We start from the raw sequence: 115,343 nt of genomic DNA, 5'->3' as shown, positions 1-115,343 counted from the left end.
AAACATTAGTCCTATTCTTAAAATCTAACCTTAAAGTTGTTGCTCCATTTGCAGTAGTATAATAGTTGGTTGTAATAAATTCTATAATTCCTCCTTCTCTACAGATATCAATTCCCTTATGAAAAAAGAAATAAAATAAATCCATCTTACCTTTATAGTACTTTTTGCCAAAACTAGTATTAGCAATTGGTCTAAATATCTCTTTGTTCCCCTTTTCCCCTACATAAGGTGGATTACCAATAACAATATCAAATCCACCTTTTTCCTTAAATACTCTTGGGAAATTTAGTTTCCATAAAAAATATCTATGAGTATTGTCCATTTTTAAATAATTATAAATATCATATATTTTTGCCTTTGATGTCTTCGCTATAATAGATACAATATGTTCCTCTATTTTTCTTTTTAAAGTCAATTTATTCTTTTTAGTGTGTGTCTTAAAAAAATCTTTTTCCATTTTAATTAACTTTAATATATTTTCACTATTTATGTCTATATCATTCATATCTATTCCTTCTATTTCATCTATCAAACTGTTTCCCCAACATATATTATAGTTCAAGTTTGGTAAAGGGGTAGGATTTTTCTTTACATCCTTTTCATCAATAATCAAAGTTAAGTTTAATCTCAGCTTTGCTATATCAACTGCGGATGGTTGAATGTCTACACCAAAAATAGAATTTTCTATTGTTTCCAATTTTAATTGATAATTACTTTTATCTGGTGAAATACTTTTTCTTATTTTTACTATATCTATAACCATAGCTAAAAGAAAAGCTCCTGATCCTACTGCTGGGTCTATAACTGTTATAGTTTGTAACGCTTTTTCAACTTTTTCTTGAAATTGAAAACTATATTCATCTATTGGAAAATCATTATAACATTCATTAATAAATTTTTTTATAAAATTATAATCTTTATCACATTCATTAACTAAATAATTAATAAGACTTTCTTGGCACATATAATGAACAATTTCTTTAGGAGTATAAAAAGACCCTGTATCTTTTCTCTCTTTGACATCTAATAATCTCTGAAAAATTTCCCCTAACATCTCAGGGTCTATGCCTACATCTATTTCAATTGGATCATTCTCATTTACAGTAAAATTATAAGTATCTAAAATATCCAAAAGACCTGTATTGCTATCATTTGAAAAATAACTATTATTAATAATAACATCATATTTACCTATCGTATCAAATAAATCCCCATTTAAAAAAGGTACTTTACAGTCTAACTCTTTAGAAAATAACACCCTCGCACTATCATTTAAGCTTCGAAATAATTTAGCAAGAAAATCAGTATAAAAATTCTGCTCTTTTTCTATAACAAGATTAAATTGATTCCTTATATAATTTTTATCTCCATTGCCCCACTGCTCTTTTTTTCCTACTCCTAACCAACCTCTTTTTTGTAAAAAATATAAAAATAAAATTTGTCCTAAAAATTTCTTACAAAACCTTTCTTCAATACTTGCATCTAAAAAAGATATATGTATAGTTTCTTTTAATTCTAAATATTTCTCTTTATATTGATTAAAAAAATCTTTTGTAACCTTTTCAACACTAAATACATCTTGAATATCCTCTAATGTGGGATTGTGATTATCATCCTTAAATATATATCTTAGCTGTTCTTTTACAGTATGATTTGGTTCATTTTCACCTACTAAGTATGAGTATCTTTTAGCTGGAGTTAACTTCAAGTCAATCCCATTCTCTGTAAGAGTGTAATCTAACCTCACAAAAGACAGCCTCCAACTTGGCTCATCTTCTGTATAAAATGCTACAACGGCTGCATCCAAATTATTATTATCTAAAACTTTAGAAATAAAATTTCTTTGCATACTTCTTGCTCTATCTACACTTGTATTTCTTTTTAATTCCACTGTCATTACGATCAAATCATTATCTTCATTATCTGTATATTTAGCAATAATATAATAAGCTTTTATATGATCTTCATATTCTTTCCATATATCTGTGTGTCTAGCTTCTTTAAGCATTTCTGGTTCATTTAAAAAATCTCTTGTGAATTTTCTAAAACGTTTAATATTGAATTTATTATCAAATGTCTCTTTCAAAATACTTATTTTTGCAGTATTCATCTATCCTCTATCCCCCTTTTTTAAGTATGATGACAGTATAACCTTCATATCTCCTGATAAATTTACCTTCTTCTTTATCTTACGTTCTTCAAAATATTTTTCTGGAACTATTTCCTTTATTTCATAGAAAATTTTTACTGGATCATTCATACCTTTAGTTTGTTTTAAAACTTCTTTTGAAATACTTGCTGGTATATTTCCTTCTTCCCATATCTTTTTCATTTTCTTTATTAATGTCTCTTGGTTATCTGTAAAGGCTTTACATTTTGAAATAGCTTTTAAAAGTTTTATTACTTTTGCATCATTTCCTGTCTTTGAAGATTTTTCTGTAATAATTTCCTTCTCTTCCGTAAGAGCTATTTCAAAACCTAATTTATTTAGTTCTAAATGTTCAAAATAAACTTTTGGAGTTTTTACTTTTTTTTCATTGGGAGTTACCTCTAAATATTTCATTGCCTGTAAGAAATATATTTCTTTTGAATCTTTACTATCTCCCATAAAAAACTTTTTAAGCCCACCTTTTCTTAAAAATGTAACTGTCTTATCATTTGAAATATCATCTAGTATTCTTCCACTTTTAGACTTCTGAGGTAATCTTTTTATTCTTTCATATAAGTTTTCATCATTGTCTCGAATTTCTCTAATAATGTTTAAGTATTTTAATTCAGATTCTTCATCATTTTCTTCTGCTTCGAGGGTTTCTTTACTATTTAACTTTTTATAAAGATTATGTGATGAAACTTCCTCATCATCTGATAAATACTTAAAATCCTCTCCTAAAGTATCATGAAATGATTGTATCTTTAGTATGATATTTTCTTCTAACGGTAAATGAGCATTAGCTTGAGCTGTTGGAAAAAAGTTAAATACATATATTTTATCATGTTTAGTTCCAACTCTGTTTATACGTCCTACCCTCTGCATTATTTTTGTTGGATTCCATGGTAAATCATAGTTTATAAGGACATTACTCCTATGAAGATTTTTTCCCTCAGCTAATACATCTGTTGTAACTAAAAAATCAATATCATTTTTCTTTTCATATACATAATCAGGATTATAATTTGCCTCTATCTCCTGCCTTACTGTCCTAGAACCTTGTCCACTATAAACCAATACCCTTTTTGGATAATAGTTTTCCAAATAAGCTCCAACATAATCTGCTGTTTCCTTTGATTCTGTAAATATAATGATTTTTTTATCTTTTATCTTTTCATTATTTTCTAGTTCATATAGAAACTGTTCTTTTTTTGGGTCTTCTATAATCTCTTCCCACTCATCTTCAAGTTCCTTTAATATATTTAAATCATGTTTTATTGAAGGTATAAACTCTTTATTAAAAGATTTTATAGAATAGTATTGGACAATATCTTCTTCAACTAATTCCATAAGTTTTTCATCATCACCATTATCTAAAAGATCATATACATCAACTTTTTTACTAATATAAACTTCTCCATCTAAGCACATTTTTAAGAACTTTTCATAGGATTTTATAAATCTATTTAAAGTCTTTTTAAATGCTTCAAAACTACTTTCAAGTCTTTTAATTAAAATAGACTTCATAAAACCTGACATATTCCTTTGAGATACTAAAAGTGATGCTACTTCTTTTGTAATATCTTTTAAGTAAGTCAGTGGTTTATATCTTGCATATTTAAGTTTTTGAATACACGATATTGTATGATTAAATACAGTTTCTATATGGTCGTCATAACTATAAACAATTTTGTCTGGATCACCTAACTCTGGAAATTTAAGTCCCTGCTTTTCTAAATCATCTTTATAGTATTCCATAATCTCTTTTCTAGTTCTTCTAATCATTACATTTCTAAGGACTTGATCTCTAATAATTTCTGAGTTGGCTTTTAATGTTTCTGAATAGTCTTGTGTCCCTTTATCTAATTTTTTTAATTTTCTATCTAATTTACTAAAAAATCCTTCTATATTTTTATTGTTTGGTATAATGGTACTATTGTTTTTGGGTTGAAATAAATAGATCTGATTAGCTATATCACTAGAATAATTGTTTTGTGGTGTAGCAGTTATTAAAATAACTTTCTTGTTATAGCAAATTTGATGGAGTTTTTGGAAACTCTCAGTCTTTTCATTTCTAAATCTATGGGCTTCATCAATAAAAACATATTTAACATTTTTTATTAAATCATTATCTTCAAGAATACTATCTAATTTTCCTAATGATTCAACCTTAGCTGCCACTTCAAATTGTTGTAATGTCCTTTCCCAGTACTCTTTAAGAACTGGAGGACATATAATTAACTTTCTTCCTCTCAATCTTTGTGCTAACATTGCACATATGAAAGTTTTACCAAGACCCACTACATCAGCTATAAAAACACCATTATAGGCTTTTAGTATTTTTTTAGCTTGTATTACAGCATCTGTTTGATATTTAAGTTTCATAAAACCATCAGGAAGTATCTCTTCCCAAGTTTCATTTTTATCTTCATTAATTTCTTCCTTGAAATATTCATATAATGTTTTTAGAAAAAGTTCATAAGGTGTAATATCTTCTCTAATCCATGTCTTTTCATTTACTGTTTCTATATATTCATCAGAAATATCTACAGAACGTTCCCAAAGTTCTTCAAATTTATTTAATGCAAATTCAACATCTCTACTATCTTTTAATTCAACATTAAACTCAAGATTATTTACAAGACCTGATTTTGAAAAGTTACTTGAACCTGTTATGACTGTTCCATATTGATCTGGAACTTTCTCCATATCCTTTCGCATAATATAGACCTTGGCATGAATTGGTGCATCAGGATATACTCTCATTTCTATTTTCCCAGTTTGAAGCCATTTAATAAAAGTTTTAACACCTTTTTCTACCCTGTAACTATCTTCTGAATTCTGCATTTCTTCAGCTACATCATCTGAAAATTCCTTCTTTACTTCTTTATGTGACATTTCAAAAGACATTTGTTCTTCCTTAGATTTTTGAATAATTTGTACAGTTTTTCCATCTACGTTTAGTCCTACTAAAACTCTTATTTTCTCAACATCTTTCATTGCTGGATACATTAAATGAAATCCACTTGTCCTAAAATATCCAACAAGCATATCATAAAATTGTGTATTTGACTTTAGAATCTTATTAAATCGATCATAAAGATTCCTTTCTGGTTCATTTGTAAAAAAGGTTAAATCATTATGAACTCCCAATATATTGCCCCCTTTACTATCTAGACTCAATTATTTCTAATATTTTACTTAAAACTCCTAATCTCCTTTTTCCACATTTTTGTTTTAATACAGTTGTATAATCTCCATTCTTAATGATTTTTGGTTTATTATATTCTATTAATTTTTTTGTATTCTTTATAAGTAACTCTTCTGATATTTCATCATTCCAGTAACCATCAATCAGTTCATTAATCACTTTAGATACTTCAAGTTGACTTTTATAAAACATTTTAATTTCCAATCATGCATCACCTTCTTTTTGTATTTAAAAGATATCATTTTTATATTTTAATTATACTCTTATTGGTTACATATGGCAATGTTATTGTTGAAGTTTCTCCTTTATGCACTAAAAAAGCACCTACCCTTTATTGATAGATGCTCTTTGTATTTCATATAAATTAGCATAAATATTCTAAACTCTTGTTCTATAAACAATAAATTATAATGCTATATCTATACGAAATCATCAAAAAACCTTTTAAATAGCTCGTTACATTATTGGGGTATAACATCTAATTGAGACATATCAAAATAATTATTATTATCATCAATACCCACATTTACTTTCTTTCCAACATTTGAAGTCACAACATGGTCTAATAATTTAGATGAAATCCTACATTTTTTATTTTCTAATAACACATATTCATAAATATCAAAATAAATACAACGCTTCAAGTCATAAATAAAAATTTTCACCTCTAGAGTTGTTCCTAAATATTCACTACCTGTTACATATGTCCCACATCCACCTGGATATCTATCGTCATATTTAGGCTGTTCATTTTTCTTTATTTGCTGAGTCACATATGTTATTTTGTTTACATTTTTTTCAATTTCTACAATTCTACCTTTTAAAATATCCATATTTACATCCTCCTAGCTAATTTTTAATTTACTCAAATTTTACAACAAAAAAATTAGCTTGTCACAGAATGCTTTTTTCAAAAAATCCTATTCCCATATATAGTTTCCAGAAGATCATCAATGTGCTTGAAACAAATTGGAATCAGTTCACTTATAATTTTCTGTAAATATTCAATAGAAATTTTGTAATCATAAATCAATAACGTATCCAATAATACTTCATATAATTTTTTTTGTAATTTATTTTTTACACTATATAATCTTATATCACATGTCTCCCTAAAATATCCTCTACTTATTTTTTCACGAAAAAACCTATATTCTGATTCTTTTTCAAATGAATTAATTATTTCTTTAGTACTATATCCCTTATTTTTTTTCTTTTGAATATTCTTCAAATATTTACGAACTATTGTCTTAGATTGTCGTTTGAACTTAGAGTTACTTAAATAAATTTCCCTAAAATACACCTTTCTATCAAAAATAGCATTAACATCAGCATTTCGTAAGCCATATTGAGAAAATATTTTTATTATTTCTTTTGTTTTTTCCAACTTATCACTGTAATTATCAACTTTACTTTCTTCTGTTATAATTTTTTTTTGTTCTTTTATTGAAACCATCTCTTCTTTCTTTACTCTATAAATATCTCTTGGAGATGCAAAAAATTCAGGTTCATCCTTTTGTTCTTCTTCTAACTTTTTAAAAATATTAATATAATTACCATAATCATTCCTTTTTTCTAAAAAAGAAACAAAAATAGACACCGCATCTTTCAATTCTGTATTAAATTTTCTATTCTTTTTAAATCTTATTAGAGATTTTTTATATTCTTTTAGATATAATTCTATACGTCTTGTCACATCAATTTTTTCTTTGTAATTAAAGTTTTCTATCGTAATTACCCAGTAATTAAATATTTGTAATAAAATATCTGCAACATAATCTACCACATAGCTAAGATTTGACAAAACTTTTTCTCCTTTTAATATCTCTAATTCATCTATACAGCCCTTTATTAACGTTTTTACCTCCAATGGTGTTTTTCTAATTAAATATCTTTTCTTATTTTTATATAAATCCAAATCTTGACTAAATTCACTTTTTGAAGGCTTTTCTATATAGAAAAACTCGTATGACCTTTCTTCTGTTTTATTCTTTATGCTATCAATAGAAATCTTTGACAGATTAGAAATCAATTTATTTCCAATAAATTCTCCTTCATCTTTTAATGAAAACATGTGATCTATAAATTTTGAAATATCTTTTTCATCAAATTTTTCAATAGGAAAATATTCTAAAACTTTATTTTCAAATGAAAAAACTTCTAGTTTTCCACTGCAATTAAAATATTTCAACCAATTTTGCACATTTTTTATATGACTATCTTTCTTATCTAAGTAATAATCATACTCTTTTTGAGACAAACTTTGTTCATCTTTTCCTTCAAGAATATAATTTTTAACATACTCTTCTATATCAAATTCTTCTATATTCATAAATTCTCCTCCTTTTGAAGTTAAACCAATAATGATTATAAAACTTATTTATATCATTTCAAAATCAATCTATTATCTATATTATCTTTTAGCATAACATAAACAATAAATAGCATCGACTATTGAAATACTATATTATTTACATGACCTTGTAAAAATGTTCCTATTTAATTTTCCAAATATTTAAATTTTATGTACTATAAAAAGCATCTACCTAAGCAGATGCTTTTATTATACATATTTATAAGTATTTATTTTTTTCAATATATAAGGTAACTATAAACCATTCATTTATTTGCTAATAGCTGAATCGTTTATGGTTATTTTTTCAATGTTTAATTTTTCTTGCATCAATTCAGTCACAGCTCGAATAATACAGTTTAATAATGAAGATTTGTGGCACTTAGTTGAGCTTCCAGCATCTAACTCGTCATAGATTGTATAATATATGGTTCCACCTTTTGAAAAAACAACTGTATCACTGTAAGCTTTATAATAATACTTACTAGGTATTCTTTTTTTATTAACTCCTCTATCTTTAAAAAATACATATGACTGCCATTCAGCCAAAGAATTTTGACATGCAGATAAAGAATTTTTTAGAATAAAGATATATTCTGATAACTGTTCATCTGATAGTTGATCTTTGATTTCCCTAATCTGTTTTATTGCTTCATTTATTAAATTTGCAGCTTCATATGTCACAATATTACACATATATTCTCTTTTTGCCCATCTAGTTGGATTATCCTCGAAAAATAAATTTTTAATATGTCTTTGTATTGTCTCTGCTTGTGGTTTAGGAGTTAAGTGGTTTCCTTCGCCATTTATCGACTTTAAACATCGTTTGGCATATTTAATCCATATTGATCTTTCTTTTCCATCTATAACAGAATCTATTAAAGTTTTTTTATAATATGGATCCTTACATTTTTCTTTAATAATTGCTATCGCCTCTTCTTCTCGCTTCTTAAGCCCAATTACTTTATCAAAGAGTGCACAAACGATTCTATCATACTTATCATTATGTTTTTGTACTTCTTGATCCTCAAGCTCATAGTCATTTTTATTGGGTATTTCTGGCAATATCGTTCCCAATTGCTCTCGCAATCTAATATCAAACACAGTATTTCCTTCAAGAACATTTTTTTGTTTAAGAAAGTTAATAATAGTATCAAACTTTTTAGTTAAATTTTTATCTCCTGTTGGATGTATACAATTATCCACATCTGATAACACAGGAACACTTAAAGGTGTTGTTGTTCTAATACAAATTTCAAAAGATTTACCAAACATAGGTTCTAACTCATCATAAATTTGTTTAAGTAGATGATCTGTCATACCTTTCTCATCAAATATAAAAATATTTATATCTGGGTTGTACTTAGTAAAACTTCTTTGAAGTTTATCAGGCACATCAAAGACTCCCCTTGTATCTATTAATATAATACGTTTTAATTCATATTTTCTTAATACCTTTTTAAACTTTTTCGATGCCTTTAATTCAATTTCTATGTCAAATAATTTATTATAAATCAAATTTTCCTCAAACAATTTACAATAAAACAGTATCTTTTGATTTTCATTTTCACATTTTTCTAGCTCTACCAATTTGATAAGATGTTTTTGAATTCTCTTTATATATTTTTTTATCCATGTTTTTAATTCCTCTATATCATCAATTTGATTTATAAACTCCTCTATACCTTCAAAATCTTTTTCACTACTAACTTCATCAAATGCTTTTTTAAATGATTCTAATTCAAATTTTACTTTATCTTCAGTTCTTGTTAAATAATTTTCAAATATATAATTCACTTTAGGAATAAATTTATAAGTATTATCTTTATCATAATTTATAACATATATAATATTAGTTTTAGTCTTGCCATTAATATTATCCTTGTGAATATATGTTCCAATTTCTTTATCTTGTATACACGTACTAATAATTCTTGACTTTCCTATTGTTGATCGTCCCATAAAATTTAGAACATATGTATCCTTGTCCATAACCTCTTCCCCCTTTATTTTTATATTTGAACATATAATTCAATGCCTTAATTTAATAGATTTTAAAAATATATATTAAATTAAACCTTTTAATTTGTTTATTTCTACATTTTTCACTTAAATCCCTTCAACAGTTTGTATTTTCTTATCAATTATTACTTTAATTTTCTGCATAAAAACAAAATATATTGATTCAAAACATCTATCTTACAAAATAACCCACTAGATATACCTTTATTAATTCAGTCTACTGATTCTTCCCTACTGTTAATTAATATATAATTTCATTAATCCTTCTTATAATCTGTTCTTTTTTTATTTTTTTCATTTTAAATTATACCCAAACACAATAAAAAACACCTATTCCCATAGATGCCCCTTACTCTATCTGAATATATTCTAATTTTCCTTAGTCTCTACACCACAATCTTAAAAGGCAAGTAGGTAGCTCAAACAGTTAATTTGTGTTTACGGACACCTACATGGGGTGCTGTACCATCTATCATAGCTACTTTAAGTTTTGGTACAACTACACCATCAATGGAGCCGTTATCTGATGAACAGTGATGATATTCGATATCATAACCTTTGTTTAGCATCTCTTTTCCAATACTCTTCATTAAAGATGATTTCCCTGTACCTGGTCCACCCTTTAATATAAATATCCTATTTGCATCCTTCTCTATAATATTATCATAATATGAATAGAAACCCTTTGAAGTATTTCCCCCTGGAAAAACCCTTTTAATTTTACTAGACACAATAATCAACTCCTTATTATTTGATATTCATTCTCGTTTTCATATTCTATCTAGTATATATATTATGATTTTTAATATATACATGTGTTTGTCCCATACTTTTTTATTCTAGATGTTTTTTTACTAAAAATTAAGTTTATTTATCACCAAATACTAGTATGAAATCATTTCTAAAAAAAATCTATTGACATTTGTTTTAGTTATAAGTATAATGTTAAGCAACAAATAAATACAGAACTCTTATCAAGAGAGGCGGAGGGATCTGGCCCTATGAAGCCCAGCAACCGGTGTTAATACACAAGGTGCTAATTCCAGCGGTATATGTATACCGAAAGATGAGAGAGGAATAATCGCACGTGAACCTCTTTCATTTAGAAAGTGGTTTTTCTTTTTTTTGAAAAGAAAAACCTATTGGAAGGGGTATTTCTATATCTAAAATGTTTTAGTACATTAATCTATTAAAGGGGTGGTGGTCTAATTGATAAAAGTAAATAATTTAACCAAAGTATTTAGAAATGATGATAGTGAGTTTTATGCTCTTAAAAATATAAATCTTAATATAAAAGAGAATGAGATATTTGGAATAATTGGTTTAAGTGGGGCTGGAAAATCAACACTTATTAGGACCTTTAACCGTCTTGAAGAACCTACCAGCGGAAATATAATTTTAGAAGGTAATGATATAACAAAATTTAATAAAAAGGAACTTAGAAACATGAGAAAAAAAACAGGTATGATTTTTCAACATTTCAATCTTTTAAGTTCTAGAACCGTTGCAGATAATGTGGCTTTACCCTTAGAACTTTCTGGACATAAAAAAAGTGAAATAAAGGGAAGGGTTAAGGAATTATTATCCGTTGTTGATTTGTCTGATAAGGAAAACTCTTATCCGTCACAGTTGAGTGGTGGTCAAAAACAAAGAGTGGCAATTGCAAGATCTCTAGCCAATAAACCTGATTTATTACTGTGTGATGAAGCCACATCAGCCCTTGATCCTCAGACAACAAAATCCATACTAAATCTTTTAAGAAAAGTAAAAAATGAATTTGGATTAACCATAGTTCTTATCACTCATCAAATGGAGGTAATAAAGGAAATCTGTGATAGAGTAGCCATTATTGAAGATGGTGAGATCATAGAACTTAATACAGTTGAGGAAATATTCTCTAATCCAAAAACAGAAACCGGCAAAAGTTTTGTTTCTAATATAAATCACAGTATTAAAGAAGAGCTTAATTTCCCAAAGGAGCCAAATTCTAAGGTGATTAGATTAAAATATGTTGGAGATGTATCTAAAAGACCTATTATTTCTCAAATAATAAGAAAGTTTGATATAGATGTTAATATTTTATCTGGAAATATCGATGAACTTATGACCACAAGCATTGGAAATTTGATTATACAAATATTTGGAGACAATGAAAAAATTAAAACTGTCACTGAATGGTTAAAAACTGAAAATATAAGGTTGGAGGTGATTTGGAATGGATAATTTTATCGACCTTTTACTACCGCCATTTCTAGAAACTATATACATGGTATTTGCTTCAACTCTTGCTTCATTACTTATAGGTTTTCCTTTAGGAATATTACTAGTAATCACCGAAAAAAATGGCATATGGCAAAAACCAAAACTTAATTATATCTTAGGAACAATAGTCAATGTAAGTAGATCATTTCCATTTATTATTTTAATGATTTTGGTTTTCCCTATTTCCAAGTTGATTGTTGGCACTACAATCGGCACGACTGCAAGTATTGTCCCCTTATCTATAGCAGCCTGTCCCTTTGTTGCAAGGGTTATAGAAAGTTCCTTAAAGGAAGTGGATAAGGGTATAGTAGAATCTGTATCAGCCATGGGTGCCAGTGTTCCAGAAATAGTTTTCAAAGTGTTAATACCTGAAGCAATGCCATCATTAGTTTTAGGTACTACCCTAACAATAATAAACTTAATAAGTTATTCTGCCATGGCTGGAGCCATAGGGGGAGGAGGCCTTGGTGATTTAGCAATACGTTATGGGTTTTACCGTTTTCAAACTGATGTTATGATTGCATCTGTTATTTTAATAATTTTGCTTGTTCAAACTGTACAGTTAACAGGTAATAAAGTTGCAAAAATAGTAAACAAAAAATAATTTAGGAGGTTATGTGAATGAAAAAAACAATTATTACTGTATTGATTATTAGTATTTTAGGAACACTTATTCTAAGTGCATGTGGAAAAAAGGAAGCTGAAAGTCAAGTATTAAAGATTGGTGCAACTCCAGTTCCCCACTCAGAACTTCTAAACCTTATAAAGGATGATTTAAAGGAACAAGGTATCGATTTAAAAATTATTGAGTTTACTGACTATGTTAAACCCAACTTAGCTTTAGCTGAAGGAGAAATAGATGCTAACTTCTTCCAACACGTACCTTACATGGAGAGTTTCGCAGAAAATAAAGGTATTGATATTATATCCCTTGGAACGGTTCATGTTGAACCATTGGGTGTTTATTCCAAAGATATAAAGTCAATCGAGGATCTAAAGGACGGAGCTAGTATCGCCATCCCCAATGACCCAACAAATGGGGGGAGAGCCCTTATCCTTCTTGAAAATAATGGATTAATTAAATTAAGTGAAGATTCAAGTCTTGAAGCAACTGAAAAAGATATTGTGGAAAATCCAAGAAACTTAAAATTTAAAGCACTGGAAGCGGCTCAAATTCCGAGGGTTATGGGAGATGTTGATGCTGCTATTATAAATGGTAACTATGCTCTTGAAGCTGAATTAGTACCTACAGAAGATGCTATTTTACTTGAAGATAAGGATTCTCCATATGCTAATATAATTGCAATAAGACCTGAAGATAAGGATAACACTAAACTTAAAACTTTACTTGATACTTTACAATCTGAAGAAGTTAAGAAATATATAGAAGAAAATTATAATGGTGGTGTTATTCCAGCATTTTAATAGAAAAGTAAGGGCTAATTAGCTCTTACCTTTCTTTCCATGCTCAAGAGCAGATTTACTCTGTTTTAGGCATCTTTCATAACGTTTATCATACGATAAATCTTTTAATGTTTTTCCAATTTTAAATAATTCATTACAGAAGTTAACACCTTCCCCAGCTGTGGTTTTAGATACGACGGCTTCTTTAGGACGTGCCTTTAAAGCATCTGTAAAACCACGTCTAGCATGAGCAAAACAACCAACCAATGTGACATCCTCAACAGCATTATAGCCAGGATATCCGTCGATTTGAAGAAATCCCTTAAAGTCTTTGAGGAAATTCTTTGGATGCTTTTTAGCCCGAGAGGGCTGATATTCATACAAGAAAATCTGAGGTTCAAAAGTGCCAGTGCAATAAAGCCTCATATATGATTTGCTTGTAGGATATTTGCCAAAATGCTTTTGTTGACTTAACCTAAATTGTTCCTCATACCAATTTAATTTAGCTGTCAACTTGGACTTAGGTTCAAGAATTTGAGTGAAATGACGTCAGGAGTGGAACTGTAAACTCTTTGTTATACGATGGTCAAACTCGATCTAATAATAAATTTGTGGTTTTTTTCTTCCACTCCCCTTTTTCCTCAAAAATAATTTTACTAATTCTTTCTTTTTAAAATTTATTTTTCTTGCTTCTTTAGGGCATTTTTTTACACAAGCGAAGCAGTGTAAACATATTTCATTATTTATTCTAAGATTTTTTTCATCAATAGCCATTACAGGACATACATTTATACATATATCACACATATTACATCTTTCTTTATCAACAGTCGGTATCTTAGCAAATAACTTAGCACTATCCTTAGGCAATATTTTAGCTATTAATGGTAATTTACCTTCCAACTTTAATTCTGGAATGTTCTCTATATCACTTATATATTTTAATTTTTGTCTTATTTCTTTCCCAAATTGTTTTGCTTTTTTTAAGTCTCTTTCATCAGGTCTTCCTTTTGCTATTTTTAATTCGCCATTCGAAAATGAATGCTCACCTATAAATGATCCTGCTCCTACGACTCTAAAATCAACATCTTCTACTAATGTTCTTAATTGTTTAAGCGATATACCACTACCAATATTACCATAAACCGTTATCAAAATTATTGGCTGACCTTTTCCTCTAAGATTTTTCAATGTTTTTTCAATTATTTTGGGAATTTTTTCTTCATAGACTGGAACACCAATAATTAGAAGTTCATTATGTTTATTTATACTCAAATTGAAATTCTGACGTATATCTGTCTTAGTTAAGTTAATTGTATCTGTATTTTTTATTTTAAGTCCCTTTGATATTTCTTCAACTATCTTTTTAGTTGTGCCAGTCGGCGAAAAAATTATTCTTGTTAATCTATCTATTTGCATATTATCACCCTAAGTCCTTATTTTTTATAAATTCCTAAATGCATTTACACTATAGTGACTGTTAATTGTTAAGTTCGACTTTCGTATAACGGTCCAAGGCTTCCCGTCATTCTATAAATTTTATCATAGGATGATGGGAGGCCAGCTACATAACCAATATATAAAGGTATAAACTAAACCTATTCTACTATTCTTATAAATGACCTCTTAACTAATATTTAAACTCTTCATAAAAATCAAATAACCTCTTTTTATTATTTTCTGTGCAGAAATTATAGTTGTTTATTTTATCTTTAGTAATCCACTCAATATCTTCTATTTCATAATTAGGGTTTATACTTTCAGTATTCTCTAATCTACATGTAAGTACAATAATGACATACTGTGTATTCTCTTCTATATTTACATAAACCTTAAATATCTTTAAATCGTTAAGAAGGCATCAAATCTCTTCTTTAGCCTCTCTTCTTATACATTCTTCTGGTGTTTCATCATGCTCAAGTCTTCCACCAATATTCTCCCAAGTTAATGGAAACTGCTCTTTCATCCTACTTCTCTTACTAATTAGTATTCTACCTTCATGGTCATATATAATTACCGAACAACCTATGACTGCTTCCATTGTTTTTTCCTCCATGCTTTTAATTTATAGGTGTAGTTTCACATAACTATTGCATCCCCGACTGTCGCTTTTTTAATCTATATAAATGGATTAATGACACTTTGTGTCGGGAAAATTTTATTATGTCTGTTTTTTTCTTCCCTTTTATTGTACCATATTATGCAACATTTGACATGTATACTTAGCTGTTCAATATCTTATCTAATGGGCTTTTAATATTACCTAAGTTTGTTTTTGATACATAAGTGTATATCTCAGTTGTTTTTGAGCTTTTGTGTCCAAGTAGATCTCCCATATACCTTAAATCCGTACCAGCTTCTAACAAATGAGTAGCAAATGAATCTCTAAGGACATGTATGGAAACATTTTTATTTATATTATCATGTCCGAGTTTTTACTGTCTATTTAAGTATAACCTATCCAATCTTTCATTGTAAATTTTTCAAGTGAAAATCCATGTTTAACTATTTGAAAGTAAAAATATTCAAAAAATGGATTAGTGCCAGATATAGTGCTACAACCGTTCTTAAAATTATAGCAACACAAGGCTGTGAATTCTACGGATATTTTAAAGTAACTATTATCTTAAATAAAAAATACAATCTAATTATTAATAAAAAAAGGTATATAGACTTTGTAAAGACTTAAATATACTGAGACCCAAAAGAAAGATTAAATCAAAATACGCAAGGAAAATAGCTAAAAATAGAAAGATAACAATATCTAATACCCTTTGAAAATTAGATATGAAATATCGATATATACAGAAAGAAAATACGTTCTTCTATGTACTATCATATATGTTTACGACAGAAATATAATAGATTATCATTTAAAACTTAACTATAAGATAGAAAATGCACCTATAGCTCCTAAAATAACTATGATAAAGAACTAAAGCATAAAAAAACACCTTAATTAGTCCCATTAGAAAATATCCTAGCTAAAGAACTTATTATTAAATTTAGATTTTTTCCGTTGAGATCCTTCCCTCTTCTTTTTTATTGGTTAATTTGGTAAAATATAATTATATTTACTTTTTATCTATAACTATATACTAAACAAAAGTACTTTTGGGCAAAATTTTTATCAAAAACTTTTTTGGAGGTTAATATGAGTAGTTACTATTTCTTTTTTGTTTTTGCATTTCTTGTCTACTATTTATTTAGAAAGTTTGTAGATACTTCTTTACCTTTAATACCAATAATACATTCTTATAAAAGTGCTGATGATGTTATAAATGCCATAGAAATGCTTATAATTTTATTTATAGGGGGTATTTTAGGTTTCTTTTTCCATTGGTTAATTAATTTAATTATTTAAATCTTTATTTTTCATCTAAAATTTCACCCATAATAAAAAGCACCTACCTCAGTAGATGCTATTTATTATACCTTAATATATAGTACGTTTGACTACTTCAATAAAGAAATCCATGTTGGGTGCCCTCTTTTCCAGAAGTAGCATCATATTCATTATGATAAAACTTACATATTGCTCCTTTGTAAAGTGCCCATTCCAAATGTCTTCACATATAGTATCATCCTCTTCCATGCGCTGGATGAGCATTTCCCCCAATTTCTGCTGCATAGATTGCATACGTGCCCGTCCTGCGGTTTCTACATTGGTCAAACTGCCCATAAGCATCCCTGCCGACTGATGGATTTGCCGACTGAGAAATTCATATATTTCCTCTAACTGTCTGTAAAAAGTTTCTGATGTAATCGCTTCATCCATTCCCATCAATGTTTTGTACCAGTATTCTTCAGTCAAGGCAAGCAAAATATCCTCTTTACTAGAAAAGTAATTATAAATCGTCCCCGTAGCTACCCCAGCTTTTTTTGCAATCCTACGGATAGTAATGGAATCTGGGCCAGTTGTGTTTGCCATATTTCTTGCCAAATCCAAGATTCTCCGTTGCAAAGTTTCATCTTTTTTACGCATTCCTAATCCCTCCTGATATAGTTTTTATCTTCCTCCCATGCCAACAATAAGACCTGATAGATATGGGATCAGCCAAATAATCCATACAATTAGGCTGAACTTATGAAAGGTTTCCATCATTGATTTTTTCTTACGTACTAATACCACTGTTGCCCATATTGCATGAAAAAGCATTAGTAAAATTGCAATTCCACCGGTAATCCCATGGAAATTAAAAGGATTTGAACTTTCCGCCATCATACTCATAAGTGTTGTACCCGTTGTATCACAGACAAGACCAAACCAAAATATGACCACATGCCATGGCTTTAAAGTCTTCTGGAACTTTTCTCCCCAAACACCCACCGAGTATAGTACAAGAGCAAGTGTGATAGTAATGATTGCCAATAACAACATAGTAACACCAACCTTTCCTTTAAATGAACGTGTTCATATATTTATTATACGTAGATTGTAGTTAATTGTCAATGTTTTCATGAACATGTTCACACAAAATTAATAGAAATAAATAAAAATAAACCATCCAGTAGGTTTTATATACTTTTAACTTCTACTGGATAGTTTCCATCAATAATTCTATTTAGTTTTCATAGGTCAATCCTTCTATGATTACTTTTTAATGCTTATATGTGTTTGTCCATGAATTTTTTATTATTCTTTAACCATACTTATTTCTTCAGATCCATCCTCTTTTTTATAACCTATCTTTTCATACAACTTAATTGCGTTATAGTTTATAGAATCAACTGCTAAAAAACTTCGAATAGCCCCTCGCTCTTTACCCCAATTAAGGCCATAATATATTAATGAATAACCTATTCCTTTACCTTGATAATTAGGATGTACCGCAACTTCCCTTACCCAAGCTACAGGTCCTTTATCCCCTTCAAAACCATATACATTCATAAAGCATACACCTACAATTTTATTATCACTTTCAGCAACAACTATAGATGAATTTTCATTCTGTATCCATTCTTTTGCAAATATATCCTTTTCCCCATTAAAACCTCTAGAAAGACCTTTACATGAGCGGGTAACTGCAGCTACTTCTCTATATTCCTCCTCCTTCATAAGTCTAATATCTCCGAATAATGGTCTATGTACTTTAATTCTTTTTATATCCTCTAACCAAAAATCACAAAAGTGTGAGTTTATTTTAAACCCTAGTTTTTCTAAATCTTTAATAAATTCTTTAGGAATAAATTCTATATAAATTCTTTTTTCATTTGTATTATTTTTTTCTATTAGTTTTAAAGATTTCTCAAGACCATAAAAGAAATCCTTTTTAGTTTCTGCTGCCCAGTGAATATGAAATTGATTTTCTTCCTCTTTTATCATGAAAATATATTCCTGTTCTTCTAATATTCCATCTGACCCTATATAACCAATCTTTTCTTCATTAGTATATAGTAGTGATGTATAGCAGTACTTTTGTCCCTTATTGATTAATTTTTCCATCTAAGCCCTCCCCATATAGAACTCCTAAATAAATTACAGTTTATTATCATTATACTATAAAAATATATAATTATTTTAATAATTATGTATTTTTATTAGAGAGAAATTGAAGTGATGCATATATTATATGGAAAAAAAATATAGATATGGAGGAGTTAAAATGACAAGTTTTAGTTCTTTTTCTGGTGTTATTACTATGATTAGTAACTTTTGGTCAGGTTCTGAAGAATCAATGGGATGTTATAAAATTATGACTGTACAAAGTAGAGAAGGAAATGTTGTAAACTTTGTGATAGAACCTACTACTTACTTTCTAGACCATGAAATGATGTCAGTCGGAGATATGGTTATTGGATTTTATGATATACATGCTCCTGTGCCTTTAATTTTCCCACCACAATTTAGAGCAATTGTTATGGCAAAACTTATACCAGGTGAAAATGTTAAGGTAGACTATTTTGATGAGCAATTAGTAAGTAGTGACGGTAAGTTAAAGTTAAATATTGCTCCATGTACTAGGATAATACTAGAAAATGGTCAACAATTTATTGGAAATGTTGAAAATCATGATTTAGTGGTTGTATATGGTCCTATTACAAGGAGTATCCCTGCCCAAACTACCCCCTATAAGATTATTATTCTGTGTCCTAGGGAATATTAGTAGCATTAATCTATATGTTAATAACTGGGGGATTACGAATCCCCCAGCAACTTATTTGAATGAAACCTTCTTATCTGAATGAAACCTTCTTATTTGAATTAGTTACGGGATTACAAATACTCCAGCAACTTGTTAAAATGAAACCTTCGAACGAATTAGAAGCTACTATGAATCACTATTAATTTTAGCTACTGTTAATCCTGTCTATTAAGGAATTCAAACTACCATGAATATCTTTTTTACAATTTGTTTTCCCTGCCTAATACATAATTTATTCCATACTCTATAATCTTAGGAGTTCTTTCTAATAGATCTTTTTTATTAACCCGCTCTGTATATTTATGTAGATCTTTCCCCCAAGGTCCTATATTTATTGTAGGAATTGATAAATCTTTAATTTTGTCAAAGGGTATACTATAGATGTCTCCCCATAACGGCATATTGTTTGTTAATTTATCTAAATTAAGCCCCCTTTGTTCCACAGAAAAATAACTCATATCTGAAATACCCATGAAATAATTTTTCTTAATATAACTTTCATTCCATTTATCAATAGTAAATTTATTTATTTCTTTAGATATATTTTTTACTTTATAGTTTAGATTGTTAAGCTTATGGTTAGAAACATGATTATAATAGGGTGGTACTAGTCCAATTACCACTATTGGATCATTATTACCTATATATTTTAATGTTTCCTTTATAATTATAGAGGTTCCATCAGGAAAGCTTATATCACCTGATATAAGTTTATTATTGATTTCTTTTAGGGTCTTATTATAGTTATTAATAAACTCTTCTCCTAAGTTTTTATATGCCATATCATAAATTTCATCAAAGGTTTTAACTTGTATATCTATTGATGACTTTGAAGAAACTATGGATCCCTTTTTCTCATATTCTTTAATTCTATTATTTATAAAACTATTAGTTTCCCTATTAGCCCCTTTAACTGTTTCTTTTAATTGATTTAATAACTCTTCTGGAGTTCTATTTAATGTAAGTATACTAAAATATCCCATAGCTCCCTTTGGAGATGATACATCATAGTTACCTTTTAAGTCTTTAAAACATCCAAAGGAAGGTGGTGGGGTTATTTCATCTTCAACCTTGTCTGAGAAAAATGAGCTTAATTCGATATTTCTCCATATATTGGCTAAAATACTTATTGGGTTTATTCCACTAAATACATCCTTTGTGTGACTTTGCTTACCCCTTACGTATATAATAGGCAATACCTTTCCAACAGAGCCTTCATATAGTACTCCTACTTCCTTTTCTTCTCTCCCATGGGGCTCAGAATTAATGGCTAACAAATAGTCTAAATTATGCTTGTTTTTTATGTCTTCTAGAAGATCAATACCTTTTCTCATGCCTGAAGAAAAGGTTTCTTCATCTGGAACTGATATAAGTAGTATATTTCCCACTAAATCTTTTATTTCAGAATATTTTTCTAATAGATATAGCTGTATAGCTGCTCCGGCTTTCATATCGGCAGTACCTCTACCAAATATCCACTCCTCACTTTTTAAGTCTTTCTTTATATCATCTGATATACCAACCTCTTCTAAATTTTCTTGTAGTTTCGATGGGTTTAGGGCATATTTTTCTAGTATTCCATAATCATCAATGTCTACTGCATCATGATGATGTAGTAGGATAATAGTTTTATCTCCCTTTCCCTTAACTAGTCCCCATACTATAGATCGATTATGTATGTCATTTTCTAATCTAACTTCTCCACAGTTTTTAGGGTTATTTGAAAAATATTTAATGTTTTTAATATGAGTGTATATATTATCTTCTATGTCCCTTTCTAGCTTTGTGTTTGTATCACTTTGTATAGAGATTAGTTTATAAAAAATATCTTTAATATTTTTTGATTGATTATAATACTTCACTCTACACCCCTCCTTTTTATTTGGCAATAAGGGTTTATTATTACTAGATGCTTTATGCTTCAAAGTCGGACTAGGCATGCCTAGTCCCTACATATGCGTTATATGCATATCTCAACCATTTACTTGTCATTCGTATTAAAACCCTTAACTAACTCTTCTTTTTTCTTCTTACTAAACTGTTTTATCTCATATTCCCTTTTAGCAGCATTACTTTTATTATTATGTTCTTCATAGTATGCTAACTTAACTGGTCTTCTTGCCCTTGTGTATTTAGCTCCTTTTCCACTATTGTGTTCCTTTACTCTTCTATCTATATCTGTAGTCCATCCTGTATATAAAGAGTTATCTTTACATCTTAATATGTAAACGTAGGGCATTTTGGGCCCTCCTTTCTATTGAAAAGGTAACCTTCGAATGAATTCAAAGCTACTGTGCTAAATCATATTGCAGATTAGGAAATCCCTTATTGACTAAATGAGTTGGGGGATTACGAATCCCCCAACAACCTAAAAACAACTAAAAATTATAGACTTCTAATAAATAAAATAATAAACAACTTAATTTAAAAACTAAATTAAGTTGTTTATTATTTTATTTATGTAATTTCCCGAAATTTTATAGATTTAAGATCGGACTAGGCATGCCTAGTCCCTACATCTACTCCACAGAACAAAGAAAGAACAACGGTGCCTTGTTCCTATATAGAAAATATATCCTTAATAATCAAAGACCCAGCACCTACTATACCAACATTGTCCTTTAATTTTGTTTCCCCTATATATACATTTTTCAAGTTATTATTCATGCTCTTTTTGGAAATGGTATTTTGTATTTCATCATATATAAAGTCTCCAGCTTTAGAAACCCCACCTGCTATTAAAATCATGCTGGGATTTAGGGTATTAATTATGGTTGATATTCCTATCCCAATATACTTACCAGTCTCCTTTAATACTTCTATTGATAACAAATCTCCTTTTAATGCCTCTCTGTAGATTTCTAGTGATGTTATATCTGAAGTTTTTAATCTGTCTTTAAGACTAGATGTTCTGCCCTTTTCTAAACCTTTAATAAATCTATTTACTATGGCCCTACCAGAGACCATGGCTTCAAGGCATCCATATCTTCCACACCTGCACTTTATATTTTCATCGGTTATCTTTATATGTCCAACTTCTCCGGCACCGAAATTATTACCTCTATATAATGCATCATTTATAAAAACTCCTGCTCCTACACCTGTTCCTATATTTAGGAGTACAAAGTTCTTTGAGTTTTTAGCATATCCAAACCATTTTTCTCCCAATGCCATAACCCTTGCATCATTATCTATTAGTACGGGTACATTAAATTCCTTTTTAAATGTATCAACTATATTAACATTATTCCAATTAAAAGCTGGAGCATATATAGACATACCCCTTTCTGTATCAATTAGACCATGAACCCCCATACCAATACCAATCACATTATTAAAGTTCTTATCATGTTCTTTTATTACTTCATATATGGAGCTTTTTATAGCTTCAAATATAGTTTCCACAGTTTTATCTTTAAAATCGATGGTTGTTTTATTAAGTATATTTCCGTTTATATTTATAAGTCCAGTGGTGACCTTTGTTATTCCTACATCAACTCCAACTACATATAGTTCATCGCTATTTAATTCAAGTAAAACTGGCTTTCTACCTCCACTTGACTTTCCTATCCCAACCTCTTTTATCGATTTGTTTTTTAAAAGATTGGTTACGATACTAGAAACTGTGGCAGGATTTAGTCCAATGGTTTTGGAAATATCTGCCCTTGATATGGGACCATATTCTCTAATGGTTTTTAATATCGAAACTGTATTTATTTTTTTTATTAATTTTTTATCTGCTTTACTAATAGTTTTCATTTAAATCACAACTTTCTTTGACTCCTAAATTAAGTGCATTACTAGTATAATAAATAAATTAGACATTGTCAAAACATTTAATTTTAGCCATGATTTTTCCATATCTAAAAAAATTCCATTTTTACGAAATTTGAATATAATCAAATATAATCCTTATTTTTCGTGTTAAATCGACTTATATCCCTTTCTTTGGAATTTAACATATAGATATTAAAGGAGTATCATAGTCAACAGGCGCTGGAATATAACAAATATATAATAGAGGTGATAAAAATGAATACTTTTATGAGTTTAGGTATCGCATTAATTGTAGGTATAGGTTTTGGAAAACTAATGAATAGGTTTAAGATTCCAGCGGTGGCTGGTTACATTGTGGCAGGACTTATTATTGGAGTTTCAGGTTTTAACATAATTGATAATGAAATAATAGATAAGCTCTCTTTTTTAAATGATTTTGCTTTAGGTATTATTGCCTTTAATATAGGTAGCGAACTTAAAATTTCTGTAATCAAAAAATTAGGTAAGTCTATTTTTCTAATAGCATTATGTGAAGCACTAGGGGCTTTTTTGTTCGTTTCAATAATAATATATATTTTAACATCTGGAGATATATCCACCGCATTAATCCTTGGAGCAATAGCTTCTGCTACTGCACCTGCTGCTACAATCATGGTTCTTAAGGAGTGTAGGGCCAGTGGTCCCTTAACAAGTACTCTTTTAGGGGTTGTGGCTGTGGATGATGCCATATGTCTTATGATATACTCAGTAGCATCTTCAATAGCAGGGGTTTTTATTAAACATGAAGTAGTCACTATATCTAAGATTGTGATACATCCATTAACTGAGATTGGACTTTCTATAGTCGTTGGGGGTATACTTGGAGTTTTCTTAAGTTATTTAATAAAAATATCAAAAAGTGATTCTGAAATACTTATATTTAATATAGGAATATTAATTCTATTAGTAGGCTTAGCAAATCGTTTTGGTTTATCACCTTTACTTACAGCTATGAGTTTAGGAATAACAACTACTAATATTTCTGCCAATGCAAGACGTGCTTTTTCAAGTGTAGAAGCCTTTTCTCCACCTATTATAGCAGCCTTTTTCACCCTTGCCGGATCTAGACTAGATATAGGTCTAATCCCCCATATAGGTGTTTTAGGAGTAGCATATTTAATATTCCGTATTATGGGTAAAATTTTAGGTGCTTTACTAGGAGGTAAATTATCAAATTCACCAACAGTGGTAAGAAGGAATATAGGGTTTGGTTTACTTTCCCAAGTAGGGGTTGCTGTTGGACTTGCTATAGTGGTAAACAAACAATTTCCAGGTTCAACTTTAGGATCATTAGTTATTACAATATTATTATCCACTACTATAATTACAGAAATAATTGGTCCAATAGCTACCAAAAATGCTATAATTAAAGCTAAGGAAGCTAAAATATAACAAAACCTTCGAAGTAATTCGAAGCTACCAATTTTATAAAGGAGGAATCTCTCTTATGTATGGACTTTTTCTAATATTGAATGACACTAGTTTGTTAGATGATATTTTGGAAATTTTCTATGAAGAAGGAGTAGGTGCCACGACTCTAGATAGTGTAGGTATGGGAAAGGTATTATTAGAACATCATGTAGATGTCCCTATATTTTCAAGTATAAGGAAATTTATAGAAGGAGACAAACCCTATAATAAGACTTTGATAAGTGTTATAAGGGACAAAGAAAAATTAGAAATAGTGAAAGATAAAATTAAAGAGAAATTGGACAACTTTAATAGACCCGGTGTTGGATTTATGTTTGTTATTCCTGTCCTTGAATGTTATGGGTCTAAGCACAAATAGAGGTATTGAAGTAGATATTATAATATCTACTTCAATACCTCTATTTCATAAGCATCAAACCATATTTTACTTTCCTTATTTGAAGAAACATAAAGTTTTAGCTGCTCTGCATTACCAATGTTAACTGACATATTATGTAAAGTCCACTGCTTTCCTAAAGCCCCTATATTTTTATCAATAATTCCTGTGAACTTCCCTTTATTAAATAGTTCTATAGATATAGTTGGTTTCATAACTACTTTGGATTTAATCCACATAGATAAATTAGTTTTTTTATTTTTTAAGTGATTAAATTCTTCACTATTTAAATCTATCATCCCTATAAAATATTTTTCATTTATGTCATCATTATCAACTCTAATGGAATATTTTCCACTATGATATATATCCTTATCGATACAAATTTTACTGTCTTCTGATTTTTTAAAAAAAGATTCTAACTCCTCTTCTTCAGCCATAATAAGAGACTTATCTAATTTATTTTTTTCTATATGATTATCCCCTTTATTTACTTCTTTTTGTACATCATCATCAATTTCATCATTTATTGTGCTTTTTTCCTCTATGTTTAGTTTATTAAAACTAAAGATAATTATAGGCAACAATAAAACAATAATAATAATAAATATTAATCCCTTTTTATTTAGTCCCTTATTTTTTACAATATTGTCTTCTTCTAAAATAGTATTAGCTTCATGGTGCTCTTCATTATTCATTAACTGATATAGTGTGGATGTTTCTAACTCCTCTAGTAAATCCCTGTATTTCGTATATTTATTATCTTTGCATTTTGTTATAATTTTAGATATATCCGGTGGCAGTTTATCTAATGTATCCCCATCTATTATCTTGTTACCAGTAAAGATAGTATAAACTAATCTAGCTATATTTTTAAGTACATTTGATGTATCTATGTCTAGATAATTTTCCTCTAAAATTATCAATCCTAGGGGGTGTATATTTCTCATACCATCTATTACAAAATTATGATAATTAAAAATGGAACTAAGAATATGGGGCTGAAATTCCCTTAGGTCATATAACATATTTAATAAAAAATGAACATATTTTACCTTATCACTTAAATAGAGTTCATTTTTATTAACATAATCCTTTAACTTATTATGGGACATATATCTAGAAATGATATTTAATCTGTCTTCTATTTCTACTACATCAACCACATTGTTTATAGTGTTTTTTAGTTTATCAGAGTCTAAAGTTTCAGTTAATTTTGTATTTGTTATACTATTTAATACGAAGAGCTCCTCTGTTATTTTATTTTTGCAAATAAAAACTTCCTGTTCCTCATTTTCTAGTATTGTTTCAACTACCTTTAATTCCTCTAATATATTTCCATTCATATAATCCCCTCCCGAGGAAATATATCTATATATTATCACTTTTTTCACCATTTGTCACAATGTTTTTACAAAGGTCTACACCTATATACATTAATAATATCTTTAAGGGCTGCCGATGCTGCGCCTTTGGGACTAGAGGCCCCTCCCATTGCTGAGACTATACCCATATCATCTGTATCAAATACAACGGCTTTGTTAGTATTATCTACACTATATAGCATATGATCCGATGAAATAGCTTTAGGTGAAACATCTATTTTTATACTATTTTTCTCTTTATAGGCCCTTGCTACTAATTTTATTTTACTATTATTATTTTTCCCTTTGACTATGTCCTCTTTTGTTACTTTATCGATTCCTACTATATTGATATCTTTTATTGTATAATTTGTACCTAAAAAAGTATTTGAGAGTAATAGTATCTTGCAACCACTGTCGATACCTTTAATGTCTAAACTACTATTGGTCTCGGCTATTCCCTTTTCTTTAGCTTCATCTAAAGCTTTGGAAAAAGGTAAATTTTCATCATTCATCTTAGTTAAAATATAATTTGTAGTTCCATTTAAAATACCTTCTATAGATTTTATTTTACAACCGGCTAAACTATATTCTGCTATGTCTACCGTGGGCAGAGCCGCCGCTGTTGCTCCACTATACTTTATAGATATCCCCTTTAATCTTGCTAGCCTCATTATTTGATCAAAGTTAGTTACAAGGGCACCTTTAGATATACATACAATATCCAAACCTTTATTTATACTTTCTTTTATAATATCTAATCCCGGTCTTCCTGTATTGATATCTGTAGGTGTAGACTCTACAAGCAAATCTCCCATAATAATATCCTGGGATTTTATAACATCATTATCCCTTTCACTATATTCTTCTAAACCCTCCGAGCCATTTTTACATTGTAACAATATATCAATATCTAACCCCTTTTCATTAAATATCGATAATTTACTTCCCAATACTCCCACTAGGGTAAATTCCAAATTATATCTTTCCTTTAAATAATCTTTTTTATATAATAATAATTTTACAAACTCTCTTCCTACATTGCCAAAACCTGATAATACTATATTTTTTTTCATAACATCCCTCCATTATTTTATTTAGTAAGGAGCACGGGATTGGTGAATCCATAAAAAAAGGTATCCATAAATGAATACCCCAAATCATTGTGACTTTTTTATAATTTTATATCCGTACCTTAAGGCTATAAACACCACAAAGGGTAATCCTATTATCATATAAAATAAAGGACCGAACTTGTCCATAAGGCTTTTTAACTGATCGGCATTCTCTCCAACCTTATATCCTATTACGTTCATTAAAACAATCCATGGGGTCATCCCCAAAATGGTATAAAATAGAAACTTTTTCTTATTCATTTTATTAATCCCTGCTATATAAGAAAAATAATTTCCTATAAAGGTTAATCTAGAAACACATACTGCCACTTCTCCATATTTCTCAAATAACCTAGACATTTTGTCTATCTGATGCTCATTTTTAGACATAAACTTGTTAAATCTCTTCTTTGCAATCCCATTAACTTGACTTCCTATTGCATAGGGTACCATAGCTGCTAATGTATAACATATACTGGATAGTGATATTATAATTATAGGATTTAAACTAAATTTTTTTATTAAGTATCCACTTAATATTAATATAAAGGTCCCTGGAAATGGTATTGCCGCCCCTTCAACTAGCATAGCAATAGGTATAGTAATATAACCGTATATACTAGCCTTTTCTGAAAAATTAATCAAAGTATCTGAAACTATGTCTATAATACTCATGTTCATAAAATATCCCCCAAATTTATAATCTATCCTTTTGATTATACCAAAAAACTAGGATTTTATACAAATTATTTATCATTATCTTTTATATCATAGTCAACATCTTCTATTATTTTGTCTTCAATATCTTCCTCTTTCTTTTTCCTTTCTTGCTCTAAAGCATATTCTTCAAGATCATCGGATAATTTAGTAAGTATAAATGCAACTATAGCCATATCATCCAATGCACTAAAAAAAAGTATAGGGGCTGGTATTAAGTCAATAGGACTAACCACATATACTAATCCTAATATTAGCCATATCTTTTTCCGCAGGGGAACTTCTTTATCAAATAAAAATTTTATTGCTAATGGTATCTTCTTTAGAAAACCAATTTTTCCTCTTCTTTTCATTGTGATCTATTCACTCCTTAACTTTAACTTAGTAATAGATTATATATATTGTAACAAGTTGGAGGATTACGAATCCCCCAACAACAAAAAGGCACCTTTGTTGCTTCTTTGTTCTGTGCAGGGTACAAGGTACAGTGAGCAGAGAATTGGTGAATCCATAAATATGTGTAGGAATTCAATATATTGAATCTCTTAGGTCTTCTTCTAAGAGTCCTATTACTATAAATATATTATATAATAAAAAACACATTCTAAGAATGTGTTTTTTATTATATAAACAATTGCATATCGGATTTCATTGCATCCTTTAAATAATCATAAACTTCTATTATTTCAACCTCTGGTATTAATTCCTCTTTTTTAAATCCCATAACCTCTTGGGATAGTTTACAACCATAAAACTTTATGTCCTTCTTTCTAGCACCTTCTAAAAAGTTTTCAAGTAGTGGTTTCTTTTTTTCTTTCATCATCTTTTTTAACATTTTCTGACCCATTCCTCCCATATTCATCTTTGATAGGGCCAACTTTTCGACTTTTTTAGGCGTAAATAAACTAAACATTTTCTCAAAAATGGATTTGTTTTCATTAATGTATTTGTTAGGATCCCTTATCACTAAAAGTCCCCAAAATGCAAAAAACATCGTTACATCTATTCCCATTTCTTTGGCACCATTGGCCAATATCAATGAAGCCAAGGCTTTATCATAATCTCCGCTAAAAACTAATAAATTTAATCTTTCAGACATAAAAACACCCCTTGAAATATGATTAATAGTTAGTTTAACCTTAAGAGATGTTTTTAATTCTTATTAAACTATTATAAAATTAACCTCTGGCAATTTACTTCTTAATTTTAAAGCTATGTTATGATTTTCAATGTCTTCAACATCTGGAGAAGATCCCATTAAAATATGGGTAATCTCATTATCAGCAGCAAAGTCAGTCATAGCTTTAGTAATGTCCTTTGCCCTTAAAACAGTTAAATTGGCTCCAACTTTTTTTGATACCTCAAATAAATACTCCAGTGCCTCTCCATCACTTAGATTTAAAAATTTATCATTTTCACTAACCACATGTATAACAAATAAGTTGTCATTCTCATCTTCTATCTTATCATATCCGTTTCTTATAAGTCTTTCACATGTCTTTTGCTGTGTAACACAAACCATAACATTCTTAGATTTCTTCATTTATATCTCCTTTCAAACACGGTGTTTAATTATATTCATTAAAACATACTTATAAACCCTATATCATTATATCAAGGTCAACATGAAAAATAAAGAACTAAGATATTTTTTTCTATTAAATTCCTATTGAAATCAGATAATAATGATATTATAGTAAATCTTAATAATATTTAATAAATATATATTATTTTAAGCATGAACAAAGAAAGCAAAACTATTTACCTCTCCTAAGTTTTGAAAAACACAAAGTGACCTTCAAACGAATTTAAATTCATTTATGCTAGATATAGGTGATAAGTCTAGATAATTCCCCGCCATAAAAAAACACACATTCTTTTGAATGTGTGTTTTTTTATGGCGGGAATATGTGGGAATCGAACCCACCCAAGACGCTCCTAACGCCTCGAACTGGTTTTGAAGACCAGAGGGCACACCAGCACCCATCTACTCCCATAAACTATTAACTTGTTGCGACTAGTATATTATAGCATATATATCTTTTTTGTCAAGGATTTAGTTAACAACTTTAGTGACAATCTGGTTTAACAGTAGAGAAAACAAATGAAAGAACAATAAACTTATTGTAGTTGAATAGATTTTTTTAAGCTTTAAGTTTTATTTCTATGAAATTTATGGTAAAATAGATATGGGTACTATTTTAACCATGTGGGACAAATTTATTCCCTCAATATTTTCTTCATATTTTGTTTATAATAATTAAGTAATTATGCTATATTTGCGTTAATTATGCCATAAATATATAAAAAATATATTATAAAATTAGGAGGTTTATTATGTTGGTATCTGTAAAGGAAATGCTCTTAAAAGCAGCTAAGGAAAAGTATGCAGTAGGTCACTTCAATATCAATAACTTAGAATGGACCAAAGCTATTTTGTTAACTGCACAAGAAAACAAATCACCAGTAATTTTAGGTGTGTCTGAAGGTGCTACAAAATATATGGGTGGATATAAGACTGTTGTGGGTATGGTAAAAGGTCTAATGGAGGACTTAGACATCCAAATTCCAGTTGCGATACACTTAGATCATGGTAGCTATGAAGGTGCTATAAATGCCATGGAAGCCGGTTATTCTTCAGTTATGTTCGATGGATCCCATTATGACATCGAAGAAAATATTGAAAAAACTAAAAAAATAATAAAAATGGCCAGTGAAAAAGGTATTTCTGTAGAAGCAGAGGTTGGTTCAATTGGTGGTGAAGAAGATGGAGTTATAGGAGTAGGAGAGGTTGCTGACCCTAGTCAGTGTAAAGCCATTTCAGATTTGGGTGTTTCAATACTAGCTGCTGGTATTGGTAATATTCATGGTAAATACCCAAAAAATTGGAAGGGTTTAGACTTTGATGTTTTAGCTAAGATTAATGAAGTTACTGATGATGTACCATTGGTTTTACATGGTGGTACAGGGATTCCAGAAGAGATGATCAAAAAAGCTATATCATTGGGAGTGGCAAAAATTAATGTAAATACAGAATGTCAATTGGCCTTCGCAGAAGCCACCCGTGGTTATATTGAAGCAGGAAAAGATCTCAAAGGAAAAGGCTATGATCCTAGAAAGCTTCTAGCCCCTGGTTTTGAGGCAATTAAAAAAACAGTAAAAGAAAAAATGGAGTTATTTGGCTCAATCAACAAAGGGTAATTAGTTTATAAAGTTGAAGAACAGTACCAAATATTTGGTGCTGTTCTTTTTCTATAATGAATATCTAATATTTTCTACTATATTTATCCCTAATAAACATAACTCCAAACAACCATAATGAATATAAACACCACCAACATAAAATTAGTACTACCAAAGGAAATATTTAAGTGTCTTAACCTTTTAATTATATTATAATCCTTTTCAATGATTTTCTTATATATCAAATACCCTATGCCTATTGAAACCATATAATTTATCCAATTAACTATATCAGTAACTTTTACAAATGAAAGCTCAACTCCAAAAAATCCCTTAGTCAATGGCATATAGAAGTTTCCTAGTATAATACACATCATAGCAAGAATAAGCATAGCCAATTCATGATGATAGTTTCTAAGTTTTTGAACTTTAAATTTCCCAAAGAAAATTTGAGACATCTTTACAAAGGATATTCCCGTGCCCAGGTTGATGATGTACAGTAATATAGTCTTAACAGTGTTACCTTTAAAGCCATATTTGATTATAGTCTTACTTACAAATCCATTGAAAAGAGGTGCTCCAGTAATAGACAACATTCCGATAATCATAAAGCAGGAAGCTATGGGCATATTTTTAAATACTCCCCTTATGTCTGTTATTTTCCTTGTTCCGTATACATTTATAATATATCCTGCCCCCATAAATAATAAAGATTTAAACATGGCATGATTAAATATATGTATGATACCACCAATATAAGTCTTCCCCGACATACTACTAAGTCCCATTAATATGATACCAATCTGGGATATGGTATGAAAGGCTAATATTTGTTTTATATCTTTTTGACTTAGGGCAAAAAATATTCCAGATATTGCAGTTAGGCATCCTAGTATAAAAAATAAATCGTACATAATATCAATATTATATACTTTATTAAATCTAATAAATGCATATAACCCACTTTTTATTAATAGCCCTGATAATAAAGCCGATATGGATGCTGGGGCTGCACCGTGGGCCTTTGGGAGCCAATTATATACAGGAAAAAATGCAGACTTGACTCCAACAGCAGCCATTATAAAAATATATGATAATATTATAACAGAATTTTCTCCTATATAACTAATTTTCTCAGAAATTATATCCATATTTAAACTTCCTGTGGTAATATATATAAATATTAGTCCTAATAGATAAAATATAGTTCCCACACTATTAAACAAAAGGTAGTATAATCCTGATCTTACCGAATAACCATCCTTTTTATATATAATAAGAATTGTTGATATAATAGTTGTTATTTCAATAAAAACAAATAGATTAAATATATCATTAGTCTGTATCAATCCTAGAAAAGTTCCTTCAAGGAATAATAGGAAAAACAAAAATTTAAAATCATGTTTTCTTTTTTCCCAGCTATATATTAAAACCATCCACCATATAAAAATACTAAGAAAGATAAAAGAAATAGATAACTGATCATTTCTTAGGGATATTGAAACCACCTTATTCCAACCCCCTAAGACTAATATATGTCTGTCTATTAACTTATCATAAAATATATAATACCTTACCGTTAAAAATGTTATTATTAATTGGGATAAAAAAATTAAGTAATTAAAGGATTTTTTATTTATTATATAAATAAGCATTGCAGTTATAATTGGGATGAAAATTATATATATAGGTACAAACTCCATTTTATCCTTTCCTTTCTATTAATTCTTTCCAATTTAGGGTTCCATAATAGTGAAATATTTTTATACTTAACATAAGTGCCAAAGCAGTTATGGCCGCTCCTATTACAATAGTTGTTATCATAAGAGCTTGGGGTAGTGGATCTACCATATTTTCAGCTTCTTTAGTAAATTCAGATATTATTGGTATCTCCATAGAACCTATAGTGCCGAAGTTTAAAAATATTATTATAACAGATGATTGGATGATGTTATAAAATATTATTGACTTTATAATGTTTTTATTTGTAGATATACCATATATACCAATACCTAATAATATAAAGGACAGTACTAGACTGAATTTCATTATTTCCCCTCCTCAATAAAGGTTGAAAATATTAAAACAAGACCTATGGAAACTTTAATTCCTATAAATAGGTTTAAAATTGTTAAAAATATTGCTTTAAAGTTTGCTTTAGTGTCTAAAGGTAGAAAACTTGTAAAAATTTCTCCTCTAGTAATTAAACCTATTGACGAGATTGCTATTATTAATATGAACACATATTTTTCTAGTTTAACTAGTAAATTTAAATCTCTGATTTTCTCTGGATAGATAAAATAACTAATCAATATTCCAGTAGCTAGTATAGCTCCACCTTGAAAGCCACCTCCTGGGGACAAGTGACCATTTATTATTATATAAAATCCATATAAAAGGATAAACGGGAACAATACCCTACTTATACATCTAAGTATCTCTGAAGTTTTCAAGTAACCCCTCCTTAATTTTATCTAAAGAATATCATCATCCCTTTTAGATATGAATATAATCCCTGAAACAACAATTATTAATATACTTGCCTCAAATATTGAATCAAATAGTCTATAATCTAAATATATACCGGTAACAATATTTTTTGAGCCTGTGTCACTATATGTATTGTTTATATAATAGTCTTTACTACTGGTATCTACATTTTCAGTAGCATTAAACCCTATATTAATAAATACCGTTATCAATACTATCAATATAAATATTAAAAGGATTTTTTTAATCATCCATTTCCCCCTCACCTATTTTAATAACTTTAATTTTTTTTTGATCCTCCGCTAACTTTTCTAATTTATTCATAAGTATACTAGTTTTTTTACCTTTTAACATGTATTTATCACTTTTTTTACATTTTTCTATTACTAAATCTATATTTCTAGTACGGAAAATGCCTTGCAATTGATCATACTTTTGATGGCTAATCACAAGTTTTAAATTATAATGTTTAGTAAATTCCTCTAATAATTTATACCCCTCCCCCTTTAAGTTATCATTATTTAAAAAGAAATCATCTTCTTCACTAATATGACTAACTACTAAAAACTCTCTTTGTTTAGAAATAGCAATTATATATACAAGAGGGATAATAGCACTTCCTATGGCTGCCTCCGCCAGAGCTAAATCAGGTGCTTTTAGGAAATAATAAACACCAGCTGTAATTAATGAAAATACAGAAAATGAAATAACAACTCTAAGATTATCTTTAATTTTTATCATATAAATACATAAGAATATAAGTAATATTTGTAATAAGTGACTAATCTTCATTTTTAACCTCATCCTTTATACCTATTCCGTTTAGATAGGCAGATCTAGATATTATATGATTGCTAACTGGATTAGTTAGCATAATAAAAAACATTATAAGGAAAAGTCTCAGTGTCAATTGACTAAAACCTGACCTTATAATCATGGCTATTATTATTGTTATAAAGGCAACAGTATCTATTTTACTACTGGTAAGTAACCTTACATACATATTGTCAAATCTATATATACCAATCATTCCAAATACAATATATACCCATGATAAAACTAATAAGATTTTGTAGATCACTTTAATCTACCCCCTCTTTTAATAAACCTTGATAATAGTGTTATTCCAATAAAGCCTATTATTCCATATGATATAGCAACATCTAGTAAAAATATATTATTTTTGTATACTCCATATACAGTTAATAATAAAATTGTCTTAGCTGATATAAGATTTAATGCCAATAGTCTATCCCATATGGTTGGACCTATTATCATTCTTATCATTGTTACAAACATAGCTACTACAAGCAAGGCCATTGTTATAATCAAAAACATTATTTCATCCTTTCCTTTATAAAAATTTTTTCATATTTTTCTTTAATTTCTGCCGCCAAATTGTCGCCTCTTTTTTTACAATCATCTATTGATAACACCACCAGTCTATTTTTATCTGTATCAATTGTTAATGTTCCTGGAGTTAAAGTAATTGCGTTTGAAATAATAGTTATAATGAACATGTTCTTCGTAGCTAAATCAACATTTACAAATACTGGACTACAATCTTTTTTTATTATTCTTATTATATATGAAAAAGATGATTTATATATTTCAAACATAAGTCTAATGGTAAACCTAATAATACTTAATAGATTAGGAATTTTTATTTTAAATTCTCCTTTATCGTATATAATTCCTTTAGAACTAATAGTCACAATGATGCTTATCAATAGTCCAATTATTAAATTTGGAACCTGTAAGTTCATTGTTAACATAAGCCAAAAAATATATAGAAATATGCATAGTTTATAACTTTTTTTAATTAATCCCATAACAACCTCCTATATTAGTTGCTTTTATGTTCTTTTTTCCTAATTAAGATAATTTTCATCATATTTGTTTCTGTATATTTTATATTAGATTTATCAATCATACTGCCTAAAATATACAAGTCATCATTTTCATTTGTATCTCCAAGAAGCTCCCAGTATAGTTCTTCTACTTCCTCTGAACGATCTGACATAATCTTGTTTTTTAAATCCTTTAAAACCTTAGCATCATTTATATTACAGCATATGGAAATCTTAGTTTCTCTATCATTTTCTTTTACGTTTATATGTATTGACGAAGTTTTGTTATTTAATAAAAAGGTGATTAACTCATTAATCATTCCAATTATTCTTTGTTTTTCTTTATCCATTTAACCCCTCCCCTTTGAAGTTTGGAATTTTAACTATATATTTTTCATGTGTGATTAGAATTATTCACTAGAGGTTTCATAAAAAGAATTGAATTTATAATTTAAAATGAAGAGCCACTCTTTAGATTTTGCTGTTAATTATTTATAAAAGTTCTGATTTTAAGATTTTATTATGTTTCTACCCTTTTAACCTATTGAAAATCATTTTTTATACTTTAAAAATAACTAAAGCTTTAATAAAAGACAAGAAATTTTTCAGAAGACATAAATGTGATAAGTGTTTTTAATGAAATGTTTTTTAATTTAAACTAACTATTTATTATAATTTATTTTATTATACATAATTTATTCTGAATTTTCAATAATTTCATTTAAAATAAATAAAGCTATTTGAAAAACATTTCAATTAGCTTTATTTAGAAATTTATTTAATAATTTTTTATTTTAAATCTTCCATTTTTATAACTTAATTCGTAAATTTCAGTACGTTCCTTTTTATAGTTACCATCGAAATAATAAGTTCTATTATCAACTATAATTGTTGTCTTTTCCCCATAGTCTAATATTTTATAATCTAATATTTCATAGTCACTCATGTTTTTATAAATATTTTCTAGGTATAATCCTATTTCACTATGTGACATATTATCATTTGATGATATATCTATATGCATTGCCGCAGTTTGATATTTCTTATTTTTTAATTCCTTTAAAAATTCTTCTACTTCACTAATAGGTTCTAAATAGTCCTCATTAACTATTAAGGGATTATAGGTTAATGGTTCCTTTATACCATAATAATTATAAAATACATCCCTAATTTCCCCTTCAATATAGATTTGGACTTTATCTACTTTATCCAATTGATCTAGGCTATTTACAATGGAAAACAATACAAAAGCTTCTTCTTTTTCAGTGGCACTTGACTTTATTATCCCTTTTGAAAAACTAACATGGGCAACATTATCTATAACTTCAACTGATAGTAGTTTTGTTCCATTGGGCATTATACTTCCTAATGCTCCTTTCTTGCTACCTTTAATTAATTCATTAATTACTATTTCTTCAAGTTTAGAGTTTTCAGTATTTACTAATCTGTTTTCCTCCACCAAACGGGTATTCTCCTCGTTGGGAAAATATAATTTTACCTCATAGTAATCTTTACTGGTTAAAGGTCCTATTGGGGGATAATTGTTACTATCTTTTGTAATTTCATTATAATTTGTACATGCTGTTAAAGGTATAATCAATATAAACAAAATATAAATAATTTTTTTAAACATATTTATCCCTCCCCATAGACTATACTACCCCCACATCAGTGGGTAGTTTTATATAAAATGTAGTTCCTTTTTCAGGTTCACTTTCAACTTCAATGGTACCTTGATGTAAGCTAACTATCTGGTGGGTTATGGATAACCCTAGGCCCGTTCCTCCTGTATTTCTTGACCTAGCTTTATCAACCCTATAAAATCTATCAAATATATGGGCTAGACTATCTTTATCTATGCCTATACCATTATCTTCGATTTCTATAATAGCAAAGTTATCCTTTGAATATAAACTTACATTTACATAACCGCCTTCTTTTGTATACTTAATTCCATTATGAATTATATTTATTATAGCTTGTTTTATCTTATCAGAGTCAATATTTATTTGTATTTGTTCATTAGTTTTCAAATTAAGATCTATTGATTTTTCCTCTGCTAGAGGCTTTATTTGGTGGACAATCCTCTCTAATAGATAGTTTATATATGTGGTTTTATAATCTAAATGTAACTTCTTTTTGTCCATATCAACTAACGTTAATAAATCACTTATAATATTATTAAGTCTATCAACTTCATCATTTATATCCTTTAAAAACTCCTTATAGATTTCTATATTTCCCTCTTCCTGATGTACTAAAGATTCTGATAATAGTTTAATAGAACTTAATGGAGTTCTTAATTCATGGGATACATTAGCAACAAAATCTTTTCTCTGAGTATCAACTTGATTTAGTTTTGTAACCATGGTGTTAAATATGTCAGCCATTTTTTTAAATTCGTCATTTGTTTCAATTGTCACTTTTTCTTCTAAATTTCCATGGGATATCTTTTTTATGGTGCTAATAAATTTATCAATAGGTTTAGCTAAAAATCCTGCAAACACAAAGCTTAAAAAAGCTATAATTAAAATACTGGTTAAAGAGATAACCACAAGCTTTTTATTGATTTCATCTACCATAGTGTATATGTCATTTAATGATGTTGATACCAATGTGGCACCTATGATATCATCTCCCATTTTTATTGGAACAGCCACATACATAACATTACCAAATTGTTTCAGCTTATATATGCTGGAATTAACATCTCCTTTTAAAGCCTTTTGTATTTCATCGTGTTTAAAAACTTCTCCAATAAATCTACCATTAGAATCTCCTTTTACAATATTATTATTATTTACAATAATGATTCTAGACTCTATCTCTTTACTATAACTTTCTACTATCCCTTTTAAATAACCATCTATCTCTATCATCTCCGAAGATATGGGTGTTAAATAATACTTAATCCGATTTGATATAGTATTTGCACTTGTCAATGAATCTAATTTTTCTTGATCTAAATAAATATTTAATATTGTCTGACTAATAAAAAGATTAATAATTATTAATGCGATAATTACCAATAATAAATAGGTGGAAACTAATTTCCACCTTATACTAATAAATCTATTTTGTTTTTTAAGAATTTGGTCTAAAATAGTAACCAACTCCCCATTTCGTTAGAATATATTCAGCTTGACTAGAATTTTCTTCAATTTTTTCTCTTAATCTTCTAATATGAACATCAACTGTTCTTAAGTCACCAAAGTATTCGTATCCCCAAATTATTTCTAACAATTCTTCCCTTGTGAAAACCTTACCTGGATTAGATGCCAGTAGTAAAAGCAAATCAAACTCTTTAGCAGTAAGATTTATATCTTTACCATTCACTGTAACTTTACGTCCCAATGTGTTAATAGTAAAATTGTCCAGTTGAATTATTTGTTCTCCAATTTTGGTTTCTTTTGTACTAGCTCTTCTAAGTATTGCTTTTATTCTAGCCTTTAACTCTAAAATATTAAAAGGTTTAGTTAAGTAATCATCAGCACCATATTCAAGTCCTAAAATTTTATTTATATCTTCGCCCTTTGCTGTAAGCATTATAATAGGTACTTGGGACTTTTCTCTGATTTTTTGGCATACTTCTAGGCCATCTATTTCTGGTAGCATCAGATCTAAAATTATTAAACTATAGTTTTCTCTATTTGCTTTATCTAAGGCTTCACTACCATCATAGGCAGCATCTACTTCGTATCCATCCTGTTCTAAACTATATTTTAATCCTTTCACCAATAGTGCTTCATCATCTACTATTAATATCTTGGTGTCCATTATATCACCCCATATGTTATTATTCCCATAAAAACACTCATTAAAAACTTTTACAGTTAAATGATTTTTTATGAATGTATTTTTAACCACAAATATATAATTTCAATATAAAGCTTGTATATATTATATCATAACATAATTATTAATTATAGTATACCTATTATTAATAGAGAATTCTCTTGTCCTCCACTCTTTTAGTTACTTTAACCTGATCTAAATATTCCAAATAAGCAACTGCATATTTTCTGCTGGTATTTAATATATCCCTAGCATCGGCTAAAGTGATATCTCCATTAGTGTTAATATGTTTTTTTATTATATCTATTCCCTCTAGGTATACATCTTTATGAAGTATAATATCATCTTTAAGTCTCATTAATATCCCTAAGTCTATTAAAGCATTAAATACCTGTTCTATATCATAATCATTATAATCTAAATTTCCTTTTATCTCATCAAACTTAGGTGTTGTAAACTTACTATCCATATATATTGATTCTATCCTTTTCCCTATTTCTTCTTGTTTATCTGTAAACTCTATTTTAAATTTCTTTAATGAAATAACTTCATTGGTTTGCTTTATAATATCCTGTTTAACTAAATAATCAAAGAATTCTTCTGCTAATCTTGACTTTATATTATTTAAAAACTTACTTCTAACTTCTTCCTTTAACATACCTGCCTTTAGAGGGTTTTTGCTATGGTATTTTTCTAGCTCTTTTTTTATCCTATCTGATAAGTCAACATAATAATCCCTATGAATTACGTGAATATCATTTAACAGTTCAAAGGTTATAATCTTCTTGTTTTCATGTAGATTATTTACTATTTCCGCCACTTTATCCTTGCTTGCAACAGTATATATGGATATATCCTTTATACTGGAAAAATCTTTGCTCTTATCTTTTATAATCTTTTCTACTATATCCTCGGTACTGCCCTTTTCCTTTATTTTCAATTCTTCTATAGCACTATTATCAAACCTTTTACGCTTAGGGGGATTAGAATCTAATATTTCACCCCCACCTATAGTGGTCATAGGAGAATAAAACCTCATTATAAATCTATCTCCCCTTTTAGCTACAATAGTATCCTCTAATCTTAGCTGGGCATAACAACTTTCTCCAGGGGTTAAATGCTCTTTATCTAAAAGAACAACTCTACATAACACTTCACTGGTGCCTAAGTAGATCCTTACCCTAGTTCTATTTTCTATTATTCTTTGGGAATTTTTAAGTAATTTTAGTTTCACATCCAACATCATTGTATCTTCCATAGAACCAATTGGAGCCACTATATTTCCCCTATCTATCTCAGACTTTTTTAGTCCAGCAATATTAATGGCTACCCTCTGTCCTGCATATGCCGTAGTTGTATCCTCTTCATGTACCTGTATAGATCGTATTCTTCCCACCTTATTTCCTGGGAAAACCTGAACTTCATCACCTTCACTAAATTGGCCTGATACCAATGTCCCTGTAACCACTGTTCCAAATCCAGTTATGGTAAAAACCCTATCTATGGGAAGTCTTGGAGTATCTGTAATATCCCTTTCTTTGATACTATCGGTTAATTTATCAATAGTTTTTATAACATCATCTACTCCTGCGCCCTTAGTAGATGACACAGGTATTATGGGACTGTCTTCTAAGAATGTTCCCTTTACATTATCTAAAACATCTTCCTTAACAAGTTCAAGCCACTCATCATCAACTAAGTCGGATTTAGTTAACACAATAATACCATTTTCTATATCCAGTAGGTTTAAAATATCTAGATGCTCAGTTGTTTGGGGCATGATTCCCTCATCGGCTGCAACAACAAGTACCACTATATCCATACCAATTACCCCAGCTAACATGTTCTTTATAAACTTCTCATGTCCAGGAACATCTATTATACCAGCTCTCTTTCCACTTGGTAAATCAAAGAAAGTAAATCCCAGTTCTATTGAAATCCCCCTATCTTGCTCTTGTTTTAATCTATCGGTGTTTCTTCCAGTTAAAGCCCTTATAAGGGTTGTCTTTCCATGATCTATATGACCAGCTGTCCCTACAATAACATTTTTCATATAAACACTCCTTTAAATATCTGAAACAGCAAATTCAATTCCATCTACAATAGTACTTATATCCATATCTTCTATAGTTCTTACATCCATATACATTTTTTCTTTATATAGCCTTGTAATTATAGGTACTTTATAAGCTCTTAACCTTTCTTCTAGCTTCGTTATATTAATATTATCTGAGTAAATAACAACATCTTTAGTGGGTATCCTCTCTAAGGGCATGGATCCCCCTCCAACTTGGGAAAAATCATCTACTACTCTAGTTATTATTTTGTTAGATATTTTTTCATCTATTAAAGTCTTTAACTTATTAGCTTTTTTACTTAACTCTTCAATTGGACATGTTATCATATTTAATGTTGGGATATTTTTTATGGCATTTTCTTCATTCAAATATTCCCTTAAGGTAGCTTCTAATGTTGCAATTGTAAACTTATCAACTCTAAATGCCCTAGTAAGGGGATTTCTCTTCATTTCATCTATATACCTTTTCTTGCCTATTATTATCCCGGCTTGAGGTCCCCCCAATAGTTTATCCCCACTAAAGGTAACTATATCAACCCCAGCTTCTATAGAGTCCTGTACTGTGGGTTCATGTTCAAGACCGTATTTCTTTAAATCTATTAAGACTCCACTTCCTAGGTCTTCAACAACAGGTATGTCATGTTTTTGACCTAACTTAACTAAAGCATCTAAATCTACACTGGATGTAAAGCCTAAAATTCTATAGTTACTTGTATGTACCTTTAAAAAGGCTCCTGTATCCTCACCTATAGCCTTTTCATAATCCCATATATGGGTCTTATTTGTTGTTCCCACATCTACAAGATGAGCTCCACTTTGCTCCATTACATCGGGAACCCTGAAAGAGCCCCCTATTTCTACTAACTCTCCCCTAGAAACTACAACTTCTTTTTCCTTAGCCAAACTTCCCAATACTAACATAACTGCCGCTGCATTGTTATTAACAACAAGGGCTGCTTCAGCACCGGTAATCCTAGTTATTATATTTTCTAGATGACTATATCTAGATCCCCTAGAGCCAGCTTCTAAATCAAATTCTAAATTGGAGTAGTTTGTTACTACCTCACTTATATGTTCCATCACATCTTTACTTACTAGAGATCTACCTAGATTAGTATGTATTACTACTCCGGTAGCATTTATTACCCTTTTAAATTTAGTTTCCATCTTTTTATTAGATTCTTTTATAACAATTTCAGATATACTATCGGTAATCTCTGATAATGTATCATAATCAATTTCATTTTTTCTGATTTTATTTCTTAACTTTTCAATTTCTTCTCTTATGGTTTCAATAACTATTTCTCTAGGTATCTTTTTTATCAAATTATCAATATCTGGTTTAGAAATAATCTCATCTACTTTCGGTAATTTACTAAAAAGATTCCCTTTATTATTCATATGTCATCATCCTATCTTAATATCATTATTCTGTAACTATTATCGACTTTTCTCCTTTTTCAATGACTTGCCCAATAATAGCAAAGTCTGTATCAATAATTTTAAGTTTCTCTAAAAGCAACTGAGCCTTATTGGCATTTACTGATATTAATAACCCTCCGGAAGTCTGGGGGTCAAATAATATATCTTTTACCTCCGGTTTTATATCATCTTTAAACAGAACCTTATCCCCAATAAAGTTCTTATTAGAATATGCTCCTGCAGGAACCAATCCCATACTTGCAAACTCTATAGCTTTATCCAGTATTGGAATTTCATTACTATGAAGTTTTATAGTCACATCACTACCCTCTGCCATTTCTAAGCTATGTCCAAGTAGCCCAAAACCTGTAACATCGGTTACACTATTAACTCCCACTTCTAACATAGCATCCTTAGCTTTCTTATTTAGTGATGTCATTATCTTTACTGCTTTATCATATGTGTCTTTATCTGTCATTTGAGCTTTAATAGCAGTATTTATAATGCCTATTCCTATAGGTTTAGTTAATATCAATACATCATCTACTTTAGCATTGGCATTTGTTAAAATACTTTCAGGCTTTGCAAAACCAGTAACAGATAGTCCATATTTAGGTTCATCATCTTCCACAGTATGTCCCCCTACTAATAGGGCTCCAGCCTCTACAACTTTATCATATCCTCCCTTTAAAATATCAGCCATAACATTCGGTGATAAACAGTTTGGAAAACAAATTATGTTCATTGCTAATTTCGGTTCTCCGCCCATTGCATATATATCACTTAAGGAATTTGTAGCTGCAATTTGTCCAAATGTATAGGGATCATCTACTACTGGAGTAAAGAAATCAATAGTTTGAATCAAAGCTTTATCTTCATCTATTTTATAGACTGCCGCATCATCGGCAGTATCTATACCTACCATTAAATTATCATCATAAGTTTTGGGTAAATGACACAGAACCTGTGCCAAGGTATCAGGACCTATTTTAGCTGCTCAGCCTGAACTTTTAGTTAACTCCGTAAGTCTTTTTTCTTTTTCACTCATTGTATCACTCCTTAATTTACTGTTATTAACTTCTCAATAGACTGAAATTTCTTATCTCCAATACCTTCAACCTTTATCAAGTCATTTTTGTGTTTAAATCTAGTTTCACTTCTATATCTAATTATTCTATCGGCTAAAACATCTCCTATCCCTGGTAAGGACATTAATTGAGTTTTTGTTCCATTATTTAAATTTATTAATTTATTATCATTCTTTAAACTATTATTATAACTACTTTTATCATCTATATCCTTTTCTTCTGTTATAAAAAGTTTATTATGACTTTCTTCCCCTATTTTAGGAATATATATTTTTTCTTCATCTTCTAATACCCTTGCCAAATTTATTCTATCTAGGTCGGCTTGATTATCTATTAACCCACCTACTTCTTTTATACCATCAATAAGTCTATCACCCTTTTTTATTACTGCTAATCCCGGTTTAACCACGGCACCACTAATATGTACCATAATTGTATCCCTTGACTTATCCCTATTATATTCTATTTTTGCTTCCTTTTCTACACTCTTTTCCTGTTCTTTCATTTCATTATCGGTAGTTATTACCAATTCATCTTTTCTAATAATATTATATCCTACAATAGATACTATCACAGTGACCAGTATTAGTATAACCATTTGTTCCCTTTTTGTAAAGTTCATAATATATCCTTCCCTTGTATATTTTTTTAAGATTATTCCCATACTTAGTTACATATAATCATTTTGATTTATTTTTATGGTCTAAAAAAACTGAATAACAGAATATCTGTTAAATATACTTAAAAAATTTGTACCATTTTGATATAATATATATTAATAAGCTAGGGATTTATAATCTCCTAGAACTAATTAGATGAGGTGGTAAATTTTGAAGAAATACGTTGTTTTTATGCTCTTATTGTTCCTACTACTTAATTCACCAGTATATTCGGCTCCAAGCACCCCCAATATTTCAAGTGAAGCAGCTATTGTAATAGATGCTAATACGGGTAAAATTTTATTCGAAAAAAATATTAATAAAAAACTTGCTCCTGCCAGTACTACTAAAATAATGACTGGTATTCTAGCCATCGAAATGGGAGACTTATCTAAAAATGTAATAATAGATAAAGAAACTCCCCTAGGTATTATAGGTAGCCACATTGCTTTAGAACCGGGAGAAATATTGACATTTGAAGATTTATTATATGCTTTATTGATACAATCTGCAAACGATTCAGCTAAAGCCATAGCTATAAATCTTTCTGGGTCTGTTGAAGAGTTTGCGAAACTTATGAATAAAAAAGCAAAAGAATTAGGGGCTAAGAACACCCATTTTGTTAATCCCCATGGTTTGGATGAAGAAAATCATTTTTCCACTGCCTATGATTTAGCCATAATAGCTAAATATGCCATGAAAAATGATACCTTTAGAAATATCGTTAATAATTATAAATATAAAATAGAAAAAACTAATAAAAAAGATGTTCCCAGATATCTTAAGTCTCAAAATAAGCTTATGTATAGTAATGAAGAAATTAATGTAGATGGTAACTATATTCCTATAAAATATAGTGGTGCAAATGGCATTAAAACCGGATTTACTGACAATGCAAGATACTGTTTAGTTTCATCTGCGAAAAGGGGAGAACAGGAGTTAATAGCTGTGGTTCTTAAAGCCAGTAATATGAAGGCATTATACACCGATACCCATAATTTATTAAACTTTGGATTTGATAACTTTTATACTAATAAAATAGCATACGAAAGACAGTTTATTAAAAATGTAAAAGTTGAAAATGGAGATAAAGCTTTTGTAACTACTGTTATAGATAAAAATTTATCCGCTATTATACCTAAGGGCACAAATAGCAATATTGAAACTAAGCTAAACTTACCTGACAAGTTAAAAGCACCTATACCAAAGGGAAGGGTTATTGGAAATATTGAGTATTTAATAGATGGGAAAACATTAGGAACAGCTAATATAATAGCTGCTATAGAAGTTAATCAAAAACCACTTCCCGCTGTAATTGATTCTAAAAGCAATAATTTTATTCTGAAGAAATGGTGGTCATGGCCAATAGTATTATTTCTAATTTGGAGATCCTATATATCTGTTAGAAGATACAAGAAAAGAAAGAAGCGAAAAAGAAGAAAAGCTACTTTTGTTTATAGCAAAAAAATATAAGGGACTTTAGTCCCTTTTTTCTATTTCTTCTAAATAATTATATATGGTATATCTTGAAACCAAAAGCTTTTTAGCCACATATTCTATGGAACCCTTTATTAAGAATAAGTTTTTATTATTTAATTTCCTTACTATATCAACCTTATCTTTCTTTTTTAAATATGTTATAGGTATTCCTATATCCTTTATAGTTTCATCCACAATATTATGCAATATGTATTCTACATTATCATTCTTTTCTTTTATCTCTGTAGTTGTATCTATATTTGTAAAATTCAGTAGGTCATCCAAAGCGTTTCTATATGCAATAAAATCGGTAACATCTGTATTAATGCCTATGTAACGAAGAATATTATCTTCACAGTCTTTTGTAATAAGTATGGATGTTTTAATAGTCCTTCCTTCTTTTACTACCGACTTATAATTTAAGATACTTTTCTTTCTATCATTAACTATATCCATTATTTCTTTTTCAAATTCTGTTATTTTATCTCCTACTTTCCTCTTTGTTACATTATCCCCTGATATAAAGTCTATAATATTAGGATTATCTTTTGAGTAGAGTACTACTTCACTTCTTTTTCCGATGATTTCCGAAACCCCTTGAATTAAAGATATTATATTATTAGTAAACAGTTCTTCATTATCCACCTATTATTCACCTCTAAAATATTAATTACTTCTGTTGAAAAAGAGTTTTTCCCTAGTAACAAGCATTATATAAATAATAGGTTTCTGTTTAAACAGAAACCTATTATTTATATAATATCATCTAATTCTATACCTTCAGCATCAACCCATAATCTTTCAAGATTATAAAATTCCCTATCCTCTTTATGAAATACATGTACTATAATATCACCATAATCTAGTAATATCCATCTACCTGTTTTATAGCCCTCTTTATTCATAGGCTCATATCCTGCTTCATGCATTTTATCCTCTATTTCATTAGCTATAGAGATAACCTGTCTATCAGAGTTACCACTGGCTATGACAAAATAGTCTCCTATACTTGTTAAACCTGAAATCTTGAGAGTTTTTATATCAAATGCCTTTTTATCATCGGCTCCCTTTACTATTATACTAAGTTTATTATTATCCAATTAGTATACCTCCTAAAACTATATTACTTTCAATAATTAGTATATTCTATTTGTCCTCTAACTTTTCATCTTTATTAAACATTTCCTCTACCATCTTTATGGATTGTTTCTCATATGGGATAAAATACCATAAACCATTAATCATTTTAGCATCTCCTGGTAAAGTTTCCATTCTTAAATTATTTAAATTTATATCTTTGGCCTTGGCACCATACTTTAACATTACCGTATTAGGTATATTTGTATCAACGTTATCAACATAGCTTTTAAATATTTTAAAGAATTTATCATAGTCACTAATAGACAACTCTAAAGCTTTATTAGCAGCAGCCTTAATAAAGTCCTGCTGTGCATTTATTCTTCCTAAGTCTTGATTATTATATCCCTTTCTAAACCTTAAGTATTCCAATGACTTTTGCCCATCTAACACCTGTCTTCCTTTTTTGATATCAATGTGTAATGGAGGATCCGCATAGGGGTCATTATAATACATCCTCATAGGTACATCTATCTCCACACCATCTATGGCATCCACAACATCCTTAACTATCTTATAGTCCACACGAACATAATACTCAACATCAACCCCTAGTAGGTCTTTTACAGCCTTCATAGCCTTTTCTGGACCACCATAGGCATGGGCATGGTTAATCTTTTCTTTGTTATTTCTTCCCCTTATAACAGCCCTCGTGTCCCTTGGTATAGACAGTATAGATATCTTTCCAGTTTTATCATCATATCTACATAACATCATTGTATCAGTTCGTTGACCTTCACCTTCCTCTACACTTTTAGAATCTATTCCCATAAGTAGAAATACAAGCTCATTATCATTTTTTATAAACTTATTAAGTATCTTATCTGTTAAGGTTTGATTTCCACTTGATGCTCCAACTGCCTGGTCGTCATTAACAAAATAAAATATTAATCCCGAATACATTAATGCGAAAATTAAAAAACAAAAACTAAATATCTTTAAAAACTTCTTCATCATTCTCACTCCATTTTAATCCATGTTTTAATATTAGGTCGTTTCTAGTGGCTATTGTATTTTTGTGAATTAGCAATCCCTTATTTATTAGATATTTTATTGTATTATTCAAAATATATAATAAAGCTTTGTCTAAATCTTCAAAGGCCATCTTTCTAGCATAATTAGCTTCTTTAAACTCTCTACTGGGTTCAATATAGTCTGCCACATATATTATCTTTTCTAAATTAGTCATACCAGGTCTTCCTGTAGTATGATATTTAATAGCATTAAGTACATCCCTATCTATTATACCATAAAATTTCTTAGCAAGTTCTACCCCAAGATATGAGTGAATCAAAGCTGTATTATTTTTCATAACATTATCTTGAATTATATCAAAATCTCTAGCCATTTTCAACAAAAGGTCCTTATCTTTTAATTTACCACAATCATGCAGTATGGCAGCTATAGAAACTTTATCTTTATCACACTCCTTTATTTCCCCTAGCTTTTTAGCTACCTTTTCAACCCTTAGGGAGTGTAAATACCTTTCTTCACCGATATAATTTTTTAATTTGTTATGATCTATATTAACATTCATAAGATACCTCCAAAACTATTCTTTATTACTATTATTATAAAGTTTATTTTTAATTATATATGATTCTACAGGTTCTTCTAGGAGATATTTCACACTTTTGTTTTCATTTAATCTATGTCGAATATCTGTTGATGATACTTTTAAAGCAGGAACTAATATAGTATATATCTTCTTACTATATTTCTTTTCTAAATCAGCTATTTCTTTTTCCATTTTTGATAATTTAAAACCCGGTCTAGTAGCCGCAACAAATTTACATAATTCCAAAAGTTCATCAGTACTTTTCCATGTGGCCAAATCTAATATAGCATCGGCTCCTGTAATGAAATAAAACTCTGCTTCATTATTATATTCCTCTTTAAGTTTCTTTATAGTATCAACTGTATAAGTTAAACCTTCCCTGTCCACCTCAATAGAGGAAACCTCAAAGTAAGGGTTACTTATAGTTGCTAATAACGTCATTTGAAATCTATGCCTAGCTTCAGTAACTTTTTTTCTACTCTTATGGGGCGGGTTTCCCGATGGTATAAATATCACCTTGTCTAGATTAAACCTGTCCCTTACTTGTTCTGCTATTACAAGATGACCTATATGTATAGGATCAAAGGTCCCCCCCATTATTCCAAATTTCTTCTTTTGAGCTGTCATGTACTAACCTCCATATACTTAGTGATAAAATAATTATACAACAAAATTCTCTGTTATTAAAGAATAGTTATATTATTTTATAATAATCTAAGGCTAGTCTTTGTAAGACTAGCCTTGATAACTATCTATAAAACTCTTTATCTCTCCTACCTCTTTCTTATCCTTACAAGACAATGAATCTATCTTTTCTTCTTCAAAATTTTTAAAATATGCTTTAAATTCTCCGTTATCATGCTCTTCATACTTTATGCATCTAAAGCCTTTATTATATAAATCTTTTACTTGATTTATATTATTGATATTCATAATTCATCTCCTTATATTTTTTAGTTGTAAAAGTTAGCTGGGGGATTACGAATCCCCCAGCAACTATTTGTGGATGTAAAATCTCGGTAACTAGCTATGGATGTAAAACCTCGGTACTAGCTATGGGGCGGAAGTCTCGGTAACTAGTTATGGATATAAAACCTCAGCAGCTAGTTATGGCGGCGGAAACCTTAGTAACTAGTTATGAAACTACAAACTATAATCAGTTAGTTATAGAATTATAAATTTTCTATAACTAATAAGAGATTGGAATATTCCAATCTCTTATTAGTATTATTATTTCACTTTTAATTATTCTTTATTTAGGTAATTCTATTTTTTTATTATCTTCTGATTCTCTATATATAACAAATTTATTACCAATACTTTGAACAAACTCTGCATTCACTTTATCGCAGACTTCATTAGCTGCATCCTTTGAGTCTAAAAAACTATTATCTAGTACTTTTACTTTTATAAGCTCTCTAGCTTCAAGAGCATCATCTACTTGTTCTATAAAGTTATCTGTTATTCCATTTTTACCTAATTGAAAAATAGGATTCATTTTATTTGCAATTCCCTTTAGATAACTTCGTTGCTTTCCTTTTAACATTTAATCATCCCTTCTAACACTATTCTATTTCAATTTCTTTTCTGGATATCCTTCTATGGATCTCATAATTCTTACTACCCTTCTTCCATCCACTTCTATCTTTTTTTTCAGGTTTAAAATTTTCATTAATGACAAAGTCACTCTTTTTCACACAATAGTATGTTGGCTGATTTTCTTTACAATTTCCACATTGAATACACTCCATCGTCTCACTGACCTCCATATTTAATCAAAAAATTCAAATTCAAAACCACAGATATTTACTATATCCTCTTCCTGTACACCCAATTCTCTTAATTCATCTATTATTCCCCTTTTCCTTATTACCTTTTGGAAATGTCTAAGGGAATCAAGATCATCAAAGTTTGTAGAAGCTACTAATTTCTCCATAGGATATCCTTCTACAATATATTTACCTTTTTCTTTACGAATTGTTACTTTATTATCCACATTATCTATATCATATATGGATTCTCCCACTACTTCTTCATATAATGGTTCAGGTTCTGGTATCTCATTTAACTTATTCCAAATATTATACTTCAATTCCTTTATACCTTGCTTTGTTGCCGCAGAAATAGAGTAAACTTCATATCCTTCCTTTTCTACATTTTCCTTTAATCTTTTAAATCCTTCCTCTGAATTTGGTAAATCCATTTTATTTCCCACTACAATTTGTGGTCTATCGTATAATCTAGAACTATACTTTTCTAGTTCTTCATTTATCTTATTAAAATCTTCTATAGGATCCCTTCCTTCTTGTCCTGAAACATCTACTATATGTACTAAAAGCCTAGTTCTTTCGGTATGTCTTAAAAATTCATGTCCTAAACCGACTCCTTTATGAGCACCTTCAATAAGTCCTGGTATATCGGCTATAACATAGCTTTTTCCCTCGCCAATTTTTACAACCCCTAAATTAGGTGTTATAGTGGTAAAATGATAGTTAGCTATCTTAGGCTTAGCATCAGTAATTATGGACAATAAAGTTGATTTTCCAACGTTAGGAAATCCTATTAATCCTACATCGGCAAGTAGCTTTAACTCAAGAACTATCCATCTTTCTTGCCCCTTACTTCCCGATTCAGCAAATCTAGGTGCTTGTCTAGTTGATGTAGTAAATTTAGCATTTCCTTTTCCACCTTTTCCACCTTTAGCAATGGTAAAGATATCCTCTTTCTTTGTTAAGTCAGCTATTATTTTATTAGTTTTTTTATCCCTGACAACAGTTCCAGGGGGCACTGTCAAAACTAGATCTTCCCCTTTTTTTCCAAATTGCTTCTTATTTCTTCCATCCTGTCCTCGCTCCGCTTTATAGTGGGTGGTATATCTATAGTCCATAAGGGTTCTAATGCCTTCATCTACTTTAAGTAATACACTTCCACCATTTCCTCCATCTCCACCAGCTGGACCTCCCGATGGCTCATATTTTTCCCTTCTGAATGCAACAGCACCATTTCCACCATCTCCTGCTTTTACATGTATCTCTACCTTATCTATAAACATTAATATCATCCTTACCTAAATTATTCTTTAGTAATTTAATTATAACAACTTATTCTTAAGTGTCAATAACTATTATTCCAAAAAAATATTAATCTTATTATCTTACATTTTTACTAGTTCACCTATATAAGAGTTTATATTTGGGTCTATCTTATTATAATTTATATAGTTAAAAGTTACCTTTATATTATTTTTATTAATACTACAGCTTTTAGGGAGTTTTTTATCTTTTCCCCTTAACTTGTCTATAAAGTTTCCAGTAAAAATAAATTTTATTTTCTTATCATCTTCCAGTATGTCTATTAAAATATTATAGTCATTATCATTTAAAGAGTTAATTAATATATCAAAAATATTATTTAACTCCTTAATAATCTTTTCTTCATTTTTTGTAACTCTAATATCTCCATTATTACTTGTTTTAATATTACATGTAAATAATAATCCTTGATTATTTGCTTCTCTTATTTTTTTATCTAGCAAAAGTGCTATTGAAGGAATTGTAATATTATATGCCTGACTAATATTACTTGTTATTGAAGTTACCTTTTTAATTTGTTCAATAGCCTTATCACTCTTTTCTAATTGCAAATAACCATATATTATTTGAAAAATATTCATATAATCATGTCTTTGCTCCCTTAATAAACCCTTTATTGTTTTGTTACAATGATACCTCAGTAGGTCCTTATTATTTTCTATTGAAGTTTTATATGTATTTATAATAGATAATAAACCAAATACAATACCAAGTATCAATATAGCAATATATTTAATATCAATTTTAGCTTTTACAGAAACTACTAAAATTATTATTAGTACTATTATATTAATAACATTGTATATTATATTTTTATTTCTTTTATATTTCCCAATCTCCCCTCTTATAATAACACCTCCCCCACATATGATAATAACTATATTTTACCATAAAGTATACATATAAAAAAGAAACAAAAAAAACCTACCATAGTATGGTAGGTTTATTCAGCGTCAGCAACCATCTCAGCTGGTTGAATACTAACTTGTTTTTTGTTTTTTCCTTTTCTTTCAAACTTAACAATACCATCAACTTTAGCAAATAAAGTATCATCTCCACCTTTACCCACATTTAAGCCAGGATGGATTTTAGTTCCTCTTTGTCTAACTAGTATATTACCAGCTAAAACAAACTGTCCGTCAGCTCTTTTAACACCAAGTCTCTTAGACTCACTGTCACGACCGTTTTTAGAACTACCTACTCCCTTTTTATGAGCAAATAATTGTAAATTTAATTTTATCATTTCCTTTACACCTCCCCGTATTCGAGAGTTATATAATCTGGATAAACTTCGATTAAACTCTTTATACCAACTTCCATTGTCCTAAAAACTATTTGTGCTTTTTCCATAGTTTGATAATCCATATTCGTTGGTATAATAACACTTAAAAAACCTGTTTTCTCATCTATCCTATAGTTTATTTTATCCTCGTCTATATCACAAACTTCATTAAGGGCAATTAGTGTTGTTTGGCTCAGTGTGGAAATAGCTGCACACAAGATATCTTGCCCTTCTACTCCATATCCTGTATGACCATTCAAACTATAACCAACAATACTTTGAGCATCACTTTTTAAAATCTTAATTTCAGTCATAAGTAACACTATCCATTAATTTTTTCTATTTTTACCTTTGTGTATGGCTGACGATGCCCTTGCTTCCTTCTATAATCTTTCTTAGCCTTATATTTGAAAACAATGATTTTCTTAGCCTTACCTTGTTCTAAGATTGTACCTTCAACTTCTCCACCTTCAACATGTGGCTTGCCTACTTTTATATCTCCATCATTAGAAACTAAAAGCACTTTGTCAAAAACAACCTTATCATTTTCATTTCCTTGAATCTTCTCAACGAAAACTGTATCTCCTTCTTGAACTCTGTATTGTTTTCCTCCAGTTTCAATTACTGCGTACACTATCAAACACCTCCTCAATCCAGTCTCGCCAATGTTAGGCACATAAGTTTTAAGCCCACATTGTGCGGCTACCTACAGAATAAAATTTTAGCAAATAAATGGTCTTTTGTCAACTACTTATCCATATAATTTATAATTTCTTTTATATTTTCATTTTCCCCAATAGTTCTAATGCCTATTTCATTGTAATCTATTTCTTTGTCTCCCCTTATATATATATCTATTTCATATATATTTTTAATCTCTTTAAGTATTTCTTCATCATTTTCATAAATCATTTTTTCTACAAAGGGACTTACTGTAAATATAACTTCTTTAGTATTTGTATGATTTTTAATTCTTCTTATTTCTCTTTCTATTTTATTTAACATAAAATAATCAGAGTATATTCTTCCGGTCCCTTCACACTTAGGACATTGTTTCAATAATTTAGAGGTAAGTCTTTTTCTAACCTTCTTTCTAGTCATTTCCACTAACCCCAGTTGAGTCATCCCCAGTACTGTAGTCTTTACCCTATCCTTTTTTAACTCCTTTTCCAATAACTTTATAACTAGATTAATATCTTCTTTATTATCCATATCTATGAAATCTATTATTATTATTCCCCCAATATTCCTTAGTCTTATTTGTTTAGCTATCTCCTTAGTAGCCTCTATATTAGTTTTCACAACTGTATCTTCAAGATTAGTGCTACCTACATATTTTCCAGTATTAACATCAATAGATGTTAAAGCTTCGGTTTCATCAATTATTATATAGCCACCACTCTCTAGCCAAACTTTTCTATCTAAAGATTTTCTTATGGTGCTTTCTACACCAAAGTGGGTAAAGATATCATAACTATCATCAAAGTACTCTACCCTAGACTTAAGGTGGGGTGATACAATATCAACAATTTCAATAATACTTTCATACTTTTCTCTATCATTAATAACCAATCTGTTGGTATTTAAAGTAAATAAATCCCTGATGGTTTTATGTATAAGGTCTAAGTCTTTATGTATTATTCTAGGAGCCTTACCTAGGTTCTTTTCTCTTTGGATTTTATTAAATAATCCCAATAGGAAAGTTATATCTTCTTTTAAATCATTGATATCTTTACCCTTTGATGCAGTTCTTAAGATAACCCCTATATTATCAGGTTTTAACTCTTCTACTAATCTTCTAAGTCTTTCCCTTTCCTTCTCCTTAGTTATTCTCCTAGACACTCCAACATAATTAGTGTAAGGCATCAAAACTAAATGCCTTCCCGGTAAAGTAATATGTCTAGTAATCCTAGCCCCTTTAGTTCCCAAAGGCTCTTTAACAACTTGAACTATTATTTCCTGGCCAGATTTAACAACGTCTTTTATTGACATATCCTTTAAATTATTTTTCTTATTATTTAACTGGTCTTTAGGTATAGCATCTTTAATATACAGAAACGCATTTTTTTCAAGACCTATATCAACAAATGCAGCCTGCATCCCAGGTAAAACATTTACAACTCTTCCTTTATATATATTTCCTAATATTTTTTTGCTTTCTTTTCTTTCCATGTATAGTTCTACTAAATTACCATCCTCTAAGACTGCTACTCTGTCTTCTTTAAGGCCAGCATCTATTATTATTTCATTCATAATACCTCTCCTAAAATATGAAATATTCCCAAGGTAAGATATTTTTTGCTGAAGCATGTCCTATAGAAATAATATACTAATTTTTATAATGGTGTTATTATTTTATTATTCTCTTCTATAAAGAGTTCTAATCGTTTAATTTTAGTTTTATCACCATTAATATTTATATTACAATACTTTTCCATGGATTCTATCAGAACTTCAGGCTTCAAATTACCTTGACTCCCTGTTTTTAATTTAGTCTTTAAAATTCCATTATTACCATCAACTAACAATACAAGGATTTCTTCAATATAATCTCTAATATTTACTTCCCTTATCTTTATTTTTCCCTTTTTCTTCTTTTCTTTTGTAATTATTATTTCACTTTTCTTTAATAGTTTGTCTATCTCAGATTCTAACCCGTCTTTATCTAAACTATTTTCAAAGGTCAACTCCATAATATAAGTTGCCCATCTTAATTTTGATGTCAATGACTTTTTACTATCTACATAAACAGCCTTCAGTATCTCTATTCCATTAGGTAATACCCTATTCATATTTTTAACAAACCCATCAATATCGATTTTTTCTACCAACTCAATTTCGAAATATTCTCCATCACTTGGGATGCCTAATGCCAGTGCTGTAGCCGTAGAAAATTTAGGTTGAGGATTATATCCTTCACTGTATTTCATTGGGATATTTGCCCTTCTAAAGGCTCTCTGAAATAGCCGCATCAAGTCAAGATGCCCTATATATTTTAATTCTTCACCTTTAATAAATTTTCCTCTTATTTTTATCATTAGCAAACACCACCTGTAAAAGTCCTATTAATACCACAATTAGTACAACCTTCTCTACAATCCTTTGTTAATGTCCCTTCTTTGGCCCTTTCATTCTCATCTATAAGGTATTGTTTTGAAACCCCAACATCTATGAAATCCCAAGGTAAAACTTCATCATATTCCCTTTCTCTATTGGCATAAAAGTTTGGGTCTATACCTGTATTTTTAAATGCCTCTACCCAAACATCATATTTAAATTGATCGTCCCATCCATCAAACTTACATCCATTTTTCCACGCTTCTATTAATGCTCTGCCTACCTGTCTATCTCCTCTGGCAACAACGGCTTCTAGGAAACTAAGTTTAGGTGTATGATAGTTATAATTTATTTTTCTGTCTCTTATTTCTCCCCTAAGGATACTAATTTTTCTATTAAACTCCTCCATAGTGTCTTGAGGATGCCACTGAAATGGAGTAAATGGCTTAGGCACAAAACAAGATGTACTAGCTGTTACCTTTAAGTTTCCTTTTCTTTTATCCTTTGGTAGACTAAAGAACTTATCCTTTACCTTATAAGCTAAGTCTTTAATTCCCATCACGTCATCATCAGTCTCAGTGGGAAGTCCAATCATAAAATACAATTTAACACTGGACCATCCCCTGGAAAATGCATCTTCAACAGAGGTTATTAAGTTCTCTTCATTTATCCCTTTATTTATTACATCCCTAAGCCTTTGGGTCCCAGCTTCAGGGGCAAATGTTAACCCGGTTTTTCTAACCTTTTGAATCTCTTCTATGACATCTGGAGAAAATGAGTCAAGTCTTAAAGAAGGTAATGATAACCCTATTTGTTGCCCCTTAAACTCTTTTATTAATCTCATTACCAATTCTTCTAATTTTGAATAATCCCCAGTACTTAATGATGATAAGGATATTTCATCATGACCTGTGATAGCCACAAGTTTTTTAGCGATCTCTACTAAATTATCCACACTTCGTTCCCTAACAGGTCTATATATCATACCTGCTTGGCAAAACCTACATCCCCTTGTACAGCCTCTAAATATTTCTAAAATTATTCTATCATGTACCGTTTCTATATATGGTACTATAATTTTATCAGGGAAATAAGTGTCATTTAAATCACTTACAATTCTTTTCTTTATTTTAGTAGGGTAACTTTTCTTTTTGGGTTTCATTTCCTTTATCGTATTATCATTGTTATATACTATATCATAATGGGACGGTACATATATTCCTTCTATTTCTGCAACTTTTTCTAAGAACTCCTTTCTATCTTTCCCTTCTCTCTTCCATTCTTTATAGGATTGCAACACTTCTAAGTTTAATTCTTCCCCTTCTCCTATAACAAAAAAGTCAATTACATCGGCTAGGGGTTCTGGATTATATGCACAGGGTCCCCCAGCTATTATAAATGGATCATCAATACCTCTATCAGTTGTTAAAATTGGTATATTACCCAAGTCTAGCATATTTAGTATGTTTGTATAACTCATTTCATATTGTAAAGTGAATCCAACAAAATCAAGCTCATTTATAGGTGTTTTAGTTTCAAGCGTGTATAAGGGTATATTCTTTTTCCTCATCATCCCTTCCATATCAATCCACGGAGCAAATATCCTCTCACAATATATATCATCTTCATTATTTAAAAGATTATATAGTATATGAAGACCTAAATGGGACATTCCCACTTCATATATGTCTGGAAATGCAAAACCAAATCTAACATTTATATCATTTAAGTCTTTTATACATATATTCTGTTCATTTCCTATGTATCTTGCTGGTTTTTCTACTTTTAAAAGTACTTCTTCTAATATATTTTTATCCATATTTGTTATCACCTTTCTTAAAAAAATAAATTGCTTATCTATACCATTCTATCATTTTTTTATTCTAATTAATAGGTCATTTAAACTAATATCTATTCCATATTCTATTGTATATTTTATAAATTCATTTTCATTTATCAAACCAACACAATCTCCATCCTTATTTATTATATATAAAATATGATATCTCTTCGGCAAAAAATATTCTAAGGCCTCTTTTATAGTAGTATCTTTTAACACAACTATAATCTCGCCATTCATAGCTTTTTGTTTTAATAAAAGGTTCTTCTTTCCCAATATCTCCTTTATGAAAATAAAAGCTACCATTTCTTTTTCTTTTTTGGCAGCTACAAAAATAAAGCTTGAAATTAACATTAAATACACTCCCTGTTTTTCCATAAGAAAAACATATACTCCATAAGAAAATATTATTCCTGAAATTAAGTAAGAGATATTTACCATAGTATGGGTAACCCTCTTAAATCCCCAAAAACTAGATAAAAAAGCCCTAACTATTCTTCCCCCATCCAAGGGTAATATAGGTAATATATTAAATATGGCCAATAGAAAATTTATACTGTAGATAAATATTAATGTTTCACTACTATAGAATAAAGTATTAGTTATAAAAAACATCAATCCAAATATAAAATTTATCAGTGGCCCAGCTATTGATACTATAATTTCAGCCCTAGTATCTGTTCCTATTATTGAGTCAGACTTTGCTACTCCTCCAAAAGGAAATAATTCTATCTCGTTAAACTTAATACCTAATTTTGTGGCTATAAAAATGTGGGTAAATTCATGGATTATTACAAATATAAAACTAATAATTATTTTTATATTATAACCTAAATAACAATAAAAAATAAGTAAAGCTATAAGTAAAATGTTTATTTTTACTTTTATGTCCTTTATTTCTAAAATAGTCATTAAAGCACATCCTTATTATAGTCCATAGGTTGTTATATTACTTAGTATTGTCATTGGGTCCACAGCCTTACCTTTTTTCCTAGTTTCTAAGTATAAAATTTTTTTCCCCTCATCTTTTATTTCTCCTATTTTTTCTCCTTTATCTACATTTTGACTTTCTATAGCATTTATCCTATGAAGATATCCATAAACGGCTTCAAAGCCCCCATGTTGAATTTTTACAAATTTTCCAATTAACCTATTTTCCCCTACCTCTATAACTTTTCCTTTGTCCATTGATAAAACTTCTTTTTGCTGAGTTAATATACTAATCCCTTTATGAAATACTGTTACACCATTACTTTTCTTTTCTTTACCAAACTTTTCATATATTTTTCCATTAACAGGGAAAATATATTCTTCTTCCTCTTTAACTTTAAAAATAGATATAACTTTATCTGATATTCCCGATAAATGCTTGCCATAGTCTAGTATTTTTTTACCATCTTCTTTTATATCCATATTATAATTAAGAGTATTTGACACTATCTTTATAATTTTCTTTGTTGGCTCTGTATCAAATTTTTTTATAATTATAATAAACAAAACAATAATTATACTAATTAAGAGTTTTTTAAATTGTTGTCTATAAAAGTTTTTTTCCTTTTCGCTATTGCTATGCCTTCTATTAACCTTAAAACCCTTACTTTCCCTTCTAAATTTTTTCCTAATAGACAAATATATCACCTACTTACTTGTTTATTATATTTGTATTTATTTATCTATTAGTTTATTCCAAAAAAATAACACCTAATCCCTTAGGTGTTATTTTTTTAAATCTTTCTCCACTCCATATCTCCTCTTGCCATTGACTTAATTAACAGCTCTGCTGTGGCTATATTTGTGGCTAAGGGAATGGAATGAACATCACATAGTCTCATTAATGCTAAAATATCTGGTTCATGGGGTTGGGCTGTTAAAGGATCTCTAAGAAAGATAACTATATCCATATTATTCATTGCTATTTGAGCTCCGATCTGTTGGTCTCCTCCCAAAGGGCCAGATAAAAATCGTTTAATGTTAAGTTCTGTTGCCTCTTCTATAACTCTACCTGTGGTTCCTGTAGCATATAATCTATGCTCCTTAAGTATATGTTTAAATGCTATAGCAAAATTAATTATGTCTTTTTTCTTTTTATCGTGGGCTACTAATGCAATATTCATCGGCCGCCTCCTAGTAAAATTATTCTAAATCCTTATCCTTCATTTTTATAATAGGTATATTAGCAACCAATGCAGGTATTGGTGTATTATCACTGTCTCTCTTAGTTCTTGTAAATTTAATATCTAATCCCTGTTCATCAATCTCCATGTAGTCGGATATTACCCTTATCATATCTCCCTTAATCATTTCTAAAAAACGAGGAGAAATATTTGCTCTATCGTGGATTAACACAAGCTTTAACCTTTCTTTTGCCTTGTTTTTACTACTATTATCATTCTTCCCAAAAATCTTGAAAAAATCCAACTCTACTCCTCCTTTTTATTATTTCCCAAAAATTAACTTTCTAAACTTCGACAGCATCCCTTCATCTACATCTAGATTTAATAAGGGAACCTCTTCTCCCATAATTCTTTTAGTTATATTTCTAAAGGCTTGTCCTGCCAAGGTTTTCTCATCTGTAACTGCAGGCTCACCTCTATTGGTTGATATAACAATAGACTCATCATCTGGAACTATACCTAATAAATCAATGGCCAGAATATCAGTCATATCCTCTATGTTCATCATATCTCCTCTTTTAACCATATCCTGTCTAATTCTATTAATGATAAGCAGCGGATCATTCAACCCCTTAGCTTCTAATAGTCCGATTATTCTATCGGCATCTCTAACAGCTGAAATTTCAGGGGTGGTAACCACAAGGGCTCTATCAGCACCAGCTATAGCATTTTGAAATCCTTGTTCTATTCCAGCTGGACAATCTATAATAACATAATCAAACTTTTCTTTTAACTTCTCACATAATTCATACATTTGCTTTGGTGATATTGCAGTTTTATCTTTAGTCTGAGCAGCTGGCATCAGGAAAAGTCCATCGTATCTTTTATCCCGTATAAGTCCCTGTTTTAATCTACAAACTCCTTCTACCACATCCACAATGTCATAGACAATTCTGTTTTCTAATCCCAACACTACATCAAGATTTCTAAGTCCTATATCTGCATCTATAACAACAACTTTATTCCCTTCCATGGCTAAACCTGTACCTATATTAGCAGTAGTAGTCGTTTTTCCTACTCCACCCTTTCCAGAAGTAATAACTATAACTTCTCCCATATATCTAACCTCCTACAATTTCTTATTTTTTTGGTAAATATGGTTCAATCAACACCATATCGTCTTTTATTTTAGCTAATTCTGGCCATTTTGATATTATATCATCATCATCTGGGGAACGTGCAATAAAATCGGCTATTCTAAGCTGAGTCGGTTGTAATCTAAAAGCAGCAACTATTGCTTCGGTATTCCCATCACAACCGGCATGGGCTATTCCTCTTAATACCCCTAAAACGATTATGTTTCCTTTAGCAGTAACCTCTCCTCCAGGATTTATATCCCCCAGTATTATAATATTGCCATCATATTCAACTTTTTGTCCTGATCTAATAGTTGTCCTAACAAATTTGGTTTTCCCTTCCTCTATTCCTTCAAAAAAATAATTAGCTTCTACATTGTCTTTGTTATCATCCTTTTCTATTATTTCCTCTACAGCAATACCGTATTTATTGTTTATTATATATTTTAATTCAGATTTTTCTTCTAAGGACAATGATCTACCTTTAAAATTAACTACTTTTCCCCCTTTGAAAAAATCCTTTGACTTATTCAGCATATCATCTAATTCTAATTTAATTTTTTTAAAATCACCATTCTTAATATAAACATATATTCCTTTTTCATTTCCTTTAAATGTAATCAAATTCGTTCCCATGTTACTACCTCCATAGATATTGCTGTTAAATAATACTTCTTCAAATAAAGAATAATTCCTTCTTGATTTTTAAAAAAAGACAAACTAATAAGATAGTACTATCTTATTAGTTTGTTTCCAAAAGTAATATTTTCATATTGATTATTAAGTCCTAAATACTCCGCTATCACATCTCTAACCATTGGACCGGCATATCCCCCATGACCTCCTTGAAAGATTATAGCTGATACTGCTATCTGGGGATCATCATAGGGAGCGAAAGCTACAAACCATGCATAGGGATCATACTCTTCTCCAGTAATAGGGTTCATGGAAAGGTTCTGAGCTGTACCAGTTTTTGCCCCTACTTTTACTGGAAAATCTTTAAAAGCTCCATAGGCAGACCCACCTTGTCCAGTTACCATTAGCATACCTTTCTTAATATAGTCAAGATTTTCATAATTATTTAACTGTATCCTTTTAGATTCTGTTTCAGGTTCAAAAGTAATTTTGCCTCCATTATAACTTTCAACTTTCTTAACTATACTAACAGTATTTTTATACCCTCCATTAGCTAATGTGGCGATATATCTAGCCATTTGCAATGGTGTATAGGCATTTTGACCTTGGCCGATGGATACATTTAAAGTATCTCCCTGTTTCCATCCCGAATAATTTAGATAGGTATACTTTATTACATCTACCAAAGGTGTATTCTTTCCTTCTAATTTTCTTAAACCATCAAATCCTAACTCATCTAAACCTTTTATAACCTCAGCTCTAGAAAGTGTTGTATTTAAACCAACCCAAGATGTTATCTCTTCAATTTTTTTATTTAATTCCTTATCATCCATATCTATATTTTCTTTGATATAATACTGTAGATTCTCTTTTAAATATCCTTTTAATCGCCTTTTACTAATCCTAATTTTAGTTTCGGGATTGGGTACTCCCCTTATTCCTTCTCCAGGAACTTCTATTCCAGTTATTTCATCTAATCCAAATTTCTTTGATAAATCTAGTATGTCTTGTAAAGTAACTGCAGGCCCTAAATTTTTACCTGTTCTCCTTTCCCCAGGATTAGTAGTTATAGTATAAAAGTAGTAGTTACATGAATCTCTAATAGCCTCAAACATATTTTCGTATCCATGGGTACCTCCCCGATCATTCCAAATCCAGCAACCAAATGTTCTGTTTCCCAGTTCTATAAATCCCCTTGTCAATAATTTAGCATAGGGGTCTATTCCCTTTTCTAAGCCTGCTAAGGCAGTAATCATTTTAAATATAGAACCTGGTTGAACAGCCGTCTTCATTGCAACATTATAAAGGGGTCTAGGCGCCAATGGATCCTCTTCATTCTTCGGTTTTAGACCCTCATAATCTGCATAGGATATTCCAGTGGAAAATAGGTTAGGATCATATGATGGATAATTGGCCATAGCCAATACTTCCCCAGTTTTCACATCAATAGCAACAAGGGAGCCGGTAGTGGCATTTTCAAATGTATCCCTATAGTCATAATCTCCCCACTTACTTTGATAAACTCCACCTTTTTGTATTTCTTTTAATCCGTATTCCAATAATTCCTCTGCTTTTTTCTGTAAGTTCGCATCTATTGTTAAAAACAAATTATTTCCCGGTTTAGCCTTTTCTTCACTAAAAACCTTTGTAGTGTTTCCTAGGGCATCTACTTCTACTTTCTTTTTTCCATCGACTCCCTTAAGATATTCCTCAAACTTCTGCTCTAAACCTGTTTTACCTATTAAATCATCGGGGGAATAATTTTTTCTGTTTCTAAGATATTTATTAATCTCTGACTCTGTAGCTATCTTCCCCATATAGCCTAAAGAATGGGATGCCAAATCCCCCATAGGATAGTATCTTACAGGCTCTATAGAAACTTTAACACCTTTAAGTTCTAAATTCTTTTCTTCTATTTCTGCTACAGTAGTTTCTCTAATTCCATATGATATAGTAATAGGTTCATAGGCTTTATATATTTGCTTTCTTAGTTGTTCTTTAGCAGTTAAAACATGTCTAACTTCATATCTACTTAAATTTTCATTTATATTTTCCTTTTCCATAACCTTTCTAAAAGTTTCTTTTGCATTTTTTACATCAGATATTCCTCTTTGTTTTAACCAGTTCTTTTTATTAACCATGGTAGTATATTCTACCCCTTCTTTAACCGATATCTCTGGATTAATAAAGTTTAAAGTTTCCCTCTGAGCTATATATTTTATATCTTTTTCAAAGATTACTTCTTGTATTAAATTATATTTTTCCCCGACACTTATCAAAGCATCAACAGCCTTAGACTCTTGATTTAAATTTTCCCTTTTTAAAAACTGTACCTTCGACTTCTCACTTTCATATTTAAATTTTAGTTTATTGTTATCATGGTCTATTTCATATATTATTGGTAAATCTATTTCTTTTTCTTTTAATTTAGTAATAAGACTCTGCCCTGGGATTATTTCACCATTTTCTGATTCAAAAACACCACTGATCAATTTATTTATTGATGTATTTAGCACAATATTTATAAAGTCGTCTTTGGCATCGGATTCCAATGTGACTCCTATATTAGGCAAAGACTTAATTAACTCAACTTTTTTAGTTATATAGTCCACATCATATCGAAAAGCATACTCAGTTAGTTTTAAATCATCTATATACCCATTCCCCTTTAGAAATTCAAATGCTAATTTCCTAAAAATAGGACTGGACATTAATTTTCTAATATTTTTGTTATCTTTACTTATAAGATATGTTAAAGTATCCTTTGCACTTAATTTTTCATCTATTTTCATTTCTTTTTTCCATAGATCAATGTCTTTATTCTTGGAAAATTCTATATTAACTTGATTATTTTCTAACCTTATATTAATAGGGACTTCTATCCCTTCTTTTTCCAAAATTAATTTTCCTTTGTCCGCTGCTATATAACTGAAGTTATGTTCACCATCTTTATAGTTATAAAAAATATTAAATAGCTGTCCAATAAGTTTATTATCAATAATAGTTTTTATAACTATTTCTTCTGGTAAAGCATCATTTTGTATATATTTCTCTTTGTCCTTGTATTGAAAAATATTAAATACTATGGGGAATTGATCCACATAGCTTTCATTATTGTCTTCTAATATACTCATAAGTTCTAATAATATTTGATTTCTTTCCTCACTTTCATTGCTCAATTCGTCTTTTAATAATTGTACAGTAAAACTGGGCTTATTTGTAGCTAATAGCCGACCATACCTATCCCTTATTTCACCCCTTGGAGCAGTTATAGATACTTGTTTTAACCTCTTAGTATCCGATTTCTTTCTAAGCTCATCACCGTGTACTATGGTTAATGTGGCTAATCTAAAGGAAAGAAGTAAAACTATAAAACAAATAATAATAGTCAGTATATTATATCTATCTTTTAACTTTTCAATTAACTTCTTCATTTCTCCCTCTCCTATCTGCTTCCAAATTTAAGCTTTTCACCTTTATTAAAACTGTATATAAATTTATATATAGGTATAGAAAGAATTGAATTATAAAGGACTTCCACTATTACAATATTTTTTATAAAATATATGAACTCTATATCTATTGAAGAAAAAAACATAAATATATAGTACATAAATTGAAATCCTATAGTAGATACACCAGTAAACACCACAACTACTAAAGGATTCTCCTTAAATACATTATTATCTATTAATCCAATTGTATATCCCACTATAAAATACAATAGGGCATATATACCTATAACATCATTAAAAACTATGTCATGTAAGAGCCCTAATCCCAGCCCCAGTGGAGCACCTACTTTTTTCCCTTTAAGTAATGCAAATACCGTTATAAATATAAGAGTAGTATTTGGTATAACACCGTTTATACTTATATATTGAAACACTGTAGATTGAAGAATAAAATTAAAAATAGTTATTAAAATAATTAAAATAATATTCACTATATTACCCCTCTATTCCTTTTTATCAGTTATAACAAAAACTTTATTCAATCGTTTAAAGTCTATTGCTGATTTTAGCTTTATAGTTTTCATTAGGTCATCATCATTCTTAGTTACATCTACAATTTCCCCTATATAAAGATCTTTAATATAAACTCCTCCTAATCCTGAAGTCACTACTTTATAACCCTTTACTACCTCCGCTTTATTGTCAAATAAATATCCAGTAATCTCTCCATTAATGCTTCCTGCTATTATTCCTCCATCCTGGGTCCTTAGTACCTTATAACTTACCTTATTACCTTCATCTATGATAGATATAACTTTAGCCCAATCATCTCCTACTTCTATAACTTTACCTACTAAACCTTCTTCAATAATTTCATCTTCTACTTCTACAGCTTGTACTACAGCATCACCTTTTTTTATTCCAGCTTTAGCACCTTTATCAATTATGAACTTATCAAACCAATTGCCAGGGTCTTTGCCTATAATTTCTGATTCTACATAATTGTACTCAATAGTATCTTTTAATATGGCTTCTTTTCTAAGATACTCCTTTCTCATGATTATGTCTTCATATGTTCTATTTTCTTTTTTTAATTTAGTTATCTCTTCTTCTAACTTAGCATTTTGTCTTTTAATATCTGATAAATTAGTTATAGAGTTAAAGGTACCAGACACTGATTCTCCTATATCATAAATAAATCCTTGAATAGGTGTTATTAATTTTCCCACTATATTTTCAACAAATGTTACTTTACTTCTTCCTCCTGCCGTTATTCCTATGATTATAATTAGAATGATAGTAACAGCTGCTACTATCATTCTACCTCCATACTTTTTAAATATTGACATCCTATCACCAACTTACCCCAATTTCTTAGAACTACCTGAAATTTTCTTAAGTGTTTCTATATTTTCTAGTGCTTTTCCAGTTCCTAGAGCCACACAATCAAGGGGATTTTCAGCTATATGAACTGGCATACCTGTTTCTTTTCTGATAAGTCTATCTAAGCCATTTAATAATGCTCCTCCTCCTGTAAGCATTATTCCTAATTCCATAATATCTGCAGCTAACTCAGGAGGTGTTTTTTCCAATGTATATTTAATAGCATCAACAATATTCATAACAGGCTCTTTCATTGCATCATAGATTTCTGATGAAGTAATTTCTATAGTTTTAGGTAATCCAGATATTAAATCTCTACCCCTTATCTTCATCTTTTCTTCCTTATTTTTCATATCAGCTGAACCTATTTGAATTTTTATATCCTCTGCTGTTCTTTCACCAATCATTAAACTATATTCTTTTTTTACATATTGTACTATTCCTGTGTCTAACTCATCTCCTGCTATCCTTATAGACTTACTTGTAACAATTCCTCCTAAGGAAATAACCGCAACCTCAGTCGTTCCTCCTCCTATATCTACAACCATGCTTCCAGTAGGTTCCTGTACAGGTAACCCTGCACCAATAGCTGCTGCCATCGGCTCCTCTATTAGATATGCTTCTCTAGCACCAGCTTGCATAGATGCTTCTTCCACAGCTCTTTTTTCTACCTCTGTAACTCCCGATGGTACACATACAACTACACGGGGTTGTACAAACGAACGTTTAGGATATGCTTTTTTTATAAAGTATTTAAGCATACTTTGTGTTACATCAAAGTCAGCTATTACACCATCTTTTAATGGTCTTATGGCATATATATGACCTGGAGTCCTACCTATCATTCTTTTTCCTTCTTCTCCAACTGCTAACACTTCATTATTTGATTGTATAGCAACCACTGAAGGCTCTCTAATTATAATTCCTTTACCCTTTATATAAACAAGTGTATTTGCTGTTCCTAAGTCTATTCCCATATCTTTAGAAAACATATTTAATATTCCCATATTTTCTGCTCCTCCTTACTCCTTACACTATAGTATATTCTTTTCTTTTAAACTAACATAATTTCCATCACCAATAATAATATGATCTAATACATTTATTCCCAATATATTGCCACTAGCCACTATTCTGTTAGTTACATTTATATCTTCACCACTGGGGGTAGGGTCCCCACTTGGATGATTATGAGTTAAGATAATTGATGCACTGCTCCTCTTTATAGCTACACTAAATACTTCCCTTGGATGAACTATAGAAGAATTTAGATTCCCTATTGAAATATTCTCTATTGAAATAATTTGATTTTTTGTATCTAATAAGATTACTTTAAAGTACTCCTTTTTAAGATATCTCATTTCTTCCATTAGGACATTAGAAACATCAGAAGGAGAGGTTATTTTTAATTTATCAATAGCTTTAATAGAAGCAATCCGTCTTGACATTTCTAAGGTGGCCATTATCTGGGAAGCTTTACACTTACCAATACCTTTTATTTTTGTTATTTCTTCAATTGACAGTTCAGTTAGAAATGCTAGTCCCCTTTTATCCATTGTTAAAAGTTTATGTGATAGCTCAAGGGCCGTATCACTTCTATTTCCTGTTCTTATTATAATTGCTAGCAACTCTGCATTTGAGAGGGATTTAACACCAAATTTAAGAAGTTTCTCCCTAGGTCTTTCATCCTTGGGTAAATCTTTTATAGTGTAACTTAATCTTGATTTCATAAGTCCTCCAAATAATTAAAAGTTATCTGTTACAAAGTTACGATGCTACAAGGTTACACTAAATATAAATTAATATTTAGACTAATCATATAACTTCGTAACATCGTAACTTTGTAACTATACAACCCAATCTTTACTATTTTTTATCAATTTTAAAGCAAACTAAATCCAAAATATCTTTCTAACAAATCTTCCACTTTAGATAATGGAAGTCCAACAACATTTGAATAAGATCCTTCTATCTCATCCACCAAAATAGATCCTTTTCCTTGAATTCCATATCCTCCAGATTTATCCTTATATTCACCTGTATTTATATACTTTCTTATTTTACTTTCTGGTAACTGTTTAAATGTCACTATAGTTTTGGCATAATCTACTACTTTAATTCCTTTACTTAAATTAATTAGCGAAATACCTGTAATAACATAATGTTGTTGTCCATTTAATTTACTTAACATCTCAAATGCTTCTAATTCACTTTTAGGCTTTCCTAAAATAAAGTCTTTTACTACAATAGTATCTGCAGCCAATACGATTTTCTCTTCTGATATTTTTATAGCTACATCGTATGCTTTTTCAAATGCCAATGTCATTGCCACTTGCTCAGGTTTTTCTGTAATATTGATCTTTTCTTTTATATTACTGCTTATTATATTTAGGTCTAAATTAAATTCACTTAATAGCTCTCTTCTTCTAGGTGAAGATGAAGCCAATACTATTTTTTTCATATTTATACCACCTATTAAATTGTACTTGTATTATAAATAATTTACTTAGTATTAATTTAATCATTGCCTATATCATTATCAATTATAACACCAAAAAATAATAAAATAAATAGTTATTGTGTCCCTAAACTTAATCTATAGCTTGAAAATTCTGCCTGAAAGATTTTTATCAACAAAAATTGATACTAAACCAACAAAATACCCAGTAAAAAGGCTAATTAAAGTCATTATAGGCAAATAAGAAAAAATCATGATATTTTCCATCATTATTGATGCTATCATAACTTGTCCAATGTTATGACTAATGGCACCAAAAATACTGACCCCTATAAGACTAAAATAATTTGAAAAATATTTATAGACAATATACATTAAAATAGTACTAAAAATAACCCCTGTTAAACTATAAAATATACTAGAAACACTTCCCGTTGCAAGAACAAAAGTTATACTTTTTAATATTCCTACGATAAGTGCATCCCTAAAACCTAGTATAACAAGTGTAATTAAAGTTACTACATTTGCTAAACCTAGCTTTGCTCCCGGTGCTAAAAATGGAACTGGCATCGAAGATTCCACAATACTAAGTACCAGTCCTATTGATATCAATAACGATAAAAAAATTAATCTATGAAGCCTAGTCATAATTTCACTCTTTCTTTTTAGCTAATAGCTTATATAATCATATTCTTCTTCTACTTCTTCTTCACTTACTATTTGAATAACTAGTCTATTAGGCAAGCAGACTATAACTTCTCCTGGCCTTTCTATCCAGCCCTGTTTTACATCTAGTTTATCAGGACAGTCTGCCTCAACCACCCTAACTTTATCATCGGATATTTCCACCTTATTGTATCCAAATTTAGTTTTTATTTCTATAAATCTGTTATTTTTGATGGAGTCAAATCTGATTTTTTTGTAGACATCACCATCAACTTCGATTTTGACTTGTTTAATGCCATTATCAACAAAGGCATTTTTTACATAATATAGTCCTAATAAACTTGCTATTAAAACAAAAATAATTAAATATTTATCCCATCTTGTCATATATAACATCCTTCTTTATATAAAACTGTCTTTAAGACTATAAAGCCATACTATACACATTCTAAGTTTACCATTTCCCCTTACTATTTACAAGTTGCAATTTTTTCAAATAGTAATAGAACAAAGGTGCTGTCGATGCTTCTTTGTTCATTGCAAAGTGCATGGAGCAAGGAGGGTGAGCCGTGGGATTACGAATCCCCCATCAACAGGATTAGTAGTGTGGAATTCATTCCACGGTTTCCTTATCTATTCTTTATTCTCTAAATAAGTATTTATTCTTTAAACAAAAAAAGCGGCTAGGCCGCTTTCTTTATTTCATCTTGATTGCATCCTTTGGACATTTTTCTGAACAAAGACCACATCCTATACACTTATCTTCTATTACTTTATGAACTCCTTTGAGTTCACCTTCTATAGCATCAACAGGACATTTCTTTGCACATATCGTACATCCTATACATTTATCTTCTATTACTTCAGCTTTTTGTCTACTATCAAAGTCTGCCCAAATAGCATTGGTTGGACACTTTTCAGCACATATCATACAATTAGTACATTTATCATAGTTTATTTTTGCCAGCTTGTTATCAAATTCCATTGCATCAAATGGACATGCTTTGACACATATCTGACATCCTATACAACCAGTTGTACATTTAACCTTAACATCTTTTCCGAATTCATTACTATTACAATCTACGTGCACTTTTTGATCGTATGGCACCATTTCTATAACTGCCTTTGGACAGTTCTCTATACATTTATTACAAGCTGTACATTTCTCAGGATTTATCTTTGCAATACCATCTACTATATCTATTGCATCAAAGGGACATACATCAACACATGTACCCAAACCTAAACATCCATACTGACAAGACTTACTTCCCCCTTGTACCATAGCCGCAGCTTTACAGTCACTTATCCCTGTATATTCTACTTTTTCATTGGCATTACATTCAGTTCCTTGGCATATAACCCTAGCCACCTTTTTTTCTCCTGAATCTGCACTTACACCCATAACTTCACCTATTTCTTCCGTTGCCTTAGCTCCTCCTACAGGGCATCCATTTACTGGGGCGTCTCCTTTAACTACAGCATCGGCAAAAGCATCACACCCAGGATAACCACAGGCTCCACAATTGGCACCTGGCAAAGCTAATCTAACTTTTTCAACCTTAGGGTCTACCTCCACTGCAAATACCCTAGAAGCAATTGCCAGTCCTACTCCAAATAATAGACCTAGTCCTCCTAGTGTTGCAACGGGATATAATATATTTTCAACCATTTCACTCACCTCCTAAACAAGTCCTTGGAATCCTAAAAATGCTATTGCCATTAATCCAGCAGTTATTAAGGCAATAGGAAATCCTTGTAACGATTCCGGTACATCGGCAAGGGCTATCCTTTCCCTTATACCAGCAAATAATACTATAGCTAGAGAGAAACCTATTGAAGCCCCAACTGCATGGGTTATTGTTTTAAATAGTGTATATTCTTCCTGTATATTTAATATAGCAAGACCTAATACCGCACAGTTTGTAGTTATAAGAGGTAAGAACACCCCTAGGGCATCATATAAACCAGGACTTGCTTTTTTAACAAACATTTCAACAAATTGTACAAGGGATGCTATAACCAATATAAAGGCCATAGTCTGTAGGAACTCTATACCTAGTTTCACTAAAATAAAGTGATGTATGAAATAAGTAATTATTGATGACAATGTCATAACAAATGTAACCGCCATACCCATTCCAAAGGCAGTTTCTACCTTTTTAGAAACTCCTAAAAATGGACATATTCCTAAAAATTTTGCAAGTACAAAGTTATTTACAAAGATGGCACTTACTAAAATCGTAAAAAATTCCATCTATAACCCTCCTTTATCCATTAGTCCTTTTTCTTTTTTTACTCCAATTGAATAATCCAACTAAGATTCCTAATGCTAAAAAAGCACCGGGAGGTAATATCATTATAATGGCTGGCTTAAAGGCTTCACCTAATAATTGGTATCCAAATATACTTCCTGAACCTAATATTTCTCTAACTGCTCCTAATATTATAAGTCCTATTGTAAATCCTAGTCCCATTCCTAATCCATCGGCTACAGAATTTCCTACATTATTCTTAGATGCAAAGGATTCTGCTCTACCTAAGATTAAACAGTTTACAACTATAAGGGGTATAAATAATCCCAAGGATTTATATAAATCAAGAGCATAGGCATGCATAAACATTTCTATTAGGGTTACGAATGTTGCAATGATAACTATAAATGCCGGTATACGAATCTTATCGGGAATAACTCTTCTAAGCAGAGATATAACTAAGTTTCCTCCAAATAATACTGAAGTAGTTGCAAGTCCCATAGCCATACCATCGGTAGCAGTAGTTGTAACTGCCAGTGTAGGACACATACCTAGAAGTTGTACGAATATTGGATTTTCATCAACAAGTCCATTTTTAAAGTTCTTGAAAATACTCATTTTTTCACCTCCATTGAAAATAACTATTTATTCAATCTGTCATTAAATAATTCCCTAGCCATGTTAACACAATCTGTAACAGTATCGGAAGTAATAGTTGCACCGGTTAATGCCTGTATTTCATTATCCTTTGATGGATTAGTCTTAACCCTCACCACTTCTTTATCTGTACTTATTCCTTTATATTGATCTTGAAAATCCGCTGAAGTTGCATTTGCACCGAGTCCAGGGGTTTCAAGATGCTTTACAACTTTTATACCTGTTATTTTGCCTTCAATTGATATACCAGTGATTACCTCTACATCTCCTCCGTAACCAGAAGTCACAGTCTTTATTGCATATCCAGCTAAGCTACCATCTGACATACCTTTATATACCTCTAATATTTTATCATTCTCATCCTTTATTGCTTTAAACTTATTGTCATCAATAGACTTAAAGCTATCTGTTCCAGGTAGGACTTCTTTTCTAGCCTCTTCACTAGCCTTAGCTTCAACCTCTTCTATCTTACCTTCAGTTAAGCCATTAGATAATCCTAATATTGAGGCTGCAACAGAAGTTATTAATAATAATATTAATCCTAATTTAATAATCTCACGCATTTTGCTTCACCTCACCAAATACTTTTGGACTTGTATATTTATCTATTAAAGGAGCTATTAAGTTCATCAATAGTATTGAGTAGGATACTCCTTCTGGATATCCTCCCTTAAGTCTAATTATGGCTGTAATAAGACCACATCCAATCCCAAATATTATTTGACCTTTAGGTGTAACCGGGGATGATGAGTAATCTGTAGCCATATAAAATGCCCCTAGCATAAGTCCTCCAGCTAATAAATGATAAAAGCTATTTTCTATTCCTGTTCCAAATAATAATAAAACAACAAACACTGTTCCTATATAGGTAAAAGGAATTCTCCAATTTATAACCCTTCTATATAGTAAATAAATTCCACCTAATATCAATGCTAAAGCAGATGTTTCACCTAAACATCCTCCAACATTACCTATAAAAACTTCTGTTAAAGAAGGTAATACTGCATCCCCACCTTCTTTTAAAATTCCAAGGGGAGTAGCTGTACTAACAGCATCGGCTCCTGTTTTTACCCAACTGGTCATCTCCACTGGCCATGATGCAAGTAACATGGCTCTAGCAGCCAATGCTGGGTTCATAAAGTTATGACCAAGACCACCAAATAGTTGCTTAACTATCCCTACAGCAAATGCCGACCCTATAACTGGTATCCACCAAGGGGCAGAAGCTGGAATATTAAAAGCCAATAAAAGTCCAGTAACAACGGCACTTAAATCATTAATTGTAACCGGTTTTTTTAAAGCTTTCTGAAAAATAACTTCAGTTATCAATGCTGATGCAATTGCTAAAACTATTAATTTTATTGCATCAAATCTAAAGTAATAAACACTCATTAATGTAGCCGGTAACAATGCAATTAAAACATCTAACATAATTCTACTTACCGTCTCATCAGACCTAAGATGGGGTGATGAAGACGCTATTAATTTACTATCCATTCTTATCCCTCCAATCGATTAACTTTTTTTCCTTTTTGATATAATCTCTCTTTTAGCAACTCTTATTGATTGAAGCAATGGTCTTTTAGACGGACAAATAAAGGAACATGAACCACACTCTATACAATCTAAGGGACTATATTCCTCAGCTTCATCATACATTCTTTTTAATGATAGTTGACTTATAAATAAGGGTTGTAATTTTATTGGACAAATATCTACACATTTTCCACATCTTATACATGGACTAGGCTCTGCTATTTTTGCCTGTTTCTTATTTAAAGCCAATATCCCAGAAGTTCCTTTTATTACAGGAACATCATCTGTAAATTGAGCAATTCCCATCATTGGACCACCAGAGATTAACTTACCAACTTTTTCTTTATATCCTCCACATTGTTCAATCACTTCTTTAAAAGAAGTTCCCACCTTTACAATAAGATTTTTAGGCTCACTTATAGCCTCTCCAGTTATGGTTACAATCCTCTCTATCAATGGCATACCAGTTTTAATAGCATCTGCTATGGCTGCTGCAGTTCCAACGTTATTAACAACAACACCAACATCCATTGGTAAGCCTCCCGATGGAACTTCCCTGCCTGTAATGGCATTAATAAGCCTTTTCTCATCTCCTTGTGGATATTTTGTAACCACAGCTATAACCTCTATATTTGATTCTTTTGAAACTATTTCCTTCATAACTTTAATAGCATCAGGTTTATTTTCTTCTATTCCTATATAGCCTTTATTTACATCTACCGCCTTCATAATAGCCTTTAAGCCATCTACTATTTTTTCAGGTTTTTCAAGCATTAATCTATGGTCAGCAGTTAAAAAAGGTTCACACTCTGCTCCATTAAGAATAACCGTATCTATTTTCTTTTCTGGCGGTGGAGATAGTTTTACATGGGTCGGGAAACCTGCTCCTCCCATCCCTGTTATACCTGATTCTTTTATAATATTTATTATCTCTTCTTTACTTAAACTGTCCAAGCTTCCCTTGGACTTTACATCTTCATGAACTTCATTTAAGCCATCGGATTCAATGACAATAGATAATGCCTTTGACCCAGTAGAAGAATCAAATTGAGCTATCTTTTTCACAGTTCCAGATACACTAGAATGTATCGGTGCTGATACAAAAGCCTTAGCTTCTCCTATTTTCTGCCCCACTTTAACCTTGTCTCCTATCTTAACTATTGGCTCACAGGGAGCTCCAATATGCTGTTGCAAGGGGATTTTTACTATTTCAGGGTCTTTTGCTCTAGCAATAGCCACTTGTTCTGTATACCTCTTAAAATGTGGAGGATGTACTCCACCTTTAAAAGTAAACTTTTTTCCTAGCATCTTTTTCACCTCTTATTTTTAATTTTTCTAAATATAGTAATCTTAAATCTTGTATACAAAATCCTTTTATACAAATAAAAAATATGGGTTATAGCATTTTATTTTATAAAAAGAAGAATATAAAGATAAAAAGTTGTCCTATCTAAAATATATGATAGTTATATATAGGTAATGCTTATATATTAATTTTTTGTAAAGGCTTGTCCATATAGGATATAGACAAAATAAAAAAGTCTGACTTTTGATAATACAAAAGTTGACTTTTTTCTATAATTTTTTACCCAATAACATGGACAGATTTATCGCTACTCTACAATTATAACACTTTTTTGTCCTATTGTGTATGGATTTATTAACTATACTATAAGTTTTTCTTATGTTTATAAAGATTTGTTATACCTTCATTTACATATTCTTTTATCCATAGGAGCACATCTACCGATTTTATACTTACTCCCTCTAATATTTTTTTTATTTCTTTAGTTTCCAGTAAAAATTTTTCTTTATTCACAGTATGCTTATAAACTATATCTGTATTATTAGTGCTATTTATTATACTTACCATAGTTTCTCCCATATTCCCTAAAGGTGCCCTATCTATATGACTATGCTGAAATGTACAAATTATTTTAGTCCCCCTACCCTTTAAAGAATTTATACTGAAGTTACCATTACATCTTTCACATGCAGCCTTAGTCAAAGATATACCAAGTCCCACTTTCCTTGTAGTTCTCGTAGTAGTAAAAGGATCTTCAACTTTTCTAAGCATCTCACTATCCATTCCCTTACCATCATCCTCTATTATAATGGTTAATATATCCTTTTGTAAATCTTCTTCTATGGTTATCTCTATGAGTTTAGACTTGGCTTTTAAAGAATTCTCAGCTAAGTCTAATATGTGCAATGACAATTCTTTCATTGATTATTCCCCCAGAATTTTGACAAATATTCTAATATAGATTTAACTTGATTTTCTTTGGGATAAATATAATTTATCCTTTCATTTATATCCTGTAAGTAATGGGCATCTGAGTTTTCAATTATATTATATTTAGATAAATCAGTAAATTTATTTATTTTACTTAACCTCGGTCTATTGGACACTTCGATAGTTGTTATGTCTAAGTAGTCAGGTATAAAACCTAAAGTCCCTAAAATGCTATAAGATTTTCTATCAACATGGGCAGGTATCATAACCCCTTTATAATTTTTAATCAATTTATTAACTTCTTTTATAGAAAAAGTGGTACTATTTAATAATAACTTATCTAAACTACCTACTACTTCATCACTTTCGTCACATATATATTGATTTCCAAATATATCATTTTGATTTTTTATATTTGGCAAACTATTATATATGATTTTCCCAAATTCATATGCTAGTTTAAAATCATCAAAGTAACATAAAATGTGAACCTCTTCTTTAGTTGTGACCTCAATTCCCGGTATTAATGTAATACCTTTCTTCTTTGCAATTTTATAAGCAGGACCATAGTTCAACATCGTATTATGGTCAGTTATTGATATTACATCCAATCCCTTTATATAGCTCATATTTATAATATTATTAGGGGTCATATCATCGGAGCCACAAGGTGATAGGGTTGAATGGATGTGTAAATCAATACTTAATTCCATTTTAAATTCCCAATTTATTTAGCTGTGAAGCTAGAGTATATGCATCCAGTTTTGACTTTAGCAAAGGGACTTTCACTTCATTAGCTTTTTTTATAGTATCTTTATCAATATCCATACCCTCCGCTACTATTATACATGATAATTCCACCAAAGTAGCCACCGCTATAATATTAACATGGGATTGTATAGTTATCCAAATATCTTTAGATTTAGCCTTTGACATAACTAAACTTAAAAGATCACATATATATACCCCTTGAACTTCAACCATTTCTTCATTATAACCAGCAACTATTTCTAAGTTTAACTCTTCAATAATTTTATTTAAATCCATTCTACCCCTCCAATTATTTTTCGTTAATAATTTCTTTTAATTTAAATATACAATCTTCTATTTTCCCATAACCCCTTACAATATCTTCTGCTAAAGCATTACAAGTAGGTGCCCCACAGGAACCACAGTCAAGTCCTGGCAGTTCTCCAACTATGGATTTTATTTGTTCTATCTTTTCAATAGCCTTTTGTATATCGCTATCTAGGGTCATTATACCCTTGGGTTCTATCTTTTCAGTCCAATTTATAATACCACTATTATATAGGTCATCAACATATTCTTTACTGTAGTTAGAACTCTTTTCTGTGCTTTCAGATAATTTCCTAATTCTACTCTTAGCTATAAAAGGATTTTCTACATTTAAGGGCCCCCCAACACATCCTCCTGTGCAAGCCAAGCCTTCAAAATAATCTAAATTATCTAGTTTTCCCAATTCTATTTCTTCTAACACATTTATAACATTTTCTATTCCGTCCACTGCAATATAATTTTCTACTCCTATTGCATAGCTTTGTCCTCCAACTCTAGCCCAGCCAATACCTTGGGGAGATGCTTTTTTAAATTGTTTTTTCTTTACTACAGATTTGGCATTCTTAACTATATCACCATAAATTTCTTTTACTGATATAGCTCCATCTAAAATTGATTTCTTTATGCCTATGGGCTTTTTGATACTTGTTACTTTAGCTGGACATTGAGTCAAGTAAAAGATACCGATATCCTTTGATTTTAGATTATACTTTTCCATCACATCTTTTTTAGCCATTCTGGCTGCTATTTCCATCGGTGACTCAACCTTTATAATATTATCTATAAGGGAGGGAAACCTCACCTGAATCAGTCTAACTATTGCTGGACATAATGATGAAATCATTGGTTTTTGAAAAGTATTATCCTTTATTAAAGATTTTATAACTTCAGTAAGAATATCAGCAGCTATAGCCTCATCAAAAACATAATCAAAACCTAAACCTTCTATCCCCTTATATACCTTTGACATATCAGTATCTACACTAAATTGCCCATATAAAGGCATGGCAGGTATAGCAATATTATATTTAAATTCTTTTAATTTGGATAAGTCATCAGTGGTAGAATTCTGAGCATGATAAGGACATACCCGGATACATTCCCCACAGTCTATACACCTATCTTTAATTATTACTGCCTTTTTATTTCTAACTCTTATAGCCTCAGTTGGACATCGTCTCATACAATTTGTACACCCGTTACATTTCTTCTCATCAAGTACCACTGAATGAAAATATTCACTCATACATATCACCTACTATCTATTCTTAATTAATATTTATATTCATTAAAACCTCCGTACCACTTTCTTTAGATGATGTAATATTAAACTCATCTGAACATCTTTTCATATTGGGTAATCCCATTCCTGCTCCAAATCCCAATTCCCTAACACTATTAGGTGCTGTTGAAAAACCTTCTTTCATAGCAAGATCAATATTTTCTATTCCTGGACCTCTATCAACAGCTTTAATTTGTATTTTATTTGTATCTATAGTTACAGTTATATCCCCTCCAATTGAATGAATTACAACGTTCATTTCAACTTCATATGTTGCTATAGCTACTCTTCTTATTATCTTAGATTTAATTCCCAGCTGAGTTAATATCTTTTTTACATTGCTTGAAGCTTCTCCTGCCTTAGTAAAATCATTCCCTGTAATCTCATATTCTAATTTAATTGACTTTCTTGATTCTCCCATTTAATTCCTTATCCCTTCTTCTATAGATAACCCGTCTAATCCTTTTTCATAAAGTTTACCACAGGCAGTATATAGTGTATAAGCCGTAGTTATTATAGTTATTCCCCTATCTTCAGCTAATTCTAATATTTCTTCGCTAGGGGTCTTATCTCTTACAAATATTATTGCAAATACATCAATCATTTCCGCTGTTCTAATCACTTGGGGATTGGTTAAGCCAGTCAATAAAACTGTCCCCTCTTCTACAAAAGCAAGGACATCACTCATCAAATCACATCCAAATGCTGCCACTACTTCTTTATCTAAATTACTTTTACCTGTTAAAATTTCACCTTTTAAAATTTCTTTTATTTTTTTTAGTTTCAAATGTATCCCCCCTATCGGTTAATAGCTTTTTTATACTCTAGTATTAAAGCTTGAACAATCATTTTGAAAATATATTTACATATTGAAATAATCCTTCATTGAATTTTATATACAATTGGCCAACAGACTCATTTTTGTTTAACCCTGAAATAATTTCTTCTCTTATTTTAATATTCTCTTTTATATAGTTGATTTTCTCTCCAAAGTTTTTGTTAGCAACTTTATCGCTAATACCAGTCAATTCTTGCCTAATATTATTAGTGTTATTAGTCATAAATTCTTTTACTATACTTACATCTCCACCTCTAATTACAGAATTCCACAAACTAGTTTCTTCTCCATAACTATTATTTATGATTGTTATAAGATTAATAAAATCTTTAATTACTACTTCATTCTCCTTGTTATATTCCAAAATTAAGTCTTCCACTGTGATTCTATCAGTAAAGGAATCTTTATATGTTTTTTTTACCTCTTTCTTATACTCTTCAGCTTCTTCTTCATTAAAAAAAGTAGCCACATATACTTTATATGCTTTATCTTTTATCAAATAACCATAAAGACCTTTGTCATTTAATTGATTTAATAAGACCTGGGCATTTTCTTTGCTATTAAAACTTCCTATTTGTATATTATATAAATCAAATCCTTCTGCTTGTACTTTAGTTATTTTTTCCTGTTCCCTATTGTTATCTTCCTTATCTGTTTCTTCAGTTTTAGAATCTTGTTCTTTTTTTTCAGACTGTACATCATCTTTATTTACATCATCAATAACTTCTTCATTTTCACTTTTAGTATCTTTATTTATAGAAGTTCTAGGTAAAATAATAAACTTTACTATTCCAACTCCAATTAAAATCGAAATTAATGGTAATATTATTATAAATATTATAAAATTTCTCAGCTTGCCTTTGCTTCTATTTCTTCTTTTACTTGAACGTCTCATATTATAAAGTCACCTCCGTATTAACTATCTATATTAAACCTTAACTGTAGTGGGTCATCGGGATAAATAAAGTTAGAAACAGTGACCCCTAATAACCTAATTTTTTTATTAATTTTAAACTTATTATCTAAAATATAATTAGCTGTTTTCTTAATAACATCTTGTCTATCTGTAGGATAATTTAATGTAAAACTCCTTGTTTCTATAGAAAAGTCATTGTATTTTATCTTCACAGTTATAGTCCTTATTAATATTTTTCTTACTTTTATTCTATATATAATATCTTTAACATATTTATCTATTGTACTATACAAAACTCCTTTATCAATCACATCTTCACTAAATGTATTTTCTTCACCTATAGATTGGGGTTTCAGACTATTTTCCACTGGACGATTATCTATCCCCTTAGAAAATTCTATTAACTCCAACCCCCTCTTACCAAATTTCTTCAAAATAATATCATTATATTTTTCAATTTCACCAATCTTATAAATACCTAATTTATTTAACTTCTCTTCAGTCTTAGGTCCTACTCCCCAAAGTTTTCTAACTGGCAAAGGTCTTAATATATCCTGAGCCCATTTTTTACTTATAATAGTAAATCCATTGGGCTTATCCATATCTGAAGCCAACTTAGCTAGAAATTTATTATAAGAGACTCCCACAGATGCCGTAAGTACAGTGGCTCTAAGTATATCTTCCTTTATTTCCTTTCCTACTTTAATCGGATCTTTTCCTGTTACATCTAAGAAAGCTTCATCTAGGGATATAGGCTCTATTTTATTACTATACTTTGTAAATATATATCGTATTCGTCTGGAAACTTCTTTATACTTTTTCATATCTACAGGTAAGAAAATAATACTTGGACATAAAAATCTAGCCTTCTTCGATGACATAGCAGATTTTACCCCATATTTTCTCGCTTCGTAGGATGCAGCACACACCACACCCCTTCCATTGGGATTCCCTCCTACTGCTATGGGTTTGTCTTTAAGTTTAGGATTATCTCTTTGTTCTATTGATGCATAAAAAGCATCCATATCCACATGTATAATTGCTCTTTCATTCATATATAATCACACCATTAACTCGCATATACACTAATTCTATTTCGTCCTTTCCTTTTAGCTCCCGTATACATGGCCCTATCTGCATATGATAGAAGAGTAGAAGCAGAATCTGCATTTCTGGGATATTCTGATACTCCTCCACTTATTGTTACACTGATATTATGACCATCCATACTGCGGAACTTTCTATTTTCAATGGATTCTCTTATTCTATTTGCGATTTCATATGCAGTCCTTTCATCTGTTCTAGGTAATATTATAGTAAATTCTTCTCCTCCATACCTGGCTACTATATCTGTATTTCTTACATTGCTCTTTATTATATTACCAACCTCTGATAAAATTTTATCTCCAGTTTGATGACCATATGTATCATTGACTCTTTTAAAATGGTCAATATCTAGAATAACTAAACTAGTCCTATTACACTGGATACACTCTTTCCTTTCACAACTACTACACTTGTTAGTTAATACATTTAGTGTATCAAAGAAATATTTTTGATTATATAAACCAGTTAAATTATCCATAATGGCTTTATTTTTAGCTTCTCTATATAATTTGGCATTTTCAATGGCTATAACGGCTTGATTTGATAGTATATCTAGTATGTTTAACTGACTTTTATCAAAACTATTAGCCCTACTACTGATTATTAATACACATCCTATTATATCATCTTCTAAAGTTAATGGCTCATAAATAAAAGATTTAATATCTTTCGAAACAGACCTAACTTCATCTTTTATATTATTTCTCTCAATATTTTCAATAATAAAACTCTTCTTATATTCTAATAGTTTATCTAAAGATTCCGTTATTTTCTCTTTTATATTTTCTATATCTATATCAATATCTTCAAAGTTCTTGTGATTTAAAACCTTTACCGATAAATCCGTTTTATCAAAGTGTAATACACAGCAGTAATCACAATTTACTAGTTTATTTATACCCTTTAATATATGATTTGTAGTTTCAGTTAAATCTAACTTTGAGCTTATTGATAAAGACACTTCATGTACTACCCTTAATTCGTTATTAATAAATACTAAGTTCCTTAAAAGTTTAAATAATATATTTGCACCTATTATTATAAGACATAATATTATAAGACCTTTATATCCATAATAATTGCTAGCATCAATTAATAGAATGGATAATGGGATAACAACCACATAGCTATATAGATCCCATCTTATAGTTTCTCCTAAGCTCTCTGGTAATTTATCTCCTTTTAGCTTAATTTGCCCCAATAAAACTGTCCAATTTAATATGAATATATTTAATCCAAAAAATACCACCATTAATTTATCGTATATAATGGATTGGCTAGTATATATGTTCATAACCCCTACTATTACAAAATGGGTTATTATAAATATAACCGTAAACATACCAGTATTACTCAAAGTTACAACAAAAGGTCTTGTATCAAATATTACTCCATATACTAATACAAAAAATATCAACAGCCAAAGAGTAGGCACTATCCCAAGGAGAAAATAGGATGCCATCATAACAGCTATATCTAAGCTAACTGCAAACTCACCTACTGTCACTTTTATTCTCTCTAGGATACCTCCAGATATTAGTAACAATAAGAATAATAATATATCTAAATTTTCATATTGTGTTGTGAATAACATAAGGGCTACTGTCCCCATAAGTCCAATTACACCTAAAGTTATATCAAAAAAATATTTTCTTTTTTTATTCATAGTTATAACCCCTGTCCAATTTCAAAACTTTTACTTCATATTAATTTTATATTCTATATTTATTAATTCATTCCTTCTTTATTTTTTATTTAATTGCAAATTTTCTCTAAATTATTTGAAAAAAGGCGCCTTTGGTGCTTCTTTGTTCTGTGTAGGGTTTCAGGGAGTTGATGAGTCCGTAAACACATGTAGGGCTTCAATATATTGAAGCCCTTAGGTCTTCTAAAAACCTATTATAGCAAAATTCTTATTCCTTATTGATTGTTCTTATTCAAGTTTAGGTTAATAATTATATATTCCACTGATTGTTCTAATTTCTGTTTTATTTTTACATTTGCATCTATTTCCCCTTCAAGTCTGGCTATTTTTTCTTCAAATTCTAATTTGCTATTATTTTTATCCATTTCTTTCTTCATTTTAATATATCTATCCTTTGACTCTTTATACTTTTTTATAGTTTCTAAAATATTATTATATTCTTCGGTAACATCCTCCTGCTCAATTCTTTGATTTTTTATATCTCCAATTTGAGTAATAAAATCTACTGTTTTTTTGTACTCAGCATCTGGCATCAAAAAATTGATATACCCACTTTTATAAGAATCCACTTCGCTAGCCATAAGATTTTCATTAATTCCAAATTTTTTAATAAGTCCACCATTTTCACTAATATAATTTAGTATATCTTTATAATCTTTATCAAAATCATTTATATTAGCAGTTATAAAATATTTTTTTGTTATCTTCCTAGAAGACATTCCTCTGAAAGCTAAAGTCTTATTTCCATCTTTTATTGTAATTTTATCATTTGGTTTAGTACTGGTTCCAATATTATTTTCCCTAGCTATACTAGATTTAGTACTTTTCTTATCATTAAGCACTTCATTTTTTTTATTATTTTCATTTCCAAGTTTCTTTGCTTCCTTAAACCCCTTATCTTTAGCAGTAATAGCCTGATTTGTAATTTTAATTTCATTTCTATGGTCAATAGCTGTATCATTGCTATTAAAATCTGTCTTCATAAAACTATATAAACCCACTACCAATATTAAAACTGCTGCTAGAGAAGATACTGCCTTCAGTAAATTCTTTCTTTTACCTTTAGGACCAGACACTTGACGGAGCTGCCCCTTTAATTTCTCATGGTAATTATTAGGTAATTCAATAACATCATCTTGAGTCAGCTTTATGATTTTAATCATATTTTGGTATTCTTTTCTACATCTATCACATTCCATCAAATGAATCTCAAACTCTTTTTTCTCAATATTAGTTAGCTCACCATCTATATAAAATGATATTTTATTATTAAATTCATTACATCTCATAATAAACCTCCTTTCATACTATTTAGACGTTGGTAACATTGTTTTGTTCCATATCTTTCAGTATAATATCTTTTAAATATTTTCTTCCTCTATTGATCCTTGATTTCACTGTTCCCAAGGAACAGTCTAGTATCTCGGATATTTCTTTATAACTAAAACCCTCTATATCCCTTAGAATTATAGGCACTCTATATAAATCATCAAGTTTATCTATAGCTTTATGGACTAATTCCTTTGTAATATTTTCATCAACCCTTCTCTCAGTATTATTTTTAAAGTCTTCAATTTCTCTAAAATATTGTCCTTCATCAGTTTCTATAGGATTATCTATAGAATAGGTTTTTACTTTATTTTTCCTTAAAAAATCCATACAAGTATTAGTTACAATTCTATAAAGCCATGTGGAAAAAGAGGATTTGAATTTAAAAGTTTTTATGGATTTATATACCTTTATCAATGCCTCTTGTGAAATATCCATAGCATCATCGGGATCCTTTAAAATTTTTAAAGCAATGGCATATGATTTATTTTCATATTTTTTTATTAGTTCCTCAAAGGCTTTTAAGTTACCTTTCTTACATTTTTTAATCAGTCTATATTCTGCTTTATTCACTAATTTTTCACCCCTTTTGCATAGAGATTCGGAAGTTATAAATTCCCTATCTATATTTAGACGTTCATTTTATTTTTTAGTTTCATATTTCATATATTTTTTATAAAATCCTTTAATTGCTTGTCCATATTATTGTTTCAATATATTTATTTTTTTCTCAAGAAGAAATATATCATTGCTGCTTCTTTATTCCTACAACAAATCAGAAATTGAATATAACTTCACTTTGAAAAAATACTTAATATATTCTGTGTTAGGGATTCTATATATTGAATTCTTTAAGTCTCATTTTAGAATACCTATTACACCAAAGAGTATATTTGTAAATGGGCTGGAGGATTACAAATCCCCCAGCAACTAAATTTTATTATTATATATTGTAAATTATATAGATTTGAAGTAGGTTTATTTATCTTTTATAGTAATTATTGTACTGTATTCGTTTCTTTCTATATTCATAATATCTTTTAAATCCTTTAATTTAAAGTACTTTATATTATCAATATATTTTTTATTTATATATTTGTTTTCAAATGAATTTACCGGTATTATATTATTCCCTAAATAATTATTAAGAAAATTATAAGACACATAAACCTCGTTATTAAATATTTTAGTACTATAAACTTCATCTTTATATATTAGTTTCGGTGCTTTTATTATTTCTATATGCTTATCTATGGTATATTCTTCAAAACTTAAATTTGATTTTTCAGATAAATACTTTAAATCTACATATGGAACTCCCTCTATATTTATATAATCTATTTTAGCATTATGGAAATAAAACTCTAGTTTACTATCAATAATTTTAATATCAATATCTACTAAATTAATTATAGACATAAGGGGAACTCTTGTGTTTTCCCCATTTTTTATAAAAACCCCTTTTATTAAACTGTTATTAAAAAGCAGATAATTATTTAAAGAATAACTAATACTTTTATCTGTATAATTTATTTCATAGTCCCCACCTATGATATTAGCCATATTTTCTAAAGATAGGTATTTTTTATTTTTAACTTCTATCTCTAATACTTCTTCATCTAAAAATTCACAATATTGTGTTCCTTCTATAGAATATACCTTTATATTGAAATATTTCATAACCTTTTCCTTATTAATAAAACATCGGTTATTTTTAATAATTACATCATCGGTTATATACCTATCATTAACAAAGAAGGTCCAACTATCAGAAAAAACAGTTTTATTTTTCTTACTAACCTTTTTTAATGTACTTAATTTATCCCTATGTATTTTATCATACTTATCTATTTCTATTAACTTATTATCAACCTGTAAATCTATATTTTTCTTTCGATTATAATAATCTGGATATACCGTTAATATGGGACTTTCACCATCTACATCATATTTCACCTCAATTGGTTCATATTTTACATATATAGAATCGTTGTATTCTACTATATTGTATAGTTCTTGTACATCCCTCTCAAACATTCTTATACAGCCCCCGGATATAAATTTACCTATTGAGTTTGGATTATTATTACCATGGATCCCATAACTAGGTTTAAATTGGATCCATCTGCTCCCAAGGGGATTATTAGGAGCCCCTCCTGGGATATTTTTTTTATAATATGGCCTATTCTTTATTTTATCCTGCACTATAAACTTTCCTATGGGAGTTTGAGTATGTGATTTCCCTACGGCTATAGGATATTCCTTTGTAATTTTTCCATTCTGCATTAAAGTTAGTTTTCGTTCAACAATATCAATTATTATTTCAACTTCATCTTGCTGTCCTTTAATTCCATAGGCCGTTATGCCCCTTGACATAAATAAACTGAAAATGATCAACACTCCCGCTACCATTTTTTGCATCGTACTCCTCCTTCTATTTCTAAAACGATAAATATATTTACACATTTATTATTGTATTCATTTTAATTCATTTAATTCCATATAATTGTAAGTATTTTTTTAATCCCTCTTTATCTAATTTCAAAAGATTTTATAAAACAAATCTTGATTTTTAAATAATTATATGTTATTATATATTTTGTGGTCAATGAGCCGAAGTGGTGGAATTGGCAGACGCGCCGGACTCAAAATCCGGTGGTAGCGATACCGTATGGGTTCGAGTCCCATCTTCGGCACCAAGAAAAATACGACTCCTAGGAGTCGTATTTTTTAATTACAAATTTTGAACTATAAATTCGAACAAAAAAAGGCCCTTTTTAGGGCTTTTTTTGTAGGGCATAAATCTACCCTCTTAATATTTTAGCTTTTTTTCTCTTATATCTTTTCTTTTCTAACAATTCCTTTATAACACTTAATCTATAAGTACTATAACTTTTTCCATAATAATATTTTATAGCTATAATGGCTAATACAGAACCTCCAATTATATCTACAAAATAGTGTTGTTTGACAAATACTGTTGAGAATACAACTAGTATCATATAAACTAACGATGTTATCTTCATCCACATCTTGGTTTTATCAAGATTAATAATAGCTACATGGGTCAATATAGCTTGTAACACATGTATACTGGGAAATAAATTTACAGGATTATCATTTTCATATGTTAAAAGTACTAATTTAGAAAAGATATCATCTCCTGTTATTTCAGGCCTTACCATATAAGAAGGATAAATTAAAAATATTAGCATACATGTTAGCTTAGTAGCTAAAACTGTTTTACCATGGGTAAGAAATAACTTTTTATCCATAAAAGCTAACAATACCAGTCCACCCCATATATATATATACCATAAATCATATGGTATTATCATCCAAGAAATAAACGGGATATACTCATCAATAAAAGTACTGACATTGTGAACCTGCATGTTTAAATCATTAGTCCAAGAATAAAGATAGTTTGGTATGACTAATAATAAGAATAATAAAAAATAGTTATACTTGTAAAATATTTTTTTCATTTTGTCTACCTTCCTTTCCGCATAATACTATTCTAAATGAACTTAACTTACCATGCAACACTTTAATTTATATTAGTTATAAAATTGACAAAATACTTCTTTTGAAATACTATGTATATGGAATATCGATTTACTATTAATCCTATTACATATTTTAAATGTAAAGGTGGTGATTTCATGGATTTTAGACAATTAGAAACTTTTGTTGAGGTTGTAAAACTAAAAAGTTTTTCAAAGGCAGCACAAAACTTATTTCTAACTCAACCAACTATTACAAGTCATATTCAGAATCTAGAAAATGAAGTTGGTACTATTCTATTAAATAGGTTAGGCAAAAAGATTACTCCTACTAATGCCGGTGAGATTTTATATAAGCACGCACTAAATATTATAAATATGCGTGATATGGCTCAATTTGATCTAGGAGTATATAAGGGAAAGATAGAAGGACATTTGCAAATAAGCTCCAGTTCTATTCCCAGACAATATGTTCTACCTAATATTTTAAAAGACTTTATAAAAAAATATCCTAATATTTCATTCTCCATAGGTGATAATGACTCAAGAAATGTAATAGAAAATATTCTTAATGGGAAAAGTGATTTTGGTATAGTAGGGGCAAAATATAATTCATCTCAACTGGAATACATAGATTTGATTAAAGATGAATTGGTTATTGTTACACCAAACAATAATTCTTATCCCCTGGAAAATGGTGCTATAGTTCCAATAGAATGGCTAATGAATCAGAAAATAATCCTTAGAGAAAAAGGTTCTGGAACTAGGTTATTATTTGAAAAAGCTTTAAAAAAGAATAAAGTATCGAAGGAAGACCTCAATATATTATCATTCATAAAAGATACGGAAACAATAAAACAATTTATTGAACTAGGCATAGGGATTAGTATTATCAGTAAACGGGCTATAAAAAGAGAACTAGAGCTTGGGATAGTTAAATATTACAAATTGAAAAACTGTGATTTAATAAGAAATTTTTATTTTGTATATCATAAAAAAAGACAGTTATCTCCCCTTGGTCAAACTTTTAAAGATTTTGTTATCGAATATATTGAAAAGAATTTTGAGGCTGAAGATTAGTTTGAGTCTGAGTCTAAGTTTTAGTTTTAGTTAAAGAATTTTGCGAAGGCAAAATTCTTTTTTGTTTTACTAAAACTTAGACTAAAACTAAAAAAGATGGTCCTAAGACCATCTTTTCTCTATGCCTCATAAAAGGCTTTATATCCCTTATATGTCATATAAACATCTGCTTTGCTCACGATTTCATATGGAGCATGCATACTTAGTACAGGAACTCCACAGTCAACTACTTCCATTCCATAATTTGCAAGGATGTATGCGATAGTTCCACCGCCACCTTGATCTACTTTACCTAATTCACTCATTTGCCATACTATATCATTTTCATTAAATATTCTTCTAACATCACTTATATATTCTGAATTAGCATCATTACAGCCACCTTTACCCCTTGCACCTGTATATTTAACTAATGTTATACCTTTACCCATAAATGCTGCATTTCTCTTGTCTAACACCTCTGGGAAGTTAGGATCAAATCCTGCCGCAACATCTGCTGAAAGAACTCTCGAATTAGCTAAAGCTCTTCTTGTTTTTAATTCACTATAGTTTTCATCTGATAAACCAATTAATTCAGCCACAGCATTTTCAAAGAATCTAGATTGCATTCCTGTATTTCCAACACTACCTATCTCTTCCTTATCAACAAATAAACCAACTGCGGTTCTATTTGGAGTTTCAATCCCTAAAACAGCCTTCAATGATGTAAAGGCACATACCCTATCATCGTGCCCATGGGCAGCAATTAAACTTCTATCTAACCCAATGTCTCTTGCTTTTCCTGCCGGTACTGCTTCAAATTCGGCTGTAGTAAAGTCTTCTTCTTCAATTCCATATTTTTCATTCAATATATTTAAAACATTTAATTTAATTTTATCACTTAAGTCCTTTTCTTCATAAGGCACACTACCTATTATGATATTTAATCCTTCACCTGTTATTCCTTCGCTAAGTTTTTTAGCAGCTTGATCCTTTGCAAGATGTGGTAAAAGGTCTGTTATCATAAATACTGGATCCTTTTCATCTTCACCGATTACAACATTAATTTTTTCACCATTTGATTTTATAACAACACCATGTAATGCTAATGGTAATGCAACCCATTGATACTTTCTAACTCCACCATAATAATGGGTTTTAAGCATTCCTAATTCACCATCTTCATAAAGTGGAAATTGCTTTAAATCAATTCTTGGCGCATCTATATGAGACCCTACTATATTCATACCCTTAGTTAAATCTTCTTTACCAATAACAAACATTGCAACACCTTTATCTTTGTTATTGGCATATATTTTCATTCCAGGCTCTATCTTCATTCCCTTTTCGATAGCCTCTTCTATATTTATGTAACCGTTTTCTTTAGCCATCCTAATGATCTCTTGTGCTGATTCTCTCTCTGTCTTCCCTTTATCCAAGAACACTTTATATTCATCATTAAAGTCAAATAATTTCTTTGTTTCTTTTTCATCAAGTTTTTCCCATACATTATTCCATTTATGAGTTAATTTTTCTTGTAACTTTTTGCCTTTAGATTTTTCAGTCATAATATCCCTCCATTAATCAATAATAATTTAGATACTCTAAATACATATTATACTTCATAGTTATTTTTGTCAAATTAAAGTAAACTACAATTTTTTAATATTATTTTTATATGCAAAAATAGCAGCTTGTATTCTATCAGATACCTCTATTTTCTTAAATATATTCGAAACATGGTTTTTTACTGTCTTTTCACTTATATACAATTTCCCTGCTATTTCTCTATTATTTAATCCTTCAGCTATAAGGGTTAGAACCTCATATTCCCTTTTAGTTAATAGATCTACTTTTTTTTCACCATCGGTTTTTTCTTCATCTGAGTTAAGTTTTGATACCAATAAAGATGCAATACTAGGTTGTATATAAGATTTCCCCTTTACCACATCCCTTATTGCCTGTACTAAAGTATCTGAATCTGCATCTTTTAAAACATAACCATCAGCACCAATATTGACCGTCTCACATAAGTATTCCCTGTCATCATGTATAGTAAGCATAATCACTTTAGAAGAAACCCCTATATCCTTTAGTCTCCTTAAGGTTTCTATTCCATTTAATTTAGGCATATTTATATCTAACAATATTACATCTGGTCTATATTCATTTGTTTTTTTAATAGCATCTTCTCCATCACATGATTGACATACTACATCTATATCATCTTCAAGTTCTAACAGTTGCTTTAATCCTTGTCGCATTAAGGAATGGTCATCCACTATTAAAACTTTAATTTTTTCACTATCCATCAAAATCATCCTTTCTTTCTAGGGGTATTATTATTAAAATCTTTGTTCCCTCTCCTATGGCAGATGATACTTCAACTCTCCCGTTTAACAGTTCTGCCCGCTCCTTCATTCCTATAAGTCCAAAACCATTACTTTCTGGGCTAGTATCCTCTATTTTTTTATCTTTATTAAATCCAACACCATTGTCCTTAATTACTATATTTAGGTTTTCATTAGACACTTCAATTTTTATTAAAACATCAGTGGCCTTTGAATGTTTTCTTATATTATTAAGGGATTCTTGAAGTATTCGAAAACTAGCTATCTGAATAATTGAACTAATTTTTTTCTTGTTTTCTAAAACTTTTACTTGTGTATTTATTCCTGTATCTTCTACAAAAGTTGAAACATACCTTTTTACCGTGGGAATTAAACCTAGATCATCAAGAGACATTGGTCTTAAATCATATATTATTTTTCTTATATCTCTTAAGCTATTTCTAACTATAGTTTTCATAAATTTCAGTTCATTTCTTGCTTTATCTACATCTATCTTCATTAATTTTTCACATAGTTCTGCCTTTAAAACTACATTAGCCATAGATTGAGCGGGACCATCATGTATATCTCTAGCCACTCTTTGTCGCTCTTCTTCTTGGGCTTCTATAATCTTAATCCCTAAGTATTGCTTTCTATTCATATCGTCTATAGTTCCCATTATATCACTGAGATTACCACTTAAATAGTCCATAGCAACCCCAACTTTCCCAACAAGTTTTTCGGCATTTTTAACAACTTCTTTTGCATTTTTAAGTCTAATTTCTAAGTCTCTTCTTTTTTCTAATAAATTTTTTTCCTCTTCCCTTTTTAAAATTAATTTTATTCTATAGTTATTTGCTTCTTCATAGGCATTTTTTATATCCTGTTCCGAATATTTCTCAAAATCTCTACTTACTATTAACAATCTCTTTCTGCTACTTTTTTCTTTCATCTCCAATGAATCTACTTCTCTAATAATATTTTTCATTTTACATTGCATACTTTCAAGCTCTTTTTTTATACTTTCACTTTCTTGTCTAACCTTTTCAGAGATATTAAAAATTTCTTCCTTTCCATCATTTATAGCCTCTAAAGTTTTTTCTAATATCTCGTTCATCTTTTCTCCGTTTAACAAATTTTTTTCCAAATGAAGCACCTCAATTTTCTTGGCCTTTATATCTATTCTATTTATTAGTCCAATTTTCCTTCTATATTGACAAAATATATGGACCTATGATCTATTATTTTCAAAAAAAACACGACTTTATAAGTCGCAATATCTTTTTTTCAAAATTTATTCATTTATAAAAACTATATTGGTCATTAAATATCGTCCCTTTTCTTTTACAATATCTATAATTAAATAATTATTAGCAGATATCTCATCCTCTATTGAATTAAATGTCCACTTAACTTTAATTTTAACTTTAAGAGAATTTTCATTTTCATCAATTAACTTAGATTCTTCTATTTTAGCTTTAGTTACATAGGAATAATCTGTTGGGTTGTTTCTTACATATTCTATTATCTCCAAATCATCTTTTAATAATTTTCCATATTCTATTTTTTTTAACTCTTCTTTAATAGCACTTATATCGACATCACTTTCGTATAACCCTTTATTCATCGTTACAATTCTTTTAGTAAGAAGTTTATTCAGTTCATTAACATATTTTCCGTCACTATATACTTTAGAATGGGTCATATTAATTATTAAAAAAGTTAAAGCCAATGCTATAATTATAACATAACTATTTTTTTTCATTGTTAACCTCCTATACATTACTTTATATTTAAGTATAAAAGGTTAACAATGAAAAATTTAGTATATACTGGTATGAAACTCTATTTTTTTGTGACACATTAAAACATTAAATTTCCATTTTTAAAATCTACGACAAAAATTTTTAAAATAAGTCTAAACATCCATATTTTCAATTTTTTCCTTTTCTTCTTCAGATAATATTTTTTCTAAATCTATTAGTATTATTAATCTATCATCTGATTTTCCTACACCAGTTATATATCGTTTATCTACACCACCTACGATATCTGGAGCTGGATCTATATCTTTATCTTGTAATCTCATGGTCTCAGATGCTTCATCTACAATAAAACCCACCTGTTTTTCCTTCAAATTAATAATAATTATCCTTGTATTATTATCGGTTTCTTTATCTGGTAAGTTGAATCTTCTTTTTAAGTTTATTATAGGAATAACTTCACCTCTGAAATTTATTATCCCTTGTACAAATTTAGGAGCATTAGGAACTTCAATACTCTCTTGATAAGGGCCAATTTCCTTTACATTCATAATATCTATCCCATACTCCTCTTTACCAAGTTTAAAAATAACATATTGACTCTCAGCCATTTTTCACCCTCCTTGTATTAATTCCTTACTAACATAATTCTACATTTTTTTTAAATCCCCTTTTTATTTATAAAAAATTAACCGTATGCAATAATAAAAGCAGAACCATTATGGTCCTACTTATTAATTTTCATCAACAAATTCTATATTATCTAATTGTTTTCTAAAATTTTCTCTAAAACTCTTTAAGTATTCATTTCTTAAATCCTTCTGTTCTTTTTTTTCTTCCTCAGTTAATCCCTCTGTTTTAGACTTTTTAGCCAAAAAGTTTATCCTATCAATCTTTTCTTTTGAAATCATATTTATGCTCCTTTCTATTCTCTATCTATCTCGATTATAAATATCATTTTAATTTATATTATAATATATTTCAAGTCACACTGTCTAAAGCTCTCGCTTTATAATTTTAAATTACAAATTGGAAAATAAAAATTAGCCGAGAGATTGCGAATCTCCCAGCTACTAATAAGATAGAACTCGAAATAACTTCAAACCCTATTTTATATGATTTGACTTTTTTTCACTTTACCTTCTTCTACAACTATTTTACCGTTTTTAATGACCTTATCTATGTGATTTATACCAAAGTGATACATGATATATGCTATATTAGGAGCATTAAATATAGCGATATCAGCTTTTTTACCTTCTTCTAAGCTACCTATTTCTTTTTGTCTATCTACAGAACATGCAGCATTAATAGTAACTGCTGTAATAACCTCTTCAGGAGTCATATTCATTTTTAATCCAGCTAGATACATAATTAGCTGAATATTTTCTGTAGGGGAACTTCCTGGATTATAGTCTGTTGACAATGCTACTGGAATCCCTAGTTCTATCATTTTCCTAGCCTTGGCCATTTTACCTATTTTTAAATTAAGACAAGTTCCTGGTAATAAGTCTGCTATCACCCCTTTATCTGCCATCATTTCCATTCCCTTTTCACTGGCAGCAACTAGGTGGTCCGCAGATACAGCTTCTACTTCTGCTGCTAGCTCTGCACCGCCTAACGGTTCTATCTCATCGGCATGTATCTTCGGTTTCATTCCATATTTTTTTGCTTCGTTTAAAATTTTTCTTGTTTGGTCAACTGAAAAAACACCCTCTTCACAGAATACATCACAAAACTCTGCTAAATTCTCTTTAGATACCTTTGGTAGCATGTCATTTATAATTATATCTATAAAGCCATCCACATTATCTTTATATTCCTTAGGAATAGCATGGGCTCCCATAAACGTTGACACCACATCAATTGGATGATCTTCATTTAACTTTTTCGCTACCCTTAATTGTTTCATCTCGGTCTCTGTATCAAGACCATATCCACTTTTAGCTTCTACAGTGGTCATACCCAGTTCTAACATTTTATCTAAGCTATTTTTAGCCTTATTATATAAATCATCAAAGGAAGCTTCTTTAGTGGATCTAACTGTACTTAATATTCCACCACCGGCTTCTAAAATATCTAAGTATTTCATTCCCTTTAATTTCATGTCCAATTCATTCTCTCTAGATCCTCCATGAACTAAATGGGTATGGGGGTCTATAAGGCCAGGAGTTACTGTCTTACCTTCTCCATTTATTATTTTGGTTTCATTATCTATTTGAATATCTTGTGGTAATTTCCCCTTACCCACATATATTATTTTATCATCTGATATTGCTATTATACCATCTTCTATTAACCCTACATTTCCCATCTCATTTCCAGTTCTAGGTTTATTATCTCCTTCTAATGTAACAAGACTAGAAATATTTTCAACAACTATATCTGCTTTCATAGAATCCTCCTATTCATAAATTCTTTTTTCTAAAAGCTGATCATGGGAGAAGTTCTCTATTTTTAAATAGTAGTCTGCACAATTTATAAGTGCTGCCGTTGGTAATAGGCCAATCACTTCACTTCCTATTACATTTACACCGTACCTATTTGCTTCCCTTTCTATAGCATCGAATACTCTAAATAAAGGTGTTTTAGTATAATCAACCATATTCATTGAAACTTGAACTATATCCCTTTCCTTGATTTCTATACCTAGAGCTTTACAGTTTTTAAATCCTCCGCTACTTCCCCTTACAGCTTTTGCAATTTTCTTAGCTATATCTAAATTATTAGTATCCAGATTTACATTAAAAGCCACCAATGGCATTCTTGCTCCGATGGCAGTTACTCCAGCCTTTTCATTAAGATCTGTTGGTCCAAAATCTGGTTTCCACATTTCTTCTTTTATTTTTTCCTTCATTCCCTCGTATTGTCCCTTTCTAACTTTAGCTAAATTCGTTCTATGGGGTGCAGAAGCTGACTTCTCATATAAAAATACTGATATCCCAAGTTCTTCTCCAACTCTTTTTGCTACACTTTTGGATAATTCAATACACTCATCCATAGTTACATCAGATATTGGTATAAAAGGCATAACATCAGTGGCACCCATCCTTGGATGTTCCCCTTTATGCTTAGTCATATCAATAAGTTCTGAAGCTTTTTTACAAGCATTAAAAGCAACTTCGGCTACTTTCTCCGGTTCTCCAATAAATGTTACCACACATCTATTATGATCTTTATCCGGTGAATAATCTAAAAGCTTTATGCCCTCAACACCTCTAACTTCATCTACTATCTTTTCTATTATTTCATTATCTCTTCCCTCACTAAAATTCGGAACACATTGTACAAGTTTTGCCATTTTAATTCATCCCCTTTTTATATAGATTCTTTAAAGTTAAACTATTTATAATAAATAATCTTATTTATCTTCTCCAAACTCTTTATCAACTAAATCTTTAATTAAATCTTCTTTTGGTATATATGGTAATGTTATATGGTCAAGTCCCTTATTTATTTCATTATATTCTGCACTTGTACTAATTGAATTTTCATTTCTAGCCCAAGCACGTCTTGCAACTCCAACCATAGCATCCCAAGGTATAGAAGATTTGATAATTTCATCTACTCTTTTACTTCCATCTAAGACTAATCCAAATCCACCGTTTATTGACTTACCTATACCTACTCCTCCACCATTGTGTAAAGCAACTAAACTCATTCCCCTAGCTGCATTTCCTGCGAAGCAATGGGTTGCCATATCTGCCATAATATTACTACCATCTTTGATATTTGATGTTTCCCTAAATGGCGAATCTGTTCCCCCAGTATCATGATGGTCTCTTCCTAACATTATTGGTCCAACTTCTCCCATACGAACCATTTCATTAAACCTAAGGGCAATCTCAGCTCTTCCAAGGGCATCTTGATAAAGTATCCTTGCTTGAGATCCAACTACTAATTTATTTTCTTCAGCATCCCTTATCCATACATAATTATCCCTATCTTGACCTCTTCTATTAGGGTCTATACATTCCATAGCAGCTTTATCAGTTTTTATTAAATCTTGATGATTTCCACTTAAACAAACCCATCTAAATGGTCCATATCCATAATCAAATAGCATTGGTCCCATTATATCTTCAACATATGATGGGAATATAAAACCATCTCTTTCGTTTTCACCATTTTTACATATTTCCTTTACTCCAGCATCATAAATAGCCTTCATAAAACTATTTCCATAATCAAAGAAATAAGTTCCTTTATCAGTTAGTTTTTTAATAACTTCAAAATGATGTACTAAGGATTCATCAACTAATTTTTTAAATTTATCTTTATCATTTTTTAATAATTCAGTTCTTTCTTCAAAAGTTATTCCTTGAGGACAATATCCTCCATCGTATGGAACATGACATGAAGTTTGGTCAGATAACAACTCTATATGAACATCATTTTCTACTGCATATTCTAACAAATCAATAATATTACCATAAAAAGCTATAGCTATAGACTCTTTTTTATCCATATACTCATTTGCTAGTTCAAAGGCTTCTTTAGGGCTTTCTGTTATCTTACTAACCCACCCCTGTTCATATCTTGTTTCTATTCTTGAATAGTCCACCTCTGCTATTATACCTACACCATTGGCTATTTCAACTGCTTTACCTTGAGCTCCACTCATTCCACCTAACCCAGAACTTACGAATAAATGCCCTGTTAAATCTCCATCATCAGCTACTCCAAGTTTCATTCTTCCTGCATTTAATAAAGTATTAAATGTTCCATGAACTATTCCTTGAGGTCCTATATACATCCAACCTCCCGCTGTCATTTGTCCATAGTTGGCAACTCCTAATGCTTGAGCTAAATGCCAATCCTCTTGATTATCAAACATTCCTATCATAAGAGCATTGGTTATTATAACACGGGGACTTTCAGGTCTTGATTTAAATAATCCTAGTGGATGTCCCGATGAAACTACCAATGTTTGATCCTCCGTTAGTTCTTGTAAATATTTTTGTATAAGTCTATATTGCATCCAATTTTGGCATACTTGCCCAGTTTCTCCGTATGTCACTAATTCATATGGATATAGTGCAATGTCAAAATCTAAATTGTTATCCATCATAAGTTGAAAAGCTTTCCCTTCCATACACTTTCCCTTATACTCATCAATAGGCTTCGCCTTTATATTTCCTTTAGGCCTAAAACGATATCCATATATTCTACCCATAGTCATTAATTCTTCTAGAAATTCTGGAGCCAACTCTTCATGTAGTTCTTCTGGTATATATCTTAATGCATTTTTAAGCGCCAGTTCGGTTTGTTCTTTTGTTAGCTTAAACTCTCTCTTCGGTGCTCTTCTAATTCCTTCCTTAAATTCAATAGTCTCTGGTAATTCATTATCTAACTTAATTGTCATAGCGTTTGAAACATCTAAATTATTTAACATAAAATCTCTCCTTTCCTATTTTTTAATTAAGTTTTCCTATTTTCTTTTCAATCTTATCTATTATTATATTTGATTTAATAAGTTCTTCGCATTTATTTATTTCTTTGTACATAACTTTATCATCAATAATTTCATCTACTTTTTCCCTCACTAAATCATAGGCTATTTTACTACCTACTCCTAAGCCTTTATTTCCTCTAAGGTCTATTGCCTGACAAGCTCCTAGAAGTTCCATTGCCAATACCTTTCTAGTATTTCCTAATATCTCCCTGGCTTTTCTTGCTGCAATGGTACCCATTGATACATGGTCTTCTTGATTTGCAGAGGAAGTTATAGAATCAACACTTGCCGGATGGGCTAATACTTTATTCTCTGACACTAAAGATGCTGCAGAATACTGAACTATCATAAATCCTGAATTAAGTCCACCCTTTTCAATTAAGAATGCTGGCAAATCACTCAATGCAGGATTTACTAGTCTTTCAAGTCTTCTCTCTGAAACATTGGCAAACTCCGCTAAAGCTATTCCTAGAAAATCAAAGCTTAATGCCATTGGCTGCCCATGAAAGTTACCTCCAGATATAACCTCTTCCACCTCTTCAAATATCAATGGATTATCTGTAGCTGAATTTATTTCAATATTTATTTTTTCTTTTATATATTCTATGGCATCTTTACTAGCTCCATGTATTTGGGGAATACATCTAAGGGTATATGCATCCTGTACCCTAATTTCTCCCTGTTCAGTTGTCATATTACTATCTTTAAGAATATTTAATAAATTTTTTGCCGCATTCATTTGTCCTTTATGGGGCCTTACTCTATGAACCTTTTCATCAAAGGCTGTGACTATTCCATTTAGGGCTTCCATAGTTAATGATGCTGTTATATCTGCCATTTTTGATATATTTATTGCATCATATATGGTCAAAGCTCCTATAGCAGTCATAACTTGAGTACCATTGATAAGAGCTAACCCCTCTTTAGAAGTAAGTTCCACAGTTTCTATACCAGCTTTGTTCATAGCTTCTTTTCCAGAAAACCTTTTCCCATCATATAAAGCCTCTCCTTCTCCCAATAAAACAAGAACCATATGGGATAACGGGGCCAAATCTCCACTTGATCCCAAAGATCCCTTCTCTGGTATCAACGGATGAACTCCTCTATTTATCATCTCTATCAAAGTTTTGAGGGTTGACAGCCTTATACCAGAAAACCCTTTAGCCAATGCATTTGCCCTAAGTAACATAATTCCCCTTACTATCTCTTCATCTAATAAATCCCCTACTCCACAAGAGTGGCTAATAATTAAATTTTTCTGTAACTCTTTAGCCTCCTCTTTTGAAATCACCACATCACTAAACTTACCAAAACCTGTGGTTAATCCATAAACCACCCTTTCTTCATCAACAAATCTGTCAACTAGCTTCCTCGACTTTTCTACTTTTTCGATTGATGCTTTAGTTAATTCGACCTTATAGCCCTTTCTAGCAACATTTATTACATCTTCTATGGTTAAGCTATTTCCATCTATTAAAACTTTACCCATATAATCATCCCCTCTATACAATAGTTATTTAATTATTTCTCATATTATTTATATTCTCTATTTTTAGAAAAAATCCTTCAAAATTTACAAAAAAATTTTAAGCCTTCAACATATTTTAGTAATTTATAGTTATAACTCATTAAAGCGGAGAAGAAATCCAATTATAAATTACAAATTGTAAATTTTAAATTATAAATTAAAAAAGTAGGGGTATGTTTCTAGCCCCTACTTTTTTGCTATATTATAAGAAATATAATAGCAAATACAAGATTAAATATTCCTACCATTAACAAAACCTTAAAAGTTATTTTAGCTCGCTCTACTTTATAGTCATAAAGATATTTTTCTATGTGTTTTAATACAGATTGTTTATGTATTCTCCATGCCTTACTTCTAAAAATCAAGGACATAATAGTAAAAGCCACAGAAACTACAAAAAGATTGTCGCTTAGGGTTATAAGATTTAAATCTTTATTTGCATAGTAAGTAGCAATAACTACTAAAATGGTTATTATTGGTGGTATCAATATGAAAAGTTTAAAATATTTGTGTTTCAATAAGCTATCATTATAAATATTTTTATTTTCTTCTTCCATCTAAAATCACCTCACTTTTCTAATATATTTTAACAATATTTTCATTCTTATTCAATAGCAATTTAAACAAATAAGCGACTCTGACGAGTCGCTTTATCTTTTAACTTAATCTATTTTTTATCTGACTACTTACCTCTTTAGGTGTTTTTCCAGTGACATCTATTACTATAGATTTATTTAATGCATCTTGCATTCCCATTATGTTTTCATCTTGTCCCGATACAACTATGGCATCATATCCATTAAGACTACTACCACTATTTGTTAAAGAACTAACCTCATAGCCTTGAGATCTTAGATCTTGTGCATAATTTGTTAAACTGTCTTCAACTGCTACTTTCTTTGTCAAAGATATCACCTCCATTATACTCAATTATATTATTGGTTAATTAGGAGGCTTTTATACTTTTTTACTAATCTAATTTATTACAACTATCCCGCTTTAGTAGTTTAAATGGTAGTTTTATATGGTTATTTTCAACTTTTTCTTTATTTAATTGTTTAATAATCTTTCTTATGGCTACAGCTCCAATATCATAAAAAGGCTCCTTAATTGTTGTTAGTCTAGGTCTAAATATTGAAGCTATTGGTAAATCACCATAACCTGAAATTGATATATCCATTGGTATATATACTCTATTATCATATAAATAACTTATAGCCCCGATTGCTAAGTTATCATCTCCACAAAATATTGCGGTTAAATCTTTTTCTGAATATGATATTTTTTTTGCAATTTCATAACCATTACTGATTTTTCTATTATTAACAAAAAAGACTTTACCTTCAACTGTTCCATATTCAGCTATAGCTTTTTTAAATCCCTCTATTTTCTTTTTTTCAATACAATAATCTTGGTCATCTTTTGTCGTTACAAACCCTATTTTATTATGTCCTAAATCAATCAAGTATTTAGTCATTTCATAAGCTGCATATAAATGGTCTATAGTTACTGTATGATATCTATCGGGGTTAAAGTACCTATTTAAATATACAAAGGGTATATCTAAACCATCTACTACATCATCGATATTTTTATTATCATTATCCGATATTAGTATTATTCCTTCTACTTGTTTTCTCTTTAATATGTTTATATACTTTACTTCTGCATTCTCATCTCCATAGGTACTACATAAAAGAATATCATAATTATACATTTTTCCTACTTCTTCAATACCTCTAACCATTTCAGCTATATATGAATTTCCTATATCCGTTACTATAACACCTATTAAAAATGACTTTTTAGTAACCAAAGATCTAGCCACTTCATTTGGCTTATATCCAATCTCATCTATTACTTCCAACACTCTTTTTCTCACATCTGAACTTACTGGTTTCGAGTTATTTATAACCCTTGACACGGTAGATATTGACACACCTGCTATTTTTGCTACATCTTTTATTGTTACGGACATTTTTTCCACCCCCACTATATTATTTATCAAAATATCACATTACATTCATTGTTAATAATATACAATAACTTTCTTTAATTTTTAAATCAAACCATCACTTTATAAAACCTTTTATAGATACTTAATAATTACATATCAAATATAGTTAAAAAAACTCCTACCACTCATATCTAAGTAATAGGAATTTAAATTATAGCCGCTATTATATCTGAAACTGTATTAATAAAGTTATAATCATTATAATCGAATTCTTTTTCTTTAATTGGAACAGATATCTGTAATATACCTTTTATCTGTCCACTATATATAATAGGAGTAATTATTAAAGATTGCCAATCCGGTACCCCCGTTATTACATCCACATCGCCTATGTCTTTCCAGTTAATTAAATATCTTCCCGTTCTTTTTTCAATTACTTCTTTTATCAAATCCTCATTGTATTTTTCATCTAAGCTCCAATCATCAGAGAATCTCTGTCGTCCATAAATATTATTAATTTTATTATCAGCATCTAAGGTAAATAATAATCCTTTATCCCCTTCTATAATCTCTATAAGTCTTCCCAAAAATCTATATATTTTATCTTTTTTTGCCATATCTTGTTTTAATAAATTTATAATTTCAACTATGGCTAATACATTTCTTTGATCCTGCACCGCATTACCCGACACTATGCCAGCAAGTTTATCTAAACGTTTATTGGTTTTTCCTATATCTTTACTCCAAATAACAGTTCTATCCCTTCCTGTCTCTTTAGAGTGATATAAGGCTTGATCAGCCTTCTCTATAAGATCTTCTTTATCATTACTATGTTTTCTAAACACAGATATTCCCAGACTAATAGTTAAAGGATGATTTTCATCAATTAACTGACTTCCTTTTACTTCTTTTCTTATTTTTTCTCCAATATATTTTGCCTCTTTTTCATCACTATTTAATAGTATTATGATGAATTCTTCCCCTCCATATCTTCCTACTATATCACCACTTTTTACATTATCTTTTATTATCCTTCCCACTTGACTTAAAATCTTATCTCCTTTTCTATGACCAAATGTATCATTTACCACTTTAAACTTATCAATATCAACCATTACTATGGAAAAGTCGAAGGATTCATAATTTGCTTTTTCTATTACTTGTTCCATAATAGTATCAAAATATTTTCTAGTATATACTCCCGTCATTTTATCAATAGACGATGTTATCTTTAAATGGTGATTATCGATGTTTATTGAAGACAAACAGGCTAAACTCTCCATTATATTATATCTTTCCTTATCAAATCTATTGAACAATTTATCAGTATCTAAATATAGGTATCCAATTATCTCTCTATTATTAAATCCACCTGTATTATACTCTTTATTAAATTTAATATTAAAATCCTCTTTGAATTTGTATATTGGAACACAAATTAATGCCTTTATTTCATCATCAACCATTAAATATTTATTATCTTGAAAGTCAAAGGCACTATTTAATATAATTCCTTTTCTATCATGTTTAACCTTAGATACAATCTCTCTACCAATGGGAATTTGGTAGCTTTCTGTTGTTGATGCAATTATTTTTAAGTCATCACCATTTTCCTCATATAATGCTATAAACCCTCGCTTAGCAAATGTTTCTCTCAAAGCATACCTCAAAACCATATCCATATTTTTTATATAATCTGTAGTAAAATTAGTAATTAAGTCCCCGACATTATTTATATTTCCAATAATAAAATTATTATAATGTTTCATTGCTACACTATATACTTTTTTATTATTAATTAACTCCTTTAAATTATTAAAGTTTAAATAATCATCCAGTTCTATTTTAGTAAGTTTTTTTCTTGACTTTATCCCCAATACCACTTCTTTAATTTTCTCGATCTTATCTACAATGGTATACATTATATTTTTTATAATATATTTTTCCCTTAACCAATCTTTAGGTATTCTTTTCAACATTCTATGATAAAGGTCAATTGCATTTATATAATAATTGGTAGATTTATAATATTTAGTCTTATCAAAAAACTTATTACCTAAAATAATATTAAGATATAACTCTAATTTAGGAAATTCATATTTTGCTATATCTTCTTCTAATAATAACAACGTTTTTATATCATTATCTAAATCCATGGATATTAGGGATACTATAATTTTTCTTTTAATTCTTATATAATCTGTAGAACATTTACCCATTAGATTACTATCAATCTTAAGTAATCTTTTGCAATACTCTTCATCTCCATCAATAGCTGAAAAATAAGCAAACTCCAGTATACTTTTTCTTGCCAGGGTAAATAGCTTGTTATCTAATAAGCTCTCTATAATTTTATTAATTAACCTTTTATTTAAAAATCCTTCTTTTATGTATTCAATCACTAATATACGACTCTCAACTTCTAAATATACTTCTAAATCTATTTTATTACAAGTTTCTTTAGTCTTTATGGCATTTTCTAATGCTTTATCTAATTGACCAAAATTATAATAAAATTCTGTTAAAAATCTATAATATTTAGGTATATTCTCCCCTTGAATAGGATTTTTATGGAATTCTTTTTTTACTATATTATAATACTCATAACTTTTATCATAATATCCCCTTTCTAAATATAGTCTTCCAAGGTCGATTTCTAATAAAAAAACTGCACTTCTTTCTTCACTTTCTTTAGCTATCTTTAATGCTCGCTCATAATACTCTTCAGCCCTATTTATCTTGTCTTCTCCATGATACATCTCTCCAATGTTTACTAAAAAAGTAATTTGTCCTTTTAACTCATTATGTTTTTTACAGATATTTAGACCCTTTTGAAAGTATTCCATTGCTTCTTCTTTCTCATTATAATAATCAGAGTGTATTACCCCTATATTATTAATAGGCTTAGTTGCATCTATAAAAGTTTTAGCTTTATAAAAATACTTTATACTTAATTCATAGTTTTTTCTTGCTTCACTAATATCTCCCTTAAACATGTTAATAACACCAATTTGATTATACATATGTCCAATATATTGGTTATGTTCATACTTTTTAGCTAAATCTATATATTTTCTATTTTTTATAGCCAAATGATATTCCCTCTTAATTATATACACAGAGTTTAATAACTTTACCGACTCTAAAATTCCTTTTATATATCCTATTTTTTCGCCAAGGGTCTTAGCCCTATTTAGAATTTTTTCAGACTTTCTGATATTATTTCTTTTTATATAAATATCTCCTAATTTATTACTTGAATCCACTATATACCTATATTCCTTAGTTCTTTTAAATTCTATACTTTCGGCTTCATCTATTATACTATTACAAACCCTTATAGCCTTATTATTATCACCCTGCTCACTATATAGTCTTGCCAAGTTGAACATTACATATAGTTTTCTATTGGATTTATGGTGTTTAAGTAAACTATATGCCTTCTGCCATAAAAGTAATGCTTGATTAGTCCCAACTAGTTTCTCCATCTTTCTAGCAGAAATTATTGAGTAAGTTATAGCCTTTTTATGTTGTTTAGACATATCTAGATGATATATAAGTTCATCTGTATTTTTCCTTCCTTCTTTTGAATAAACCTCTTCCAAAACTCTAGAAGCTATTTTATGTAAGTTCTCCTTTTCAAAATCAGCTATTGTATGATATACATATCTTTTTATCTTGGTATTATAGAAATCATAAGTATATCCCCAATCCTCTACTCTTTCGTCTATAATCTTCATATCTACTAATTCATTTATTAACTTATCCATGCCTTCAATACTATTCTCATCAATTGCCTCATACACAAATGTTATAATTAACTTGGATACAGATGTTTTAAAAATGGATATAATCTTAGCAATCTTATATAAATCTTGATCCAGTAAATCAATTTGGTTTTTTATTGCATCATCAATACTACTTGGCATATATATATTAGAATAACCTTGTCCATTTAATGCCCAATTTCCGTTCTCATTAATAAATAGTTCTCCCTCTGCATATAGAGTTTTAATAACTTCTTCAATATGTCTTGGATTACCTGCTGTTTCATTCATTATTTTAGTAGAAAATTCCACAGGCTTATAATTTATTCCTAAAATATTCTTTATCATTAACGAAATTTCACTAAAGTCCAATCTAAATAAGTTAATGTTTTTAATATTTGTATTTAATTTCCACTTATTGATAAACTCTGTCCTTTGATTATTATCTAATTCATTTAAAAACCCACTGCTACTGGCTGTAATAATCAATAAAGGGAAACCCTTTTCTATCTTTAATATGTAATCTATAAATTCCAATGTCTCTAAATCACAATTATGTACATCATCTATTATAATATATGTGGGCTTATTATCTATAAAATCAATAAAAAAATTGGCTATTCGGTCATATAACCTAAATTTTTCACTATCTTCATTTAAATTAGAAGATGGTACAACATTTACAATACTATTTATCTCAGGAACTACCTTTACTAATTCTGAACCGTATTTTTTGATAAGCTTTCTATTACAGAATTTAATAATTTTTTTAATTATATTTACAATAGGCCCCAGTCTTCTATTATCTTTATCCACTATAGAAGCCCAATATACATTTTTTCCTTTAAGCTTTAACTTGAAATTTATCTCTTGAAGAAGCCTTGTTTTACCTATCCCACTGTCTCCTAATATGTTTACCATTCTTTTTATATATATCCTATCTTCAAACTCATTATTAATTTGTAATATGGCATTTAACTCCCTATCTCTACCTACTATCACGTTATTAAAATTCAATTTCTCTCGCTCTTTAGCTAACTCTATGGTATAATTTGTTTCAGATATTTCATTTATTTCTTTAACAACATCTAATATATTAACATCTCGGGAACTAGGCTCTTCCTTTATTAGCTTTTTCATTATCTTAGTTAATATTTGTTTCTCCTTATCAGATAATTCATCCCTAATATTTGATAGTTTGCTATCTTCTAAGAAATGATTTAATATCATTCCAATAGAATATAAATCAGCCTCTCTATTAATATTCTTTTCATTTATATTAACCTCTGGAGCAATAAAATAACTAATATAATTATGATGAAAGCTTCTTAATTCCATATCATTTATAGTGGCTAGATTTTTCAATTTAATGTTTACCTGTCCCTCCACTTTATTTATGAATATATTAGTGGGATTAATGTATTTATATGCTAGTCCTTTAGCCTTTAGATAATCTACCACATGGCACAATTGTCTCATAATATCTAGAAATTCCCCTATTGATAATTTAGACCAATACTCCCCCAAACTCTCACCTTCGATGTATTCCATAGTATACAAATATAACATTTTATCATTTTTTTTATTATCTATAGTATTTACAATACTAAAATTATATACTTCCTGTAAGTAATCATGCTTAAAACTAGAAAACCATATGAACTTATCACTTAAAAACTCAATAAAATTATCACTATGGTTTTCCTTTTTAAATATTTTTAATAAAATACTTTTATAATTATTCCATAGATCCTGTGCTTTATATAAAGTTCCAGTAATATCATCGCTTATTTTCTTTTCTATTTTATACCTATTGTTTATAAGCTCCATAACATAATTCCCCTTTTTAAATGTACCTTCAAAATAAGTTAAAATAATATATAGTATTTATAATATAAAGCAGTTAGCATACTATCTATCTCAACAAAATAGTCCCCTATTTATTAGACTCTTTCATTGCCATATATAATGTCTCTAAACTTTCTTTTAGAACTTCTTTTTGACTTTTATCAAAATCTTTTAATTTATCTGCTATATATACCCTTCTCTTTTCTAATACCTTTTTAACTAACTCATGACCTTCTTCATTTACTCGTATTCTTACTACTCTTTTATCTTTTTTATCCTTCGTTCGAGTTACTAATTTATTTTTTTCCATTCTATCTATTAAATCCGTAATAGTACTACATGCTAATTTTAGTTTTTGACTAAGTTCTCCTATGGTCAACTCTCCATCACTTATTAGCCATTGTAATGCTACAAATTGAGGTCCTGTTATGTTAAAATCTTTAAGTATTTCTCTACCTTTCTTTCTAATAATATGATCTGTCTTTCTTAAATATTTTTCTATTTCAATTATATTTTGATCAAAACTTTCATTATTCAATATCACTACCTCCATCATCCTTCGATACACTAAATATTTTAGCACTTTTTAACTATTTTAGTCAACTTTTACTAGGTATATAGTCCTAATTATTAAATCAAGAAATTTATATTATATAAAAAAGGATTTCCCTTTATATTTATTGAATATTTACTTTAAAGGAAAGTTGTTAATTACATCTCTTGTATTATTACTTCTACAATGATATATATAATTCCTCTAATATTTAAAATTATTATAAGGAGGACTCTATATGAAATTTAAACATATATCCACAAAAAGAAACAACAAAATTTCATTACTGATAGTTTCCCAATCTAGTGAAACAAAACATATAAATTTTTCTTCATTAGGTCTTAAAATTATTATAATTTTGCTTATAGTTACTTTTTTCTCTATTGGTTTATTCACTATAAACCTATACAATTCCCATAGTAGATTAAAAAATAATTATTTAAAAAAAGCAGAAGATTTTAACAGGCTAAAATCCACCAATATATCACAGAAAAATAAGATTAATAGTCTAACAAATAAAGTCTCACAAATTGAAAGCAAAATAAAGCATATCACATCCTTAGAAAATACCGTTAAAAATATGGTGGGAATTAAAGTTAATAGCAGTTCTAAATCAGTTTCTCCTTCCAGAGGAGGTTTTTTCGGTAGTTCCGAATACTCCACTTCAGATTTAACTAGGTTAGATGATTTAACTAAACTAATAAATGAGCGGGAATCTAGTTTGAAAAAACTTGTAAACGATGTGGAGAAAAAACTAACTTATCTTGATGCTAAACCAAATCTTCTTCCTGTTAAAGGTAGAATAACTTCCGATTTTGGATATAGAAAAAACCCTTTTGGTAGGGGACAGGATTTTCATAAGGGTCTAGATATAGGCAATAATTTTAACACTAAAATTAAGGCTGCGGGTAGTGGTGTAGTAACTTATTCTAACTATAATGGAAGTTATGGTAATGTTATAATCATAAATCATGGATACGGCTATCAATCTATTTATGCCCATAATAATGAACTCCTAGTAAAACAAGGAGCTACAGTAGAAAAGGGAGAAACTATTGCCAAAATGGGTAATACCGGTAGAAGTACAGGTCCCCATCTACACTTTGAAATCAAATATAATGGCAAGAGTATAGATCCAAAATCGGTTATTAATAATAAAGACTAAAATATTAAGGGGGATGTTTATGTTTAATAAAAATAATATAAAAACAGAAAAAATGGACACCATAATAGGAAAAAACACAAAAATAGATGGTAAAATAACCTTAGATGGAACAATTAAAATTGATGGACAAGTTATCGGTGATATAAATGTTAATGGAGACATAATAATTGGAGAAACTGGAAAAATTGACGGAAATATCGAATCCAATAATACTATTGTCTCGGGACAAATTAATGGAAATGTAACCTGTAGTAATCAACTAAGAATTACCAACACAGGCGAAATATTTGGGGATATAAAAACCGACTCCCTTATAGTTGATGAGTCTGGTAAATTTGAAGGAAATTGTAAAATGAATACATCGACCAAAGACAAAAAAACAATTAAGTTTAATTCTAAAGATGTAAAGAAGGAAGTATAGCTATACTTCCTTCTTTGTAAATATTCTAAAGGAGCTAGGTATAACCTCAAAGCTAGCAGGTAATTTACCTGCATATTCTCCATCTACATCAATATCCACATCCCCTTCACATTGAACAGTTATTTTTTTTGTTTTAAAATATTCAACGTTAGGATGGGTTATATGCTCACCCCTCATTATTCTAATAAGTATGTGAAATATATGTTGTAATTCTGATTTTTTGATTATAATACAATCAAGATATCCATCTACTACCTCTGCTTTAGGGGCCAATTTTTTAAAGCCACCAATTGAAGAACTATTTGAAATTAAAAATAAAAATATTTCTTCATCTTCTACACTATATTCATCACTATCTATATTAACCGTAATTGGTTTAAACATCTGCTTAGGTATCTCTTTAAGTCCTTCTATATAATATGCAATTCTCCCCAGTATAGTTTTAGCATCTGAGGGTACTTGATGGGCTACGTTGGTTAAAAGCCCTCCCGCCGCTACATTTACAAAATATTTGTCATTAGCTCTACCTAAATCTACATCTACAGTTTTATTTTCCATTATCATATTACAAAATTCCTTTGGAGTCTTCGGTATCTCCATAAAGTTAGCAAAATCATTTACTGTTCCTGCTGCTAATATACCCACAGGTATCTTTCTTCCACCTTTCATTATGCCAGTAGCTACTTCGTTAACTGTTCCATCCCCTCCACAAACGATTATTCCATCCCAATCTTCCTTACAACATTTTATGGTCTCATTCATTGCATCATATTGTTTTTCAGTAGCATATTTCCCTAATATATATCCATTATCCATAAGTATCTTACAGATACTATCAATTCTTCGCTGTATTATTTGCCTTCCCGATGAAGGGTTATATATTATTTTTATCTTCTTCATTATACCGACCTTCCTTATTTAATTGTATTCTAATAGTTTACTACTATTAGATATTATATATCCAAATAATTTGCTATATTAGCAGTTTCATCAATAATTCCTTCTATTAAATCCCTTTTACAGGTCATTATAGTCGTTATTCCTGGACCGTGTCCCATTTTTATGCAATCACTATGGACGACAACACCAACACTTACTGCACCTTTTAAATATCCCCTACCAAATGTATTATCACAATCTTCTAAAATGACTAAATCTCCAAACTTCAGACTGCCTAATTTATATTTTTCCACAGCTTCCCTATCAGCTGTCATAATATCATAGTCTCCATTATAGGCTGTTGATGACCCAATGCCAGAACCCATGAGATAGGGAGGTACCCTTTTAGCCACTGGTACTCTAATTTTACCATTATCTCCATCTTGTATTCTTAGTTTTGTCAATAATTTGGGGTCCATATTCATAATTCTTATATCTGGATAATCTATTAACTTAAGTCCTTGTCCATGGGCTTTTATAAGTATTTTATCATCTACACACATTCTTTCTAAATCTTCTTCCCTAAAATATATTAGAACATGATTAATTCCTCCATGAATCCCCGTTACGTATCCCTTGGCCCCTTTTCCATCTCCAGTTATAACCTTAGCTTCATTCCCAATACATGCTAAAAGATTAAGGGCTCCATTTTCATGTTTATCCTCATTTCTTATACTTACACCTGGTTCAATATGATCTCCAGCCCATCCCATAGCACAATCTCCAATCTTTACATTATAAGTTATACCTCCAGTTGCCGGTAAAACATTTGGTTCTCCTTCATGGCTTATTCTATAGGGAAAAGATGCCATTGGATGATGAATTTTGCCTTGTACAGATTGAATAGCTAGATTCTTAATATTAGTCTTAATCATAATCACACACCCCTTTAATAATACTTTTGGCTCTATCAGGATAATTGGTAATTATTCCCGTTACCTTTGCATCTATCATTTTTCTTATATCTTTATGTGTATCTACAGTAAATGGGTTTACTAGGATTTCATTATCTAAGCATTTTTTAACTAACTCCTTTTTTATGTTATAAAAGAATGGATGTAGTGCATCTACATTTATTCTTTTAGCATAATTCCATGGTTCAACTAGTCCTGACATATATAGAGCCCCAGTTTTTAAATTATTATTTATTTTTTTTACCTTTAATAAACTATTATGATTAAAAGATGATATTATTGTATCCTTTTCTTTATTGTATCCTTCTATGATTTTTATTATCTTTTCTACAATTCCTTCATATTGGATTATATTATTTTTTATTTCTATATTAAGTAATATATTTTCATCTCTAATTAAATACATTAATTCTTCTAAAGTAGGAATTTTTTCTCCACAAAATCTTTCGTCAAACCAACTTCCTGCATCTAGTTCCTCAATTTCTTTTAAGGTTAAGTCTTTTATAAAACCCGTTCCATTTGTAGTCCTATCCACCTTTTCATCATGGCATATTACAGCAACACCATCTTTGGATAATTGTACATCAAGCTCTAACCCATCAACTCCCATTTCTATAGCTTTTTTAAAGGCTATAATAGTATTCTCCGGAGCATAACCAGAAGCTCCCCTATGGGCTATTATTTTTGTCTTACCCATTATACCACTTCCTTAACTTAATTTCATTATTTACCTACACTATATATTCTATCTTTTAATTCTATTTCCTTCAAAAAAACAGATAAGAGGCTCTTATCTGTTTTTTCAAAACCTATCTATGAAAATTTATAATTAAAAATCTTTTATAACTATTAAATAATAAATCCTTTCTGAGCTCTTACTATAAAAGGTACATATATCAAATAATTTAAAAATATATCTATACCAATAAACATTACAATATAAGCTAGATAGTTCACCCTTCTATCCTTTGTATAATATAATGACATAATAATAAATGACACCAAGTTTATTAATAAGGGCATTATATACCTTGCAAAATCAAAACTTAAAGCACGGGGCATATAAGTTATAAACCCTGATCTATAAAAATCGTTTTTGAACATTATAAAATTTAAAATTACATAAAGAGCAGCAAAACAAATAAATTTAATCTTATCGCTGTCTACTTTTAACTTTCTAATAGTAAATCCAAGTATTAGATATGCAATTGCCACTGCAAAAATGATATTTATTCCCCTAAAAAATATATAGGCTATAGCATAAAATGGAACTATTAATGATTTAGTAGTGGAATTAAAGAAATCATGCTTTGTAAAGTCCCTGCTTTCTTTGATAAAGTTTTTATTTGTACTATTTATCATTAATCTATCATTAGTTGTCCCATTATCTAGCCAGCATAGGTAAGATCCATTACTGCTTTTTAAAAATTTTGGCTTTTTAGATATTTTCTCTGTATTTGATATATAGTATGGCTCTGATAATTCTCCTTTATTATTGATTTCTACTCTAAAAATATCCCGCATCTCTGAATAATTACTTTTATTATTTATAGATGATCCGAAAATATTTACTTTATCATCGAACTTAACAAATTGAAATTCATCTCCAAGGATTCCTTGTAGTTTTATTTCGCTAATATAATTCGAATTCAAAACCTCTAGTGTATTACCATCAATTATCTTAAACCTTTTAAACTTATTTGTTATGCCTTTAACATTTTGAGTAGTAGTATAACCTAAGTAAATTTTTTCGTCTATAGTTACTGCATTAATATCTTTAAAATCCATATAACTAGATACAGGTCTATTTTCAACCATATGAATATCCTCTAACTTATCATTAATAATTTTTCCTATATGCAACTCTTTTCTGTTAACATCGGGCATAATTGAAAAAAACAAATATTTTTGATCATTAATCTGTCTAACAAAAGCATCGGTTATTTCATTGTTGACTTTATATGAAAATTCCCCAGCTATTTTATTATCTTTAAATGAAGAAATAGTTATTTTATTATCATCATTACCATAAGTCTGTATTAACAATTCCCCTAAAACTTCATCTACTCTTAGACCTGAAGCTCCAGTTAATATTTCCTTACTTTCGTTAAACCCTGATATTTCATCAAACTTGCTTATATATACCTTATTATCTTTTAAATAGAAAAGGTTATTTCCTTCAAGGTATATATCATAACTTTTATTTGCATTAAAATTCTCTAACTTCATGCTGTCATTCTTTAAAATACTCCCCTTTTCATCTATTAAATAATAGTTTATGTTCCCACTCCTAGTAAATGTTAATACCAATATATTATTCTCAATATTAGATATCAATGGTGATCTATTAAGACCACTTTCCCCTATTTCAACTCCCCTTCCCCATTTTTCGTCAAAAGTCGAAGTCTGAATTTTCAAATTATTATAAGTATGAAACCCTATTATTACAACAGTTACAATAATTATTGCCCCAATAGTTCTTATCCCAAATTTTTTACTCTTCATATTAGTCCCCCTTGTATAATATGTTTTTTATCATATTATATATATTATTTTATTCTCTTATTATATCATTTCAATGACAAAAAAGTAATTAACAGAATATTTAAAATTTTAACAATTGTGTAACATTTCTTTTGAGATCAATTTCATAAAAAAAGGGAAGAAAATAAGAGACCTTAAGGTCAATGTCATTAAGTTAAGAAATATTTTAAAGAATCCAAGACAGAAAATAAACTGATTTCTGTCTTGGATTCTCTTTTCTTTAGTAAATAACAAATTTATGACATACTAAAAAGACAGATTGCCATCTGCCAAAATTTGAGATACAATGAATGTGAATGATTATGCTACTCGATAGAGAAAACTTACAGGTTTTTGGACTTTGACTTTGCGAGGGTCATGGCGTCCAGGTCTTATTGGCAAGATATTTCTTTGGATGAGTAGCACTATATCAGGTGGTTTCAGTTTCTTT

General features: G+C 29.7%; 120 protein-coding genes, 2 tRNA genes and 1 riboswitch (1 of these 123 running past the window's edge). Of the genes, 14 read left to right on the top strand and 108 right to left on the bottom strand.

The window, feature by feature from the left end:
* The 7 genes from V6137_RS04300 to V6137_RS04270 form a co-directional block, all read right to left on the bottom strand.
* Positions 1–2,110 carry the 5' portion of an Eco57I restriction-modification methylase domain-containing protein gene (locus V6137_RS04300; protein WP_425446650.1) on the bottom strand. The gene continues 1,127 nt to the left of window position 1, outside the view, so 2,110 of the gene's 3,237 nt are visible here — the first part of the coding sequence; its start codon is at positions 2,108–2,110; its stop codon lies beyond the left edge, outside the window.
* Positions 2,111–5,302 carry a helicase-related protein gene (locus V6137_RS04295; protein ID WP_425446649.1) on the bottom strand — a complete coding sequence of 1,064 codons (3,192 nt, stop codon included), beginning with the start codon at positions 5,300–5,302 and terminating at the stop codon, positions 2,111–2,113.
* A 16-nt stretch (positions 5,303–5,318) separates the two neighbouring features.
* Complete coding sequence (locus V6137_RS04290) at positions 5,319–5,552, bottom strand: TIGR04540 family protein (RefSeq protein WP_425446648.1); 234 nt, start codon at positions 5,550–5,552, stop codon at positions 5,319–5,321.
* A gap of 269 nt (positions 5,553–5,821) precedes the next feature.
* Positions 5,822–6,193 carry a hypothetical protein gene (locus V6137_RS04285; RefSeq protein ID WP_425446647.1) on the bottom strand — a complete coding sequence of 124 codons (372 nt, stop codon included), beginning with the start codon at positions 6,191–6,193 and terminating at the stop codon, positions 5,822–5,824.
* A gap of 77 nt (positions 6,194–6,270) precedes the next feature.
* On the bottom strand, positions 6,271–7,692 hold the full coding sequence (locus tag V6137_RS04280; protein ID WP_425446646.1) for a hypothetical protein: 1,422 nt from the start codon (positions 7,690–7,692) through the stop codon (positions 6,271–6,273).
* A 291-nt stretch (positions 7,693–7,983) separates the two neighbouring features.
* Positions 7,984–9,705: a hypothetical protein gene (locus V6137_RS04275; protein WP_425446645.1), complete on the bottom strand. Its 1,722-nt coding sequence runs from the start codon at positions 9,703–9,705 to the stop codon at positions 7,984–7,986.
* 449 nt (positions 9,706–10,154) lie between these two features.
* The gene (locus V6137_RS04270; protein WP_425446644.1) at positions 10,155–10,466 is read right to left on the bottom strand and encodes a P-loop domain-containing protein; all 312 of its coding nucleotides are present in this window, start codon (positions 10,464–10,466) and stop codon (positions 10,155–10,157) included.
* 237 nt (positions 10,467–10,703) lie between these two features.
* A riboswitch (SAM riboswitch) is annotated at positions 10,704–10,808 on the top strand.
* Between the two features lie 136 nt (positions 10,809–10,944).
* Here V6137_RS04270 and V6137_RS04265 point away from each other — a divergent pair.
* From V6137_RS04265 to V6137_RS04255, 3 genes are read left to right on the top strand one after another with little or no spacing between them, the layout of a single operon-like run.
* A complete protein-coding gene (locus V6137_RS04265; protein ID WP_425446643.1) occupies positions 10,945–11,958 on the top strand; it encodes a methionine ABC transporter ATP-binding protein in 1,014 nt (337 codons plus the stop codon).
* The gene (locus V6137_RS04260; protein ID WP_425446642.1) at positions 11,951–12,601 is read left to right on the top strand and encodes a methionine ABC transporter permease; all 651 of its coding nucleotides are present in this window, start codon (positions 11,951–11,953) and stop codon (positions 12,599–12,601) included. Before V6137_RS04265 ends, V6137_RS04260 begins: the two co-directional genes overlap by 8 nt.
* Positions 12,602–12,618: 17 nt before the next feature.
* Entirely contained in the window at positions 12,619–13,422 is an 804-nt protein-coding gene (locus V6137_RS04255) for a MetQ/NlpA family ABC transporter substrate-binding protein (protein ID WP_425446641.1), read from the top strand.
* A gap of 18 nt (positions 13,423–13,440) precedes the next feature.
* On the opposite strand, the gene V6137_RS04250 is transcribed toward V6137_RS04255, so the two are convergent.
* From V6137_RS04250 to V6137_RS04235, 4 genes are all read right to left on the bottom strand, one after another.
* A complete protein-coding gene (locus tag V6137_RS04250; protein WP_425446640.1) occupies positions 13,441–13,914 on the bottom strand; it encodes an IS66 family transposase in 474 nt (157 codons plus the stop codon).
* Between the two features lie 84 nt (positions 13,915–13,998).
* On the bottom strand, positions 13,999–14,820 hold the full coding sequence (locus tag V6137_RS04245; protein ID WP_425446639.1) for an EFR1 family ferrodoxin: 822 nt from the start codon (positions 14,818–14,820) through the stop codon (positions 13,999–14,001).
* 442 nt (positions 14,821–15,262) lie between these two features.
* Positions 15,263–15,442 carry an NUDIX hydrolase gene (locus V6137_RS04240; RefSeq protein ID WP_425446638.1) on the bottom strand — a complete coding sequence of 60 codons (180 nt, stop codon included), beginning with the start codon at positions 15,440–15,442 and terminating at the stop codon, positions 15,263–15,265.
* 181 nt (positions 15,443–15,623) lie between these two features.
* On the bottom strand, positions 15,624–15,818 hold the full coding sequence (locus V6137_RS04235) for a tyrosine-type recombinase/integrase (RefSeq protein WP_425446676.1): 195 nt from the start codon (positions 15,816–15,818) through the stop codon (positions 15,624–15,626).
* Between the two features lie 357 nt (positions 15,819–16,175).
* Between V6137_RS04235 and V6137_RS04230 the strand changes: the two genes are divergently transcribed.
* Positions 16,176–16,340, top strand: coding sequence for a hypothetical protein (locus V6137_RS04230; RefSeq protein WP_425446637.1), 165 nt, complete (start codon positions 16,176–16,178; stop codon positions 16,338–16,340).
* Positions 16,341–16,555: 215 nt separating this feature from the next.
* Entirely contained in the window at positions 16,556–16,765 is a 210-nt protein-coding gene (locus V6137_RS04225) for a hypothetical protein (RefSeq protein ID WP_425446636.1), read from the top strand.
* 72 nt (positions 16,766–16,837) lie between these two features.
* Here the strand turns inward: V6137_RS04225 and V6137_RS04220 are convergent, their stop codons facing one another.
* The 3 genes from V6137_RS04220 to V6137_RS04210 all read right to left on the bottom strand — a co-directional run bounded on the left by V6137_RS04220 (position 16,838) and on the right by V6137_RS04210 (position 18,847).
* The gene (locus V6137_RS04220) at positions 16,838–17,386 is read right to left on the bottom strand and encodes a TetR/AcrR family transcriptional regulator (RefSeq protein ID WP_425446635.1); all 549 of its coding nucleotides are present in this window, start codon (positions 17,384–17,386) and stop codon (positions 16,838–16,840) included.
* A gap of 24 nt (positions 17,387–17,410) precedes the next feature.
* Positions 17,411–17,782: an HsmA family protein gene (locus V6137_RS04215; protein WP_425446634.1), complete on the bottom strand. Its 372-nt coding sequence runs from the start codon at positions 17,780–17,782 to the stop codon at positions 17,411–17,413.
* Positions 17,783–18,037: 255 nt separating this feature from the next.
* Positions 18,038–18,847, bottom strand: a complete 810-nt coding sequence (locus V6137_RS04210) for a GNAT family N-acetyltransferase (protein WP_425446633.1) — start codon at positions 18,845–18,847, stop codon at positions 18,038–18,040.
* Between the two features lie 160 nt (positions 18,848–19,007).
* Between V6137_RS04210 and V6137_RS04205 the strand changes: the two genes are divergently transcribed.
* Positions 19,008–19,508 (top strand): hypothetical protein, encoded by a 501-nt coding sequence (locus tag V6137_RS04205; RefSeq protein ID WP_425446632.1) that lies wholly within the window; start codon positions 19,008–19,010, stop codon positions 19,506–19,508.
* Positions 19,509–19,747: 239 nt separating this feature from the next.
* Here V6137_RS04205 and V6137_RS04200 read toward each other — a convergent pair whose 3' ends face one another.
* From V6137_RS04200 to V6137_RS04190, 3 genes are all read right to left on the bottom strand, one after another.
* A complete protein-coding gene (locus V6137_RS04200; RefSeq protein ID WP_425446631.1) occupies positions 19,748–21,409 on the bottom strand; it encodes a M20/M25/M40 family metallo-hydrolase in 1,662 nt (553 codons plus the stop codon).
* Positions 21,410–21,528: 119 nt separating this feature from the next.
* Positions 21,529–21,786 carry a GIY-YIG nuclease family protein gene (locus V6137_RS04195; protein WP_425446630.1) on the bottom strand — a complete coding sequence of 86 codons (258 nt, stop codon included), beginning with the start codon at positions 21,784–21,786 and terminating at the stop codon, positions 21,529–21,531.
* 320 nt (positions 21,787–22,106) lie between these two features.
* Positions 22,107–23,306: an ROK family transcriptional regulator gene (locus V6137_RS04190; protein WP_425446629.1), complete on the bottom strand. Its 1,200-nt coding sequence runs from the start codon at positions 23,304–23,306 to the stop codon at positions 22,107–22,109.
* 273 nt (positions 23,307–23,579) lie between these two features.
* Between V6137_RS04190 and V6137_RS04185 the strand changes: the two genes are divergently transcribed.
* The gene (locus V6137_RS04185) at positions 23,580–24,755 is read left to right on the top strand and encodes a cation:proton antiporter (RefSeq protein WP_425446628.1); all 1,176 of its coding nucleotides are present in this window, start codon (positions 23,580–23,582) and stop codon (positions 24,753–24,755) included.
* 55 nt (positions 24,756–24,810) lie between these two features.
* Positions 24,811–25,152, top strand: coding sequence for a hypothetical protein (locus tag V6137_RS04180; RefSeq protein WP_425446627.1), 342 nt, complete (start codon positions 24,811–24,813; stop codon positions 25,150–25,152).
* A 26-nt stretch (positions 25,153–25,178) separates the two neighbouring features.
* On the opposite strand, the gene V6137_RS04175 is transcribed toward V6137_RS04180, so the two are convergent.
* The 7 genes from V6137_RS04175 to V6137_RS04145 all read right to left on the bottom strand — a co-directional run bounded on the left by V6137_RS04175 (position 25,179) and on the right by V6137_RS04145 (position 30,361).
* The gene (locus V6137_RS04175) at positions 25,179–26,516 is read right to left on the bottom strand and encodes a hypothetical protein (protein ID WP_425446626.1); all 1,338 of its coding nucleotides are present in this window, start codon (positions 26,514–26,516) and stop codon (positions 25,179–25,181) included.
* A 65-nt stretch (positions 26,517–26,581) separates the two neighbouring features.
* The gene (locus tag V6137_RS04170) at positions 26,582–27,610 is read right to left on the bottom strand and encodes a homoserine dehydrogenase (RefSeq protein WP_425446625.1); all 1,029 of its coding nucleotides are present in this window, start codon (positions 27,608–27,610) and stop codon (positions 26,582–26,584) included.
* An 84-nt stretch (positions 27,611–27,694) separates the two neighbouring features.
* The gene (locus V6137_RS04165; protein ID WP_425446624.1) at positions 27,695–28,330 is read right to left on the bottom strand and encodes a DedA family protein; all 636 of its coding nucleotides are present in this window, start codon (positions 28,328–28,330) and stop codon (positions 27,695–27,697) included.
* 65 nt (positions 28,331–28,395) lie between these two features.
* Entirely contained in the window at positions 28,396–28,719 is a 324-nt protein-coding gene (locus V6137_RS04160) for a YkvA family protein (protein WP_425446623.1), read from the bottom strand.
* A 269-nt stretch (positions 28,720–28,988) separates the two neighbouring features.
* Positions 28,989–29,465 (bottom strand): DsrE/DsrF/DrsH-like family protein, encoded by a 477-nt coding sequence (locus tag V6137_RS04155; protein ID WP_425446622.1) that lies wholly within the window; start codon positions 29,463–29,465, stop codon positions 28,989–28,991.
* A gap of 63 nt (positions 29,466–29,528) precedes the next feature.
* A complete protein-coding gene (locus tag V6137_RS04150; RefSeq protein WP_425446621.1) occupies positions 29,529–29,909 on the bottom strand; it encodes an adenine nucleotide alpha hydrolase family protein in 381 nt (126 codons plus the stop codon).
* A 355-nt stretch (positions 29,910–30,264) separates the two neighbouring features.
* Positions 30,265–30,361, bottom strand: a tRNA-Sec gene (locus V6137_RS04145).
* Between the two features lie 342 nt (positions 30,362–30,703).
* Between V6137_RS04145 and fba the strand changes: the two genes are divergently transcribed.
* The gene (gene fba / locus V6137_RS04140) at positions 30,704–31,567 is read left to right on the top strand and encodes a class II fructose-1,6-bisphosphate aldolase (RefSeq protein ID WP_425446620.1); all 864 of its coding nucleotides are present in this window, start codon (positions 30,704–30,706) and stop codon (positions 31,565–31,567) included.
* An 89-nt stretch (positions 31,568–31,656) separates the two neighbouring features.
* On the opposite strand, the gene V6137_RS04135 is transcribed toward fba, so the two are convergent.
* The 16 genes from V6137_RS04135 to V6137_RS04060 form a co-directional block, all read right to left on the bottom strand.
* On the bottom strand, positions 31,657–33,057 hold the full coding sequence (locus tag V6137_RS04135; protein WP_425446619.1) for a complex I subunit 5 family protein: 1,401 nt from the start codon (positions 33,055–33,057) through the stop codon (positions 31,657–31,659).
* 196 nt (positions 33,058–33,253) lie between these two features.
* Positions 33,254–33,598 carry a sodium:proton antiporter gene (locus tag V6137_RS04130; protein WP_425446618.1) on the bottom strand — a complete coding sequence of 115 codons (345 nt, stop codon included), beginning with the start codon at positions 33,596–33,598 and terminating at the stop codon, positions 33,254–33,256.
* On the bottom strand, positions 33,598–34,002 hold the full coding sequence (locus V6137_RS04125; protein WP_425446617.1) for an MnhB domain-containing protein: 405 nt from the start codon (positions 34,000–34,002) through the stop codon (positions 33,598–33,600). The genes V6137_RS04130 and V6137_RS04125 overlap by 1 nt, the downstream gene beginning before the upstream one ends.
* Before the next feature lie 21 nt (positions 34,003–34,023).
* Positions 34,024–34,290, bottom strand: coding sequence for a hydrogen gas-evolving membrane-bound hydrogenase subunit E (mbhE, locus tag V6137_RS04120; protein ID WP_425446616.1), 267 nt, complete (start codon positions 34,288–34,290; stop codon positions 34,024–34,026).
* A complete protein-coding gene (locus V6137_RS04115; protein ID WP_425446615.1) occupies positions 34,283–34,831 on the bottom strand; it encodes a Na(+)/H(+) antiporter subunit B in 549 nt (182 codons plus the stop codon). Before V6137_RS04115 ends, mbhE begins: the two co-directional genes overlap by 8 nt.
* Positions 34,821–35,120: a monovalent cation/H(+) antiporter subunit G gene (gene mnhG, locus V6137_RS04110; RefSeq protein WP_425446614.1), complete on the bottom strand. Its 300-nt coding sequence runs from the start codon at positions 35,118–35,120 to the stop codon at positions 34,821–34,823. Before mnhG ends, V6137_RS04115 begins: the two co-directional genes overlap by 11 nt.
* A complete protein-coding gene (locus V6137_RS04105) occupies positions 35,117–35,377 on the bottom strand; it encodes an MrpF/PhaF family protein (RefSeq protein ID WP_425446613.1) in 261 nt (86 codons plus the stop codon). Before V6137_RS04105 ends, mnhG begins: the two co-directional genes overlap by 4 nt.
* The gene (locus tag V6137_RS04100) at positions 35,377–35,871 is read right to left on the bottom strand and encodes a Na+/H+ antiporter subunit E (protein WP_425446612.1); all 495 of its coding nucleotides are present in this window, start codon (positions 35,869–35,871) and stop codon (positions 35,377–35,379) included. Before V6137_RS04100 ends, V6137_RS04105 begins: the two co-directional genes overlap by 1 nt.
* A 14-nt stretch (positions 35,872–35,885) precedes the next feature.
* Positions 35,886–36,239: a hypothetical protein gene (locus V6137_RS04095; RefSeq protein WP_425446611.1), complete on the bottom strand. Its 354-nt coding sequence runs from the start codon at positions 36,237–36,239 to the stop codon at positions 35,886–35,888.
* Between the two features lie 428 nt (positions 36,240–36,667).
* A complete protein-coding gene (locus V6137_RS04090; RefSeq protein WP_425446610.1) occupies positions 36,668–37,522 on the bottom strand; it encodes a GerMN domain-containing protein in 855 nt (284 codons plus the stop codon).
* Positions 37,523–37,541: 19 nt separating this feature from the next.
* Positions 37,542–38,918, bottom strand: coding sequence for a sensor histidine kinase (locus V6137_RS04085; protein ID WP_425446609.1), 1,377 nt, complete (start codon positions 38,916–38,918; stop codon positions 37,542–37,544).
* Positions 38,919–38,973: 55 nt separating this feature from the next.
* Positions 38,974–39,666 (bottom strand): response regulator transcription factor, encoded by a 693-nt coding sequence (locus V6137_RS04080; RefSeq protein ID WP_425446608.1) that lies wholly within the window; start codon positions 39,664–39,666, stop codon positions 38,974–38,976.
* A 163-nt stretch (positions 39,667–39,829) separates the two neighbouring features.
* Positions 39,830–41,737 (bottom strand): selenocysteine-specific translation elongation factor, encoded by a 1,908-nt coding sequence (gene selB, locus V6137_RS04075; protein ID WP_425446607.1) that lies wholly within the window; start codon positions 41,735–41,737, stop codon positions 39,830–39,832.
* A 12-nt stretch (positions 41,738–41,749) separates the two neighbouring features.
* A complete protein-coding gene (gene selA, locus V6137_RS04070; protein WP_425446606.1) occupies positions 41,750–43,162 on the bottom strand; it encodes an L-seryl-tRNA(Sec) selenium transferase in 1,413 nt (470 codons plus the stop codon).
* A 25-nt stretch (positions 43,163–43,187) separates the two neighbouring features.
* Positions 43,188–44,231, bottom strand: coding sequence for a selenide, water dikinase SelD (selD, locus tag V6137_RS04065; RefSeq protein ID WP_425446605.1), 1,044 nt, complete (start codon positions 44,229–44,231; stop codon positions 43,188–43,190).
* An 11-nt stretch (positions 44,232–44,242) separates the two neighbouring features.
* Positions 44,243–44,893, bottom strand: coding sequence for a helix-hairpin-helix domain-containing protein (locus V6137_RS04060; protein WP_425446604.1), 651 nt, complete (start codon positions 44,891–44,893; stop codon positions 44,243–44,245).
* A 208-nt stretch (positions 44,894–45,101) separates the two neighbouring features.
* On the opposite strand from V6137_RS04060, the gene V6137_RS04055 reads away from it, so the two are divergent.
* Positions 45,102–46,403: a D-alanyl-D-alanine carboxypeptidase family protein gene (locus tag V6137_RS04055; RefSeq protein ID WP_425446603.1), complete on the top strand. Its 1,302-nt coding sequence runs from the start codon at positions 45,102–45,104 to the stop codon at positions 46,401–46,403.
* A gap of 6 nt (positions 46,404–46,409) precedes the next feature.
* Here V6137_RS04055 and V6137_RS04050 read toward each other — a convergent pair whose 3' ends face one another.
* From V6137_RS04050 to V6137_RS03815, 48 genes are all read right to left on the bottom strand, one after another.
* On the bottom strand, positions 46,410–47,054 hold the full coding sequence (locus V6137_RS04050) for a helix-turn-helix transcriptional regulator (RefSeq protein WP_425446602.1): 645 nt from the start codon (positions 47,052–47,054) through the stop codon (positions 46,410–46,412).
* 107 nt (positions 47,055–47,161) lie between these two features.
* On the bottom strand, positions 47,162–47,509 hold the full coding sequence (rsfS, locus tag V6137_RS04045) for a ribosome silencing factor (protein WP_425446601.1): 348 nt from the start codon (positions 47,507–47,509) through the stop codon (positions 47,162–47,164).
* Positions 47,510–47,555: 46 nt separating this feature from the next.
* The gene (locus V6137_RS04040) at positions 47,556–48,500 is read right to left on the bottom strand and encodes an LCP family protein (protein WP_425446600.1); all 945 of its coding nucleotides are present in this window, start codon (positions 48,498–48,500) and stop codon (positions 47,556–47,558) included.
* Positions 48,475–49,083, bottom strand: coding sequence for a bis(5'-nucleosyl)-tetraphosphatase (symmetrical) YqeK (yqeK, locus tag V6137_RS04035; RefSeq protein ID WP_425446599.1), 609 nt, complete (start codon positions 49,081–49,083; stop codon positions 48,475–48,477). The genes V6137_RS04040 and yqeK overlap by 26 nt, the downstream gene beginning before the upstream one ends.
* Positions 49,084–49,098: 15 nt before the next feature.
* Complete coding sequence (gene nadD / locus V6137_RS04030; RefSeq protein ID WP_425446598.1) at positions 49,099–49,731, bottom strand: nicotinate-nucleotide adenylyltransferase; 633 nt, start codon at positions 49,729–49,731, stop codon at positions 49,099–49,101.
* Positions 49,732–49,839: 108 nt separating this feature from the next.
* Positions 49,840–50,037 carry a hypothetical protein gene (locus V6137_RS04025; protein WP_425446597.1) on the bottom strand — a complete coding sequence of 66 codons (198 nt, stop codon included), beginning with the start codon at positions 50,035–50,037 and terminating at the stop codon, positions 49,840–49,842.
* A 319-nt stretch (positions 50,038–50,356) separates the two neighbouring features.
* Entirely contained in the window at positions 50,357–50,650 is a 294-nt protein-coding gene (yhbY, locus tag V6137_RS04020) for a ribosome assembly RNA-binding protein YhbY (RefSeq protein WP_425446596.1), read from the bottom strand.
* 19 nt (positions 50,651–50,669) lie between these two features.
* Positions 50,670–50,855 (bottom strand): hypothetical protein, encoded by a 186-nt coding sequence (locus V6137_RS04015; protein ID WP_425446595.1) that lies wholly within the window; start codon positions 50,853–50,855, stop codon positions 50,670–50,672.
* 20 nt (positions 50,856–50,875) lie between these two features.
* The gene (gene obgE / locus V6137_RS04010) at positions 50,876–52,156 is read right to left on the bottom strand and encodes a GTPase ObgE (RefSeq protein WP_425446594.1); all 1,281 of its coding nucleotides are present in this window, start codon (positions 52,154–52,156) and stop codon (positions 50,876–50,878) included.
* Between the two features lie 102 nt (positions 52,157–52,258).
* A complete protein-coding gene (locus V6137_RS04005) occupies positions 52,259–52,915 on the bottom strand; it encodes a Spo0B domain-containing protein (RefSeq protein ID WP_425446593.1) in 657 nt (218 codons plus the stop codon).
* A 224-nt stretch (positions 52,916–53,139) separates the two neighbouring features.
* On the bottom strand, positions 53,140–53,439 hold the full coding sequence (rpmA, locus tag V6137_RS04000) for a 50S ribosomal protein L27 (protein WP_425446592.1): 300 nt from the start codon (positions 53,437–53,439) through the stop codon (positions 53,140–53,142).
* A 5-nt stretch (positions 53,440–53,444) separates the two neighbouring features.
* Positions 53,445–53,792, bottom strand: coding sequence for a ribosomal-processing cysteine protease Prp (locus V6137_RS03995; RefSeq protein ID WP_425446591.1), 348 nt, complete (start codon positions 53,790–53,792; stop codon positions 53,445–53,447).
* An 8-nt stretch (positions 53,793–53,800) separates the two neighbouring features.
* Positions 53,801–54,112, bottom strand: a complete 312-nt coding sequence (gene rplU / locus V6137_RS03990; protein ID WP_425446590.1) for a 50S ribosomal protein L21 — start codon at positions 54,110–54,112, stop codon at positions 53,801–53,803.
* Positions 54,113–54,225: 113 nt separating this feature from the next.
* Entirely contained in the window at positions 54,226–55,731 is a 1,506-nt protein-coding gene (locus V6137_RS03985) for an Rne/Rng family ribonuclease (protein WP_425446589.1), read from the bottom strand.
* 83 nt (positions 55,732–55,814) lie between these two features.
* A complete protein-coding gene (locus V6137_RS03980) occupies positions 55,815–56,516 on the bottom strand; it encodes a TIGR03936 family radical SAM-associated protein (protein ID WP_425446588.1) in 702 nt (233 codons plus the stop codon).
* Positions 56,516–58,354: a TIGR03960 family B12-binding radical SAM protein gene (locus V6137_RS03975; protein ID WP_425446587.1), complete on the bottom strand. Its 1,839-nt coding sequence runs from the start codon at positions 58,352–58,354 to the stop codon at positions 56,516–56,518. The genes V6137_RS03980 and V6137_RS03975 overlap by 1 nt, the downstream gene beginning before the upstream one ends.
* A gap of 51 nt (positions 58,355–58,405) precedes the next feature.
* A complete protein-coding gene (locus tag V6137_RS03970; RefSeq protein ID WP_425446586.1) occupies positions 58,406–59,287 on the bottom strand; it encodes a M50 family metallopeptidase in 882 nt (293 codons plus the stop codon).
* Between the two features lie 15 nt (positions 59,288–59,302).
* A complete protein-coding gene (locus V6137_RS03965; protein WP_425446585.1) occupies positions 59,303–60,004 on the bottom strand; it encodes a peptidoglycan DD-metalloendopeptidase family protein in 702 nt (233 codons plus the stop codon).
* A 95-nt stretch (positions 60,005–60,099) separates the two neighbouring features.
* Positions 60,100–60,489, bottom strand: coding sequence for a methylglyoxal synthase (gene mgsA / locus V6137_RS03960; protein ID WP_425446584.1), 390 nt, complete (start codon positions 60,487–60,489; stop codon positions 60,100–60,102).
* Positions 60,490–60,508: 19 nt separating this feature from the next.
* Complete coding sequence (gene minE / locus V6137_RS03955; RefSeq protein ID WP_425446583.1) at positions 60,509–60,793, bottom strand: cell division topological specificity factor MinE; 285 nt, start codon at positions 60,791–60,793, stop codon at positions 60,509–60,511.
* A gap of 18 nt (positions 60,794–60,811) precedes the next feature.
* Positions 60,812–61,606 (bottom strand): septum site-determining protein MinD, encoded by a 795-nt coding sequence (minD, locus tag V6137_RS03950; RefSeq protein ID WP_425446582.1) that lies wholly within the window; start codon positions 61,604–61,606, stop codon positions 60,812–60,814.
* A gap of 22 nt (positions 61,607–61,628) precedes the next feature.
* Positions 61,629–62,261 carry a septum site-determining protein MinC gene (minC, locus tag V6137_RS03945; protein WP_425446581.1) on the bottom strand — a complete coding sequence of 211 codons (633 nt, stop codon included), beginning with the start codon at positions 62,259–62,261 and terminating at the stop codon, positions 61,629–61,631.
* 98 nt (positions 62,262–62,359) lie between these two features.
* Positions 62,360–65,695, bottom strand: a complete 3,336-nt coding sequence (locus V6137_RS03940) for a penicillin-binding transpeptidase domain-containing protein (protein ID WP_425446580.1) — start codon at positions 65,693–65,695, stop codon at positions 62,360–62,362.
* A gap of 11 nt (positions 65,696–65,706) precedes the next feature.
* A complete protein-coding gene (gene mreD / locus V6137_RS03935) occupies positions 65,707–66,207 on the bottom strand; it encodes a rod shape-determining protein MreD (protein WP_425446579.1) in 501 nt (166 codons plus the stop codon).
* Positions 66,208–66,219: 12 nt separating this feature from the next.
* The gene (gene mreC / locus V6137_RS03930; protein WP_425446578.1) at positions 66,220–67,065 is read right to left on the bottom strand and encodes a rod shape-determining protein MreC; all 846 of its coding nucleotides are present in this window, start codon (positions 67,063–67,065) and stop codon (positions 66,220–66,222) included.
* Between the two features lie 12 nt (positions 67,066–67,077).
* Positions 67,078–68,106, bottom strand: a complete 1,029-nt coding sequence (locus V6137_RS03925; protein ID WP_425446577.1) for a rod shape-determining protein — start codon at positions 68,104–68,106, stop codon at positions 67,078–67,080.
* A gap of 27 nt (positions 68,107–68,133) precedes the next feature.
* A complete protein-coding gene (gene radC / locus V6137_RS03920; protein ID WP_425446576.1) occupies positions 68,134–68,829 on the bottom strand; it encodes a RadC family protein in 696 nt (231 codons plus the stop codon).
* Between the two features lie 152 nt (positions 68,830–68,981).
* The gene (locus V6137_RS03915) at positions 68,982–69,560 is read right to left on the bottom strand and encodes a Maf family protein (RefSeq protein WP_425446575.1); all 579 of its coding nucleotides are present in this window, start codon (positions 69,558–69,560) and stop codon (positions 68,982–68,984) included.
* Positions 69,561–69,695: 135 nt separating this feature from the next.
* Complete coding sequence (locus tag V6137_RS03910) at positions 69,696–70,205, bottom strand: Gx transporter family protein (protein ID WP_425446574.1); 510 nt, start codon at positions 70,203–70,205, stop codon at positions 69,696–69,698.
* A gap of 21 nt (positions 70,206–70,226) precedes the next feature.
* The gene (locus V6137_RS03905; RefSeq protein WP_425446573.1) at positions 70,227–70,610 is read right to left on the bottom strand and encodes a NusG domain II-containing protein; all 384 of its coding nucleotides are present in this window, start codon (positions 70,608–70,610) and stop codon (positions 70,227–70,229) included.
* A gap of 310 nt (positions 70,611–70,920) precedes the next feature.
* Positions 70,921–71,898, bottom strand: a complete 978-nt coding sequence (locus V6137_RS03900) for an RnfABCDGE type electron transport complex subunit B (RefSeq protein ID WP_425446572.1) — start codon at positions 71,896–71,898, stop codon at positions 70,921–70,923.
* 12 nt (positions 71,899–71,910) lie between these two features.
* On the bottom strand, positions 71,911–72,483 hold the full coding sequence (rsxA, locus tag V6137_RS03895; protein ID WP_425446571.1) for an electron transport complex subunit RsxA: 573 nt from the start codon (positions 72,481–72,483) through the stop codon (positions 71,911–71,913).
* A 13-nt stretch (positions 72,484–72,496) separates the two neighbouring features.
* Positions 72,497–73,099 (bottom strand): electron transport complex subunit RsxE, encoded by a 603-nt coding sequence (rsxE, locus tag V6137_RS03890; protein ID WP_425446570.1) that lies wholly within the window; start codon positions 73,097–73,099, stop codon positions 72,497–72,499.
* 23 nt (positions 73,100–73,122) lie between these two features.
* Positions 73,123–73,701, bottom strand: a complete 579-nt coding sequence (locus V6137_RS03885; protein ID WP_425446569.1) for an RnfABCDGE type electron transport complex subunit G — start codon at positions 73,699–73,701, stop codon at positions 73,123–73,125.
* Positions 73,694–74,635 carry an RnfABCDGE type electron transport complex subunit D gene (locus tag V6137_RS03880; protein ID WP_425446568.1) on the bottom strand — a complete coding sequence of 314 codons (942 nt, stop codon included), beginning with the start codon at positions 74,633–74,635 and terminating at the stop codon, positions 73,694–73,696. Before V6137_RS03880 ends, V6137_RS03885 begins: the two co-directional genes overlap by 8 nt.
* A gap of 18 nt (positions 74,636–74,653) precedes the next feature.
* Positions 74,654–75,982, bottom strand: a complete 1,329-nt coding sequence (gene rsxC / locus V6137_RS03875) for an electron transport complex subunit RsxC (RefSeq protein WP_425446567.1) — start codon at positions 75,980–75,982, stop codon at positions 74,654–74,656.
* A 361-nt stretch (positions 75,983–76,343) separates the two neighbouring features.
* The gene (locus tag V6137_RS03870; protein WP_425446566.1) at positions 76,344–76,901 is read right to left on the bottom strand and encodes an ATP-binding protein; all 558 of its coding nucleotides are present in this window, start codon (positions 76,899–76,901) and stop codon (positions 76,344–76,346) included.
* Positions 76,898–77,623: a PHP domain-containing protein gene (locus V6137_RS03865; RefSeq protein ID WP_425446565.1), complete on the bottom strand. Its 726-nt coding sequence runs from the start codon at positions 77,621–77,623 to the stop codon at positions 76,898–76,900. The genes V6137_RS03870 and V6137_RS03865 overlap by 4 nt, the downstream gene beginning before the upstream one ends.
* 1 nt (position 77,624) lies before the next feature.
* Positions 77,625–77,957: a DRTGG domain-containing protein gene (locus tag V6137_RS03860; protein ID WP_425446564.1), complete on the bottom strand. Its 333-nt coding sequence runs from the start codon at positions 77,955–77,957 to the stop codon at positions 77,625–77,627.
* Between the two features lie 13 nt (positions 77,958–77,970).
* The gene (locus tag V6137_RS03855; protein WP_425446563.1) at positions 77,971–79,233 is read right to left on the bottom strand and encodes a [Fe-Fe] hydrogenase large subunit C-terminal domain-containing protein; all 1,263 of its coding nucleotides are present in this window, start codon (positions 79,231–79,233) and stop codon (positions 77,971–77,973) included.
* 22 nt (positions 79,234–79,255) lie between these two features.
* Positions 79,256–79,690, bottom strand: coding sequence for an ATP-binding protein (locus tag V6137_RS03850; protein WP_425446562.1), 435 nt, complete (start codon positions 79,688–79,690; stop codon positions 79,256–79,258).
* Positions 79,691–80,056, bottom strand: a complete 366-nt coding sequence (locus tag V6137_RS03845; protein WP_425446561.1) for a DRTGG domain-containing protein — start codon at positions 80,054–80,056, stop codon at positions 79,691–79,693.
* Between the two features lie 58 nt (positions 80,057–80,114).
* Positions 80,115–81,002 carry an SPOR domain-containing protein gene (locus tag V6137_RS03840; protein ID WP_425446560.1) on the bottom strand — a complete coding sequence of 296 codons (888 nt, stop codon included), beginning with the start codon at positions 81,000–81,002 and terminating at the stop codon, positions 80,115–80,117.
* 20 nt (positions 81,003–81,022) lie between these two features.
* Positions 81,023–82,078 carry a DNA polymerase IV gene (dinB, locus tag V6137_RS03835; protein ID WP_425446559.1) on the bottom strand — a complete coding sequence of 352 codons (1,056 nt, stop codon included), beginning with the start codon at positions 82,076–82,078 and terminating at the stop codon, positions 81,023–81,025.
* Between the two features lie 14 nt (positions 82,079–82,092).
* Complete coding sequence (locus V6137_RS03830; RefSeq protein WP_425446558.1) at positions 82,093–83,796, bottom strand: sensor domain-containing diguanylate cyclase; 1,704 nt, start codon at positions 83,794–83,796, stop codon at positions 82,093–82,095.
* A gap of 254 nt (positions 83,797–84,050) precedes the next feature.
* Complete coding sequence (locus V6137_RS03825; RefSeq protein ID WP_425446557.1) at positions 84,051–85,124, bottom strand: DUF4349 domain-containing protein; 1,074 nt, start codon at positions 85,122–85,124, stop codon at positions 84,051–84,053.
* 22 nt (positions 85,125–85,146) lie between these two features.
* On the bottom strand, positions 85,147–85,737 hold the full coding sequence (locus tag V6137_RS03820; RefSeq protein ID WP_425446556.1) for an RNA polymerase sigma factor: 591 nt from the start codon (positions 85,735–85,737) through the stop codon (positions 85,147–85,149).
* A 405-nt stretch (positions 85,738–86,142) separates the two neighbouring features.
* Positions 86,143–87,585, bottom strand: coding sequence for a L,D-transpeptidase (locus V6137_RS03815; protein ID WP_425446555.1), 1,443 nt, complete (start codon positions 87,583–87,585; stop codon positions 86,143–86,145).
* A gap of 191 nt (positions 87,586–87,776) precedes the next feature.
* On the opposite strand from V6137_RS03815, the gene V6137_RS03810 reads away from it, so the two are divergent.
* Positions 87,777–87,863 (top strand) — tRNA-Leu (locus V6137_RS03810).
* A gap of 105 nt (positions 87,864–87,968) precedes the next feature.
* On the opposite strand, the gene V6137_RS03805 is transcribed toward V6137_RS03810, so the two are convergent.
* Positions 87,969–88,652 (bottom strand): phosphatase PAP2 family protein, encoded by a 684-nt coding sequence (locus V6137_RS03805; protein WP_425446554.1) that lies wholly within the window; start codon positions 88,650–88,652, stop codon positions 87,969–87,971.
* Positions 88,653–88,829: 177 nt separating this feature from the next.
* Here V6137_RS03805 and V6137_RS03800 point away from each other — a divergent pair, with 177 nt between their 5' ends.
* Complete coding sequence (locus V6137_RS03800) at positions 88,830–89,750, top strand: selenium metabolism-associated LysR family transcriptional regulator (RefSeq protein WP_425446553.1); 921 nt, start codon at positions 88,830–88,832, stop codon at positions 89,748–89,750.
* Positions 89,751–89,869: 119 nt separating this feature from the next.
* On the opposite strand, the gene V6137_RS03795 is transcribed toward V6137_RS03800, so the two are convergent.
* The 15 genes from V6137_RS03795 to V6137_RS03725 all read right to left on the bottom strand — a co-directional run bounded on the left by V6137_RS03795 (position 89,870) and on the right by V6137_RS03725 (position 108,915).
* Positions 89,870–91,297, bottom strand: coding sequence for an aminopeptidase (locus tag V6137_RS03795; RefSeq protein WP_425446552.1), 1,428 nt, complete (start codon positions 91,295–91,297; stop codon positions 89,870–89,872).
* An 84-nt stretch (positions 91,298–91,381) separates the two neighbouring features.
* The gene (locus V6137_RS03790; protein ID WP_425446551.1) at positions 91,382–92,041 is read right to left on the bottom strand and encodes a response regulator; all 660 of its coding nucleotides are present in this window, start codon (positions 92,039–92,041) and stop codon (positions 91,382–91,384) included.
* A complete protein-coding gene (locus V6137_RS03785; RefSeq protein WP_425446550.1) occupies positions 92,034–93,206 on the bottom strand; it encodes a sensor histidine kinase in 1,173 nt (390 codons plus the stop codon). Before V6137_RS03785 ends, V6137_RS03790 begins: the two co-directional genes overlap by 8 nt.
* A gap of 147 nt (positions 93,207–93,353) precedes the next feature.
* On the bottom strand, positions 93,354–93,824 hold the full coding sequence (locus V6137_RS03780) for a hypothetical protein (protein WP_425446549.1): 471 nt from the start codon (positions 93,822–93,824) through the stop codon (positions 93,354–93,356).
* A 153-nt stretch (positions 93,825–93,977) separates the two neighbouring features.
* Entirely contained in the window at positions 93,978–94,433 is a 456-nt protein-coding gene (locus tag V6137_RS03775) for a chemotaxis protein CheW (protein ID WP_425446548.1), read from the bottom strand.
* A 123-nt stretch (positions 94,434–94,556) separates the two neighbouring features.
* On the bottom strand, positions 94,557–94,733 hold the full coding sequence (locus tag V6137_RS03770; protein ID WP_425446547.1) for a DUF896 domain-containing protein: 177 nt from the start codon (positions 94,731–94,733) through the stop codon (positions 94,557–94,559).
* Between the two features lie 200 nt (positions 94,734–94,933).
* Positions 94,934–96,217 carry an imidazolonepropionase gene (gene hutI, locus V6137_RS03765; protein ID WP_425446546.1) on the bottom strand — a complete coding sequence of 428 codons (1,284 nt, stop codon included), beginning with the start codon at positions 96,215–96,217 and terminating at the stop codon, positions 94,934–94,936.
* Positions 96,218–96,226: 9 nt separating this feature from the next.
* Positions 96,227–97,123, bottom strand: a complete 897-nt coding sequence (gene ftcD / locus V6137_RS03760; protein WP_425446545.1) for a glutamate formimidoyltransferase — start codon at positions 97,121–97,123, stop codon at positions 96,227–96,229.
* A gap of 60 nt (positions 97,124–97,183) precedes the next feature.
* Entirely contained in the window at positions 97,184–99,217 is a 2,034-nt protein-coding gene (locus tag V6137_RS03755; protein WP_425446544.1) for a urocanate hydratase, read from the bottom strand.
* Positions 99,218–99,239: 22 nt separating this feature from the next.
* On the bottom strand, positions 99,240–100,766 hold the full coding sequence (gene hutH, locus V6137_RS03750) for a histidine ammonia-lyase (RefSeq protein ID WP_425446543.1): 1,527 nt from the start codon (positions 100,764–100,766) through the stop codon (positions 99,240–99,242).
* A 236-nt stretch (positions 100,767–101,002) separates the two neighbouring features.
* Positions 101,003–101,362 (bottom strand): hypothetical protein, encoded by a 360-nt coding sequence (locus tag V6137_RS03745; RefSeq protein ID WP_425446542.1) that lies wholly within the window; start codon positions 101,360–101,362, stop codon positions 101,003–101,005.
* Positions 101,363–101,462: 100 nt separating this feature from the next.
* Positions 101,463–101,711, bottom strand: a complete 249-nt coding sequence (locus V6137_RS03740) for a YkuS family protein (RefSeq protein ID WP_425446541.1) — start codon at positions 101,709–101,711, stop codon at positions 101,463–101,465.
* A gap of 64 nt (positions 101,712–101,775) precedes the next feature.
* Complete coding sequence (locus V6137_RS03735; RefSeq protein ID WP_425446540.1) at positions 101,776–102,783, bottom strand: LacI family DNA-binding transcriptional regulator; 1,008 nt, start codon at positions 102,781–102,783, stop codon at positions 101,776–101,778.
* A gap of 185 nt (positions 102,784–102,968) precedes the next feature.
* Positions 102,969–108,359, bottom strand: a complete 5,391-nt coding sequence (locus tag V6137_RS03730) for a diguanylate cyclase (protein ID WP_425446539.1) — start codon at positions 108,357–108,359, stop codon at positions 102,969–102,971.
* A 106-nt stretch (positions 108,360–108,465) separates the two neighbouring features.
* Positions 108,466–108,915, bottom strand: coding sequence for a MarR family winged helix-turn-helix transcriptional regulator (locus V6137_RS03725; RefSeq protein WP_425446538.1), 450 nt, complete (start codon positions 108,913–108,915; stop codon positions 108,466–108,468).
* A gap of 253 nt (positions 108,916–109,168) precedes the next feature.
* Here V6137_RS03725 and V6137_RS03720 point away from each other — a divergent pair, with 253 nt between their 5' ends.
* Both V6137_RS03720 and V6137_RS03715 read left to right on the top strand, forming a co-directional pair.
* Positions 109,169–110,095: a M23 family metallopeptidase gene (locus V6137_RS03720; protein ID WP_425446537.1), complete on the top strand. Its 927-nt coding sequence runs from the start codon at positions 109,169–109,171 to the stop codon at positions 110,093–110,095.
* Between the two features lie 19 nt (positions 110,096–110,114).
* Positions 110,115–110,516: a bactofilin family protein gene (locus V6137_RS03715; protein WP_425446536.1), complete on the top strand. Its 402-nt coding sequence runs from the start codon at positions 110,115–110,117 to the stop codon at positions 110,514–110,516.
* Here the strand turns inward: V6137_RS03715 and V6137_RS03710 are convergent, their stop codons facing one another.
* The 4 genes from V6137_RS03710 to V6137_RS03695 all read right to left on the bottom strand — a co-directional run bounded on the left by V6137_RS03710 (position 110,517) and on the right by V6137_RS03695 (position 114,874).
* Complete coding sequence (locus V6137_RS03710; protein ID WP_425446535.1) at positions 110,517–111,416, bottom strand: YegS/Rv2252/BmrU family lipid kinase; 900 nt, start codon at positions 111,414–111,416, stop codon at positions 110,517–110,519.
* A 53-nt stretch (positions 111,417–111,469) separates the two neighbouring features.
* A complete protein-coding gene (locus V6137_RS03705; RefSeq protein WP_425446534.1) occupies positions 111,470–112,330 on the bottom strand; it encodes a DUF4438 domain-containing protein in 861 nt (286 codons plus the stop codon).
* On the bottom strand, positions 112,323–113,066 hold the full coding sequence (locus V6137_RS03700) for a glycerophosphodiester phosphodiesterase (protein ID WP_425446533.1): 744 nt from the start codon (positions 113,064–113,066) through the stop codon (positions 112,323–112,325). Before V6137_RS03700 ends, V6137_RS03705 begins: the two co-directional genes overlap by 8 nt.
* Before the next feature lie 152 nt (positions 113,067–113,218).
* Positions 113,219–114,874, bottom strand: coding sequence for a hypothetical protein (locus tag V6137_RS03695; protein WP_425446532.1), 1,656 nt, complete (start codon positions 114,872–114,874; stop codon positions 113,219–113,221).
* Between the last annotated feature and the right edge of the window lie 469 nt (positions 114,875–115,343).

This window comes from Dethiothermospora halolimnae (assembly GCF_037577855.1).
In the GTDB taxonomy this organism is placed as follows: Bacteria; Bacillota; Clostridia; order Tissierellales; family VENL01; genus Dethiothermospora; species Dethiothermospora halolimnae.
The sequence above is the reverse complement of the archived record's forward strand: the minus strand, read 5'-3'. Positions and strand labels throughout refer to the sequence as shown.

What these genes read in the sequence shown, in the direction of transcription:
- V6137_RS04290 (WP_425446648.1), bottom strand. Translation starts at nt 5,552, where the DNA reads ATGTTTTATAAAAGTCAACTTGAAGTATCTAAAGTGATTAATGAACTG.
- V6137_RS04285 (WP_425446647.1), bottom strand. Translation starts at nt 6,193, where the DNA reads ATGGATATTTTAAAAGGTAGAATTGTAGAAATTGAAAAAAATGTAAAC.
- V6137_RS04280 (WP_425446646.1), bottom strand. Translation starts at nt 7,692, where the DNA reads ATGAATATAGAAGAATTTGATATAGAAGAGTATGTTAAAAATTATATT.
- V6137_RS04275 (WP_425446645.1), bottom strand. Translation starts at nt 9,705, where the DNA reads ATGGACAAGGATACATATGTTCTAAATTTTATGGGACGATCAACAATA.
- V6137_RS04260 (WP_425446642.1), top strand. Translation starts at nt 11,951, where the DNA reads ATGGATAATTTTATCGACCTTTTACTACCGCCATTTCTAGAAACTATA.
- V6137_RS04255 (WP_425446641.1), top strand. Translation starts at nt 12,619, where the DNA reads ATGAAAAAAACAATTATTACTGTATTGATTATTAGTATTTTAGGAACA.
- V6137_RS04245 (WP_425446639.1), bottom strand. Translation starts at nt 14,820, where the DNA reads ATGCAAATAGATAGATTAACAAGAATAATTTTTTCGCCGACTGGCACA.
- V6137_RS04240 (WP_425446638.1), bottom strand. Translation starts at nt 15,442, where the DNA reads ATGGAAGCAGTCATAGGTTGTTCGGTAATTATATATGACCATGAAGGT.
- V6137_RS04225 (WP_425446636.1), top strand. Translation starts at nt 16,556, where the DNA reads ATGAGTAGTTACTATTTCTTTTTTGTTTTTGCATTTCTTGTCTACTAT.
- V6137_RS04220 (WP_425446635.1), bottom strand. Translation starts at nt 17,386, where the DNA reads ATGCGTAAAAAAGATGAAACTTTGCAACGGAGAATCTTGGATTTGGCA.
- V6137_RS04215 (WP_425446634.1), bottom strand. Translation starts at nt 17,782, where the DNA reads ATGTTGTTATTGGCAATCATTACTATCACACTTGCTCTTGTACTATAC.
- V6137_RS04210 (WP_425446633.1), bottom strand. Translation starts at nt 18,847, where the DNA reads ATGGAAAAATTAATCAATAAGGGACAAAAGTACTGCTATACATCACTA.
- V6137_RS04205 (WP_425446632.1), top strand. Translation starts at nt 19,008, where the DNA reads ATGACAAGTTTTAGTTCTTTTTCTGGTGTTATTACTATGATTAGTAAC.
- V6137_RS04195 (WP_425446630.1), bottom strand. Translation starts at nt 21,786, where the DNA reads ATGCCCTACGTTTACATATTAAGATGTAAAGATAACTCTTTATATACA.
- V6137_RS04190 (WP_425446629.1), bottom strand. Translation starts at nt 23,306, where the DNA reads ATGAAAACTATTAGTAAAGCAGATAAAAAATTAATAAAAAAAATAAAT.
- V6137_RS04185 (WP_425446628.1), top strand. Translation starts at nt 23,580, where the DNA reads ATGAATACTTTTATGAGTTTAGGTATCGCATTAATTGTAGGTATAGGT.
- V6137_RS04180 (WP_425446627.1), top strand. Translation starts at nt 24,811, where the DNA reads ATGTATGGACTTTTTCTAATATTGAATGACACTAGTTTGTTAGATGAT.
- V6137_RS04175 (WP_425446626.1), bottom strand. Translation starts at nt 26,516, where the DNA reads ATGAATGGAAATATATTAGAGGAATTAAAGGTAGTTGAAACAATACTA.
- V6137_RS04170 (WP_425446625.1), bottom strand. Translation starts at nt 27,610, where the DNA reads ATGAAAAAAAATATAGTATTATCAGGTTTTGGCAATGTAGGAAGAGAG.
- V6137_RS04165 (WP_425446624.1), bottom strand. Translation starts at nt 28,330, where the DNA reads ATGAACATGAGTATTATAGACATAGTTTCAGATACTTTGATTAATTTT.
- V6137_RS04160 (WP_425446623.1), bottom strand. Translation starts at nt 28,719, where the DNA reads ATGAAAAGAAGAGGAAAAATTGGTTTTCTAAAGAAGATACCATTAGCA.
- V6137_RS04155 (WP_425446622.1), bottom strand. Translation starts at nt 29,465, where the DNA reads ATGTCTGAAAGATTAAATTTATTAGTTTTTAGCGGAGATTATGATAAA.
- V6137_RS04150 (WP_425446621.1), bottom strand. Translation starts at nt 29,909, where the DNA reads ATGAAGAAATCTAAGAATGTTATGGTTTGTGTTACACAGCAAAAGACA.
- fba (WP_425446620.1), top strand. Translation starts at nt 30,704, where the DNA reads ATGTTGGTATCTGTAAAGGAAATGCTCTTAAAAGCAGCTAAGGAAAAG.
- V6137_RS04130 (WP_425446618.1), bottom strand. Translation starts at nt 33,598, where the DNA reads ATGAAATTCAGTCTAGTACTGTCCTTTATATTATTAGGTATTGGTATA.
- mbhE (WP_425446616.1), bottom strand. Translation starts at nt 34,290, where the DNA reads ATGATTAAAAAAATCCTTTTAATATTTATATTGATAGTATTGATAACG.
- V6137_RS04115 (WP_425446615.1), bottom strand. Translation starts at nt 34,831, where the DNA reads ATGAAGATTAGTCACTTATTACAAATATTACTTATATTCTTATGTATT.
- V6137_RS04105 (WP_425446613.1), bottom strand. Translation starts at nt 35,377, where the DNA reads ATGTTTTTGATTATAACAATGGCCTTGCTTGTAGTAGCTATGTTTGTA.
- V6137_RS04100 (WP_425446612.1), bottom strand. Translation starts at nt 35,871, where the DNA reads ATGGGATTAATTAAAAAAAGTTATAAACTATGCATATTTCTATATATT.
- V6137_RS04095 (WP_425446611.1), bottom strand. Translation starts at nt 36,239, where the DNA reads ATGGATAAAGAAAAACAAAGAATAATTGGAATGATTAATGAGTTAATC.
- V6137_RS04090 (WP_425446610.1), bottom strand. Translation starts at nt 37,522, where the DNA reads ATGTTTAAAAAAATTATTTATATTTTGTTTATATTGATTATACCTTTA.
- V6137_RS04080 (WP_425446608.1), bottom strand. Translation starts at nt 39,666, where the DNA reads ATGGACACCAAGATATTAATAGTAGATGATGAAGCACTATTGGTGAAA.
- selB (WP_425446607.1), bottom strand. Translation starts at nt 41,737, where the DNA reads ATGAAAAATGTTATTGTAGGGACAGCTGGTCATATAGATCATGGAAAG.
- selA (WP_425446606.1), bottom strand. Translation starts at nt 43,162, where the DNA reads ATGAATAATAAAGGGAATCTTTTTAGTAAATTACCGAAAGTAGATGAG.
- V6137_RS04060 (WP_425446604.1), bottom strand. Translation starts at nt 44,893, where the DNA reads ATGAACTTTACAAAAAGGGAACAAATGGTTATACTAATACTGGTCACT.
- V6137_RS04040 (WP_425446600.1), bottom strand. Translation starts at nt 48,500, where the DNA reads ATGAAGAAGTTTTTAAAGATATTTAGTTTTTGTTTTTTAATTTTCGCA.
- yqeK (WP_425446599.1), bottom strand. Translation starts at nt 49,083, where the DNA reads ATGAATGTTAATATAGATCATAACAAATTAAAAAATTATATCGGTGAA.
- nadD (WP_425446598.1), bottom strand. Translation starts at nt 49,731, where the DNA reads ATGACAGCTCAAAAGAAGAAATTTGGAATAATGGGGGGGACCTTTGAT.
- V6137_RS04025 (WP_425446597.1), bottom strand. Translation starts at nt 50,037, where the DNA reads ATGAATATCAATAATATAAATCAAGTAAAAGATTTATATAATAAAGGC.
- yhbY (WP_425446596.1), bottom strand. Translation starts at nt 50,650, where the DNA reads ATGTTAAAAGGAAAGCAACGAAGTTATCTAAAGGGAATTGCAAATAAA.
- V6137_RS04015 (WP_425446595.1), bottom strand. Translation starts at nt 50,855, where the DNA reads ATGGAGTGTATTCAATGTGGAAATTGTAAAGAAAATCAGCCAACATAC.
- obgE (WP_425446594.1), bottom strand. Translation starts at nt 52,156, where the DNA reads ATGTTTATAGATAAGGTAGAGATACATGTAAAAGCAGGAGATGGTGGA.
- rpmA (WP_425446592.1), bottom strand. Translation starts at nt 53,439, where the DNA reads ATGATAAAATTAAATTTACAATTATTTGCTCATAAAAAGGGAGTAGGT.
- V6137_RS03995 (WP_425446591.1), bottom strand. Translation starts at nt 53,792, where the DNA reads ATGACTGAAATTAAGATTTTAAAAAGTGATGCTCAAAGTATTGTTGGT.
- V6137_RS03985 (WP_425446589.1), bottom strand. Translation starts at nt 55,731, where the DNA reads ATGAATGAAATAATAATAGATGCTGGCCTTAAAGAAGACAGAGTAGCA.
- V6137_RS03980 (WP_425446588.1), bottom strand. Translation starts at nt 56,516, where the DNA reads ATGATAAAAATAAGAGGAAAATTTATTAAAGGTGAAGAATTAAAATAT.
- V6137_RS03975 (WP_425446587.1), bottom strand. Translation starts at nt 58,354, where the DNA reads ATGGATAAAAATATATTAGAAGAAGTACTTTTAAAAGTAGAAAAACCA.
- V6137_RS03970 (WP_425446586.1), bottom strand. Translation starts at nt 59,287, where the DNA reads ATGACTATTTTAGAAATAAAGGACATAAAAGTAAAAATAAACATTTTA.
- mgsA (WP_425446584.1), bottom strand. Translation starts at nt 60,489, where the DNA reads ATGAATATTGCATTAGTAGCCCACGATAAAAAGAAAAAAGACATAATT.
- minD (WP_425446582.1), bottom strand. Translation starts at nt 61,606, where the DNA reads ATGGGAGAAGTTATAGTTATTACTTCTGGAAAGGGTGGAGTAGGAAAA.
- minC (WP_425446581.1), bottom strand. Translation starts at nt 62,261, where the DNA reads ATGGGAACGAATTTGATTACATTTAAAGGAAATGAAAAAGGAATATAT.
- V6137_RS03940 (WP_425446580.1), bottom strand. Translation starts at nt 65,695, where the DNA reads ATGAAGAAGTTAATTGAAAAGTTAAAAGATAGATATAATATACTGACT.
- mreC (WP_425446578.1), bottom strand. Translation starts at nt 67,065, where the DNA reads ATGTCAATATTTAAAAAGTATGGAGGTAGAATGATAGTAGCAGCTGTT.
- V6137_RS03925 (WP_425446577.1), bottom strand. Translation starts at nt 68,106, where the DNA reads ATGGGAATATTAAATATGTTTTCTAAAGATATGGGAATAGACTTAGGA.
- radC (WP_425446576.1), bottom strand. Translation starts at nt 68,829, where the DNA reads ATGAAATCAAGATTAAGTTACACTATAAAAGATTTACCCAAGGATGAA.
- V6137_RS03915 (WP_425446575.1), bottom strand. Translation starts at nt 69,560, where the DNA reads ATGAAAAAAATAGTATTGGCTTCATCTTCACCTAGAAGAAGAGAGCTA.
- V6137_RS03910 (WP_425446574.1), bottom strand. Translation starts at nt 70,205, where the DNA reads ATGACTAGGCTTCATAGATTAATTTTTTTATCGTTATTGATATCAATA.
- V6137_RS03905 (WP_425446573.1), bottom strand. Translation starts at nt 70,610, where the DNA reads ATGACAAGATGGGATAAATATTTAATTATTTTTGTTTTAATAGCAAGT.
- V6137_RS03900 (WP_425446572.1), bottom strand. Translation starts at nt 71,898, where the DNA reads ATGGTTGAAAATATATTATATCCCGTTGCAACACTAGGAGGACTAGGT.
- rsxA (WP_425446571.1), bottom strand. Translation starts at nt 72,483, where the DNA reads ATGGAATTTTTTACGATTTTAGTAAGTGCCATCTTTGTAAATAACTTT.
- rsxE (WP_425446570.1), bottom strand. Translation starts at nt 73,099, where the DNA reads ATGAGTATTTTCAAGAACTTTAAAAATGGACTTGTTGATGAAAATCCA.
- V6137_RS03885 (WP_425446569.1), bottom strand. Translation starts at nt 73,701, where the DNA reads ATGCGTGAGATTATTAAATTAGGATTAATATTATTATTAATAACTTCT.
- V6137_RS03880 (WP_425446568.1), bottom strand. Translation starts at nt 74,635, where the DNA reads ATGGATAGTAAATTAATAGCGTCTTCATCACCCCATCTTAGGTCTGAT.
- rsxC (WP_425446567.1), bottom strand. Translation starts at nt 75,982, where the DNA reads ATGCTAGGAAAAAAGTTTACTTTTAAAGGTGGAGTACATCCTCCACAT.
- V6137_RS03870 (WP_425446566.1), bottom strand. Translation starts at nt 76,901, where the DNA reads ATGAAAGAATTGTCATTGCACATATTAGACTTAGCTGAGAATTCTTTA.
- V6137_RS03865 (WP_425446565.1), bottom strand. Translation starts at nt 77,623, where the DNA reads ATGGAATTAAGTATTGATTTACACATCCATTCAACCCTATCACCTTGT.
- V6137_RS03860 (WP_425446564.1), bottom strand. Translation starts at nt 77,957, where the DNA reads ATGGATTTAAATAAAATTATTGAAGAGTTAAACTTAGAAATAGTTGCT.
- V6137_RS03855 (WP_425446563.1), bottom strand. Translation starts at nt 79,233, where the DNA reads ATGAGTGAATATTTTCATTCAGTGGTACTTGATGAGAAGAAATGTAAC.
- V6137_RS03850 (WP_425446562.1), bottom strand. Translation starts at nt 79,690, where the DNA reads ATGGGAGAATCAAGAAAGTCAATTAAATTAGAATATGAGATTACAGGG.
- V6137_RS03840 (WP_425446560.1), bottom strand. Translation starts at nt 81,002, where the DNA reads ATGAGACGTTCAAGTAAAAGAAGAAATAGAAGCAAAGGCAAGCTGAGA.
- dinB (WP_425446559.1), bottom strand. Translation starts at nt 82,078, where the DNA reads ATGAATGAAAGAGCAATTATACATGTGGATATGGATGCTTTTTATGCA.
- V6137_RS03830 (WP_425446558.1), bottom strand. Translation starts at nt 83,796, where the DNA reads ATGAATAAAAAAAGAAAATATTTTTTTGATATAACTTTAGGTGTAATT.
- V6137_RS03825 (WP_425446557.1), bottom strand. Translation starts at nt 85,124, where the DNA reads ATGAGATGTAATGAATTTAATAATAAAATATCATTTTATATAGATGGT.
- V6137_RS03815 (WP_425446555.1), bottom strand. Translation starts at nt 87,585, where the DNA reads ATGCAAAAAATGGTAGCGGGAGTGTTGATCATTTTCAGTTTATTTATG.
- V6137_RS03805 (WP_425446554.1), bottom strand. Translation starts at nt 88,652, where the DNA reads ATGAAAAAAATATTTTACAAGTATAACTATTTTTTATTATTCTTATTA.
- V6137_RS03800 (WP_425446553.1), top strand. Translation starts at nt 88,830, where the DNA reads ATGGATTTTAGACAATTAGAAACTTTTGTTGAGGTTGTAAAACTAAAA.
- V6137_RS03795 (WP_425446552.1), bottom strand. Translation starts at nt 91,297, where the DNA reads ATGACTGAAAAATCTAAAGGCAAAAAGTTACAAGAAAAATTAACTCAT.
- V6137_RS03790 (WP_425446551.1), bottom strand. Translation starts at nt 92,041, where the DNA reads ATGGATAGTGAAAAAATTAAAGTTTTAATAGTGGATGACCATTCCTTA.
- V6137_RS03780 (WP_425446549.1), bottom strand. Translation starts at nt 93,824, where the DNA reads ATGAAAAAAAATAGTTATGTTATAATTATAGCATTGGCTTTAACTTTT.
- V6137_RS03775 (WP_425446548.1), bottom strand. Translation starts at nt 94,433, where the DNA reads ATGGCTGAGAGTCAATATGTTATTTTTAAACTTGGTAAAGAGGAGTAT.
- V6137_RS03770 (WP_425446547.1), bottom strand. Translation starts at nt 94,733, where the DNA reads ATGATTTCAAAAGAAAAGATTGATAGGATAAACTTTTTGGCTAAAAAG.
- hutI (WP_425446546.1), bottom strand. Translation starts at nt 96,217, where the DNA reads ATGAAAGCAGATATAGTTGTTGAAAATATTTCTAGTCTTGTTACATTA.
- ftcD (WP_425446545.1), bottom strand. Translation starts at nt 97,123, where the DNA reads ATGGCAAAACTTGTACAATGTGTTCCGAATTTTAGTGAGGGAAGAGAT.
- V6137_RS03755 (WP_425446544.1), bottom strand. Translation starts at nt 99,217, where the DNA reads ATGTTAAATAATTTAGATGTTTCAAACGCTATGACAATTAAGTTAGAT.
- hutH (WP_425446543.1), bottom strand. Translation starts at nt 100,766, where the DNA reads ATGGGTAAAGTTTTAATAGATGGAAATAGCTTAACCATAGAAGATGTA.
- V6137_RS03745 (WP_425446542.1), bottom strand. Translation starts at nt 101,362, where the DNA reads ATGGAAGAAGAAAATAAAAATATTTATAATGATAGCTTATTGAAACAC.
- V6137_RS03735 (WP_425446540.1), bottom strand. Translation starts at nt 102,783, where the DNA reads ATGTCCGTAACAATAAAAGATGTAGCAAAAATAGCAGGTGTGTCAATA.
- V6137_RS03730 (WP_425446539.1), bottom strand. Translation starts at nt 108,359, where the DNA reads ATGGAGCTTATAAACAATAGGTATAAAATAGAAAAGAAAATAAGCGAT.
- V6137_RS03720 (WP_425446537.1), top strand. Translation starts at nt 109,169, where the DNA reads ATGAAATTTAAACATATATCCACAAAAAGAAACAACAAAATTTCATTA.
- V6137_RS03715 (WP_425446536.1), top strand. Translation starts at nt 110,115, where the DNA reads ATGTTTAATAAAAATAATATAAAAACAGAAAAAATGGACACCATAATA.
- V6137_RS03710 (WP_425446535.1), bottom strand. Translation starts at nt 111,416, where the DNA reads ATGAAGAAGATAAAAATAATATATAACCCTTCATCGGGAAGGCAAATA.
- V6137_RS03705 (WP_425446534.1), bottom strand. Translation starts at nt 112,330, where the DNA reads ATGATTAAGACTAATATTAAGAATCTAGCTATTCAATCTGTACAAGGC.
- V6137_RS03700 (WP_425446533.1), bottom strand. Translation starts at nt 113,066, where the DNA reads ATGGGTAAGACAAAAATAATAGCCCATAGGGGAGCTTCTGGTTATGCT.
- V6137_RS03695 (WP_425446532.1), bottom strand. Translation starts at nt 114,874, where the DNA reads ATGAAGAGTAAAAAATTTGGGATAAGAACTATTGGGGCAATAATTATT.